General features: G+C 70.7%; 96 protein-coding genes and 1 pseudogene (1 of these 97 running past the window's edge). 48 read left to right on the forward strand and 49 right to left on the reverse strand.

Going from position 1 to position 115,343, the window contains the following annotated elements; all coding sequences use genetic code 11:
* The first annotated feature begins 92 nt into the window (after positions 1-92).
* Together OG698_RS13525 and OG698_RS13530 are read left to right on the forward strand one after the other, a co-directional pair.
* Positions 93-1,457 (forward strand): MFS transporter, encoded by a 1,365-nt coding sequence (locus OG698_RS13525; protein ID WP_406103272.1) that lies wholly within the window; start codon positions 93-95, stop codon positions 1,455-1,457.
* Between the two features lie 138 nt (positions 1,458-1,595).
* Positions 1,596-2,525 carry an oxygenase MpaB family protein gene (locus OG698_RS13530; RefSeq protein ID WP_406103273.1) on the forward strand — a complete coding sequence of 310 codons (930 nt, stop codon included), beginning with the start codon at positions 1,596-1,598 and terminating at the stop codon, positions 2,523-2,525.
* Here the strand turns inward: OG698_RS13530 and OG698_RS13535 are convergent.
* Positions 2,498-3,991: a hypothetical protein gene (locus OG698_RS13535; RefSeq protein WP_406103274.1), complete on the reverse strand. Its 1,494-nt coding sequence runs from the start codon at positions 3,989-3,991 to the stop codon at positions 2,498-2,500. The genes OG698_RS13530 and OG698_RS13535 overlap by 28 nt on opposite strands.
* Positions 3,992-4,637: 646 nt before the next feature.
* Between OG698_RS13535 and OG698_RS13540 the strand changes: the two genes are divergently transcribed.
* A complete protein-coding gene (locus OG698_RS13540) occupies positions 4,638-5,438 on the forward strand; it encodes a polysaccharide deacetylase family protein (protein WP_406103275.1) in 801 nt (266 codons plus the stop codon).
* Between the two features lie 28 nt (positions 5,439-5,466).
* Here OG698_RS13540 and OG698_RS13545 read toward each other — a convergent pair whose 3' ends face one another.
* Positions 5,467-6,681, reverse strand: coding sequence for a cytochrome P450 (locus tag OG698_RS13545; protein WP_406103276.1), 1,215 nt, complete (start codon positions 6,679-6,681; stop codon positions 5,467-5,469).
* A gap of 138 nt (positions 6,682-6,819) precedes the next feature.
* On the opposite strand from OG698_RS13545, the gene OG698_RS13550 reads away from it, so the two are divergent.
* Entirely contained in the window at positions 6,820-7,260 is a 441-nt protein-coding gene (locus OG698_RS13550; protein ID WP_406103277.1) for an SRPBCC family protein, read from the forward strand.
* A gap of 13 nt (positions 7,261-7,273) precedes the next feature.
* Here the strand turns inward: OG698_RS13550 and OG698_RS13555 are convergent, their stop codons facing one another.
* Positions 7,274-8,737, reverse strand: coding sequence for a hypothetical protein (locus OG698_RS13555; RefSeq protein WP_406103278.1), 1,464 nt, complete (start codon positions 8,735-8,737; stop codon positions 7,274-7,276).
* A gap of 86 nt (positions 8,738-8,823) precedes the next feature.
* On the opposite strand from OG698_RS13555, the gene OG698_RS13560 reads away from it, so the two are divergent.
* Positions 8,824-10,566, forward strand: a complete 1,743-nt coding sequence (locus OG698_RS13560) for a hypothetical protein (protein WP_406103279.1) — start codon at positions 8,824-8,826, stop codon at positions 10,564-10,566.
* A gap of 5 nt (positions 10,567-10,571) precedes the next feature.
* Here OG698_RS13560 and OG698_RS13565 read toward each other — a convergent pair whose 3' ends face one another.
* The 5 genes from OG698_RS13565 to OG698_RS13585 form a co-directional block, all read right to left on the reverse strand.
* Positions 10,572-11,747, reverse strand: a complete 1,176-nt coding sequence (locus tag OG698_RS13565; RefSeq protein WP_406103280.1) for an XdhC family protein — start codon at positions 11,745-11,747, stop codon at positions 10,572-10,574.
* Positions 11,748-11,802: 55 nt separating this feature from the next.
* A complete protein-coding gene (locus OG698_RS13570; RefSeq protein ID WP_406103281.1) occupies positions 11,803-13,260 on the reverse strand; it encodes an NCS2 family permease in 1,458 nt (485 codons plus the stop codon).
* 295 nt (positions 13,261-13,555) lie between these two features.
* Positions 13,556-15,955, reverse strand: a complete 2,400-nt coding sequence (locus OG698_RS13575; RefSeq protein WP_406103282.1) for a xanthine dehydrogenase family protein molybdopterin-binding subunit — start codon at positions 15,953-15,955, stop codon at positions 13,556-13,558.
* 4 nt (positions 15,956-15,959) lie between these two features.
* Positions 15,960-16,589, reverse strand: coding sequence for a (2Fe-2S)-binding protein (locus tag OG698_RS13580; protein WP_399967695.1), 630 nt, complete (start codon positions 16,587-16,589; stop codon positions 15,960-15,962).
* Positions 16,589-17,479 (reverse strand): FAD binding domain-containing protein, encoded by an 891-nt coding sequence (locus tag OG698_RS13585; RefSeq protein WP_399967693.1) that lies wholly within the window; start codon positions 17,477-17,479, stop codon positions 16,589-16,591. Before OG698_RS13585 ends, OG698_RS13580 begins: the two co-directional genes overlap by 1 nt.
* 338 nt (positions 17,480-17,817) lie before the next feature.
* Between OG698_RS13585 and OG698_RS13590 the strand changes: the two genes are divergently transcribed.
* Together OG698_RS13590 and OG698_RS13595 are read left to right on the forward strand one after the other, a co-directional pair.
* Positions 17,818-19,494 carry a PucR family transcriptional regulator gene (locus OG698_RS13590; RefSeq protein WP_406103283.1) on the forward strand — a complete coding sequence of 559 codons (1,677 nt, stop codon included), beginning with the start codon at positions 17,818-17,820 and terminating at the stop codon, positions 19,492-19,494.
* 164 nt (positions 19,495-19,658) lie between these two features.
* On the forward strand, positions 19,659-20,420 hold the full coding sequence (locus OG698_RS13595; RefSeq protein ID WP_406103284.1) for a hypothetical protein: 762 nt from the start codon (positions 19,659-19,661) through the stop codon (positions 20,418-20,420).
* Between the two features lie 31 nt (positions 20,421-20,451).
* Here the strand turns inward: OG698_RS13595 and OG698_RS13600 are convergent, their stop codons facing one another.
* A complete protein-coding gene (locus OG698_RS13600) occupies positions 20,452-21,228 on the reverse strand; it encodes a GntR family transcriptional regulator (protein WP_406103285.1) in 777 nt (258 codons plus the stop codon).
* A 141-nt stretch (positions 21,229-21,369) separates the two neighbouring features.
* Between OG698_RS13600 and OG698_RS13605 the strand changes: the two genes are divergently transcribed.
* Complete coding sequence (locus OG698_RS13605) at positions 21,370-22,215, forward strand: (2Fe-2S)-binding protein (protein WP_406103286.1); 846 nt, start codon at positions 21,370-21,372, stop codon at positions 22,213-22,215.
* A 216-nt stretch (positions 22,216-22,431) separates the two neighbouring features.
* The gene (locus OG698_RS13610; protein WP_406103287.1) at positions 22,432-23,511 is read left to right on the forward strand and encodes a DUF2637 domain-containing protein; all 1,080 of its coding nucleotides are present in this window, start codon (positions 22,432-22,434) and stop codon (positions 23,509-23,511) included.
* Between the two features lie 239 nt (positions 23,512-23,750).
* Here OG698_RS13610 and OG698_RS13615 read toward each other — a convergent pair whose 3' ends face one another.
* The 4 genes from OG698_RS13615 to OG698_RS13630 form a co-directional block, all read right to left on the reverse strand.
* Positions 23,751-24,245 carry an ATP-binding protein gene (locus OG698_RS13615; protein ID WP_406111040.1) on the reverse strand — a complete coding sequence of 165 codons (495 nt, stop codon included), beginning with the start codon at positions 24,243-24,245 and terminating at the stop codon, positions 23,751-23,753.
* 158 nt (positions 24,246-24,403) lie between these two features.
* On the reverse strand, positions 24,404-26,149 hold the full coding sequence (locus OG698_RS13620; protein WP_406103288.1) for a pyruvate dehydrogenase: 1,746 nt from the start codon (positions 26,147-26,149) through the stop codon (positions 24,404-24,406).
* Positions 26,150-26,219: 70 nt separating this feature from the next.
* The gene (locus OG698_RS13625) at positions 26,220-27,704 is read right to left on the reverse strand and encodes a protein phosphatase 2C domain-containing protein (protein ID WP_406103289.1); all 1,485 of its coding nucleotides are present in this window, start codon (positions 27,702-27,704) and stop codon (positions 26,220-26,222) included.
* 153 nt (positions 27,705-27,857) lie between these two features.
* Positions 27,858-31,604 carry a S8 family peptidase gene (locus OG698_RS13630; RefSeq protein ID WP_406103290.1) on the reverse strand — a complete coding sequence of 1,249 codons (3,747 nt, stop codon included), beginning with the start codon at positions 31,602-31,604 and terminating at the stop codon, positions 27,858-27,860.
* A 198-nt stretch (positions 31,605-31,802) separates the two neighbouring features.
* Here OG698_RS13630 and OG698_RS13635 point away from each other — a divergent pair, with 198 nt between their 5' ends.
* The 6 genes from OG698_RS13635 (at position 31,803) to OG698_RS13660 (ending at position 39,735) form a co-directional block, all read left to right on the forward strand.
* Entirely contained in the window at positions 31,803-32,855 is a 1,053-nt protein-coding gene (locus tag OG698_RS13635; protein ID WP_406103291.1) for a winged helix-turn-helix transcriptional regulator, read from the forward strand.
* A 171-nt stretch (positions 32,856-33,026) separates the two neighbouring features.
* A complete protein-coding gene (locus OG698_RS13640; protein WP_399967671.1) occupies positions 33,027-33,509 on the forward strand; it encodes a DUF456 domain-containing protein in 483 nt (160 codons plus the stop codon).
* A 153-nt stretch (positions 33,510-33,662) separates the two neighbouring features.
* A complete protein-coding gene (locus OG698_RS13645) occupies positions 33,663-35,990 on the forward strand; it encodes a glycosyl hydrolase family 95 catalytic domain-containing protein (RefSeq protein ID WP_406103292.1) in 2,328 nt (775 codons plus the stop codon).
* 174 nt (positions 35,991-36,164) lie between these two features.
* Entirely contained in the window at positions 36,165-37,862 is a 1,698-nt protein-coding gene (locus tag OG698_RS13650) for an MFS transporter (protein ID WP_406103293.1), read from the forward strand.
* Positions 37,859-39,289: an amidase gene (locus OG698_RS13655; protein WP_406103294.1), complete on the forward strand. Its 1,431-nt coding sequence runs from the start codon at positions 37,859-37,861 to the stop codon at positions 39,287-39,289. The genes OG698_RS13650 and OG698_RS13655 overlap by 4 nt, the downstream gene beginning before the upstream one ends.
* Positions 39,290-39,366: 77 nt before the next feature.
* Positions 39,367-39,735 carry a PPOX class F420-dependent oxidoreductase gene (locus OG698_RS13660; RefSeq protein ID WP_406103295.1) on the forward strand — a complete coding sequence of 123 codons (369 nt, stop codon included), beginning with the start codon at positions 39,367-39,369 and terminating at the stop codon, positions 39,733-39,735.
* A gap of 156 nt (positions 39,736-39,891) precedes the next feature.
* Here the strand turns inward: OG698_RS13660 and OG698_RS13665 are convergent, their stop codons facing one another.
* The 3 genes from OG698_RS13665 to rsgA all read right to left on the reverse strand — a co-directional run bounded on the left by OG698_RS13665 (position 39,892) and on the right by rsgA (position 43,011).
* The gene (locus OG698_RS13665) at positions 39,892-40,383 is read right to left on the reverse strand and encodes a methylated-DNA--[protein]-cysteine S-methyltransferase (RefSeq protein ID WP_406103296.1); all 492 of its coding nucleotides are present in this window, start codon (positions 40,381-40,383) and stop codon (positions 39,892-39,894) included.
* Positions 40,380-41,780, reverse strand: coding sequence for a DNA-3-methyladenine glycosylase 2 family protein (locus OG698_RS13670; protein ID WP_406111042.1), 1,401 nt, complete (start codon positions 41,778-41,780; stop codon positions 40,380-40,382). Before OG698_RS13670 ends, OG698_RS13665 begins: the two co-directional genes overlap by 4 nt.
* 127 nt (positions 41,781-41,907) lie before the next feature.
* Positions 41,908-43,011 carry a ribosome small subunit-dependent GTPase A gene (gene rsgA, locus OG698_RS13675; RefSeq protein WP_406103297.1) on the reverse strand — a complete coding sequence of 368 codons (1,104 nt, stop codon included), beginning with the start codon at positions 43,009-43,011 and terminating at the stop codon, positions 41,908-41,910.
* Between the two features lie 477 nt (positions 43,012-43,488).
* Between rsgA and OG698_RS13680 the strand changes: the two genes are divergently transcribed.
* Together OG698_RS13680 and OG698_RS13685 are read left to right on the forward strand one after the other, a co-directional pair.
* Positions 43,489-43,830 (forward strand): hypothetical protein, encoded by a 342-nt coding sequence (locus OG698_RS13680; protein ID WP_406111044.1) that lies wholly within the window; start codon positions 43,489-43,491, stop codon positions 43,828-43,830.
* Complete coding sequence (locus OG698_RS13685; RefSeq protein WP_399967660.1) at positions 43,827-44,294, forward strand: peroxiredoxin; 468 nt, start codon at positions 43,827-43,829, stop codon at positions 44,292-44,294. Before OG698_RS13680 ends, OG698_RS13685 begins: the two co-directional genes overlap by 4 nt.
* A gap of 52 nt (positions 44,295-44,346) precedes the next feature.
* On the opposite strand, the gene OG698_RS13690 is transcribed toward OG698_RS13685, so the two are convergent.
* Both OG698_RS13690 and OG698_RS13695 read right to left on the reverse strand, forming a co-directional pair.
* On the reverse strand, positions 44,347-45,666 hold the full coding sequence (locus tag OG698_RS13690; RefSeq protein ID WP_383081434.1) for a radical SAM protein: 1,320 nt from the start codon (positions 45,664-45,666) through the stop codon (positions 44,347-44,349).
* Positions 45,667-45,727: 61 nt separating this feature from the next.
* On the reverse strand, positions 45,728-46,420 hold the full coding sequence (locus OG698_RS13695; protein ID WP_406103298.1) for a pyridoxamine 5'-phosphate oxidase family protein: 693 nt from the start codon (positions 46,418-46,420) through the stop codon (positions 45,728-45,730).
* Positions 46,421-46,551: 131 nt separating this feature from the next.
* On the opposite strand from OG698_RS13695, the gene OG698_RS13700 reads away from it, so the two are divergent.
* From OG698_RS13700 to OG698_RS13720, 5 genes are all read left to right on the forward strand, one after another.
* On the forward strand, positions 46,552-47,778 hold the full coding sequence (locus OG698_RS13700) for an ROK family transcriptional regulator (RefSeq protein WP_406103299.1): 1,227 nt from the start codon (positions 46,552-46,554) through the stop codon (positions 47,776-47,778).
* Between the two features lie 15 nt (positions 47,779-47,793).
* Positions 47,794-50,688, forward strand: coding sequence for a glycoside hydrolase family 2 TIM barrel-domain containing protein (locus tag OG698_RS13705; RefSeq protein ID WP_406103300.1), 2,895 nt, complete (start codon positions 47,794-47,796; stop codon positions 50,686-50,688).
* A 151-nt stretch (positions 50,689-50,839) separates the two neighbouring features.
* Positions 50,840-50,986, forward strand: a complete 147-nt coding sequence (locus OG698_RS13710; RefSeq protein ID WP_406103301.1) for a hypothetical protein — start codon at positions 50,840-50,842, stop codon at positions 50,984-50,986.
* 35 nt (positions 50,987-51,021) lie between these two features.
* Positions 51,022-51,936 (forward strand): homocysteine S-methyltransferase, encoded by a 915-nt coding sequence (gene mmuM, locus OG698_RS13715; protein ID WP_406103302.1) that lies wholly within the window; start codon positions 51,022-51,024, stop codon positions 51,934-51,936.
* 95 nt (positions 51,937-52,031) lie between these two features.
* Positions 52,032-52,445 (forward strand): VOC family protein, encoded by a 414-nt coding sequence (locus OG698_RS13720; RefSeq protein ID WP_406103303.1) that lies wholly within the window; start codon positions 52,032-52,034, stop codon positions 52,443-52,445.
* A 15-nt stretch (positions 52,446-52,460) separates the two neighbouring features.
* Here OG698_RS13720 and OG698_RS13725 read toward each other — a convergent pair whose 3' ends face one another.
* Complete coding sequence (locus tag OG698_RS13725; RefSeq protein ID WP_406103304.1) at positions 52,461-52,829, reverse strand: hypothetical protein; 369 nt, start codon at positions 52,827-52,829, stop codon at positions 52,461-52,463.
* A gap of 16 nt (positions 52,830-52,845) precedes the next feature.
* Here OG698_RS13725 and OG698_RS13730 point away from each other — a divergent pair, with 16 nt between their 5' ends.
* Both OG698_RS13730 and OG698_RS13735 read left to right on the forward strand, forming a co-directional pair.
* Entirely contained in the window at positions 52,846-53,142 is a 297-nt protein-coding gene (locus OG698_RS13730) for a hypothetical protein (RefSeq protein ID WP_406103305.1), read from the forward strand.
* Between the two features lie 224 nt (positions 53,143-53,366).
* Positions 53,367-55,004 carry an IS200/IS605 family accessory protein TnpB-related protein gene (locus OG698_RS13735; protein ID WP_406103306.1) on the forward strand — a complete coding sequence of 546 codons (1,638 nt, stop codon included), beginning with the start codon at positions 53,367-53,369 and terminating at the stop codon, positions 55,002-55,004.
* On the opposite strand, the gene OG698_RS13740 is transcribed toward OG698_RS13735, so the two are convergent.
* Complete coding sequence (locus OG698_RS13740) at positions 54,997-55,128, reverse strand: hypothetical protein (RefSeq protein ID WP_406103307.1); 132 nt, start codon at positions 55,126-55,128, stop codon at positions 54,997-54,999. The two genes, OG698_RS13735 and OG698_RS13740, sit on opposite strands and share 8 nt — an antisense overlap.
* A gap of 112 nt (positions 55,129-55,240) precedes the next feature.
* Between OG698_RS13740 and OG698_RS13745 the strand changes: the two genes are divergently transcribed.
* Positions 55,241-56,257 (forward strand): Lrp/AsnC family transcriptional regulator, encoded by a 1,017-nt coding sequence (locus OG698_RS13745; RefSeq protein ID WP_406103308.1) that lies wholly within the window; start codon positions 55,241-55,243, stop codon positions 56,255-56,257.
* A 14-nt stretch (positions 56,258-56,271) separates the two neighbouring features.
* On the opposite strand, the gene OG698_RS13750 is transcribed toward OG698_RS13745, so the two are convergent.
* Together OG698_RS13750 and OG698_RS13755 are read right to left on the reverse strand one after the other, a co-directional pair.
* A complete protein-coding gene (locus tag OG698_RS13750; RefSeq protein WP_406111046.1) occupies positions 56,272-56,964 on the reverse strand; it encodes a helix-turn-helix domain-containing protein in 693 nt (230 codons plus the stop codon).
* A 48-nt stretch (positions 56,965-57,012) separates the two neighbouring features.
* The gene (locus tag OG698_RS13755) at positions 57,013-58,188 is read right to left on the reverse strand and encodes a YihY/virulence factor BrkB family protein (RefSeq protein ID WP_406103309.1); all 1,176 of its coding nucleotides are present in this window, start codon (positions 58,186-58,188) and stop codon (positions 57,013-57,015) included.
* 18 nt (positions 58,189-58,206) lie between these two features.
* Here OG698_RS13755 and OG698_RS13760 point away from each other — a divergent pair, with 18 nt between their 5' ends.
* Together OG698_RS13760 and OG698_RS13765 are read left to right on the forward strand one after the other, a co-directional pair.
* Positions 58,207-59,853, forward strand: a complete 1,647-nt coding sequence (locus OG698_RS13760) for an acyl-CoA dehydrogenase family protein (protein ID WP_406103310.1) — start codon at positions 58,207-58,209, stop codon at positions 59,851-59,853.
* 329 nt (positions 59,854-60,182) lie between these two features.
* Positions 60,183-61,457 carry a GAF domain-containing protein gene (locus OG698_RS13765; RefSeq protein ID WP_406111048.1) on the forward strand — a complete coding sequence of 425 codons (1,275 nt, stop codon included), beginning with the start codon at positions 60,183-60,185 and terminating at the stop codon, positions 61,455-61,457.
* A gap of 55 nt (positions 61,458-61,512) precedes the next feature.
* Here OG698_RS13765 and OG698_RS13770 read toward each other — a convergent pair whose 3' ends face one another.
* Positions 61,513-62,397 carry an SIS domain-containing protein gene (locus OG698_RS13770; RefSeq protein WP_406103311.1) on the reverse strand — a complete coding sequence of 295 codons (885 nt, stop codon included), beginning with the start codon at positions 62,395-62,397 and terminating at the stop codon, positions 61,513-61,515.
* Between the two features lie 218 nt (positions 62,398-62,615).
* On the opposite strand from OG698_RS13770, the gene OG698_RS13775 reads away from it, so the two are divergent.
* Positions 62,616-63,743 carry a ricin-type beta-trefoil lectin domain protein gene (locus OG698_RS13775; RefSeq protein ID WP_406103312.1) on the forward strand — a complete coding sequence of 376 codons (1,128 nt, stop codon included), beginning with the start codon at positions 62,616-62,618 and terminating at the stop codon, positions 63,741-63,743.
* A 47-nt stretch (positions 63,744-63,790) separates the two neighbouring features.
* On the opposite strand, the gene OG698_RS13780 is transcribed toward OG698_RS13775, so the two are convergent.
* The 5 genes from OG698_RS13780 to OG698_RS13800 form a co-directional block, all read right to left on the reverse strand.
* Positions 63,791-64,576 carry a DeoR/GlpR family DNA-binding transcription regulator gene (locus OG698_RS13780; RefSeq protein ID WP_399967636.1) on the reverse strand — a complete coding sequence of 262 codons (786 nt, stop codon included), beginning with the start codon at positions 64,574-64,576 and terminating at the stop codon, positions 63,791-63,793.
* Positions 64,577-64,735: 159 nt separating this feature from the next.
* Complete coding sequence (locus OG698_RS13785) at positions 64,736-65,923, reverse strand: Gfo/Idh/MocA family protein (protein ID WP_406103313.1); 1,188 nt, start codon at positions 65,921-65,923, stop codon at positions 64,736-64,738.
* A 66-nt stretch (positions 65,924-65,989) separates the two neighbouring features.
* Positions 65,990-67,642, reverse strand: a complete 1,653-nt coding sequence (locus OG698_RS13790; protein ID WP_406103314.1) for a hypothetical protein — start codon at positions 67,640-67,642, stop codon at positions 65,990-65,992.
* Positions 67,643-67,681: 39 nt separating this feature from the next.
* A complete protein-coding gene (locus tag OG698_RS13795) occupies positions 67,682-68,545 on the reverse strand; it encodes a carbohydrate ABC transporter permease (RefSeq protein WP_406111050.1) in 864 nt (287 codons plus the stop codon).
* Positions 68,546-68,658: 113 nt separating this feature from the next.
* Complete coding sequence (locus OG698_RS13800) at positions 68,659-69,714, reverse strand: ABC transporter permease (protein WP_406111052.1); 1,056 nt, start codon at positions 69,712-69,714, stop codon at positions 68,659-68,661.
* Positions 69,715-70,047: 333 nt separating this feature from the next.
* Here OG698_RS13800 and OG698_RS13805 point away from each other — a divergent pair, with 333 nt between their 5' ends.
* Positions 70,048-73,938: an endo-alpha-N-acetylgalactosaminidase family protein gene (locus OG698_RS13805; protein ID WP_406103315.1), complete on the forward strand. Its 3,891-nt coding sequence runs from the start codon at positions 70,048-70,050 to the stop codon at positions 73,936-73,938.
* Positions 73,939-74,018: 80 nt separating this feature from the next.
* Here the strand turns inward: OG698_RS13805 and OG698_RS13810 are convergent, their stop codons facing one another.
* The 4 genes from OG698_RS13810 to OG698_RS13825 all read right to left on the reverse strand — a co-directional run bounded on the left by OG698_RS13810 (position 74,019) and on the right by OG698_RS13825 (position 77,771).
* A complete protein-coding gene (locus tag OG698_RS13810) occupies positions 74,019-74,852 on the reverse strand; it encodes an ABC transporter permease (RefSeq protein WP_406103316.1) in 834 nt (277 codons plus the stop codon).
* A gap of 4 nt (positions 74,853-74,856) precedes the next feature.
* Positions 74,857-75,747 (reverse strand): ABC transporter permease, encoded by an 891-nt coding sequence (locus OG698_RS13815; RefSeq protein WP_406103317.1) that lies wholly within the window; start codon positions 75,745-75,747, stop codon positions 74,857-74,859.
* Complete coding sequence (locus OG698_RS13820) at positions 75,734-76,747, reverse strand: ATP-binding cassette domain-containing protein (RefSeq protein WP_406103318.1); 1,014 nt, start codon at positions 76,745-76,747, stop codon at positions 75,734-75,736. Before OG698_RS13820 ends, OG698_RS13815 begins: the two co-directional genes overlap by 14 nt.
* Before the next feature lie 163 nt (positions 76,748-76,910).
* Positions 76,911-77,771: a glycosyltransferase family 2 protein gene (locus OG698_RS13825; RefSeq protein WP_406103319.1), complete on the reverse strand. Its 861-nt coding sequence runs from the start codon at positions 77,769-77,771 to the stop codon at positions 76,911-76,913.
* A gap of 172 nt (positions 77,772-77,943) precedes the next feature.
* Between OG698_RS13825 and OG698_RS13830 the strand changes: the two genes are divergently transcribed.
* On the forward strand, positions 77,944-78,762 hold the full coding sequence (locus OG698_RS13830; RefSeq protein ID WP_406103320.1) for a phytanoyl-CoA dioxygenase family protein: 819 nt from the start codon (positions 77,944-77,946) through the stop codon (positions 78,760-78,762).
* Positions 78,763-78,798: 36 nt separating this feature from the next.
* On the opposite strand, the gene OG698_RS13835 is transcribed toward OG698_RS13830, so the two are convergent.
* Entirely contained in the window at positions 78,799-79,545 is a 747-nt protein-coding gene (locus OG698_RS13835) for an SDR family oxidoreductase (RefSeq protein WP_406103321.1), read from the reverse strand.
* A 96-nt stretch (positions 79,546-79,641) separates the two neighbouring features.
* On the opposite strand from OG698_RS13835, the gene OG698_RS13840 reads away from it, so the two are divergent.
* Entirely contained in the window at positions 79,642-80,952 is a 1,311-nt protein-coding gene (locus OG698_RS13840) for an aspartate aminotransferase family protein (RefSeq protein WP_406103322.1), read from the forward strand.
* Positions 80,953-81,130: 178 nt separating this feature from the next.
* The gene (locus OG698_RS13845) at positions 81,131-82,327 is read left to right on the forward strand and encodes a DUF3472 domain-containing protein (RefSeq protein ID WP_406103323.1); all 1,197 of its coding nucleotides are present in this window, start codon (positions 81,131-81,133) and stop codon (positions 82,325-82,327) included.
* Positions 82,328-82,363: 36 nt separating this feature from the next.
* Here OG698_RS13845 and OG698_RS13850 read toward each other — a convergent pair whose 3' ends face one another.
* Together OG698_RS13850 and OG698_RS13855 are read right to left on the reverse strand one after the other, a co-directional pair.
* Positions 82,364-83,923, reverse strand: a complete 1,560-nt coding sequence (locus tag OG698_RS13850; protein WP_406103324.1) for a right-handed parallel beta-helix repeat-containing protein — start codon at positions 83,921-83,923, stop codon at positions 82,364-82,366.
* A 156-nt stretch (positions 83,924-84,079) separates the two neighbouring features.
* Positions 84,080-85,135 carry a M36 family metallopeptidase gene (locus tag OG698_RS13855; RefSeq protein ID WP_406103325.1) on the reverse strand — a complete coding sequence of 352 codons (1,056 nt, stop codon included), beginning with the start codon at positions 85,133-85,135 and terminating at the stop codon, positions 84,080-84,082.
* Between the two features lie 110 nt (positions 85,136-85,245).
* On the opposite strand from OG698_RS13855, the gene OG698_RS13860 reads away from it, so the two are divergent.
* The 12 genes from OG698_RS13860 to OG698_RS13915 all read left to right on the forward strand — a co-directional run bounded on the left by OG698_RS13860 (position 85,246) and on the right by OG698_RS13915 (position 95,536).
* A complete protein-coding gene (locus OG698_RS13860; RefSeq protein ID WP_266558600.1) occupies positions 85,246-85,812 on the forward strand; it encodes a GNAT family N-acetyltransferase in 567 nt (188 codons plus the stop codon).
* Positions 85,813-86,027: 215 nt separating this feature from the next.
* On the forward strand, positions 86,028-86,111 hold the full coding sequence (locus tag OG698_RS13865) for a putative leader peptide (protein ID WP_324902501.1): 84 nt from the start codon (positions 86,028-86,030) through the stop codon (positions 86,109-86,111).
* Between the two features lie 118 nt (positions 86,112-86,229).
* On the forward strand, positions 86,230-87,927 hold the full coding sequence (locus OG698_RS13870) for a nitrite/sulfite reductase (protein WP_399967605.1): 1,698 nt from the start codon (positions 86,230-86,232) through the stop codon (positions 87,925-87,927).
* Positions 87,924-88,103, forward strand: coding sequence for a hypothetical protein (locus tag OG698_RS13875; RefSeq protein ID WP_100591340.1), 180 nt, complete (start codon positions 87,924-87,926; stop codon positions 88,101-88,103). Before OG698_RS13870 ends, OG698_RS13875 begins: the two co-directional genes overlap by 4 nt.
* Positions 88,100-88,822 carry a phosphoadenylyl-sulfate reductase gene (locus OG698_RS13880; RefSeq protein ID WP_406103326.1) on the forward strand — a complete coding sequence of 241 codons (723 nt, stop codon included), beginning with the start codon at positions 88,100-88,102 and terminating at the stop codon, positions 88,820-88,822. Before OG698_RS13875 ends, OG698_RS13880 begins: the two co-directional genes overlap by 4 nt.
* Positions 88,822-89,388 carry an adenylyl-sulfate kinase gene (gene cysC, locus OG698_RS13885; RefSeq protein WP_362899070.1) on the forward strand — a complete coding sequence of 189 codons (567 nt, stop codon included), beginning with the start codon at positions 88,822-88,824 and terminating at the stop codon, positions 89,386-89,388. Before OG698_RS13880 ends, cysC begins: the two co-directional genes overlap by 1 nt.
* Positions 89,385-90,323, forward strand: coding sequence for a sulfate adenylyltransferase subunit CysD (gene cysD / locus OG698_RS13890; protein ID WP_399967600.1), 939 nt, complete (start codon positions 89,385-89,387; stop codon positions 90,321-90,323). Before cysC ends, cysD begins: the two co-directional genes overlap by 4 nt.
* Positions 90,324-91,682, forward strand: coding sequence for a sulfate adenylyltransferase subunit 1 (locus OG698_RS13895; protein WP_399967598.1), 1,359 nt, complete (start codon positions 90,324-90,326; stop codon positions 91,680-91,682).
* Positions 91,683-91,912: 230 nt separating this feature from the next.
* Positions 91,913-93,028 (forward strand): aliphatic sulfonate ABC transporter substrate-binding protein, encoded by a 1,116-nt coding sequence (locus OG698_RS13900; RefSeq protein ID WP_406103327.1) that lies wholly within the window; start codon positions 91,913-91,915, stop codon positions 93,026-93,028.
* Positions 93,029-93,077: 49 nt separating this feature from the next.
* Entirely contained in the window at positions 93,078-93,869 is a 792-nt protein-coding gene (locus OG698_RS13905; RefSeq protein ID WP_406103328.1) for an ABC transporter ATP-binding protein, read from the forward strand.
* Positions 93,856-94,779, forward strand: coding sequence for an ABC transporter permease (locus OG698_RS13910; RefSeq protein ID WP_399967594.1), 924 nt, complete (start codon positions 93,856-93,858; stop codon positions 94,777-94,779). Before OG698_RS13905 ends, OG698_RS13910 begins: the two co-directional genes overlap by 14 nt.
* Positions 94,780-94,786: 7 nt before the next feature.
* A complete protein-coding gene (locus OG698_RS13915) occupies positions 94,787-95,536 on the forward strand; it encodes a sirohydrochlorin chelatase (protein ID WP_406103329.1) in 750 nt (249 codons plus the stop codon).
* 221 nt (positions 95,537-95,757) lie between these two features.
* Here the strand turns inward: OG698_RS13915 and OG698_RS13920 are convergent, their stop codons facing one another.
* From OG698_RS13920 to OG698_RS13945, 6 genes and pseudogenes are all read right to left on the reverse strand, one after another.
* Complete coding sequence (locus OG698_RS13920; protein WP_406111054.1) at positions 95,758-96,570, reverse strand: DUF4132 domain-containing protein; 813 nt, start codon at positions 96,568-96,570, stop codon at positions 95,758-95,760.
* Positions 96,564-96,794 (reverse strand): annotated as a pseudogene (locus tag OG698_RS13925) (ketopantoate reductase family protein); the annotation flags it as partial. The pseudogene OG698_RS13925 and the gene OG698_RS13920, both read right to left, overlap by 7 nt.
* 118 nt (positions 96,795-96,912) lie before the next feature.
* On the reverse strand, positions 96,913-98,136 hold the full coding sequence (locus OG698_RS13930) for an RNA-guided endonuclease InsQ/TnpB family protein (RefSeq protein WP_406103330.1): 1,224 nt from the start codon (positions 98,134-98,136) through the stop codon (positions 96,913-96,915).
* A 141-nt stretch (positions 98,137-98,277) separates the two neighbouring features.
* A complete protein-coding gene (locus tag OG698_RS13935; protein WP_406103331.1) occupies positions 98,278-98,646 on the reverse strand; it encodes a DUF4440 domain-containing protein in 369 nt (122 codons plus the stop codon).
* Entirely contained in the window at positions 98,639-99,190 is a 552-nt protein-coding gene (locus OG698_RS13940) for a DUF1697 domain-containing protein (RefSeq protein WP_406103332.1), read from the reverse strand. Before OG698_RS13940 ends, OG698_RS13935 begins: the two co-directional genes overlap by 8 nt.
* A 73-nt stretch (positions 99,191-99,263) precedes the next feature.
* Complete coding sequence (locus OG698_RS13945; protein WP_406103333.1) at positions 99,264-100,475, reverse strand: S8 family serine peptidase; 1,212 nt, start codon at positions 100,473-100,475, stop codon at positions 99,264-99,266.
* 397 nt (positions 100,476-100,872) lie between these two features.
* On the opposite strand from OG698_RS13945, the gene OG698_RS13950 reads away from it, so the two are divergent.
* Positions 100,873-103,128, forward strand: coding sequence for an MMPL family transporter (locus tag OG698_RS13950; RefSeq protein ID WP_406103334.1), 2,256 nt, complete (start codon positions 100,873-100,875; stop codon positions 103,126-103,128).
* A gap of 95 nt (positions 103,129-103,223) precedes the next feature.
* Here OG698_RS13950 and OG698_RS13955 read toward each other — a convergent pair whose 3' ends face one another.
* On the reverse strand, positions 103,224-104,186 hold the full coding sequence (locus tag OG698_RS13955) for a CDP-alcohol phosphatidyltransferase family protein (RefSeq protein ID WP_406103335.1): 963 nt from the start codon (positions 104,184-104,186) through the stop codon (positions 103,224-103,226).
* 387 nt (positions 104,187-104,573) lie between these two features.
* Between OG698_RS13955 and OG698_RS13960 the strand changes: the two genes are divergently transcribed.
* Together OG698_RS13960 and OG698_RS13965 are read left to right on the forward strand one after the other, a co-directional pair.
* Positions 104,574-105,671 carry a DegT/DnrJ/EryC1/StrS family aminotransferase gene (locus OG698_RS13960; RefSeq protein WP_406103336.1) on the forward strand — a complete coding sequence of 366 codons (1,098 nt, stop codon included), beginning with the start codon at positions 104,574-104,576 and terminating at the stop codon, positions 105,669-105,671.
* A gap of 41 nt (positions 105,672-105,712) precedes the next feature.
* Entirely contained in the window at positions 105,713-106,705 is a 993-nt protein-coding gene (locus OG698_RS13965; RefSeq protein WP_406111056.1) for a Gfo/Idh/MocA family oxidoreductase, read from the forward strand.
* A gap of 9 nt (positions 106,706-106,714) precedes the next feature.
* On the opposite strand, the gene OG698_RS13970 is transcribed toward OG698_RS13965, so the two are convergent.
* Positions 106,715-107,107: a GtrA family protein gene (locus tag OG698_RS13970; protein WP_406103337.1), complete on the reverse strand. Its 393-nt coding sequence runs from the start codon at positions 107,105-107,107 to the stop codon at positions 106,715-106,717.
* A gap of 171 nt (positions 107,108-107,278) precedes the next feature.
* Here OG698_RS13970 and OG698_RS13975 point away from each other — a divergent pair, with 171 nt between their 5' ends.
* Positions 107,279-108,223: a glycosyltransferase family 2 protein gene (locus OG698_RS13975; protein WP_406103338.1), complete on the forward strand. Its 945-nt coding sequence runs from the start codon at positions 107,279-107,281 to the stop codon at positions 108,221-108,223.
* Between the two features lie 31 nt (positions 108,224-108,254).
* Here the strand turns inward: OG698_RS13975 and OG698_RS13980 are convergent, their stop codons facing one another.
* From OG698_RS13980 to OG698_RS14005, 6 genes are all read right to left on the reverse strand, one after another.
* Positions 108,255-108,878, reverse strand: a complete 624-nt coding sequence (locus OG698_RS13980; RefSeq protein WP_406103339.1) for an acyltransferase — start codon at positions 108,876-108,878, stop codon at positions 108,255-108,257.
* Between the two features lie 61 nt (positions 108,879-108,939).
* On the reverse strand, positions 108,940-109,389 hold the full coding sequence (locus tag OG698_RS13985) for a hypothetical protein (protein ID WP_406103340.1): 450 nt from the start codon (positions 109,387-109,389) through the stop codon (positions 108,940-108,942).
* Between the two features lie 48 nt (positions 109,390-109,437).
* Positions 109,438-111,489, reverse strand: coding sequence for a N,N-dimethylformamidase beta subunit family domain-containing protein (locus tag OG698_RS13990; RefSeq protein WP_406103341.1), 2,052 nt, complete (start codon positions 111,487-111,489; stop codon positions 109,438-109,440).
* Positions 111,490-111,505: 16 nt separating this feature from the next.
* Positions 111,506-112,951 (reverse strand): hypothetical protein, encoded by a 1,446-nt coding sequence (locus tag OG698_RS13995; RefSeq protein WP_406103342.1) that lies wholly within the window; start codon positions 112,949-112,951, stop codon positions 111,506-111,508.
* Between the two features lie 151 nt (positions 112,952-113,102).
* Entirely contained in the window at positions 113,103-114,665 is a 1,563-nt protein-coding gene (locus OG698_RS14000) for a hypothetical protein (protein WP_406103343.1), read from the reverse strand.
* A gap of 86 nt (positions 114,666-114,751) precedes the next feature.
* Positions 114,752-115,343, reverse strand: the final stretch of a protein-coding gene (locus OG698_RS14005; RefSeq protein WP_406103344.1) for a CDP-glycerol glycerophosphotransferase family protein. Its footprint extends 1,652 nt past the window's final position; only the last 592 of its 2,244 coding nucleotides appear in the window; its start codon lies beyond the right edge, outside the window — the gene reads right to left on this strand; it ends in the stop codon at positions 114,752-114,754.

Raw genomic sequence — 115,343 nt, forward strand, 5'->3', positions numbered from 1 at the left:
GCCCCTCCCCCAGGGGCACAGAAAGACACCGCGACACCACCCCGCACCCCTCCGCTCGCTTCATCGCCGAAGCGTCCCCCTAGGAGTACGCCGTGACCGTCCCCTCCCCCGGCGCCGCCGCGCCGCCTCGCGCCCCCGAGGCCCAGCCGCGCAAGGCAGCGCTCGCGGCCTGGACCGGCAGCGCCCTGGAGTACTACGACTTCTTCATCTACGGCAGCGCCGCGGCCCTGATCTTCCCCAAGGTCTTCTTCGACGAGTCCGACCCCGCGAACGCGACGCTGCTCTCCCTCGCCACCTTCGGCGTCGCCTATGCCGCCCGCCCCGTCGGCGCGCTCTTCCTCGGCCACATCGGCGACCGGCTCGGCCGCAAGAAGATCATGGTCTTCACGCTGATCCTGATGGGCCTGTCCACATTCCTCATCGGCTGTCTGCCGAGCCGCGCCCAGGTCGGCTCGCTCGCCCCCGTGCTGCTCGTGCTGTGCCGCGTGCTCCAGGGCACCTCCGCCGCGGGCGAGCAGGCCAGCGCGAGCTCGATGACGCTGGAGCACGCGCCGCCGGGCCGACGCGGCTTCTTCACGAGTTTCACCCTCAGCGGCACGCAGGCGGGCCAGCTCATCGCCACCCTCGTCTTCATCCCGGTCGCGGCTCTGCCCGAGGACCAGCTGCTCTCGTGGGGATGGCGCGTCCCGTTCTGGCTGAGCGTCGCCGTCGCCGTCGTCGGGTACGCGATCCGGCGCTCCCTGGAGGAGACCCCGGCCTTCGCCAAGCAGGCGGCGACGGAGGGCGTCGTGAAACTGCCGCTGGCCGTACTGCTGCGCGACCACTGGGCCGACACCCTGCGCGTCGTCGCCGGATCCCTGATCGCCTCCGTGAGCACGATCTTCACCGTGTGGGCCCTGTCGTACGCGACGAGCGACTCGGTGGGCATGGACCGGTCCGGGATGCTGTGGGTGGGCGCCCTCGCGAACGTGGCGGCCCTCGGCGCGATCCCGCTCTGGGCGAAGCTCTCGGACCGTATCGGCCGCAAGCCGGTCTACCTCGTGGGCGCCGTCGGCAGCGCCGTGCTCATGGCCTGCTATCTGTGGGCGATCTCCACGGGGTCGTACCCGCTGGTCCTCGTCCTCGGCATCCTCACCTTCGGCGTCGTGTACAGCGCGGCCAACGGTGTCTGGCCGTCCTTCTACGGCGAGATGTTCTCGACCCGCGTGCGGCTCTCCGGTGTGGCGATCGGTACACAGATCGGCTTCGCGGTGGCCGGGTTCGCGGTGACGTTCGCGGCGCAGCTCGCGGGTCCGAACGGTGACGACTGGTCCACGGTCGCCCTGTTCACCGCGGCGCTCTGCGTCCCGCCGGTCATCGCGGCCCTCACCGCGCGCGAGACGCACCGGGTGCCCGCGGACCAGCTCGGCCTGCGCCAGGAGGCCGGGGCCCCCGGCCGCGTACCCGCCGAGGTCTGACCTGGCAACCGGCCCCTGGGGGCCGAACTGCCCTGCGCCGCCCCGCACTTCACCGCCGCAATTCATACCGCGCCGAATCGGAGCCGGTGGCGGGGCCGCGTCGTAGGGTTGATCTCCCGGCCACAGATGGGGGATGGCATGCAGCGCTATGAACGGCTCCGGCAGATCCGACGGCTGGACCCGGACCGGGACTGGCTGAGGATCTACCGGCTGACCGCCACCTACGAATTCCCGTGGGACCTCACGCGGGCACTGGAGCTGGCGCTCTACCGCACCTACGCCGTACCGAGCATCGGCCAACTGCTGGACCGGACAGCCGAACTGGCGGAGCGTTCACAGAAGCGCTACGACGACACCTCGCTGCTGCTGGACACCGTCGTCGAGCACGGCTTCGACAGCATCCAGGGGCGCACGGCGATCCGCCGCATCAACCAGATGCACCGCAGCTACGACATCAGCAACGACGACATGCGGTACGTCCTGTGCACGTTCGTCGTCGTACCCAAACGCTGGATCGACGCCTACGGCTGGCGTCGCCTCTCGCGCCACGAGGTGATCGCCTCGGCGTACTACTACCGCGCGCTGGGCCGGCACATGGGAATCCAGGGCATCCCGGAGTCCTACGAGGAGTTCGAGACCTGCCTCGATACGTACGAGGCCGAGCACTTCGGCCGGGACGAGGCCGGGCGACGCGTTTCGGACGCGACGCTCACCCTCATGGCGTCCTGGTATCCGGGCGTCCTGGAACCGGTGTTGAAGAAGGCGACGGTCGCGCTGCTCGACGAGCCGCTCCTGCGCGCCTTCGACTACGAGCCACCCAGCCCCCTGACGCGCACGCTCGTCCGGGGCGCCGTCCGCCTGCGCGGCCGTGCGGTACGTCTGCTGCCGCCCCGCCGCGCGCCGCACCAGGCCCGCCAGAACTGGGAGATCAAGAGCTATCCGGACGGCTACCGCGTCAGTGATCTCGGCACGTTCCCGACGCCGGGCCTGCGCGGCTGCCCCGTCCCGCACGCGGCGCCGCCCGGCGAGGGGTCAGCCGATCACAGGCCGCCGCCGCGCACGACGTAACTGCACTGCGTGTACGAGTATCCCGGCCTGATCTCGCTCCCGGCGGCACGGTCGGAGATGGCCGCCGTCGTGTCCCCGCTGTGCTTGTGGAGGAAGTGGTAGCTCCCGGCGGGCAGCCTGATCGTGGCCTTCGGGTACTTCCTGTTCGCCTTGCAGGCCTTGCTCCTGCCCGCTGACTCGCTCGAGTACATCGTGCAGGAGCCGCAGGCGGCCAGCTTGACGCTGCCGGTGACCGGGCCCGTGTAGAGGACCTCGACGGGGCCGGGACCGTCGTTGCTGACGACGAGCGTCATCCGGGCGCCGCCCGGACTCCCGGCGGGCGGAAGGCGGTTACCGGCGGCGGGACGCAACCCGGCGATCTCGGCGGCGATCGCGATGTCCTCGGCCCTGGCCCTGTTCTTGCTGTTCTTGTACGTGTCCGCGAAGTCGGCCAGCGTCTTGCGGGCGTCGCCGAACTTCCTGTCCTTGAACTCGTCGACGCCGCAGGCGTAGACGCCCTTCTCGACCGCCTTGTCGACGTCGGCCGCCACGCCCGCTCCCGCATCATTCGGGAGCGCGTCGGCGGTCTCGCCTATGCTGCGCAGTTCGTCCGTGACCGTGCAGGGTTCGGCGCCGCCGAGGCTGCGGTCGCGGGCGGCGACGGCGTCGCGCAGGGCGCCTCCGACCTGCCCCGCCTGCTCCGACTTCGGGAATGTACGCAGGAGTTGACCCAGTGCACCGCCTTCTGATCCGGCGGACCCGGTGCCGAGCTCTCCGGTGCCGCAGGCGTAGAGGGAGGCGGCGAGTGGCTTGTCGGGCCAGGTGACGAGGGAGCCGAGCACGTCGCGGTCCATGCCCCTGCCGGGCACGGTCCGCAGATAGGTGAGCGGCTCGATCGCCTCGCAGTCCTTCTTGTCCGTGTACGGCTTGGCGACGGCCTTGTAGTAGGCGTCGAGCCGGTCGGGCACGAGCCCGGCGGCCTTGGATCCTGCGTGGTCGTGGGCGAGTTCGCGGTAGCGGGCGAGCGCGGTCGTGTAGTCGCCGCGGCCCTCGGCGAACGAGGTGCGGGCGGCGGCCTTCGCGACGAGCGCGTCGGCGTCGTCGAGGCGGCCGAGCAGCATCTCCTCCACGGCGTCGTCGCGCGCGGCGTCGTACGCGACGACGCCTCCGGCGGGTACGGCGAGCAGCACGATTCCGAGAGCCATCGCCACAACTGGGCTGCGTAGTGGGGTGGTTGCGGCTCGCCGCGCCCCATCCAGAGCGGCGACGAGCAGCAGGAGCCCGTACCCGACGAGCAGCCCGGCCGGTACGCCGTCGGGTTCGGCGGGCAGCGCGAGTACGAGCAGCGCGGCGGTGGCGGCGAGACAGACGGCAGCCAGGCCCCAGCGCCGCAGGAGAAAGTAACCGGCCCCGAGTCCGGTGAGGTTGAGCAGACCGGCGGCCACGGCTCGCACGGGATCGGCGGGAGCCTTGGGTGCGGGGGCCACCGGTGATTGTGGTGGTGGCGGCGGTCCGAATGCCGGCGGATGGGTCGGCGGGGGCGGTGCGGCGGGGTACGCCTGCGGCGGTGCGGGGCTCGGCGGTTGGGGTGCGGCCGGTCCGGACGCCGACCCCGCGGTGACGGGCGCCCCTGGTCCGGGAGGGCCGAAACTCGGCGCGGGACCCGGGCCCGGATCCGCGTCAGCGCCAGGGCCGACGTCAGGGCCAGCGTCAGGGCCAGGGCCAGGGCCAGCAGCAGCCGAGCCGCTCGGGCCGGCCTCCGGCTCATGCTCCGGCTCCGGCTCCGGCTCCACCGCATCCCGGGGAATCACATCCGCCGGCACCGCATCCTGCGGCTCCCGCTCCCCCGATCCCGAAGGCGCCCCTGACCTCGATCCCGAATCCGACCCGGATCCCGACCCCGCGTACCCGTCCCCCACACCCATCTCGGTCCCCCAACCGTCAGGCGTCGCGCCAGAGGGACACCATCCGCAACGGCGCACGCGCTGTCAATCGTGCGCGCACACCCCGGCCGGGCCCTCCCCGCCACGACCACCGCGCGGATCAGCACCCACCCAACGGCATCGCAGCAGGCCAGATGCCTATACACCCCGACTATACATCTCGCGTATACACGCTATGTATAGTCCTCGCATGCCTACCGCGAATCAGAAGATGAGGAAAACCAGGGCCGCGTTCCACGCCGCCGCCGCGCTCTTCACCGCCGGCGCCCTGACCTTGGGCCTGAGCGGCTGCACGTCGTACGACACGACCGCCCCGAGCGGGGCCAGGGCCGACAGGAGCGACACGGACGCCAAGAACGCGCCGGCTTCACTCGGGAGCGTCGACTGCCGCAGGGCGAAGTGCGTGGCGCTCACATTCGACGCGGGCCCGAGCGAGCACAGCGCGCGGCTGCTCGACATCCTGAAGGAGAAACACGTCCCCGCGACGTTCTTCCTGCTCGGCAAGAACCACATCGCGAAGTACCCGGAGCTGGTCAGACGCATGGAGCGCGAGGGTCACGAGGTCGCGAGCCACACCTGGGACCACAAGATCCTCACCGACATCGGCGACGCGCAGATACGGGAGGAGTTCGAGCGGCCGGACGACGCGATAGAGCAGCTGACGGGGAAGCGGCCGACGTTGATGCGGCCGCCCCAGGGCCGCACGAACAACCACGTCAGCGAGCTCGCCAAGAAGGAAGGGCTCGCCCAGATCCTGTGGAGCGTGACGGCCAAGGACTACACGACGAACGACTCGGCCGTGATCAGGAAACGCGTCGTCGACCAGACGAAGCGCGACGGCATCATCCTGCTGCACGACATCTACAAGGGCACCGTGCCCGCGGTCCCCGGCGTGATCGACGAACTCAAGGCGAAGGGCTACGTGTTCGTGACCGTGCCGCAGCTCTTCGCGCCGGGGAAGGCCGAGCCGGGCAAGATCTACCGGCCCTGACCCGCCTCCCCCACCATCACCTGGGTCCCTACAGCGTGACCTTCAACTCGCCGTAGCCGAAGCCGATGAACGACTCCACGTGAGGGGCCGCGCCCTCGCTCGCGTCGAGCGCGAGGGCGGGGAAGCGCTCGAACAGCGCGGGCAGCGCGATCGCCGCTTCGAGACGGGCAAGCGGCGCGCCGACGCAGTAGTGGACGCCGTACCCGAAGGCGAGGTGCTCCTTGTCCACACGTGTGACGTCGAAGGATCCGGCGTCCTCGCCGTGGCGCAGCGGGTCGCGCCCGGCCGAGGCGTACGTCGCGAGGATCGCGTCGCCCTGCGGGATCTTGACGCCGTCGGGCAGCTCGATGTCCTCGACGGCGTACCGCAGCGGCAGGTTGGCGATCGAGGGGGCCCAGCGCAGGGTCTCCTCGATCACGTCGTTCCAGGGGATCTCGCCCGCGAGGACCCGGGCCAGCTGGTCGGGGTGGCTGAGCAGAGCCTGCACGGCGTTGCCGATGAGGTTGACGGTCGTCTCGTGGCCGGCGCCGATGACGAGCAGCAGTGTGTCGATGAGCTCCTGCTCGGTGAGGCCCGAGCCGTCCTCGTCGTCGCGGGTGGTGATCAGGACGCTGGTGAGATCGTCGGCGGGCGTCTCGCGCTTGAGGGCGACCAGGCCCCCGAGGAGCTCCTGCACCTCCTGCCAGATGGCCATGGCCTGTTCGGGGGTGGCGGTGGTGTCCATGATGCCCGCGACGAGGCGCGCGGCGTCGGCCTGCCGGTCCTCGGGCAGCCCGAACAGTTCGCAGATGACCTGCATGGGCAGCGGGTGCGCGTACGCGGCGCGCAGGTCGACGCGGCCGTCGGGCGCCTCGGCCATCCGGTCGAGGAGGCCGGCGGCGAGCTCCTCGATGCGGGGGCGCAGGCCGTCGGTGCGGCGCTTGGTGAACGCGGGCGAGATCAGCTTGCGCAGGCGCCGGTGGTTGCTGCCGTAGGCGGTGAACATGTTGGTCACGCCCACCCAGGAGTTGACCCAGGTCTCGCGGAACTCGCCGTTGATCCAGGCGGGCCAGTGCTGGTTGGGGTCCTTGGAGACGCGGTCGTCGGCGAGGAGCTGCTTGAGGATCGTGTACCGGGTCGGGGCCCAGGCGCGTATACCGCCCGGGAGTTCGACAAGGGCGGCGGTGCCGCGCGTGCGCAGCAGGTCGGCCTCCGCGTGGAGGCCGCGTCCCGCGGGGTCGATGACGTGGGGGTCGTGTGCCATGGGGCGCTCCAGCCGGCGTGGGGGTTTCATGATCAAATTGGCACAACAGATCGTAGGGTTTTAGGAGTTAGGAAGCACGCAGATCCGGCGCGCGCCGGGCAGTGCGGCGAATGGTGCCCGCGGTTCTAGGATCCGGGCGTGGCCTTCTTCCGAATCACCCGTGAATCGCCGCTTTCCGCCGCCGAGGCGTGGCGCCGCATGACGGACTGGGAGCGGCACGGGGACGCCGTCCCCCTCACCCGCGTCAGGCTCGCGACCCCGCCTCCGACCGGCGAGGGCACCGTCTTCGTGCCGCGGACCGGCGTCGGGCGCCACACCTTCGACGACCCCATGGAGGTCGTCGACTGGGCGCCCCCGTACGGCGACTCGGCCGGGCGGTGCCGCCTGGAGAAGCGCGGCACGTTCATCACCGGCTGGGCCGAGATCGAGGTGGCGCCGTACGGCGCCGGGTCCCTCGTCGCATGGCGCGAGGAGATCCGCGTCCGCCCGCTGCCGCGATGGTGCGACCCGCTGCTCGCGAGGGCGGGCCGCCTGATGTTCGGACGGGCGGTCAAGAAGCTGCTGCAGTACGGGGGTTGAGCCGCGGGATCATTCACCCTCTTCCGATGACGCGCCTGGCGCCTGCGAGGACCGCCGTCGCCAGGGTCCAGCCGGAGACCACGAGAATGACGGCGACGGCCTTGCCCGCGCCCTGCGGATCCCAGGAGCCGCGGTAGCCGAGGCTCGCCACGGGGATGAGCAGGTCGACGCTGTAGAGGACCGGGTCCCAGGCCCGCTGCCCGGAGCCGCCCACCGCGCGCGGCTCGTGGTAGGCGAACCACAGGGAGCCCGCGGCGGCCAGGGAGAGCAGCCAGACGAGCGCCCGGCGCGGGGCGTAGCCGTAGCCGAACAGGAGGTCCTGGACCAGGCCCCAGGCGCGCCCCGACAGCCGGTCGAGGCGGCGCACATGGCGCTCCCTCGCGTGCCGCACGGTGCGCGCGGACCGCTCGTCGCCCGCGCTCTCGTACGACGTCGCCAGCTGCTCGAAGGAGCCCGCGCCCGCGTTCGGGTCGCGGGTCAGCCAGCCGATGCGGGCGCGGACGTCGACGGGTCCGGCGGTTTCCAGGCGCTTGTACGTGAAGCCCTCCAGGTTGAGCCGGCCCGGGGCGGCCCACGTGGCGGCCGAGTCCACGAGCACGTCGACGGCCGCGTCCTGGAGTACCACGGCGCCGGCCGGCGGTTCACGCAGATCGAGGCGGAGTCGTGGGACCCGGAGCCGGCTCAGGAGCAGCGCGCCCGCGGGTGCGCCGATGACGCTGCCGTGGAACGTGACCACGCCCTCGATCACGGCGGCGCGCAGCAGCACCTGCCCGGCGCTGCGGAAGCCCCAGTCGGCGTACAGGCCGCGCCCGCAGGCGAGTCCGGTGCCGTCGAGGCCGCCGACGTCCGCGCCGTTGAGGTTGAGGGCGTAGGCGATCTGGGCGTCCCGCAGATAGAGGGCGCCGGAGGCGGTGAGGCCGCGCGCGTGGACCGAGCCCGACACGTTCAGGCGGGGGGCGAGCAGGGACCAGGGGCCGGAGTCGGCGACCGTGAGCTCTTCGACGACGAGGTTGCCGTCTATGCGCGCGTCGGCCAGTTCCAGTACGGCCGACGTGGAGTCCTCCGGCAGGCGGCGCGGGACCCGCGGGCCGTCACCGGCCGCGGGCGGGGCGGTCAGCGGCTGAGGGACGGGCGTTCCGCTGCCGAGCGTGGCTCCGGACAGCCGCAGGTCGCCGTCGACGGTGATCCGGTTCGCGTGCAGGGCGGGTGCTTCGGACCCCGACAAGTTCAGTGCGCCGACGGTGAGTTCGGCGAGTCGGAGTGGCTCGTCGAAGACGCAGTCGACCAGTTCGAGGACGGCGTCGACGCGGCAGCGGGACAGGTCAAGCCGCCCGCGCACGCGCAGCCCCTCGAATCTGAGCGGGCCGCCGGTGCCGTCCTCGTGTCCGGTGATCTCCTCGCGCAGCCGGGCCGCGTCGACCGTGTCACCCGGCGCCGGGCGCCACCTCGGACGCCTGCTCCCCCTGAGACGTGCCATCGTCGCCTCCCCCCTTCTCTTCCTCCTCGCAGGAGATATCACGCGAGGGCGAACACGCGCGCGGTCCTTGCGGTGATACTGAATTGATGGACCGCTCCTCCCAGTTCGCGCCGTTCGGTACGCGCGCTGCCGCGCTGCTCGGCCAGTGGCAGCAGCAGAACCACCGCCCGCTGACCGCCCCGGCCTGGCTCGACACCGGTGGCAGCGGTGCGTCCCTGGCCTCCGTGTTCGTGCGGGACAGCGATCCGGGGCGCACCAAACGCCGGATGATCATCAAGCTCTGTTCCCCGGACGGCGACTCCTCGATGGAACCGGGGCGGCTCGTCGCCGCGAGGCGGTCCCTGCCGAACGGCGATGCCTCGTTCCCCCGCGACCATCTCGTGGAGCAGCTCTACGATCCGATGCCGGTGGACGACGCCTGGCTGATGTTCCAGGGCTTCGCGGGCAACGACGAGACCATGGTGACGCTCAGCACGATCCTGCGGCAGCGGCGCATGCCCGGCGTCGCCGCGCAGATCACGCGGTCCCTGCTGGCCGACTGGAATCCGGACGAGGACTCGGACGGGCAGATGTCCGCGGCCTCGTTCGTCTCCGAACTCCTCGACCGACGCCTCGAACCGGCGGAACCCCTGGCCGTCTGGGTGCGCGACAAACTGGGCCTCGACCTCGATACCGCGTGGATCAGACTGGGCCGCACGAACGCCGCGCCGGTCCCCAACCCCGTACGCCTGACGGGAAGTTGCCCGCTCGCGGCGGACACCGTCGACTACCCGATGCGCGGCCGGGCGCACGGCGATCTGCACCCCGGCAACATCATGGTGCCCAGGGAGCCCGACGCGGACATAGGCCGCTACGTCCTGATCGACCTGTCGCGCTTCGACGAGCGGGCGCTGCTCGCCCGTGACCCCGTGCATCTGCTGCTCTGCCTGGTGGCCGACTTCCTGCCGCACCTTTCCGACGACGCCCGCGCCGAACTCCTCGACCTGCTCATCGGCCGGGACACCCCGGGTCTGCTGATCCCGCAGGGCCTGGCCCGGACGGTCGACGAGGTGCGCAAGGCACCGGGCGGCTGGCTGCACCAGCGCACCATCTCGGGCCAGTGGACCGGTCAGTGGCTCCTGTCGATGCAGGCGTGCGCGCTGATGTTCACGGCCCGCGTCCGGTACGACGCGCGGGACCGGTGGTGGTTCTTCCGGCTCGCGGCGGAGGCGGCCGGCGCTTATCTGGGGCCGGCCGAAGCGTACGAGCCGGGTGAGGTGCAGTTCGTGCCGGGGCCACGGGAGGCCGAACCGAAGGTGGTGGAGGTGGTGGTGGCCGCGGCGGCGAAGGTGCCGGAGCAGGTGACACCGCCCGAAGCGAAGCCCGCGGCGGAGCCCGGTCCCGTACGGGTCCCCGCCCCCGCACCCGTACGGGAGTCAGCCCCCGGGACTCTCCCGGAGGCACTCCCGGGCACGCTCCCGGCGCTCCTCCTGGACCTCGGCAACGCCTTCGGGACCGGGCTCGAAGAGCTCAGGCAGCAGGAGGCGGGGTCGGTCATCGCCAAGACGCTCGGCTTCATCAGGGAGCAGGCCTACCGGGGACAGATCGATCTCTCGGCGCTGCTCGACGCCGCTGACGGCACTCTCGGCGAGGAGGACCGGTCCCGCCTCCACGCGGTCCGCGGGCACCTCGCCAGTGTCACCGAGGCGGCGAACGAACCGGGGTTCTCGCACAAACAGCCTTTGTTCGTACGGGACTTGGCTCATCGGGCCCTCGTCATGAGGATCGACCAGCTGCTCGTGTCCGCGCGAGACGCGGCGCTCGGCCTTCAGGCCGGTCAGGCCGGTTAGACCGGTCAGGCCACGGACCCGATCCGGACGGAGGGTGCCCGCGCTCCGTCGGGATGAATCGGCGTGTGGGCGCCGGTCAGCGCGACACCGCTGCCGCCGCGCCGGTTGGCGACGATCTCCGAGGCGATGGACAGGGCCGTCTCCTCGGGGGTGCGGGCGCCCAGGTCGAGGCCGATCGGCGAGCGCAGGCGCGCCAGTTCGAGTTCGGTGACGCCTACGTCGCGCAGGCGGTCGTTGCGGTCGAGGTGGGTGCGGCGGGAGCCCATGGCGCCGACGTAGGCGACGGGCAGGCGCAGCGCGAGCTGGAGGAGCGGGACGTCGAACTTGGCGTCGTGGGTGAGGACGCACAGGACGGTGCGTCCGTCCGTCTGCGTGCGCTCCAGGTACTTGTGGGGCCATTCCACGACGATGTCGTCGGCGTCGGGGAAGCGGGCCGGCGTGGCGAAGACGGGGCGCGCGTCGCACACCGTCACGTGGTAGCCGAGGAACTTGCCGATCCTGACGAGCGCCGCCGCGAAGTCGATGGCTCCGAAGACGATCATGCGGGGCGGGGGGACCGACGACTCGACGAGGAGGGTGAGGGGCTGCCCGCAGCGCGAGCCGCTCTCGCCGATTTCCACGGTGGCGGTGCGTCCGGCGTCGAGGAGCGCGCGGGCCTCGCCGGCCGCGGTGCGGTCCAGTTCGGGGTGCCCGCCGAGGCTGCCCTCGTAGCCGCCTCCGAAGCCGCTCCCGGGGCCGCTGTCTTCGCCTACGAGGATGGCGCGGCCCATGAGTTCGGCCGGGCCCTGGGTGATGCGCGCGACCGCCGCCGCCCTGCCTCGGGCGGCGGCGGACAGCGCCGCCGCGAGCACCTCCCGTCCCGGGGTGTCCGCGCGAACCGGGGTGACCAGGATGTCGATGATTCCGCCGCAGGTGAGCCCCACGGCGAAGGCGTCGTCGTCGCTGTAGCCGAAGCGTTCGAGGACGGTCTCGCCGTCCTGGAGCGCCTGTTGGCACAGTTCGTAGACGGCGCCCTCCACGCAGCCGCCGGAGACCGAGCCGATCGCTGTGCCGTCGGTGTCGACGGCGAGTGCGGCGCCCGGCTGCCGGGGCGCGCTCCCGCCGACGGCCACCACGGTGGCCACGGCGAAGTCGCGTCCCTGCTCGACCCACCGGTGCAGCTCTTCGGCGATGTCCAGCATCTCTAGGTCTCCTTGTCGGTTGCGTGGAGGGCGCGGGGCCCTCGCGGGCCGGACGTCAGTGGACGCCCAGCCATCCTTCGATCGGGTTGAGGGCGAAGTACACGAGGAAGATCACCGTGAGGCCCCACATGAAGGCCCCGATCTCCCGGGCCTTGCCCTGGGCGACCTTGATGGCGACCCAGGAGATGACGCCCGCGGCCACACCGGTGGTGATGGTGTAGGTGAAGGGCATCAGGACCACGGTCAGGAAGACCGGGATCGCGGTGGCGCGGTCCGCCCAGTCGACGTGCCGGGCGTTCATCATCATCATCGCGCCGATGACGACGAGCGCGGCGGAGGCGACCTCCTGGGGCACGATCGCGGTGACCGGGGTGAAGAACAGACAGGCCGCGAAGAACAGGCCGGTCACGGCGGAAGCGAGGCCTGTGCGGGCTCCCTCGCCGACGCCGGTCGCGGACTCGACGAACACGGTCTGACCCGAGCCGCCGGCGACGCCGCCGATGGCGCCGCCCGCTCCGTCGATGAACAGAGCCTTGGACAGGCCCGGCATGCGGCCCTTGTCGTCGGCGAGCTTGGCCTCGGTGCCGACGCCGATGATGGTGGCCATCGCGTCGAAGAAGCCGGCGAGGACCAGGGTGAAGACGATCATGCCGACGGTCATCGCGCCGACTTTGCCCCAGCCGCCGAACTCGACATGGCCGAAGAGCGAGAAGTCGGGCGTCGAGACCGCGCTGCCGTGCAGCTCGGGGGCTCCGTTGGCCCACTGCTTGGGGTTGATCACGTCGAGCTCGTTGAGAATCATCGCGACGACGGTGCCGGTGATGATGCCGATCAGGATGGCGCCGGGGGTGTTGCGGGCCTGGAGCATGAAGATCAGGAGCAGGGTGCCCGCGAAGAGCAGGACGGGCCAGCCGGCGAGTTCTCCGGTGGCGCCGAGCGCGAGCGGGGTGGCCTTGCCGACCTGTACGAAGCCGGACTTGTAGAGGCCGATCAGGGCGATGAAGAGGCCGATGCCCATCGTGATGCCGTGCTTGAGCGCGAGAGGGATCGCGTTCATGATCATTTCACGGAGGCCGGTGACGACCAGCAGCATGATCACCACGCCGTACATCACGCACATGCCCATGGCCTGCGGCCACGTCATCTCGGGGGCGACCTGCGAAGAGATCACACCTGAGACGGAGAGGCCGGCGGCGAGTGCGAGCGGCACCTTGCCGACGAAGCCCATGAGGAGCGTGGTGAACGCCGCGGCGAAGGCGGTGGCGGTGATGAGGGCCTTCTGGCCCATCATGTCGCCCGCCACGTCCTTGCCGGACAGGATCAGGGGGTTGAGCAGCAGGATGTACGCCATGGCCATGAAGGTCGTGACGCCGCCGCGCACCTCACGCGCGACAGTCGATCCTCGTTCGGATATGTGGAAGTACCGGTCGAGCCAAGACCTGCCGGCCGACGGACGCGAGCCTGCGCCCGCGTCTTCGGCGGTGGTCTTCGGCTCCAGGGACTGCTGGGTCATGGTGCCTACTCCCAAGGTTCACAGGGACACCCGCACAAACTTGATTGGAGATCGCGGGATTTGGGATGGTGCGTGGGCTGCACGACCCGGGGGACGGCCCGAGACGAACGGGGTAATGCGTAGCTGTGTTACGCAAGAAACCGTGTTGCTGGTGTTGTTGCCGGTGGTGCCTTGGTGCTGGTGGTGCCGGTGATGCTGGAAAGAACCGCGAGCGGTGCGGTACTTGAAGGCTCCGGACGGTGCGGGCTGGGAAGTGTGACGTTCCTGGGAGGCACGCACCGTCCGGAGAGCTTTGTCAGGCCGGGCCCGTTCCCGTGAGGTGCTCGGGGCGTACCGGAGTCCGGTCGAGCTGCAGGCCCGTCGCGTTGCGGATCGCCGCGAGGACGGCCGGCGTGGACGACAGGGTCGGGGCCTCGCCGATGCCGCGCAGCCCGTACGGGGCGTGGTCGTCGGCGAGTTCGAGCACGTCGACCGGGATGGTCGGCGTGTCGAGAATCGTGGGGAGCAGATAGTCCGTGAAGGACGGGTTCCTGACCTTCGCGGTCTTGGGGTCGACGACGATCTCCTCCATCACCGCGATGCCCATGCCCTGGAGGGTGCCGCCCTGGATCTGCCCGACGACGGACAGCGGGTTGAGTGCCTTGCCGACGTCCTGGGCGCAGGCCAGCTCGATGACCTTGACCAGGCCGAGCTCGGTGTCGACCTCGACGACGGCGCGGTGCGCGGCGAACGAGTACTGCACGTGACCGTTGCCCTGACCGGTGACCAGGTCGAAGGGGACGGTGGGCCGGTGGCGCCACTGCTCCTCCACCTCGACGACCTCGCCCTCCAGCACGTCGACGAGATCGGCGAGGACCTCGCCTCCGTCGGTGACGACCTTGCCGCCCTCCAGGAGGAGCTCGGCCGTCGCCCACGCCGGGTGGTAGGTGCCCTTCTTGCGGCGCCCGATCTCCAGGACCCTCTCGCGCACCAGCTCGCAGGCGTTCTTGACGGCGCCGCCGGTCACGTACGTCTGACGCGACGCGGACGTGGAGCCGGCCGAGCCGACCTGCGTGTCGGCGGGGTGGATGGTCACCTGCCCGACGCCCAGCTCGGTGCGGGCGATCTGCGCGTGGACGGTGATGCCGCCCTGGCCGACTTCCGCCATGGCGGTGTGCACGGTGACGACGGCCTCGCCGTTGATGACCTCCATGCGCACCTTGGCGGTGGAGTAGTCGTCGAAGCCCTCGGAGAAGCCGACGTTCTTGATGCCGACCGCGTAACCCACACCCCGGACGACGCCTTCGCCGTGCGTGGTGTTGGACAGACCGCCGGGCAGCTGGCGCACGTCGGAGCCCTCGCTGGACTCCCACTGGCGCTCCATCGGCAGCGGCATCGCCTGGACACGGCGCAGCAGTTCGGCGACCGGGGCCGGGGAGTCGACCGGCTGGCCTGTCGGCATGAGCGTGCCCTGTTCCATGGCGTTGAGCTGCCGGAACGCGACCCGGTCCATGCCCACCTTGTCGGCGAGCTTGTCCATCTGGGCCTCGTACGCGAAGCACGCCTGGACCGCGCCGAAGCCGCGCATGGCGCCGCAGGGCGGGTTGTTCGAGTAGAGCGCGATCGCCTCGATGTCCACGTCGTCGATCACGTACGGACCGACGGAGAGCGACGAGGCGTTGCCGACGACCGCCGGCGAGGCGGAGGCGTAGGCGCCGCCGTCGAGGACGATCTTGCACTTCATGTGCGTGAGCTTGCCGTCCTTGGTCGCCCCGTGCTCGTAGTAGAGCCTCGCGGGGTGGCGGTGGACGTGCCCGAAGAACGACTCGAAGCGGTTGTAGACGATCTTGACCGGCTTGCCCGTGCGCAGCGCCAGGAGGCAGGCGTGGATCTGCATGGACAGGTCCTCGCGGCCGCCGAAGGCGCCGCCGACGCCGGAGAGCGTCATGCGGACCTTGTCCTCGGGCAGGCCGAGGACGGGGGCGATCTGCTGGAGGTCCGAGTGCAGCCACTGGGTGGCGACGTACAGGTCGACGCCGCCGTCCTCGGACGGCACGGCCAGACCCGACTCGGGGCCGAGGAACGCCTGGTCCTGCATGCCGAAGTAGTACTCGCCCTTGACGATGAAGTCGGCCTGCTTGGCCGCCTCTTCGGCGTTGCCGCGGACGATCGGCTGGCGGTGCACGATGTTCGGGTGCGGGACGTGGCCGATGTGGTGGTCGTCGCGGCCCTCGTGGACGAGGATCGCGTCCGGCGCGGTCGCGCTCGCCTCGTCGGTGATGACGGGGAGTTCGCGGTACTCAACCTTGATCTTGGCGGCTGCGCGGCGCGCGGTCTCCGGGTGGTCGGCGGCCACGATGGCGACGGGCTCGCCGTGGTGGCGGACCTTGCCGTGGGCGAGGACCGGGGTGTCCTGGATCTCCAGGCCGTAGTTCTTCACGTCGGTCGGCAGGTCGTCGTACGTAAGTACCGCGTAGACGCCGGGAGTTGCGAGGGCCTCGCCCGTGTCGATGGAGAGGATCTCGGCGTGCGCGACCGGGGAGCGCAGGATCTGGCCCCACAGCATGTCCTCGTGCCACATGTCGGACGAGTACGCGAACTCGCCGGTGACCTTGAGGGTGCCGTCCGGGCGGAGCGTGGACTCGCCGATGCCGCCCTTGGTCTTGGAGCCCTGCGTGACGTTGAACGGAATGCCGGTGGTGCGTGTGTCGGCCATGGCGTCAGGCTCCCTGGCTCGGAACAGTTGCGGACTGGCGCGCGGCGGCGAGCCGTACCGCGTCCATGATCTTCTCGTAGCCCGTGCAGCGGCACAGGTTGCCCGACAGGCCCTCACGGATGTCCGCGTCGGACGGGTCCGGGGTGCGCTCGAGCATCTCGTCGGCGGCGACCAGGAGACCCGGCGTGCAGAAGCCGCACTGGACGGCGCCGGCGTCGATGAACGCCTGCTGGATCGGGGAGAGTCCATCGCCCTCGCCGGTCTGCGAGTCGCTCGGCTTGGACTGCCACTGCTGGGCGTCCTGGAGCGAGGTGCCCGCCTGGCCGGCCTTGCCCGCGTCGTCGCCGCAGGCGCCGCTCGCGCAGCCCCCGTGCTGCGCGCGCTGCCTGGCGAAGTCGGCGAGACCCTCGACGGTGACGACGTCGCGGCCCTCGACCTGTCCGGCCGCGACCAGACACGAACAGACCGGTACGCCGTCGAGGCGGACGGTGCAGGAGCCGCACTCGCCCTGCTCGCAGGCGTTCTTGGAGCCGGGCAGCCCCATGCGCTCACGCAGGACGTACAGGAGGCTCTCGCCCTCCCACACGTCGTCGGCTTCCTGCTGACGGCCGTTGACCGTGAAATTGACGCGCATTACGCGACTCCCTCCGTGCTTGCGGCGGTGCCGCGGTAGGACTCCCAGGTCCACGTCAGGGTGCGGCGGGCCATGATGCCGACGGCGTGCCGGCGGTAGCTCGCGGTGCCCCGGACGTCGTCGATCGGGTTGCAGGCAGCCGAGCAGAGGTCCGCGAACTGCTTGGCGACCGAAGGGGCGATGATCTTGCCGTTGTCCCAGAAGCCGCCCTCTTCGAGCGCAGCGTTCAGGAACTCCTCGGCGGCCTTGGCACGGACCGGGGTCGGCGCGGCAGAGCCGATGCCGGTGCGGACCGTACGGGTCTCGGGGTGCAGCGCCAGGCCGAAGGCGCACACGGCGATGACCATCGCGTTGCGGGTGCCGACCTTGGAGTACTGCTGCGGGCCGTCGGCCTTCTTGATGTGGACGGCGCGGATGAGCTCGTCGGCGGCGAGCGCGTTGCGCTTCACGCCGGTGTAGAACTCGTCGATCGGGATACGGCGCGAGCCGCGTACGGACTCCACCTCGACCTCGCAGTCGGCGGCGAGGAGCGCGGGGTGGGCGTCACCGGCGGGCGACGCGGTGCCGAGGTTGCCTCCGACGCCGCCGCGGTTGCGGATCTGCGGCGAGGCCACCGTGTGCGAGGCCAGGGCCAGGCCGGGCAGCTCGGCGCGCAGGTTCTCCATGATCTTGGTGTAGGGGACGGAGGCGCCGAGGCGGACGGTGTCCTGCCCGACCTCCCATTCGCCGAGCTCTCCGATGCGGTTCAGGTCAAGGAGGTACTCGGGGCGCCGGTGGTCGAAGTTGATCTCGACCATCACATCGGTGCCACCCGCGAGCGGCACAGCGGTGGGGTGCTCGGCCTTGGCGGCGAGCGCCTCCTCCCAGCTGGCGGGGCGAAGGAAGTCCATGAGCGGCTCTCTTCTTCGTTGATCTCGTGGTCGGTCGTTCGAACGGATCGAGCCACGGGATGTGCGGACCTCGAAGGCTCGTTCATGTGCTGTTTACGTGGAGTGGGCTCAGTACACAGCGCGGCACTCCGCCGTGGTCAGTCACGGAAACCATGAAGGAGTTGGCTGGCCAACCGGGACGTCTTGTAGATTCATATAAACAGCGGGCACCGGGAACCTCACCGCTTTCCCCTTGAAGCGCAGAACCACACGCAACACGGACACGGTGCCCGGGAAGCGGCCCCGGCCGCCTCACCGTCAGGCAAGCACAATCTTCGAGACAGATCGGCGGCAATGAGATGCGGCTGCGCGCCCTACTTGATACAGACGCGCTGGGCCTCAGGCTGCTCGGCGGCGAGGACGAACTGGACCGCACCGTGCGCGGTGTGATGACCACGGACCTGCGGGACCCCAGCCGCTACCTCTCCGGCGGCGAGCTGGTCCTCACCGGGCTCGCGTGGCGCCGGGACGCGGCGGACTCCGAACCGTTCGTCCGTATCCTCGCGACGGCCGGCGTGGCCGCGCTCGCGGCCGGTGAGGCCGAGCTCGGGGACATTCCCGACGACATCGTCGAGGCATGCGCGCGCCACCGGCTCCCGCTGTTCGCGGTGAACGAGTCCGTCGCCTTCGCGACGGTCACCGAGCACGTCGTGCGCCAGGTCTCGGGCGAGCGGGCCGGCGACCTGGCCGCCGTCGTCGACCGGCACCGGCGCCTCATGACCTCCGGCCCCGCGGGCGGCGGCCCCGACGTGGTCCTCGACCTTCTCGGCACCGACCTCGACCTGCGCGCCTGGGTACTCTCCCCCGCGGGCCGGGCCATCGCCGGGTCGAGCGCGGCGGGCCCCGAGCTGCCCGCCGGCGTCCGCGCCCGCCTCGCGGCCGAGCACCTGGCGGCCACCCGCACCGGGCGGCGCGGGCCGCACAGGGTGACGCTGAACAGCACGACGTACTCGCTGTTCCCGATCCGCAGCGCGGGCCGCGGCGCGACGCCCGCCTCCCGCGACGTGCGCGAGACGGTCCTGTCCGACTGGCTGCTCGCCGTCGAGGCGGACGCCGGCGACTGGCCCGAGGAGCGGCTCGACCTGCTCCAGGGCGTGACCCAGCTGATCGCCGTCGAGCGCGACCGCCGCGACGCGGCCCGCACCGTGCGCCGCCGGCTCGCGCAGGAGGTCCTCGAACTGGTCCAGACGGGTGCCGCCCCCGCCGAGATCGCCGCACGCCTGCGCGTCGCCGCGCCCGTGCTGCTCCCCGGCCTCGGTGCCGCCCCGCACTGGCAGGTCATAGTGGCGAAGGTCGAGTGGGACAGCGGCGACATCGAGGGCGGCCCGGTCGCCCAGTCGCTCCTGGAGGAGATCCTCGTCGACCCCCTGTCGGCGGGTCCCGAGCCCTCCGACCGCATCGCCGTCGCCCACAACGGCGACGAGGCCATCGCCCTGGTGCCGCTGCCCGCCGTGCCGGACGAGCACGACGGGACGCAGGCGGGGCTGCACGCCGACGCGCTCCTGGACTCCGTACGCGATCCGCTGACGGCGGGCCTCGCGGACGACGGGCGGCTCACGCTGGGCGTCAGCGCCGCCGTGCACTCGGCGGAGGGGCTGCGCGGGGCCCTGGAGGAGGCACGGCACGCCCGCCGCGTCGCCGCGGCCCGTACGGGGCGCGTGTGCGCCGCGGGTCACCAGGAGCTGGCCTCGCACGTCCTGCTGCTGCCGTTCGTCCCGGACGACGTGCGCCGCGCCTTCACGGCCCGCCTCCTCGACCCGCTGCGCGACTACGACCGCAAGCACCGCGCCGAGCTCATTCCGACCCTGGAGGCGTTCCTCGACTGCGACGGTTCGTGGACACGCTGCGCGAGCCGTCTGCACCTCCACGTCAACACGCTGCGCTACCGCGTCGGGCGGATCGAACAGCTCACCAACCGCGATCTCTCGCGGCTCGAGGACAAGCTGGACTTCTTCCTGGCCCTGCGTATGAGCTGAACTCGGGCCGCCCGAGGGGGGTTTCGAACCCCGTCCGCCACCCCATGCGATTGTGAAATCTTTCACCTACCCCCTTGGCCGAGTGCGTACATCCATGCTGAGATGCGCGCACGACAGCTCGGCTCAATGGTGTGCTCGGGGAGGGCAACGTGGCGCATACCGCCATGTCTGGTTCCGGAACGACTGCAGGGGACGATCCACTCCAGACCGCGGTATGGCGGCTGCGCTCACGCGCCTGCTGGACCGACGCGGCCGCGCTGCTCGAGCGGCTCGCCGCGACGGACGCGCGGGCCGCGCTCCAGCGGGCCGCGCTGCTCGGGGAGCGCTGCCTCTACACCGAGCAGGGCTGGGCCGCCGCGGAGGACGCGCTGCGCGCCGCAGAGGCCCTGGCCCACGACGACGGCGAACGCGGCGCCGCGGCCTGCGAGCGCGGCCAACTCGCCTACTCGGCAACGCTGTTGGGGGTACGGGACCGGGCCGACGAGGCGCGCTCCGCGCTCGGCAGGGCCGCCGCACTGCTCCCGCCCGGCGCCCCGGGACGCGCCCTGCTGGACTTCCGGCGCGGCCTGATGGCGGAGAACCTGTCCGACTCGCCGCAGGCGGCCAGGGCCGCGTACCGCAGGGCCCACGCGGGTGCGACGGCGCACTCCGATCCGCTGCTGCTGTCCTTCACCTGGCGCCATCTGGCCGGACTCGCCCTGCGCGAAGGCGAGTTGACGGAGGCCCGGCACGGTTTCGCCGAGTCGCTGCGCATCCGCGAGGAACTGGGCTACCTGGTCGGCACGGCACCGGCGCTCGCTTCCCTGGCGGAGGCGGAACCCGACCCGGAGGCGGCGGCCCGCTTGCGCGCGGAGGCGTCCCGCCTGTTCCGCCTCCTGGGCGGCGTCCCCACATGGCTGGCGGAGCACTTGCCGACGGCGGCCTGACGGTCCGGCGTGGGCCGATGGCGACGCGCAGTCAGTCCGCCGCCCCGGCGAAGTGCTCCCGCACCAGCGCCTGCACCACCGTGAGGTCCTGGGCCTCCAGGGCCGCGAGGAGTGCCATGTGTTCCGCGGCGTCGGCCACCAGGTCGGCGCGGCGGGACAGCGGTCCGCCGCCGGGCAGGGGCCACTGCGAGCGGCGGTGCAGGTCGTCCGCGACCTGCACGAGCTGTTCGTTGCCGCCGAGGGCGAGCATCGCGCGGTGGAAGGCGCGGTCCGTCTCCGCGTAGTGCGCACGGTCGCCGCCGGCGGCCGCGACGGCCGTCGCGTCGGCGAGCGGCCGCAGCTCGGCCCAGCGCGCCACCGGCACCGTACGGGCGAGCCGCAGCACCACGGGCACCTCGATCAGCGCCCGCACCTCGGCCAGCTCGGCGAGCTCGCGGGCGCTGCGCTCGGTGACGCGGAAGCCGCGGTTCGGCACGACCTCGACGGCGCCTTCGCGGGCCAGCTGCTGCATCGCCTCGCGCACGGGCGTCGCCGAGACGCCGAGGCCGCCCCCGAGGGCGGGCGCGGAGTAGACCTCGCCGGGCACGAGCTCGCCGTCGACGAGCGCGGTGCGCAGCGCGTCGAGCACCTGCCCGCGCACGGAGGTCCGCTCGACGCGGGGGCGCGGCGGCAGCGGCGTCTCGCTGTGGGTGTGCTCGCCCCGGGTCTGCTCGGGCACCTGGTGCCACCCGGCGGTGCCCCGCTGCTCAGGAACGTCCGCGGGCAGCCCTGAGGCGGCGCTGTCGGCGCGCGTTCTGGCCTGCTCCACCCAGGTCCTCCCCAGTCGTCGGTAATCCGCGGAATTCGTCCAACGCAAAACCATAGGCCGCTGGGCCCGCAGTTCAAACCCCCAATCGTTCGGGTAAGGTAAGGCTTACCTGCAAACGATCGCGATTCGGTGGTCCCCTGCATGCCTTTTCCCGCATCGGCTCCCGTGGCCACCCGTGCGCTCACGCCCGCGTACACCCGGCTGACCGAAGTGTTCGCGGGTCTGCGGATCACGGAGCTCACCGACACCGAGCAGCCCCCTCAGGGCAGCGGCTGGGTCGCCGCCGCCCGGCTCGCGGAGGGCGGACCCGCCCTCGACGCGTTCCTCGCGTGGGACAACGCACAGGTACTCAAGGACTACGGGCAGCAGGCCCGCCCGGACGTCGTGGCCAGCTTCGGCCTGCACCGCTACGCCTGGCCCGCCTGCCTGTTGGTCACGGTGCCGTGGTTCCTGGACCGCCGCGTCCCGCGCTTCCCCGTGACGAATGTCGCCTTCCAGCGCACCCTGGGACGGATGGCCGTACGCGTCACCGACTTCGCCTGCCTGCCGGGCGACCCGGCAGCCGCACTGCCCGGCGCCCACGTCGTGCCGGACGAGGAGGCGCTGCGGGCCGAGGTGCGCGCGGCCGTCGCCGACCACCTGGGCCCGGTGCTCACCGGATTCGGACCGCGGATGCGCCGCGGTCCGCGCGCCCTGTGGGGCATGGCGACGGACGAGATCGTCGAGGGCCTCTGGTACGTCGCCCACCTGCTCGGCGAGGAGCGCCGCGCGATGCAGGAGCTCGAACTGCTGCTGCCCGGCACGACGAAACCGTACGTCGGCAAGCCCGCGTTCCGTGAACTCACCGGCCCCGAGGGGCAGTCGCTGCCGACGCGCGACCGGGCGAGCTGCTGCCTCTTCTACACGCTGCGCCCCGAGGACACCTGCGTGACGTGCCCCCGCACCTGCGACGCGGACCGAGTGGCGAGGCTGAGCGCAACCGCCTGAACGCGACGACGGCAACCCCCTCGCCATGAACCACCCTTTCGGGTGACGCGATTCGAACTCAACTTCCCTCATCCTCAGGGGAGTTCGAGCGCATGCCCGCTTCGTACGCCCCCTCGCACTCCAATGGCGTTCTCTTGTCCCGAAACTCCTTGCGCACCCGTGGCCTTGAGCCAATATGGCGGCCGAAAAGCCCTACCGCGACGCAAGGGACCCCAGATGAGACTGACCGACATATCGCTGGACTGGCTGCTTCCCGGCGCCGTGCTGCTCCTGGGCCTGCTGGCGGCGGTGGCGGTCCTCGCTCGCAGCAAGCGCGCCGGGGAGAGGGCGGCCGCATCGTCCGACGACTCGTGGGAACGCAGCGAGGAACGCCGCAGGCGCAAGGAGGCCGTCTACGGCACCGCGTCCTACCTGCTGCTGTTCTGCTGCGCCGCCGTGGCCGCCGCGCTCTCCTTCCACGGGCTTGTCGGCTTCGGCCAGCAGAACCTGAACCTGTCCGGGGGCTGGGAGTACCTCGTCCCGTTCGGCCTCGACGGCGCGGCCATGTTCTGCTCCGTGCTCGCGGTGCGCGAGGCGAGCCACGGCGACGCGGCGCTCGGCTCCCGGATACTCGTGTGGACCTTCGCGGGCGCCGCCGCCTGGTTCAACTGGGTGCACGCGCCGCGCGGCATCAGCCACGCGGGCGCCCCGCACTTCTTCGCCGGCATGTCGCTGTCGGCCGCGGTCCTCTTCGACCGCGCGCTGAAGCAGACGCGCCGCGCGGCCCTGCGTGAACAGGGCCTGGTGCCACGGCCGTTGCCGCAGATCCGGATCGTGCGGTGGCTGCGCGCGCCCCGCGAGACGTACGGCGCCTGGTCGCTGATGCTGCTCGAAGGGGTGCGCACCCTGGACGAGGCAGTGGAGGAGGTGCGCGAGGACAAGCGCGAGAAGGAGCAGAACCGGCTGCGCAGGCGCGAGCACGAGAAGCTGGAGCGGGCCCAGCTCAAGGCGATCAGCCGGGGCCATCCCACGCTCGGCGGGCGCGGAGGGCGCCAGGTGGAGGTGCAGACCGCCGTCTCCGCGGGCGCCGGCACGGGGCAGGTGGGCGCGGAGCCTGCCATATCGGAGGACCCGCCGCCCTCACCCCAGGAACAGCTCCCGCTGCGCGCGCGTCCCTCCCTCCAGGCCGTCAAAGGCGGCCCTGAAGCCGGCAAGCCCGTCACGGTCGACCTCACGGCGGAGGACGACACCCAGGCCCTGCCGCGGCTCGACTCACTGGAGCAGAAGCTCAAGGACCTCGAGCAGCAATTCGGCTAGGTCCTGTCGTCACATTCCCGTCGTCGCCCGGAGGGCGGCCGCGCGGCGTCCGGTGCGTGCTCTCGGCGTGCCGTCCGCAAGTCTGCGTACTGGACGCACTTGGGCTTTCGGCCGGTGCGGCGAGAGTGCGTGCCGGGCGTCGCGCGGCAGACGGGAAGGTGACGACAGGGCCCAGGTCCTGTCGTCCGAAGGGAGTTCGGCCCGGCGGGCGTGCCGTTCCGGGCGGTGGTCCCGCGGTGTCACGCGGGACCACCGTCCAGTTCGAACCAGACCACCTTGCCCACACCCAGGGCCCGTACGCCCCAGGCGTCCGCGAGGGACTGCACCAGGACGAGACCCCGGCCGTTCGTACCGTCGTCGGCGACCGGTGCGCGCAGCCTCGGCCTGCGCCCCACGAAGTCCCTGACCTCCACCCGGAGCCGCTTCGGCCCGACGGTGGCCGTGAGGACGGCGTCGTGGTCGGTGTGCACCAGGGCGTTCGTCACCAGTTCGCTGGTGAGCAGTTCCGCGGTCTCCGACCTCTCCGGCGGGCCCCACTCGTCGAGGAGTTCACGCAGTGCGCGTCTCGCCTCGGGCACCGCCCGCAGATCGGACCGCCCCAGCGTGCGCCTGAGCTTCGCGCCGCCGCCGTCCGTCGTGCCCTCTGTCGCCGCCCCGTCGCCGCCCGGCGCTTCCTCCGTTGGGGAGCGTCCGGCCACCGTGGTGGGAACGCGCCCTCGTACCAGCCGTTTCATGTCCCCCGCCCGCACGCCGATGACCTTGCCCCTTCTCCTGCGACCACGCTCGAACGCGTACACGGGATGCATGCCCCGCACGCATGTCCGCACTCCTGTGGATTCATCCACCAACGAACTCGTGGCCCGGCAGGCGCCGGCAGGGCGACACGTACCGGCTACGGGCGCGGCACGTTGCGGATGTTGGAGCGGGCCATCTGCACCATGCGGCCGACGCCGCCGTCCAGGACGATCTTGGAAGCGGAGAGCGCGAAGCCCGTCACCATCTCGGCGCTGATCCTCGGCGGGATCGACAGAGCGTTGGGGTCGGTGACGATGTCGACGAGGGCGGGGCCCTTGTGCTTGAAGGCGTCCTTCAGCGCCCCGGCGAGCTGCTTCGGTTTCTCCACGCGCACCCCGTACGCGCCGCACGCGCGGGCGACGGCCGCGAAGTCGGGATTCTTGTTCGTCGTCCCGTACGACGGGAGCCCCGCCACCAGCATCTCCAACTCGACCATTCCGAGCGATGAGTTGTTGAAGAGGACGACCTTGACCGGCAGGTCGTACTGGACGAGGGTCAGGAAGTCGCCCATCAGCATGGAGAACCCGCCGTCGCCCGACATCGAGACGACCTGACGGCTCCGGTCGACGAACTGGGCGCCGATCGCCATCGGCAGCGCGTTGGCCATGGAGCCGTGCGAGAACGAACCGATCACGCGGCGGCGCCCGTTGGGCGAGATATAGCGCGCCGCCCATACGTTGCACATGCCCGTGTCGACCGTGAACACGGCGTCTTCGGCGGCGAGTTCGTCCAGTACGGAGGCCACGTACTCGGGGTGGATCGGGACGTGCTTCTCGACCTTCGTCGTGTACGCCTTGATGACGCCTTCGAGGGTGTCCGCGTGCTTCTTGAGCATCTTGTCGAGGAAGCGCCGGTTCGTCTTCGGCTGCACGCGCGGGGTCAGACAGCGCAGCGTCTCGCGCACGTCGCCCCACACGGCGAGATCCAGCTTCGAGCGTCGGCCGAGGTGCTCGGGCCTGACGTCGACCTGGACGATCTTCACGTCCTTCTGCGGCAGGAACGCGTTGTACGGGAAGTCCGTGCCGAGCAGGATCAGCAGATCGCACTCGTGCGTCGCCTCGTACGCGGCGCCGTACCCGAGCAGCCCGCTCATCCCGACGTCGAACGGGTTGTCGTACTGAATCCATTCCTTGCCGCGCAGGGCGTGCCCGACCGGAGACTTGATCTTCTCGGCGAACTCCATGACCTCGGCGTGCGCGCCCGCGGTGCCGCTGCCGCAGAAGAGGGTGACCTTGGCGGCCTCGTCGATCATCTCGACGAGCCGGTCGATCTCCGTGTCGCCCGGGCGGATGGTCGGCCGGGACGTGACGATCGCCGTCTCGACGGACTTCTCGGGGGCGGGCCGGTCGGCGATGTCGCCGGGCAGCGTGACGACGCTGACGCCCGACTGGCCGACCGCGTGCTGGATCGCCGTCTGCAGGACGCGCGGCATCTGCTGCGGGTTGGAGATCATCTCGCTGTAGTGCGAGCACTCCTGGAAGAGCCGGTCCGGGTGGGTCTCCTGGAAGTAGCCGAGGCCGATCTCGCTCGACGGAATGTGCGAGGCGAGGGCCAGGACCGGGGCCATGGAGCGGTGGGCGTCGTAGAGCCCGTTGATGAGGTGCAGATTGCCGGGCCCGCAGGAGCCGGCGCAGGACGTCAGCTTCCCCGTGATCTGCGCCTCCGCCCCGGCGGCGAATGCTGCGGTCTCCTCGTGCCGTACGTGGATCCAGTCGATCGCGGAGTTGCGACGGATCGCGTCGACGACCGGGTTCAGGCTGTCACCGACGACGCCGTACATGCGCTTGACGCCCGCGCGGACGAGGATGTCGACGAACTGCTCGGCGACGTTCTGCTTGGCCATGACTCACGCGCCCCTTCACGAACCGGGTACTGAGGACACTCCTTTCCCCATGAATTCACAGCGGGCGCGGTTACGCCTCCCAAACAGCGGCGGCCGTGCGGTCGTCCGCGTACCCCTTGACCCGTACCTGGGTGTCCGCGAGGAAGGCGGTGAGGCCGGGCGGGCCGCTCCCGTTCCAGCGGCGCGTGAGGTGTCCGGACAGTTCCGGCTCGCCCCGCAGGGGCTCGGCGAGGCCCGCCGTGCACAGCAGGAGCGTGTCACCCGGCCGGGCGACGGAGGCCCGGAAGCGGAACGGGTCGCGGGGCTGCTCGGGTGCCGGCTCGTACGGGCTCGGGGGCGTGGTGATCCCGAGGTCCATGGTCAGGCGGTCGCCGTCGGGGGTCTCCGGCGACGGTGAGCCGTAGCCGACGACGGGGGCGCCCGACACCTCGGAGACCTGCGGCTCGATGTCCTGCCACGCGCCGTCGCGCAGCCGGAACAGGCCGCCTCCGCCGACGCCGAAGAACACGCGGGTGCGGCAGTCGGGGTCGGCGGGCAGCAGGAGGCAGCGCAGGCTCGCCGTGTACTCCTCCGGTTCGAGGCCCTGCTCGGCGGCGCTCGCCCTGAGTCTGCCGAGGCTGCGGTCGGTGAGGCGGTGCAGACCCGACTTGAGGTCGCCCCGGTGGGCGGCGCGGATGTCCTCGGCGAGGCGGGCGTGACTGCGGCCGACGGCGCGGCCGATCCAGTCGCAGGCCTCGGCCGCCGCGCGGTGCGCTCCGGGTGCGGCGCGGGCGCCGGTGGCCATGGCGACCAGGATCAGGGCGCCGGGCCCCGTGCCGAACCGGGCGGTGAGCAGGCAGTCGCGGCGGGGCTCGCCCCGGTAGCGCGCGGAGTCGCCGCGCACGGACACCGCGCGCAGGGTGGATGTCCCGTATCTGGCGCCGTCCAGGACGGTGTCGGCGACGAGGTCGTCGAGGGTGTCGGGGTCGGCGGGCGGGAGCGCGGTGGGTTCGGCGTCGTACGTGGGCGGGCCGTCGCCCACGTAGGGGACGCCCGGGGGTTCGGGGCGCGCCCCGGGCTGGTCGGCGCCGGTTTCCGGGCCGGGGGCACCGGCCTCGGGGCCGGGCGCGGCGGCGTCGGAGGCGCGGAGGTCCGGCTCCGCCGCGGGCGGCGGTGGCCCGGGCGGGAAGCTCTGAGGGCGCCCCGGGGCGTGTGCCGGGGGTTCCCAAGGGGCGCGTGGGGCGCCCGGATCCGGCGGCCGGTCCATGGGCCGGGCGGGCGAGGCAGGTGGCGGCGACGGTGGCGGCACCCTCCGCTGCTCCGGGAGCGGCGCCCGCTCCGAGACCTGCTCGGGCACCGGCCCGGGGACCTGCTCAGGCACCGGTTCCGGGACCTGCTCCTCGCCCCCGTCGGATCCTGGTGGCGAGACCGTCCCCGACGCCGAGGCGAAGCGGTCGTCGAGGGTGTCCGGGGCCGGGGTCGGGCCCGTGTCGTCGGTGGATTCGTCGTACAACTGCCCCCACCAGTCGTCGCCTTGACCGTGTCGGCCGGAGTTCCTCTCCCCCTGCTGGCTCATGCCCTTATTGTCCACCGCACGGGCCTTACGAAAACGGGACACTCGAAAACGACCAGAAATGGCCCCAAATGACCCAGCTTGAAGCGAAAAAGGTCCGCCGGACGACCCCACCCCCCACGGGAAGGACGCCCGGCGGACCGGCTCGTTCGGTGATCAGCGCACGTCGTAGGCGCGCGTCACCGTCTGTTCGACCGAGTTGCCCTTGGCGTCGGTCAGTTGGGCCTTCAGGGTGACCTGCTTGCCGGAGGCGCCCGCGTGGTTCACGGTCGCGCTCCACTTGCCGTCACGCTCACCGGTCGGCGCCTCGGTCCACGTGGTGCCGCCGTCGTAGGAGTACGACAGCTCGGCCGAGGTGATCTTGCCAGGCGTGTAGCCGGCGTGGCCGGTCGCGGTGAGCGTGATCCGCTGGCCGTCCGTGGCGGGCAGCGTCTTGAGGTCGTCCTGCGGAAGGGCGTAGTGCGGGAAGAGCAGCGGGATCCCCTGCGAGTAGACGTTCTCCTCGAGGTGCGAGCGGAACGACCAGGTCGTCGTCGTCTGCGTGGAGCGGTTCCAGGCGCCGAAACTCTGCTTGAACGTGTTGAGCGTCAGGTCGTACGACGAATCGTCGGCCGGGACGTCGAACACACCGAACGGCCAGGCGCTGTCCCCGATGACCTCGCCGTCGCGCTTCAGCTCCATGCGGCCGAAGTCGCCGAAGCTGCCCTGGACGCCCTGGTGTTCACTGTCGCCCCAGAAGCCGGGCGCGACGCCGATCAGGTTGCCCTGACGCTCGGCGGCGAGCGCCGGCTTGCCCGCCTCGTCGAGGGGCGTGGTGGGCGCGAGCACGCCGCCGTACCACTCCTCGGTGCGGTGCTCGCCCTTCTTGTAGGCGCGCACCGGGTCGATCATGAACTCGCCCCAGGGGAAGCTGCTGGAGACCTGGTGGCCGAAGCCGGTGGTGCCGGGCGAGTAGAGCTCCGTGCGCCGCGAGGGCGCCGCGACCGTCTCGAACTCGCCGAAGTAAGCCGAGAGTCCGCTGGGGCGCGTGACGCTGGGGATGTCCACGTAGTCGGTGGGCGTACCCATCGCTCGGTACGTCGCCTTGTTCTCGGCGAGGTCGCGGTCGTGGACGGTGTAGGTGCGCGCGCTCTGCACCGGGCCGCTCTCGGGGAAGGCCAGGTTGTAGAGGTACGGGCTCTTCGCCGTGCCCTTCCAGTGGAGGGTCACTTCGCCGGCGCCGATCCGGGTGAGCAGGTCGGCGGCCTCGTCGGACGGGATACCGATGACGGGCAGGGGGCCGCCGATGAAGCCGACGGACGGATAGAAGCGGCCCGGGATCGAGCGGTGGGCGAGGACGGCGGTGGCTCCGGCGTCCTTGGCCGCCTTGGCCACGGCCGCGGCCGCGCCGTTGTCGGGGAGCTGGACCAGAGCGATCTTTCCCTTGACCCCGGCCGCGGCGAGTTCGGCGGCCGTACCGGACTTGGCGTCGACGACCTGGGCCTTTCCGGAGCCGTCGAGGTTCGCGGAGTTCGTCGCCCCGGCCACCGCGTGCAGCGCGGGGCCGCCCTCGACGCCGAAGTCGGAGAGCAGCGGGGCCGCCGCGCGCCAGAGGCTGTCGAACTCGAAGGTGCCGTCGGTGGCCCGGCCCTCGACGTCGGCGTAGTAGCCGGCGATGGAGCGGCCGCCGGACGCGGTGCCCGCGTGCAGCCAGGTGTCGTCCCAGCTGCGGGCGAACCCGAGGGTGACGCCGCGCGACTCGGAGGCCCGGTCGGTCTTCACCGTGAGCCGGTTCGCCTTGCGGGCGTCGAGGACGACTGTGGTGTCCTTCTTGACCTCGAGCTGCGGACGGGCCAGGTAGGAAAGGGAGTTGAGGAGGGTGCCCTCGGTGTCGGGCGTGGCGACGAAGCTGGAGAGGAAGTAGCGGCCCGGACGCACCTGGTACGTCTGGTCGGCCGCGCCCTCGTTGAAGCGGCGCTCGCCGCTGGCGTCGTCGGTGCCGATCACGTCGACGGACGACTGCCCGGCGGCGGGCTTGCCGAGGCGGTCGACGAGCTTGACGCGCAGGGTGACCGTCTCGGGCTGTACGTACAGCGAGAAGGGCGTGGAGACGCCGACCCCGTCGGCGGTCGCCAGGACGCGGCCGGTGACGTCGCCGTACTGGGCGGCCTTGAGCGAGGCGGTGGGGTCGAGCTTCAGCGGGACCTTGACAGTCGCGCCCGCGGGGACGGTGACCGTGCGCTCGCCGAGCTTCGCGACCGAGGAGCGGACGGCGGAGCCGTCGTTGCCGGTGACGCCCTTGACGGCGAGGCTCAGCCGGACCGGCTTGTCGGTGGTGTTGGTGTAGGGCACGTCGACGGTGGTGCGGTCGCTGCTGTCCTGCGGCCAGTTGAAGCTGCCGCCCTGGACGGCGCTCGCGCCGAGCACCTTCTCGTCGATCGCGGCCTTCACGTCGAGGCGGCCACCGCCGGTCTCGCGCACGTCGCCGGGGACGGCCGCGTCCGCGGAGGACACGAGGGCCGCCTTGATCTGCTGCGCGCTCCAGCCGGGGTGGCGCTGCTTGACGATGGCGGCGGCGCCCGCGACGTGCGGGGTGGCCATCGACGTACCGCTCATGGACTGGTACGCGTAGACGCCCCGGCCGCCCGCGGCGGCGGCCGAGATGCCGACGCCGGGCGCGGTGATCTCGGGCTTGAGGGTGTGCGAGCCGTAGGCCGGGCCGCGGCTGGAGAAGCTCGCGGTGGAGTCGTCGCGGTCGACGGCGCCGACGGTCAGGACGCTCGGGGCGCAGCCGGGTGAGGACACGGTGTTGTTGCCGGGGCCCGTGTTGCCCGCCGCGATGACGAAGAGGGTGTTCTTCGAGGACTGCGCGAGTTCTTCGGTGGCGGTGGCCATCGGGTCGGTGCAGTCGGTCTGCGCGGGGTTGCCGAGGCTCATGGAGACGACGTCGGCGCCCTGGTCGACGGCCCACTGCATGCCGGCGATGATCCACGAAGTGGCGCCGGAGCCCGAGTCGTTGAGGACCTTGCCGTTGAGGAGCGAGGTGCCGGGGGCGACGCCGCGCTTCTTGCCGTCGCTCGCCGCGCCGGAGCCGCCGACGGTGGACGTGGTGTGGGTGCCGTGGCCCTGGTGGTCGGTCGCGTCGGGCGAGTCGGTGAAGTTCTTCGACTCGGCGACGCGCCCCTTGAGGTCGGGGTGGTCGGTGTCGACACCGGTGTCGAGAACGGCGACCTTGGTGCCCTTGCCGTCGTAGCCCGCCGCCCACGCCTCGGGGGCGTGCACCTGCTTCGTCGACCGGTCGAGGCTGGCCTGCACCTTCTCGTCGAGCCACAGCTTCTTGAGGGAGCCGGCGGCGCGGGAGCGCTGGTCGGTGACGTCGGCCCAGAAGTCGGCCGCCTTCTTCTTGTCGGCCTTCAGCGCCACGCCGTCGACGGGGTCGAGCACGAGGCCGCGCTCGGCGCCGCGCGGGGCGGCGGGCGCGCTGCGGGCGACGTCGACGGACTTGTCGTAGACCGCGATGAGCGGCAGCGACTTGCTGTGCGCGTCGTCGTAGCCCTGGCGGACGAGGCCCGTGACGTTGAAGAGTTCCTCGTCGACGCGGCCGTCGGCGATCGCCTTGACGGCGCCGGCGGGGTAGACGTAGAGGTCCTGGCCCGACGTCCGCGTCTGCACGAGCGGGGCGGTGCCGTTCTCGCCGGGGAGCGCGGTGGCTGCGCTGTGGCCCGAGCCGTCCTTGGTCACCAGGATCCGGTCGCCCGTGACGAGCGTGACGACGGAGCCCGCCCCCTCCTTCGCGGCCGCCTCGCTGCCGACGAGCGGTCTCTTGGCGTCCTCCCGTGGTTCGGCCACGGTAGGCAGGGCCGCGGTGACGGCCAGGACGACGGCGGTCGCCGCCACCGAGGCCGTACGCGATATCGCGCGCATCGCTCTCCCTCTCCCCAGGTGAAAGCGCAGGTGAATACGGCACAAAGGCCGTGTTCCCGGCGGATGTTGGTGCTGCGGTGGCGCCACATTGGCAGAGAGAGCGGTCGTACGGGGAAGATGGGGCGCGGCGGGTTTGCGCCGTGGCCGTTTCCCGCCACGGCTCCGCCGGAACCGAGGCTCGGGGAGGGGCATCGCCGCATGCTGGGTGCGATAGGTCTGGACGAGATGCACGAGAGCACCTACCGCGCGCTCGTGTCGCTGGGCGCGGCCGACGTGCCCGATCTCGCGGGGCGGCTCGCCCTCGCCGAGTACGAGACCGAACACGCGCTGCGCAGGCTGGAGCGGCACGGGCTCGCGGCGCAGTCGTCCGCGCGGCCGGGGCGCTGGGTCGCGGCTCCGCCGGGCGTCGCGCTCGGCGCGCTCCTGACGCAGCAGCGGCACGAGCTGGAGAAGGCGGAGCTGGCGGCGGCGCTGCTCGCGGAGGAGTACCGGGCGCAGGCCGCCGAGCCCGCCGTGCACGATCTGGTCGAGGTGGTCACGGGCGCGGCGGCGGTCTCGCAGCGGTTCCTGCAGCTTCAGCTGGGTGCGACGGACGAGGTGTGCGCGCTGGTCACCGGCAATCCGATCGTCGTCTCGGGGATGGACAACGAGGCGGAGGAGCAGGCCACCGGCCGAGGCGTCGCGTACCGGGTCGTGGTGGAGCGCGAGGTGCTCTCGATGCCGACGGGGCTGACGGAGCTGTCGGCCGCGATCGGGCGGGACGAGCAGGTACGGGTCGTGGACCGGGTGCCGACGAAGCTGGTGATCGCCGACGGGGCGCTCGCGATGGTGCCGCTGACCTCGCGCGCGGCGGAGCCCGCGGCGCTCGTCGTGCACGCGAGCGGGCTCCTGGAGTCGCTCTCCGGACTGTTCGAGGCGGTCTGGCGGGACGCGCTGCCGCTGCGGCTCGGCGAGAGCAGCCGCGTGATCACCGAGCAGGAGCCGGACGGCCCCGACGGCACGGACCTGGAGATCCTCTCCCTTCTACTGGCCGGACTCACGGACGCGAGCGTCGCCAAACAGCTCGACCTGGGGCTTCGCACGGTCCAGCGCAGAGTGAAGCGCCTGATGGAACTGGCCGGTGTGACGACGCGGCTCCAGCTGGGGTGGCATGCGTACGAGCGGGGCTGGGTGTCACGGGACGTGCCGGGGTTGGACCGGGGCGGGGAGCGGATTCAGGAGCGGACCGGGGAGCACGTCACGAAGGGGTGACTGCCGGATCGAGACTCTCCGGCCGTGAAGCGGGGTGGTCAGCAGGACCGGAGGACCGGATCGGGGAGCACGTCACGGAGGGCTGGGTTCCGCGGCCGGAAGCCGTCGGTGGTGGCGGAGCGTGAAGTTCTGCGATCTGCGGGCTCCGTCGTTGTCCGGCACTCTTGGCAGATGGGCGTGTGGGAACTCCTGCTGGTGGGAGTGGTGATGCTGCTCGGCCTGTGCGGGGTGCTCGTGCCCGGGGTGCCCGGGTCGTGGCTCGTGTGGGCCGCGGTCCTCGTGTGGTCGCTCCAGGACCCGAACGGGCTGGCCTGGGGAGTTCTGGTCGGAGCCACCGCCGTCCTGCTCGCCGCCCAGGTGCTTCGCTGGCAGCTTCCGCCGCGCCGGCTGCGCGAGAGCGGCGCCACGCGCCGCACCGCGATATGGGCGGGGACCGGAGCCCTCGTCGGTTTCTGCGTGATCCCGGTGATCGGGTCGATCCCGGGGTTCATCGGAGGTGTCTACCTCTGCGAGCGCCTGCGCCTCGGCCGGCACGGCGACGCCGTCGCCTCGACCCGGACCGCGATGCGCGCAGGCGGCTCCAGCGTCCTGGCCGAACTCTTCGCCTGCCTGCTCATCGTGGGCGCCTGGATCGGGGCCGTGATCTGGGGCTAGCCGCTCCGGTTCATGTACACGTACATCATCCACGTAGCGCGAGTTACATCGGATCTCTCCCAGCATATTGACGGGCTCTCGTCACATCTCTAGCTTGCCGCGGGGGATAGCTCCGATGAATCGACGTCTGCTTCGACACGTGGAGGCCGCGCCATGCCAAGACCGTCCAGAAGGACCGTGCTCGCCACCGGATCCACCCTCGCCGGGGCCGCGCTCGCGGGCGGGCTGCCGGCGCAGGCCACCGCCGCCACCCCGGCCGGGCTCCCCGCCACCACCATGGGCGCACCCTCCGAAGACGCCTGGCGCACCGTCCTCGACGACGCCGACCTCGTCTGGCAGAAGATGCCGAAGACCTGGTACGAGGGCCCGTATCTGGGCAACGGCCTCCTCGGCTCCGGGATCTACCAGGAGCCCGGGAAGAACGCGATCCGCTTCAACGTCCAGCACTCCGAGGTCCAGGACCACCGCCCGGAGTTCGGCTCCCTGTTCGGTCTGGCGCGGCTGCCCATCGGCTGCTTCACGCTGGAACCCGTCGGCGCCATCACCGGCCTCGACTGGCGCCTGCGCCTTCGCGACGCGGAGCTGACCGGCACCCTGACCACCGACAAGGGCACGCTCACGATCCGCGCCCAGGTCACCAACGCACTCTCCGTCCTCGCCGTCGAGGTCACCCCGTCCGAGGGCGAGCGCGGCTTCGCGTGGGTCTTCCACCCCGCCCAGTCGATCAGCCCGCGCGCCGCGTTCCAGCCGATCCCAGCCGGCTACGAGGGCAACCCGCCCGCCGAGTCCGGTGAGTACGAGGGCGTCTCCGCCTCCGTCCAGCCGCTGCTGTCCGGCGGCCAGTACGTCACCGCCTGGCGCGAGCGCACCCGCGGCGAGCGGCGGACGCTGTACGTGAACGTGGCGCACTCCTTCCCGAAGTCCACCGCCCGCGACCGGGCCGTCCAGGCGGTGCGGGCCGCGGCCGTGCTCCCCTACGACGCCCTCGCCGTGACCCATCGCGCCTGGTGGCACGCGTACTACCGCAAGAGCTTCCTGTCCGTCCCCGACGCGCGCATCCAGCGCTTCTACTGGATCCAGCTCTACAAGACGGCTTCCGCCGCCCGCCGGGACGCCCCCGTCATGGCGACCAGCGGCCCCTGGCTGGAGCCGACGCCGTGGCCCGCGACCTGGTGGAACCTCAACGTGCAGCTGGAGTACTGGCTGATCCACGGCTCGAACCACCTCGAACTCGACGCCGTCACACGGGCGCTGGGCGAGTTCCGGGACAACCTCACCGCCGAGATGGCCGCCCCGTACCGCGCCGACTCGCTCGGCATCCCGCGCACCACGGACATGCACCTCGTCAACGGCGGCGCGACGAGCAACGCGCAGGGCTACGGCGTCGGCATCCCCGGCCAGGACACTCCGACGCCCGAGGTCGGCAACCTCACCTGGGCGCTCCACAACGTGTGGCTGAGCTACCGGCACACCATGGACGAGAAGATCCTGCGCGACATCCTCTTCCCCCTGCTGCGCAAGGCGATCAACTACTACCTGCACTTCCTGGAGCCGGGAGCCGACGGCAAGCTGCACCTGCCCGCGACGTTCTCGCCCGAGTACGGCGGCAACACCCGCGACTGCAACTACGACCTGATGCTCCTGACGTGGGGCTGTCGGACCCTCCTGGATTCGGCCGAACTCCTCGGCATCGACGACGAGTCGGCGCCACGCTGGCGCGAGGTGCTCGCCAGGCGCGTGGCCTACCCGACGGACACGAACGGCTTCATGATCGGCGCGGACATCCCCTTCGCGAAGTCCCACCGCCACTACTCGCACATGCTCGCGGTGTACCCGCTGTACGAGCTGACCGGCCGCACCCCCGACGAACTCGCGCTGATCGAGAAGTCGTTGGCCCACTGGGTCGGCTTCGAAGGGGCCCTCCAGGGCTATACGTTCACGGGCGCGGCCTCGATGTCGGCGCTGCTCGGCAAGGGCGAGGACGCCCTGAAGTACCTGGGCCAGCTGATGTCCCGCTTCATCCAGGCCAACACCATGTACAAGGAGTCGGGCCCGGTCATCGAGACGCCGCTGTCGGCCGCCCAGTCCCTGCACGACATGGTGTGCCAGTCCTGGGGCGGCGTGATCCGCGTCTTCCCGGCCCTGCCCGCCGCGTGGAAGGACCTCGCCGTCCACAACTTCCGTACGCAGGGCGCCTTTCTGCTGAGCGCGGTACGCGAGGGCGGCACGACGCGCTGGGTGCGGCTCGTGAGCGAGGCGGGCGCGCCGTGTGTGGTGCGGCACGGCATCGCGGGGGCGGTCGACGTACGCGACGGCCGGGGCAGGCCGCTCCGCTACGAGGACGCGGGCGACGGCGCGATCCGGATCACCCTGCGCAAGGGCGACTCGGCGCTCGTCACGGCGAAGGGCGACCGCCCCGACCTGAGCGTCGAGCCGGTCACGGCGAACGCGCCGGCGGAGCGCTGGGGACTGCCCGCCTGACGCCAACGAGTATCCCCGCGGCCCGGGCCTGCCCGCCTCCGGGCAGGCCCGGGCCACACACTCCCGCCATAACGAGATCACAAACCCTTGTCCTGCCCCTAGGAGATACCGACTGGACGGTATTAGCCTCCCCGACCATGCACACGCTGGCGTGTGTCTCGACAGCAGGGAGGCATGATGTCGGTTTCGTCACCGGCGGACACGGCGCGGCGCACCAGCCGGCCGTTCCCCTCAGCTCTGAGCCGCCTCGGCGGCAGACGGCTCGACCACTACCCCGAGAGTGGTCCCCGGTACTGGTACCTGGGCATCGTCGTGCTCGTCACGATCGTTCTCTACTACCAGCTGTACATCCAGTACGCGGTGTCGACAGCCATCATCAGCCACTACCACATGACGTTCCTGTACTTCGTCTACATATCGGTGGCCGCCAACGCGGTGGGCGCCTTCTCGTCGCTGGTGGCCGGGCTCGCCGACCGCTGGGGCCGGGCGAACATCGTGGTCTACGGCCTGCTGGTGGTCGGCCTGCTCACCACGTTCGCCCTGCCCAACGCGCCGGGCAAGGTGAGCTATCTGCTCATCTACGCGGCCGTGTCACTCGTCGAGGGCATGATCCTGGTCGCCACCCCGGCGCTCATCAGGGACTTCTCTCCGCAGCTCGGCCGGGCCTCGGCGATGGGCTACTGGACGATGGGGCCGATCATCGGCAGTCTCGTGGTCACCGCCGTCACCTCCCGCACCTTCAGCGGCTCCACCACCTGGCAGGACGAGATCCGCTTCGCGGGCATCAGCGGCCTCATCATGTTCGTCGTCGCGCTGTTCGGACTGCGCGAGCTGGCCCCGGCGCTGCGCGACCAGATCATGGTGAGCCTGCGCGACCGCGCGCTGGTCGAGGCGCGCGCCAAGGGGATGGACACCGAGGCGGCGCTGCGCGGACAGTGGCGCCAGATGCTCCGCCTCGACGTCATCGGCTCCGCCGTCGCCATCAGCGTCTACCTCCTTCTGTACTTCGCCGCCGTCGGCAACTTCGTGCTCTACTTCGCCACCAACTTCGGATACACCCCGCAGCGCGCCAACGCCCTGCTGAACTGGTACTGGGGAGCGAACGCGATCTCGCTGGTCCTGGCCGGCCTGTTCTCCGACCGCCTGCGCGTGCGCAAGCCGTTCATGCTGCTCGGCGCGCTCGGGTCCATAGGCTTCACGCTCGCGTTCACCCTGCACGCCACCCAACCGCACACCGGCTACTACACGTTCGCGTTCATCGTGGCGGGCATCGGCGTCACCAGCGGTATCGCCTACTCGCCGTGGATGGCGAGCTTCACGGAGACGGTCGAGCGGCACAACCCGGCGGCCACCGCCACGGGTCTCGCCGTGTGGGGCTGGATCGTGCGGATCACCGTCGCCCTGTCCGCCGCCTTCGTGCCGCTCGTCGTAAGCACCGTGACCCCGCTGATCGAGCACGGCGCGGAGGTCAAGGCGGCGTCGGTGCAGGCCGCTCCGGCCCTCGCCATCACGAAGGCCCACCCGAAGCTCTTCGCCGAACTCGGCTCGTACGCACCGGACAAGGTGCCCGCCCCTCTGCTGGCCCAGGCCCGGAAGGAGATCGGCGCCGAAGGTCTGGAGACCGTGCGGAAGGCGGCGCCGCAGCTGAAGATCCTGCGCGAGCACGGGCCCGAGGTGCAGCGGGCGAGCGCGGACAACGCGCACGCGTGGCAGACCTGGTGGTGGGTGTGTCTCGGTGGGCAGGTGCTGTTCCTGCCGTTCATCTTCGTGATGACGGGCAGGTGGCGGCCGCGCGACGCGCGCCGCGACGTCGAGGAGCACGAGGAACTGGTGGCCCGGCAGGTCGCCGAACTGAAGGAGAGCACCGCATGACCGCCCCGACTCAGCTGCACGCACTCGGCGCCCTCGAACAGGCCGCCGCCGTCCGCAAGGGCGAGGTCGGCCCGGTGGAACTCGTACAGCATCACCTGGACCGGGTGGGGCGCTACGACGAGCGGTTCGGCGCCTTTGTGACGGTGACGCCCGACGCCGCTCTGGCCGAGGCGGCGGCCGCGCAGGAGCGGCGCGCGGACGGGGACCTGCCGCCGCTGTTCGGCGTGCCGACGGCCGTCAAGGACCTGGCGGACACGGCCGGCGTGCGCACGACGTACGGGTCCAAGGCCTTCGGCGGCCATGTGCCGGAGGCCGACGCCTACAGCGTGACCCGGCTGCGCGAGGCCGGCACGATCAGCCTCGGCAAGACCAACACCCCTGAATTCGGCTGCTGTTGCTACACCGACAACGATGTGGCGGGTCCCGCCCGCAGCCCGTGGGACCCTGCCCTGTCCGCCGGAGGATCCAGCGGCGGGGCGGCGGTGGCCGTGGCGCTCGGCCTCGTGCCGGTCGCCCACGCCAGCGACGGGGGCGGCTCCATCCGGATCCCGGCGAGCATCTGCGGCCTGTTCGGCATCAAGCCGTCGCGCGGCCGGGTCAGTTCGGGGCCCGCCGGGATCGAGGTCAACGGCCTTGCCGTACAAGGGCCGTTGGCGCGCAGTGTGCGCGACGCGGCGGCGCTGCTCGACGCGCTGGCGGGGCCCGAGCAGGGCGACCCGCACTGGGCGCCGCCGCTCCCGCCGGGCGAGACGTTCCTCTCGTATGCCGAGCGCTCCCCCGGGCGGCTGCGCATCGGCCGGTACGCGCGGCCCGCCGCCGAAGGCGTGACGGTGGACCCGGCATGTCTGGCGGCCTGGGAGCACGCCTCGCGACTGCTCGAGGACCTCGGGCACATCGTGGAGGACATCCCGACGCCGTTCGGTCCCGAGATCAGCGGTCACTTCGTGACGGCGTGGGGAGTGCAGTCGCTCGGACACCCCCTCGACGCCGGGGCGGAGGAGCTGCTGCGGCCGGTGACCCGGGCCTGGCGCGAGTTCGGCCGTGGCATCAGCGGCGAGCAGCTCGCGGCCGCGATCACCGGGATGCAGCGCGCCGCACGCCGTGCGGTACGGGCGACGTCCGGCTACGACGCCGTGCTCACCCCGACGCTTGCCACGCTGCCGCAACCGCTCGAGTTCTTCGACGAGTCCGGCGACCCGCTCGACAACCTGCGCCGGCAGAGCGCGTTCAGCGCCTTCACCAGCCCGTACAACATGACGGGCCAGCCGGCGGTCAACGTCCCGCTGTACTGGACCCCGGAGGGCGGGATCCCGGTGGGAGTCTCCCTGGTGGGCCGCCCCGCCGACGAGGCCACCCTGATCGCCCTGAGCGCACAGCTGGAGGAGGCGCACCCCTGGCACGACAGGTACGCACGCCTCTTCTCGTAGCCGTCGGGACGCATCGGGCAACGGCCCTGGGGCCGGGGTCCGATGCGTGGCGGGGGCGTTCGTGTTTGGCTGAGGCCATGACCGAATTCAGCGAGGCCGAGCTCACCTATCTGAAGTCCCAGCGCCTGGGACGGCTGGCCACCGTCGACCCGAAGGGCCAGCCGCAGGCGAACCCTGTGGGGTTCTTCCCGCAGGACGACGGCACGATCCTGGTCGGCGGATACGCGCTCGGGACAACGAAGAAGTGGCGCAACCTCCAGGCGAACCCGAAGGTCGCGCTCGTCGTCGACGACATCCTCAGCGTCAAGCCCTGGAAGGTGCGGGGCGTCGACATCAGGGGCGAGGCGGAACTCCTCACCGGCCCGCACCACCTGGGCGCGCACTTCAGCGAGGAGCTCATCCGGATCCAGCCGCACAAGATCCACAGCTGGGGGCTCGACGACTAGGGTCTTTCGTTCGGATCGGGCCGGATCAGGGAGCGGGGTCATGGGGGTCCCCCTGCCCGAGCGCAGCCGAGGGCTTGGGGGAGAAGGCGACTGACGACAACGCCGCGAGGTGCGGTGCCAGACCCCGCGAGCCCGGCGTGATCCGAACGAGAGGCCCTAGTGGTCCTGGAGGACTCCCTCCAGGGCCAGCAGCTGCTGCTTGCACTCCAGGCCGCCCGCGTACCCGGTGAGGGAGCCGTCCGCGCCGATCACGCGGTGGCACGGGCGGACGATGAGAAGCGGGTTGGCCCCGATCGCGCCGCCGATGGCGCGGACCGCGGCGCGCGACGCGCCGATACTCGCGGCGACGGCGCCGTACGTGGTGGTCGCGCCGTACGGCACGGCGTCGAGTGCCGCCCACACCCTCTCGCGGAATTCGGTCCCGTCCGTGCTGAACTCCAGGTGGAATTCCTTGAGTTCACCCCTGAAGTAGGCGGCTAGCTGCTTCTCGGCGTCGGCGAAGCGCTCCGGTGCGCGCCGCCACCCGGGCTGCACCGTGCGGCCGGCCTTCTGCCCGGGCACGGACAGAGAGGTGAGGGCGCCCGACTCGTCGCCGGTGAGCAGGAGTTCACCGATGGGGCTGTCGAGCACGGTGTAGTACACGGTCATGACTGCTGCTCCAACTGTCGCTGTGTCCAGAGGTGTTGCTGTGCGTACGTGCGCCAGGGGCGCCAGGTGTCCGGTACGGGTTCCTGTCCCGGCTCTTCGGGGAGGGCCACGTCCGGGTCGGCCAGGGACCGCATGCGGATGAGGGCGGCGGTGCGGGCGTCGACGCCGGGCAGGGCGCGCAGGGCGGCCTCGGCGTCGTCGCGGTCGGCGCCCGGGTCCAGGCGCAGGGCGCCGTCGGCGAGGGCCGTGGCGAGCGCGCCGACGGGGCCCGGCTCTCCGGCGAGGTCGTCGGGCGAGGGGAAGACATGGGTGAGGGTGCCGCAGGGCGCGTCGACGGCCTTCGCGTACCGCTCGACGAGCCGCGCCGCCTCCTCCCGCCCCGCGAGGACCCGTACAGCCAGCTCGTCGGGGTCGGCGGCGCCCGGCGCGCGCAGGCCGGGCCGCGCGGCGACGAGTGGCGCGAGGCGCGGGTCGGCGCCGAGGCGCTCGTCGATCGCGTACGGGTCGCTGTCCAGGTCGAACAGGCGCCGCAGGCGTCCTACGGCCGTCGTCAGATCGCGCAGGTCGGTGAGGTGGATGCGGGCGTCGAGCCAGCCGCCGTGGTGCGCGGCGCGGCTCGCGGGCGTGGACCTGGTCTGCTCGTCGACGGAGGCGACGCCGGTGCCGTAGGGCAGGCGCAGGGTGCGGCGGTAGGTGCGGGCACCCGGGGTGCCGGTCATCTCCTCGACGCCGTCGAGCGCCTCGCGGGCGAGGGTGTCGAAGAGGGGGCGGGCCTGGTAAGGGCCGCGGTGGGCGAGGCGCAGGGGGATGCCGGCCGCCGTGGCGGTGGCGCGGGTGGCGGGGGCCTCGGCGCGCAGCTCCGTGGGCGTACGGGCGTAGACCGCGCGAATGGTGTCGTTGAACTGGCGCACGCTCGCGAAGCCCGCGGCGAACGCGATCTCCGTGACCGGCAGGCCGGTCGTCTGGAGCAGGACGCGCGCGGTGTGGGCGCGCTGGGCGCGGGCCAGGGCGACAGGTCCGGCGCCCACCTCGGTGGTGAGCTGGCGCTGCACCTGGCGGGCGCTGTACCCGAGGCGCACGGCGAGCCCGGCGACGCCCTCGCGGTCGACGACGCCGTCGCCGATCATGCGCATGGCGCGGCCCACCACGTCGGCGCGTACGTTCCAGTCGGCCGAGCCCGGCACGGCGTCGGGGCGGCAGCGCCGGCAGGCGCGGAAACCGGAGCCCTGCGCCGCCGCGGCGGTGGCGTAGTAGCGGACGTTCTTCCGCCTGGGGGTGACCGCGGGGCAGCTGGGGCGGCAGTAGATGCCGGTCGTCTCGACGGCGAAGAAGAACTCCCCGTCGAAGCGCGCGTCACGGCTGCGCACCGCTTCGTACCGCGTGTCCTCATCGATCATCACGCCCTCAAGTGTGCGCCTGCGCGGCGCCGGGGGCTGGCGGGATTCGGACATGGCCCTGGGGTGCGGGGTGTGCCGCGGCCCCCGCGCCCCGTACGGGACGGCGGGGGCCGCGCGCGGGACCGGCTCAGCCGAGGCGCCCCCGCTTCGCCTCCATCGCGGCGCGGCCCTCGGCACCGCGCGCCTTCCAGACGCGCCGCATCTCGTCCCGCAGGCGGGCGTCGGTGCGGGCCGCGAGCCGCTGGTTCTCGCGCAGCAGCTTGCGGTAGCTGTCGAGGCGCCGCGGGGGCAGCGTCCCGTCGTCGAGCGCGGCCAGCACGGCGCATCCCGGCTCGGCGTCGTGGGCGCAGTCGTGGAACCTGCACCCCTCGGCCAGGGCCTCGATCTCCGAGAAGACCTGCCCGACGCCGGCCTCCGCGTCGAAGAGCCCGACGCCACGCAGCCCGGGGGTGTCGATCAGGACGCCGCCGGTCGGCAGGACCAGCAGGTTCCGGGTGGTCGTGGTGTGCCGGCCCTTGCCGTCGACGTCGCGTACGGCCTGCACGTGCATGACGTCGGCGCCGAGCAGGGCGTTGGCCAGCGTCGATTTACCGGCTCCGGACTGGCCGAGCAGCACGGACGTCCCGTCGAGGAGCGCGCCGAGCACGTCGATGCCGTGGCCCTGCTCGGCGCTGACCGCGAGGACCTGCACGCCGGGCGCCGCCGTCTCCACGTCGGAGACGAGGTGCGCGGTGGTCGCGGCGTCCGGTACGAGGTCGGCCTTGGTGAGGACGACGACGGGCTGGGCGCCGGACTCCCACGCCAGGGCGAGGAACCGCTCGATACGGCCGAGGTCGAGCTCCGCGGCGAGCGATACGGCGATCACCGCGTGGTCGACGTTGGCCGCGAGGATCTGGCCCTCCGACCGCTTCGACGAGGTCGACCGCACGAAGGACGTGCGGCGCGGCAGATACGTGCGGACGTAGCGGGGATCGGCGCCGTCCGGGTCGACGACCGCCCAGTCGCCGGTGCAGATGACCCGCAGCGGGTCGTGCGGGGTGACGAACTCCGTGTCGGCGCGCACGGGTCCTTCGGGGGTGACGAGGTCGCACTGACCGCGGTCGACGCGGACGACGCGGCCGGGCACGAAGCCCTGCGCGGTGTACGGGGCGAACGCGACGGCCCAGTCGTCGTCCCAGCCGAAGTCGGCGAGGGGATGCCGGGAAATCTCTGTGGAGAAAGGGGAGTTCAAGGGGTGACCCTTCACAAGGGTGGCCCCGGCGCGCGCCCATGGGCGCGAGAGAGTGGTTGGTCAGCCGGTGGCCACGGAGGTGGGATGAACGGGCTTCTGGACGCGGGCGGCGCCCTGCGTGACGGCATTCATCGAAGTCCACCTCCTGGCTTCTCGTGTGTGCGCACACCACTGCGTGGCGGGCGTCGCCGAGCGTACGGGACGGGACGGCCCGCGCGCCAAGGAATTAAATTCCGGCGGGCCGCCCGGACGACGGCCGCGCTGCGGGCCGGTGGAATCGGAATCGCCCTCTCCAGCGCTTCCCGCGGATACTTACCGACCAGTAATGTTGCTGGCGTCAGGCTCCCGATCTTCCCTGGAGGCCCCGTGCCCCGACCACCTGCCGGACCCGACGCCGACACCGGTTCCCGCTGCGGCCCAGCGACCTCTTCCGAGCCCCGTTCCTCGTCGACGCGCAAGGCACTCGCGCTCGCCGGGCTGCTCGCCGGTGCCGGGGTGACGCACTTCGTCGCCCCGAAGTCCTTCGACGCCACGGTGCCCCGCGTACTGCCGGGCTCCGCGCGCACGTGGACGTACGCGAGCGGCGCCGTCGAGCTCGCGCTCGCGGCCGGCATCGCGCTGCCGTGGACGCGCCGCAGGGCCGCACGGGCCACGGCCGCGTTCTTCGTGGGCGTCTTCCCCGCCAACGTGCAGATGGCGGTCGACTGGCGCGACAAGCCCGCGCCGCTGAGGACCGCGGCCCTCGTGCGGCTTCCCCTTCAGGTGCCGCTCGTCCTGTGGGCGCGCGGCGTGGCCAGGGCCCAGGAGGCCGGATCATGAGCAAGCGCGTCGAAGTGGGCGACACCGTCGAGGACTTCACCCTGCCGGACGAGAGCGGCACCCCGACGCGGCTGTCGGAGCTGCTGGGCGAGGGTCCCGTCGTCCTGTTCTTCTACCCGGCGGCCATGACGCCCGGGTGCACGGCCGAGGCCTGTCATTTCCGGGATCTCGCGGCCGAGTTCGCGGCCGTCGGCGCGCGGCCCGTGGGCGTCAGCGCCGATCCGGTGGAGCGCCAGGCGGAGTTCGCCGGGAAGCACACGCTCGGCTTCCCGCTGCTCTCGGACGCGGAGGGCGAGGTGCGCGAGCGGTTCGGGGTGGCGCGCGGCTTCTCGATCGCGCCGACCAAGCGGGCCACGTTCGTGCTCGGCCAGGACCGCGTCGTCCTCGAAGTGGTCCGCAGCGAGTTCCGGATGAGCGCCCACGCCGACCGCGCGCTCGCGGCGCTGCGCGAGCGGGCGGCCTGAACGCAGGTGGACCGGGCGGGTGTCGGGCCGACACCGCGCCCGGATCCAGCGGCTAGCCGGCCGGGGCCGGCTCCGGCGCGAGGCTGTCCATGAACGAGCTGACGGAGAACACGGCGCGGCCGGCGCCCGCGGGGCCGTAGCCGGGGGGCGAGGAGAGGCCGTACTCCTCCATCGTGGAGCGGTAGGCCTCCAGGAGCCTGATGTGGTACTCCAGCGGCGCGCCCTGCGGGTTGGCCTTGCCGAGCGGGGTCGTCGGTTCGGGACACCACGTGGTGAAGCGGGGCGTGATGCCGTGCGACATGAAGAAGCGCAGGCCCTCGGTGGTGGAGGCGATGGCCTCGTCGACGGTGGCGAAGCCGGAGGGCTCTGCCATCTCGACGCCGGCCACGAAGTTCGGGATCACATTGCGCGCACCGAAGACGTCCGCCGAGTCGAGGATGCGCTTGTGCCACTCGTCGCGGCCGACGTAGCGCTCCTTGCCGGGACAGTACAGCTCGAACAGACGGCGGTCCCACACCTCGTAGTTGGGGTGGTAGATCTGCACGCCGTAGTCCTTGAAGCGCTGCACGTCGTCCTTGGGCAGCGCCTGGGCGACGACCTTGCCGATCCAGCGGCCGGGGAAGTGCTCCTCGATGGCCTTGGCGTACAGGCCGTAGAAGTCGGCCTCGTCGCGGCCCTGGAGCTTGGAGGTGATCGCGCCGCCGGTGAGCGTGTAGGCGGTGGACGCCTTCGTGGTGTCGTACTTGTCGATGATCTGGAGGGCTTCGAGGACCTCGTCGACGTCCTTGACGCCGGTGTACGGGCGGCCGGCCGCCTTGTGCTGGCGCCAGTTGTGGTTGATGTCGCAGTACTGGCACTCCTCCTTGGCGCCGAAGTACTGGCAGACGCGGAAGACCGTCAGGTAGATCAGGTAGCCCCACTGGATGGTGGGGGCCACCTCCATGACCGACTTCCCGTTGGAGAGCTTGTGCCGGTAGTACTCCGGCATCGGCGGGACGCCGACGTCCGAGATCCGCTTCCCGTCGAGGTAGAGCCCGAGCATCCCGTCCTCGTCGGCCGCGACCCGGTAGGGCGACGAGGGGTTCACGCGGACCGAGACGACCGTGCGCCGCAGGTCGTACGGGCCGCCGGTGAGGATGATCTCCTCCGGCGGGCGGCGCAGCGCGGCCTCGCCGAGCTCGGGGAGCGTGCCGTGGTCGAAGGAGAAGATGAAGTACGACTTCGGCTTGACGTCACCGGACTCGTTGTCGCTGAGCGCGGACTTGTCGAACGCCACGCCGCCGCGCAGCAGGTCCTCCTTGAACACCGCTTCCCGCGGCACGTGCGGGAAGCGCTCCATCAGGTCCTCGACCAGCGCCGTGCGGCTCTGCATCCCGTTCTCCTCGCTCCCAGAACCAGTGCTCGAGAACTCACGGTATGCCCCCGCTTGCCGGTCAGCCCTGCCGGGTCCCCGCGCGCGCCACGATGTGTGCCGGGGCGGTGATGCCGGTCGGCAGCAGCGGATCGGCGGTGGGTGCGCCCCAGCGGGAGGTCAGGGGCAGGGTGCCGGCCCACAGGCCGAGGGCCGCGTCGGGCCCGTCGCCGTCGTCGGGGGCGCCCGTACGAATCTTGACGGATGCCTCGTCGAGAGACAGGACCAGGAGGGTGGTGGCGGCCAGCTCCTTGCGGCTCGGCTGCCTTGCGTACGTCCACTGGCCCGGGGTCGCGTGCTCGGTGAGGCGGCGCAAGCCCGCCAGTTTCTCGTCGGGGTCGGTGACCGTGTGCGGTACGCCGTGGATCATCGCGCTGCGGTAGTTCACGCCGTGTTCGAAGACGGAGCGGGCGAGGACCAGGCCGTCGACGTGGGTGACGGTCACGCATATCGGCCCGTCGGGTTCGGCGGCCAGGCTGCGGCTCGCCACGGATCCGTGCAGGTAGAGCCGGGTGTCGTCGCGGCCGTAGACCGTGGGTACGACGACGGGGCGGCCGTCGACGAGGACGCCCAGGTGGCAGACGAACCCCGCGTCGAGGATCGCCTCGAGGTCGGAGCGTTCGAGGCTGGCCTGCTCGCGGAGCCTGCTGTGGCGGGTGCGGTCGGTCTGCGGGAGCGTGCGCGACAGCGTTGTCGCGGTGTCGGTCTGGGTCATGCGCTCGGACGGTACTCCGTGGTGATCACCCCCTCGCGGGCGGGGACTTCTGACAACCCCTTTTCAAACCCCTTGTAGAAAGAGTGCGGGCGGCCGTAGCGTCGAAGGGGCCCAGGAGTGGAGGGGACACGGTGAAGCGCACATCCCGCGACATCAGGACGGCGAACCGGTACGCGGTGCTGCGCCACCTCATCGCCAAGTCCCCCGCTTCCCGGGGCGAGCTGACGGCGGGGACCGGGCTCAGCCAGGCGACGGTCGCCACGCTCGTGGGTGAGCTCACCGCGCTCGGCCTGCTCGTCGAGGTCGGCTTCGAGGAGTCCGCGGGCGGACGTCCGCGCTCGCTGGTCGCGGTGGACGCGGCGGGCGGCGCCCTCATCGGCGTCGACGTGGCCGAGACGTACGTGCACGCGGAGCTCTTCGATCTCGCCCTGGGCGTCGTGGCGCGCGCGGAGGAGGAGCTACGGCCCGGCGAGTCCGCCCCGGAGCAGGTCGTCGGCCGGATCGCCGCGGCGGTCGGGGCCGTGGTCGCCGCCGCGGGGCCGCGCCGCCCGCCCCGTGTGCTCGGGGTGGGCGTCACGATGCCGGGGCAGGTCGACCGCGAGCGCGGTGTCGCCGTGCGCGCCGCGAACTGGGGCTGGCGCGACGTGCCCCTGACCGCGCTGCTCGCCGAGCGCTTCCCCTACCCGGTCCACCTCGACAACCCGCTGCGGGCGGCCACGCTCGCGGAGCTGTGGTTCGGCGCCGCGCGGGGCCGCGACGACGCCGTGGTGATCAACCTCGGTACGGGCGTCGGCGCGGGCCTCGCGCTCGGTGGCTCCCTGCACCGCGGTGTCACGAACAGCGCCGGCGAGTGGGGTCACACCACGCTCGTCCTGGACGGGCGGCCGTGCCGCTGCGGCGACAGCGGGTGCGTGGAGGCGTACGTGGGCGCGCCCGCCATCATGCGGACGCTGCGTGAACTCGCCCCGGAAAGCGCCCTGTTGACCGACGATGACCAGACCGCGACGATCGGCGCGCTCGGCCGCGCGGCCGCCGGTGGCGATCCGGTGGCGCTGCGGGTCGTCCGGGAGACCGCCCGCCATCTCGGCGCCGCCGTCGCGGACCTGGTGAACCTGCTCAACCCCGAAGTGATCGTGCTCAGCAGCTGGGTGGCGGCCGCGCTCGGTACGCCCCTGCTGACCGAAGTACGCGAGGCCGTCGCGCGGCACGCCCTGGGCAGCCCTTTCGCGGCCACCGAGATCGTCCTGTCCCCGATACCGACCGACCCCGTGAGCCTGGGCGCGGCGACCTTCGCGCTGGAAGGCGTGCTGTCGTCGCCGGGCCTGACCGGCACCACCCTCACCCCGCACACGACCTGACCGTCAAGGAGAACGATGTCCCTCCCCGAGGTGTCCCTCCCTGAGGAATCCGCACTCCCCTACTACGAGCAGGTGTCCCCCGGGACCGGCGGTGTCGCGCCGCGCTCCTGGTACGCCGCCTCCGACGCCAAGTCTCTTTCTCTCAACGGCCCGTGGCGCTTCCGCCTCGCGGCGACGGCCGACGGCCACGACGAGTCCTTCGCCCGCCCCGGCTACGACGCGTCCGCCTGGGCGGATCTGACGGTGCCGGGCCACTGGGTGCTCCAGGGCGGCGGGGCCTACGGGTCACCTGCGTACACGAACACTCTCTACCCGTTCCCCGTCGACCCGCCGCGCGTCCCGACCGAGAACCCGACCGGCGACCATCTGCGCGTCTTCGACCTGCCGGACGACTGGCCCGCGTCGGGAGCGACCGTGCTGCGCTTCGAGGGGGTCGAGTCGTGTGCGCGGGTCTGGCTGAACGGCGAGGAGCTGGGCGAGTTCAAGGGCTCGCGGCTGCCGCACGAGTTCGCCGTCGAGGGGCTGCTGCGCGCGGAGGGCAACGTCCTGGCCGTACGCGTCCACCAGTGGTCGTCCGGCTCCTATCTGGAGGACCAGGACCAGTGGTGGATGCCCGGCATCTTCCGTGAGGTCACGCTGCTGCACCGGCCCGACGGCGCGGACGCCGACTTCTTCGTGCACACCGCGTACGACCACCGCACCGGAGAGGGCACGCTGCGGGTCGAGGCAGGCGCGGGAGGCCGCGTGACCGTGCCCGAACTCGGCCTCGACGTCGGGGCCGGGGAGTCGGTGACGCTGCCGGTGGAGCCGTGGACGGCCGAGACGCCGCGCCTGTACGCGGGTGAACTGGCCACGCCGGGCGGGGAGATCATCCCCTTCCGCGCCGGATTCCGTACGGTCGTCGTGGAGGACGGCGTCCTCAAGGTCAACGGCAAGCGGATCCTCTTCCGCGGCGTCAACCGGCACGAGTTCCACCCGGAGCACGGCCGCACCGTGGACGAGGAGACGATGCGCCACGACGTCCTCCTCATGAAGCGGCACAACATCAACGCCGTGCGGACCTCGCACTACCCGCCCCACCCCGCCTTCCTCGACCTGTGCGACGAGCTCGGCCTGTGGGTGATCGACGAGTGCGACCTGGAGACGCACGGCTTCACCCACGAGCGGTGGAACGGCAATCCGGTCGCCGACGAGCACTGGACCCCGGCGCTCCTCGACCGGGCCGCCCGCATGGTGGAGCGCGACAAGAACCACGCGTCGGTGATCATCTGGTCCCTCGGCAACGAGTGCGGCACGGGCGCGGGCCTGACCGCGATGGCCGGCTGGATCCGCGACCGCGACCCGTCCCGCCCGCTGCACTACGAGGGCGACGCGTCGTGCGCCGACACCGACGTCTACTCGCGGATGTACGCGGACCACGCCGAGGTCGAACGCATCGGACGTCACGAGGACGAGGGGCCCGAGGCGCGCCGCGAACTCCCCTTCATCCTGTGCGAGTACGCGCACGCGATGGGCAACGGACCCGGCGGACTCTCCGAGTACCAGCGCCTCTTCGAGACGTACGACCGGCTCCAGGGCGGGTTCGTCTGGGAGTGGATCGACCACGGCCTCGCGCACGAGCGGTACGGGTACGCGTACGGCGGTGACTTCGGCGAGGAACTGCACGACGGCAACTTCGTCTGCGACGGTCTCCTCTTCCCGGACCGCACGCCCTCGCCCGGGCTCGTCGAGTACAAGAAGGTGATCGAGCCGGTCCTGATCGAGGGCGACGGGACGGCCGGCACGGTCCGCGTCACGAACCGCCACGACTTCGCGGACCTCGCCGCGCTGGCCTTCACCTGGTCGTACGAGGTGGACGGCGCACCGGTGGAGTCGGGCCCGCTCCCCGTCCCGACGCTCGCGCCCGGCGAGAGCGCGGACGTCAAACTGCCCGCCCCGCCGGACGCGGCGCGGGGCGCGGAGACGCAGTGGTCGGTACGGGCGGCGCTGGCCGACGACACCGCGTGGGCGGACCGGGGTCATGTGGTGGCGTGGGGTCAACTCCCCATGTCGGGGCGGCAGTCGGTCGTTCCCGCGAGCGGGGTGTCGCCTGTGCGGGACGCGGACGTCATCACGCTCGGCCCGGCTGCCTTCGACGCACGTACGGGCGAGCTGCGGAGCGTCGGACAGGTGCCGGTCACCGAGGTGCGCCTCGACGTGTGGCGGGCGCCGACCGACAACGACAACGGCGCCGACTGGCAGGCGGACCGGCGGTTCGGCCCCCTGTGGCGCGCGGCCGGACTGCACCGCATGCGGCACCGCCTGGACCAAGTGACCCTGGACTCAGGCGGGTTGACGGTACGGACCCGGGTGGCGCCCGCCGCCGGGCAGTTCGCGCTCGCCACGGAGTACCGCTGGACGGCGGACGACGCGGGCCGCCTGACGCTCACGGTCTCGGTGGCCCCCGAGGGCGACTGGAAGGTGCCGCTCCCCCGCCTGGGCGTCCGCCTCGGCCTCCCGTCGTCCGCGACGCACGCGCGCTGGTTCGGCGGTGGCCCCGGCGAGGCCTATCCGGACACGCGGGCCGCGTCACGACTCGGCCTGTGGGAGGCGTCCCTCGACGAGCTCCAGACGCCGTACGTGCGTCCGCAGGAGAACGGCGCGCGGGCGGATGTCCGCCGGGTGGAGATCGGCGGCCTGCGGATCGACGGCGAACCGGAGTTCTGGTTCACGGCCCGCCGCTGGACGGGCGAACACCTCGACGCGGCCGGGCACCGGACGGACCTGGTGGCCGGTGACACGGTGTGGGTGAACCTGGACCACGCCCAGCACGGCATCGGCTCCCAGTCCTGCGGCCCGGGCCCGCTGCCGCAGTACGTGCACGAGGTGGCCCCGGCCGCGTTCGCCTTCACGTTCTCGGCGGCGGGGTGAGCCACGGCGGACACAACGGCCCGCACGACGGCCAAGGCCCGTCCCGTACCCAGCAGTCGACGGTACGGGCGGGCCGGAGTCGATCACGAACACATGCTCGTAGGGGCTGGGTTGTCGGCCCTGCGTCGACCGGCCACGAGGGACGGCCTTCATGGGCGACGACGCCCCCCGGCACGACTCCGCCGAGCGGCCGCACATGCGGATCGACGGCTCGAAGGCGCACCCGGCGCGGGTGTACGACGCCTTCCTCGGCGGCACGGACAACTCCGTGTACGCGACGGTGACCCTCAAGCGCTGATCCCGTCCGGGATCCGACAGGGTTAGCGTCGTTGCATGACGTCACCTCCTCTTGCCGAAGCCCTCGCCGAGGGGCCGGTCGTCCTGGACGGCGGGCTCTCCAATCAGCTGGAGTCCGCCGGGTACGATCTGAGCGACGAGTTGTGGTCGGCACGGCTGCTCGCCGAGCGGCCCGAGGCGATCGTGGCCGCGCATCTCGCGTACTACGAGGCGGGGGCCTCGGTGGCGATCACGTCGAGCTACCAGGCGACCTTCGAGGGGTTCGCGCGGCGCGGGGTCTCCCGCGAGCGGGCCGCCGAACTGCTCGCCCTGAGCGTCGAGTTGGCGCGTGAGGCGGCCCGGCGCGCGGAGGCGAAGGGGGTGCCGGGTCCGCTGTGGGTGGCCGCGTCGGCGGGCCCGTACGGGGCGATGCTGGCCGACGGTTCGGAGTACCGGGGCCGCTACGGCCTGACGGTGGCCGAGCTGGAGGCCTTCCACCGGCCCCGGCTCGAAGTCCTCGCCGCGGCCGGGCCCGACCTGCTCGCCCTGGAGACGGTGCCGGACACCGACGAGGCGCGGGCGCTGTTGCGGGCCGTGCGGGGGCTCGGCGTCCCGGCGTGGCTGTCGTACAGCGTCGCCGGTGACCGCACGCGCGCCGGGCAGACCCTGGAGGAGGCGTTCGAGCTGGCCGCCGACGCGGACGAGATCGTCGCGGTGGGGGTCAACTGCTGCTCCCCCGAGGACGTCGAACCCGCGGTGGCGCTGGCCGCGCGCATCACCGGGAAGCCGGTGGTGGCCTATCCGAACAGCGGCGAGTCCTGGGACGCGGGGGCGCGCGGCTGGCGGGGCGCGGCCACGTTCACCGCGGACCGCGTGGCCGGCTGGGAGCGGGCGGGGGCGCGGCTGATCGGGGGCTGCTGCCGGGTGGGCCCGGACCGGATCGCCGCGCTCGCTGCGACCGTACGTCACTGAGCGGCGCGGGCCGGCGACCGGGCGCAGGTGCGACGCGACGCAAAGTGTCCGATTCCTTCAAGACCGGCGCCGGGGCGGGTGCCTACGGTGGGGCCATGACCGAGATCACCGCACGACTGGACGCCGTCGGCGTCGTCGTCTCCGACATGGCCGCCTCCGTCACGTTCTACCGCCGCCTCGGCCTCGTGTTCCCGGAAGGAGCCGAGGAGCAGCCGCACGCGGAGGCCGTCCTGCCCGGCGGGCTTCGCGTGCTGCTCGACACCGAGGAGACCGTGAAGTCGTTCCACCCGTCCTGGCGGGCGCCGGCCCGTGGTGCCTCCCGGCACGGGCTCGCCTTCCACTGCGGCGACGCGGCCGGGGTGGACGCCGTCTACGAGGAGCTGGTGGCCGCCGGGTACGACGGCGAGCTCAAGCCGTGGGACGCGTTCTGGGGCCAGCGGTACGCCGTGGTCCTCGACCCGGACGGGAACGGGGTCGACCTGTTCGCACCGCTGGCCACCGCCTCTTAAGAAGCGTTCGCCCGGCTAGGACGCGTTCGCCCGGCGCTTGCGTACCCCGTCGAGCAGCCGGGCGCACTGTTCCCCGGACATCGCGAGGTCGACGCCGACGAGGGCGAGGGCCGTCGCCCCGTCGAGCACCGCGAGGTCGGCGCCCGAGGTCTTGCCGTGGGCGGTGAACTCGGGGGTGTGCTGCTTGGCACCTCCCGTGTCGTAGCCGACCGTCGGGTGGATCGAGGGGATGCCCTGCGAGACGTTGCCCATGTCGGTCGACGCCATCGTCTCGCCGTGCAGCGAGGTGACGGTACGGCCCAGCTCGCCGGCGGCCCTCGCGTAGGACCGGGTCATCTCCTCGTCCTGGCGCAGATCGGCGAAGTCCCTTCCGTGCGCGCTCACTTCGAGCTCGGCGCCGGTGGCGAGCGCGCCCGCCCACGCCTATCTCGAGGAGCAGGACACCGACGAGGAGGGAGATCCCGGAGCGGTTCCGCTCGGGAGCGCGGGAGCGGAGGATGCGCACGAGGGGCGGGAAGAAGCCGAAGACGGCGCCTTGGAGGGTGACGTCGACGGCGAGGGTCGCGGCGATCAGGAGGGAGCCACCCGCCACCACCATCGCGAGCGCCACCCGCAGCAGCCTGCGGTGCCCGTGCAGGTCACCGAGCCGGACAGCAGCGGCGTCAGCACGGCGCAGGCCGACTGGAAGAGCAGATAGGTGTTGTTCTCCCCGACGGTCCCGCCTTCCAGGCGCCGGCCGACTTCGGGCAAAAGCGGGGTTGCCAACCGCTGAGAACTGACCGCGTTTTACCGAGTCCTGGCAAGCGCGAGTGAGCATGCGAGTCGGAGCGGACATGCGTTTCCGTGTCGAATGCGTGACCTTGAAGGGTCCGGGCTCGTTGGGCGGTTTGGCAGATGATCGGATCGCGCGGGGGTGGGGAGATGGCGGGAGACGCGTTGCGTGTGCTGGCGGCCCCGTTCGTGGCCCCGGCTCCGGCGGGGGTCGCGGTGCGCACGCGCCTCAAGGGCTTGTCTTCGCATGACGTGGACGTGCTGACCGCGGTCGGGCGGCACCTGGGCAGACTAGCCGGGCTGGACTTGAAGGCCCGCAGCGCGGCCGGGGTGGGTCATGATGCGGGTCAATGGGCCGCGCGGAAGCGGGGCGTGAGCGCCGCTTCCTCGGCACGCTGGGCCGGGGCGATCACCAAGGCCACGCATGACCAGTGGGCGCTGGCGCGTCGCTGTCTGGCCGCGCACCTTCGTGATCTGGAGGCGGGCGTCGCCCGGATCCGGCAGCGCCTGGCCCTGCCCCTGGGGGCCAAGGGACGCAAAGGCGCTCCGGGTGGGTACCGCTCCCGGCGTGAGTGGCATGCCAAGTCCCGCCGCCTGCGGGTCCTGGAGGACCGGCTCGCGGCGGCCCGCTCGGACTGGGCGGCGGGCCGGGTCCGGGTGGTGCGTGGCGGCAAGCGGCTGGCCACTACGCGGCATCACCTCGGCGCGGCAGGCCTGAGCGAAGGGGCTTGGCGGGCGCGGTGGGAGGCGGCGCGGATGTTCCTGGCCGCCGATGGCGAGAGCGGCAAACGGCTGGGCAACGAGACCATCCGCCTCACGGTGGATGGCATGCTGAGCCTCAAACTCCCGGCCCCGCTGGCCGGGTTGGCGAACGCCCCGCACGGCCGGTACGAGCTCGATGCCCGCGCCGTCTTCGCGCACCGCGGTCAGGATTGGGCGGACCGGGTGTCGGCGAACCGTGCGGTCGCGTATCGCATCCACCACGACGTGGTGCGGGATCGCTGGTACGTGACCGCGTCCTGGCAGCGCACCCCCGCCCCCACGCTCACCCTGGATGCGGCACTGGCCGACGGGACGGTGATCGGCGTGGACACCAACGACGACCACTATGCCGCCTGGCGACTGGACGGACACGGCAACCCGCTTGGCCGCCCAGAGCGCTTCGGCTACGACTTGTCCGGGACGGCCGCGCACCGGGACGCCCAGATCCGGCACGCCACCAGCCGCCTGCTGCACTACGCCCAACGCTGCGGGGCAACGGCGATCGCGATCGAAGACCTCGACTTCCACGATTCCAAGACCCGGGAGAAGCACGGCCGCAACAAGCGGTTCCGCCGTCTGATCTCCCGGTTCCCCACCGCACGCCTGGCCGCCCGGCTCATCTCCATGGCCGCCGCCCAGGACGTCACAGTGATCGCGGTGGATGCCGCCTACAGCAGCAGGTGGGGTGCCGAGCACTGGCAGCGGCCCACCGGCACCACCACCCGTAAGACCACCCGCCACGAGGCCGCGAGCCTCGTGATCGGAAGGCGCGCCCAGGGCTTTGGGGCGCGGCGACGGACGCCACCGCCCCCACATCACCGGAGTGATGGTGTGGGGCATCGGAGCGCCCAGGCCGCACCCCGACACCCAGGGCGTGAGGGAGACCGCCCGCCCCGGACCGGACCACCACCAGGAGTGGTGTCGCCACCGGGAACGAGAACGCGGCGACCCAGCCCGCCCAACACCGTTCGGGACGGGCGTAGTCAGCAGGAGTGGATCCACGACTCACTCCCGCTCACTACCTAGGAACGGTCAGATAGCCCTGGACGATGCCGCTGAACAGGACGACGACGGCCATCGTCGCGACCATGGCCGGGCCGGAGCTGACCGCTCTCGGCCCGCGTCCCGTTCCCGTTATGTGTGTGGACACAGCTTCACCTCTGGGTCTTCTGGTGGCCGGAACCGAATGTGGTCGCTACTGTGCGGGCCGAGGCACGGGCGGCCCCGAATATTCATGGATTCGTACGTACGGAGTGCTTGTGATGCGAGAAACGGTCACCGCCAGCGAGCTCGACCTCGCTCTGGTGAACGCCCTCCAGCTGCGCCCCCGGGCGTCCTGGTCGGAGCTCTCCCCGCTGCTCGGCGTGACGGCGGGCACGCTGGCGCGGCGGTGGGACCGACTGACGCGGGCGGGGCTCGCCTGGGTGTACGCGGCGCCGGGCCGTGAGTTCACCCGCAACCGCTGCACGGCGTTCGTGCTGCTGCGCTGCCGGCCTCAGGAGCGGTCGCGGCTGCTGGCGGAGCTGAGCGTGCTCCCGGAGGCGGTGACGATCGAGGTGACGGCCCCCGGCAGCGCCGACCTGCTGCTCGACGTGCTGGCCCCCGACCTGCCCTCGCTCAGCCGCTTCCTCACGCAGGAGCTGGACCGGCTGCCGGGGATCGTGTCGGTCAGCGCCCTGTTCGCCACGTCGCTCTACGTCGAGGGCAGTCGCTGGCGGCTGCGCTCCCTCGACCCCTCGCAGCTCACGGCGCTGGGCAGTGCGACGGCGGCGCAGGAGCCGGTCCGCGGGCTCGAACTCGACCCCGTGGACCGGGCCATGCTCGGCGAACTCGTCCGCGACGGGCGCCTCGGCCTCGCCGAACTCGCCGAGCGCACCGACACCAGCCCGCCCACCGTGCGCCGCAGGCTGCGCCGTCTCACGGACTCGGCGGTCCTGACGTTCCGCTGCGACATAGCCTCCGCGCTCGCGGGCCATCCGGTCTCGGTGTCGCTGCTGGGCCGGGTCCCCGCGCGGGACATCGGCACCGTCCACCGCACGCTCGCCGCGCTGCCGGAGTGCCGTCTGGTCGCGGCCGTCACGGGTCCCGCGAACATCTTCGCCACGCTGTGGGTGCACGACCTGGGTGACATCCAGCGCCGCGAGACGGCGCTGTGCGCCCGGCTGCCCACGCTCACGGTGACGGACCGCATCGTCGGCCTGCACACGGTCAAGCGCATGGGTCATCTGCTCGACGAGGAGGGGCGCCGGGTCGGGATCGAGCCGATCTCGCCCTGGTAGCAGCGGCGGCTTCGTCAGACGAGGCGGGTCGGCGGAACGCCCGCCATCTCCCGTACGTCGCGCGCCAGATGGGCCTGGTCGGCATACCCCGCCCGCGCGGCCGTCTCGGCGAGCGGCACTCCCCCGCGGGCCAGCGCGAGGGCGCGTTGCAGGCGCAGGACGCGGGCCAGGGTCTTGGGTCCGTAACCGAACGCGGCGAGGGAGCGGCGGTGCAGGCTGCGGGCGCCCAGCCCCGCGCTGTCGGCGGTCTCGGCGACGGTGCGGCCCGCGCCGAGCGACGCCACGATGTGCGCGAGGACGGCGTCGGGCGGCGCGGCTCCCCGTTCGAGGGCCACGGCTTCGAGGGCGGCGGCCGGGTCCTGTGCCGCGTCGACGCGTTCGGTGAGGCGCCGTACCTGGTCCGACGGCCACAGGTCGGCGAGGTCGACGCGCCGGTCGCGCAGTTCCTGGGCCGGGACGCCGAGGACGGCGGGCGCGGTGCCGGGGAAGAAGCGGATGCCCGCGAACCGGGTGGCGCCGCTGATGCCGGGCCGGTACGCGTGCGTGTCGGGTCCGGCGACGAAGAGGCGTCCCTCGGTCCACAGCAGGTCCATGCAGCCGTCGGGCAGGACGGCCGCTGCGGGGCGGGGACCGTCGCCTTCGGGGGCGACGGTACGGGTCCACAGGACCGCACCCGCCACGCTCCGCGCCGCCCGCTCCCGGTACACGTCAGCCACGCCTTCGAGGCTACGCCGCGTCCGCGGGGAGGCGGGCGGTCAGTTGTGGTCGTGGTCGTCGTGGTCGTGCTCGTTGTGGTCCTGCGTCTGGTCGCCGTTCTTGCGGACGTGCGCGCGCAGGCGGGACGACACGTCGTCCGGCGGCAGGAACTTCGACCAGCGCTCGGGGAACTCGGACGGCATGTCCGGGTCGTCCGCGTCGTCGATGCCCCCGTGCGCCTCGCGGGCGGCGGAGCGGGCGACGTACTCCGCGGCCTGCTTGGTCCGCCACCGCTCGTTCGCGGCACGGGCGGCCGACGTCGCGACGGACGGCCAGACCCGGTCGATCGCCGCGTTCACCGCGGCGCCGACGAGCACCGCGAACGCCGATACGCCGATCCACAGGAGCACGGCGACGGGCGCGGCCAGGGACCCGTAGATGGTGGGGCCCTCGATGGTGCTGGTGATGTAGAGGCGGAGCAGGAAGCTGCCCGGCACCCACATCGCGAGGGCCACGAGGGCGCCGGGTACGTCCTCGATCCAGGGCGAACGCACGGGCACGGACACGTGGTAGAGCGTCGTCAGGAACACCACGGACAGGAGGAGGACCACGGGCCAGTACAGGACCTGGACCACGGTCTCCGACCAGGGGACGAGGGCGATCACCGCGTCCGGGCCCGCGATCATCAGCGGCAGCGCGACCGAGCCGACGACGAGCGCGACGAGGAACAGCAGGAAGGCGAGCAGGCGGGTCTTGACGATGCCGCGCACCCCGTCGAGCCCGTACATGACCGTCACCGTGTCGACGAACGTGGACACCGCGCGCGAGCCCGACCACAGCGAGAACAGGAAGCCGATGGAGATGACGTCCGGACGGCCCTTCATCGCGTCGTCGAGGATCGGCCGGGCGATCTCCTTCACGCCCTCGTCGGTCAGGACCGTGCGCGAGGCCTCCAGGATGTTGTCGCGCACGCCCGCGATCGTGTCGGCGCCGGTCCAGGTGTCGACGTAGGCGAGCAGCCCGATGAGGGAGAGGAGCAGCGGGGGCACGGACAGGAGGGTGAAGAACGCGGCCTCGGCCGCGAGCCCGAGGATGCGGTACTCCATGCACGAGTTGACGGTGTCCTTGAGCAGCAGCCAGGCGGTCCTGCGCTTCGAGACGTTGCGATAGAGGGCGCGGGCCCGGTGGAGTCGGCCTCTGTGTGGCCGATCGGGTGTTTCTTTTGCCTGGTGCACGTCCTTACCGTATCTGTCATGGCAGCCACCACCCACGCAGTGACCAACCAGGCTCCGCCCCTGGTGGGATATGACGTTTTTGCCGCGGACAGGGCCCTCTCCGAGGGGGTCGAACGGCATCTGGAGCCCTCGCTCGCGCCCGCGGTCCGCGAGGAACTCGGTGTCCTCGGCCGCGCCGCCGGTTCGGCCCAGGCGCAGGAGTGGGGCGTGCTCGCGAACGAGAATCCGCCGCGGCTGCGCACCCACGACCGCTACGGGCACCGCGTCGACGAGGTCGAGTTCCATCCGGCCTGGCACCGGCTCATGGGCAAGGGCGTCTCGGCCGGGCTGACGTCGGCCTGGTCCCGGCCCGGCGGCCATCTGCGGCGCGCGGCCGCGTTCCTGGTGTGGAGCCAGGTCGAGGCGGGCCACACGTGCCCGCTGTCGATGACGCACGCGGCGGTGCCCGCGCTGCGCGCCGATCCGGCGCTGGCCGCCGAGTGGGAGCCCCGGCTGACGTCGACGGTGTACGACGCGGGGCTGCGGCCCGCCGCCGTGAAGGCGGGCGTCCTGTTCGGGATGGGCATGACGGAGAAGCAGGGCGGCAGCGACGTCCGCGCGAACACGACGCGGGCGACAGCGCTCGCCGAGGACGGCACGTACGAGCTGACCGGGCACAAGTGGTTCTGTTCGGCGCCCATGTCGGACGGGTTCCTCGTCCTGGCGCAGGCACCCGAGGGACTCACGTGTTTCCTGCTGCCGCGCGTCCTGGAGGACGGCACGCGCAACCCCTTCGCGATCCAGCGGCTCAAGGACAAGCTGGGCAACCGGTCGAACGCGTCGGCCGAGGTCGAGTTCGACGGGACGTGGGCGCGCCGGGTCGGGGACGAGGGGCGCGGGGTGCGCACCATCATCGAGATGGTCGCCGCCACGCGCCTGGACTGTGTGCTCGGTTCGGCCGCGATCATGCGGCAGGCCGTCGCGCAGGCGATCCACCACTGCACGTACCGCGAGGCGTTCGGCGGCCGGCTCGTCGACAAGCCGCTGATGCGTAACGTCCTGGCCGACCTGGCGCTGGAGTCGGAGGCCGCGACGACGCTGGCGCTGCGGCTCGCGGCGGCCCAGGACGCCGTCCAGGACACCGGGTCGGAGCAGGAGCGCGCGTTCCTGCGGATCGCGGTGCCGGCCGCCAAGTACTGGGTGACGAAGCGCTGTACGCCCGTGGCGGCGGAGGCCCTGGAGTGCCTGGGCGGGAACGGCTATGTGGAGGAGTCCGGCATGCCGCGGCTGCTGCGCGAGTCACCGCTCAACTCGATCTGGGAGGGATCCGGCAATGTGCAGGCCCTCGACGTGCTGCGGGCGTTGCAGCGCGAGCCGCAGGCACTCAACGCGTTCCTCCAGGAGGTCGGCAGGGCGCGCGGCGCCGATCACCGTCTCGACGGCGCCATCAAGGGCCTGCTGACCGAACTCGCCGACCTGGAGGGCATCGAGGCACGGGCGCGCCGGGTCGTGGAGCGGATCGCTCTCGTGCTCCAGGGTTCGCTACTGGTGCGGCACGCGCCGCCGGAGGTCGCGGACGCGTTCTGCGCCTCGCGGCTCGGCGGGGACTGGGGTTCGGCGTTCGGCACGCTGCCGCACAGTCTGGACCTGCGCTCGGTCGTCGAGCGGGCGCGCCCCGTGAGTTGACCGACCGGGCGGAGGCCAAGCGGTGACGACCGGAGTCACAGCTCTTGACGACTGAGGTTACGGGGGTGATGCTGCGCCGACACGGCATCACCCCCGCCCTCAGGCCCCCCTTGAGGAGCTCGCGCGCCGCCGGAGCGGCACGGCTTCAGCTTCGACCGACGTACGGCCGTTCGCCAGAGTTGCAGAGGGTTGCAACTGTCGCGCCCCCTTTCGGCCCCACGAAGGCCGGATAAGCGGCACGATGAGCACATGTCCGCACGCACTGGTCTGTTCCAGGAGGACCTGTGACGCAGAAGAACTCGACCGTCGATCTGGGCCGGCTGTCCACGATGGACTTCTCGCTGGCCGCACGGCTCCTGAAGGGCGTCCGCGCCGCGACCCTGTCGGGGCAGCGGCCGCAGATCCTGCCGCGCCCGGTGATCGGCGAGTCCTGGAACCGCATGCTGCGCAGCGGTGTCGACCCCGACCGTGACGTGCGGTCGGGCCTGCTGAACCTCGAGGAGCTCGAGGAGCGCCGCCAGGCGTCCGGGCTCATGGAGATACTGCCGGTGCTGCGCGAGGCGCTGGTCACCGTCGCGGACGCGGCGCAGCACATCATGGTCGTGTCCGACGCGGACGGGCGCATCCTGTGGCGCGAGGGCAGCGCGGCGGTGCTGCACAAGGCCGACCGGCTCGGCTTCGAACTGGGCGCGGACTGGGCCGAGGAGACGGTCGGTACGAACGGGGTGGGCACGCCGCTCGTGACGCGGCGCCCGGTGCAGGTGTTCTCCGCCGAGCACTTCGTGGTGTCGCAGCACGCGTGGACGTGCACGGGCGCGCCGATCACGGACCCGCGCGACGGGCAGCTGATGGGCGTCGTCGATGTGAGCGGCCCGCTGGAGACGATGCACCCGGCGACGCTCTCGCTCGTCGGGGCGGTGGCGCAGCTCGCGGAGGCTCGGCTGCGGGAGCGTCATACGGCGGCCCTCGACCGCTTGCGGGCCGTCGCGGCGCCGGTCCTCGCGCGGATCGGCGGCCGGGCGGTCGCGGTGGACGTCCAGGGCTGGACGGCGGCGGTGACCGGGATGCAGCCGGTGGACCGGATCGCGCTGCCCAAGTCGCTGTCCGAACTCTCCGAACTGTCGGAAGGGCGGGCCTGGGTTCCGACCCTGGGGATGTGTGCGGTGGCGCCGCTGCCCGGCGGCTGGCTGCTGCGGCCCGACGGCCCGGGAGGGGCGGCCGAACCGCTCGGCGGCACCCGCGTCGTGCTGGACGTGAGCAGGCCACGGCGCTGGTCGGTCACGGTGACGGACGGCACGCGGTCCTGGACGCACGAGCTGAGCCCGCGCCACGCCGAACTCCTCTGTCTGCTGGCCCTGCACCGCGGCGGGCGCAGCGCGTCGGGCCTCGCGCAGGACATGTTCGGCGACCCGACGCGCACGGTGACGGTCCGCGCCGAGATGTCGCGGATCCGGCGCTATCTCGGCAGCCTGCTCGGGCACCGCCCGTACCGCTTCCATGAGGAGGCGGAGCTTGAGGTGGTGTTCCCGCAGAGCCCGGCGGACCTGCTGCCGCACTCGGTGGCGCCCGGGGTACTGAGATCGCGGTCGGCGCCGCCGCACTGAAGCTGCCCCAACAACAGCGTTGCTGTCAGGCACAGTTGATCGGCGGGCGGGGCTCTCAGACCCGGGCGAGGATCACCGAGCGCGTGAGGTGGCGGGGCCGGTCCGGGTTACGGCCGCCGGCCACCGCGACCGCCACGGCGAGGCGCTGCGTCCGTACCAGTTCGGCCAGCGGGTCGAGGCCGCCGGCCACCCACATTCCGCCGGTGGCGTGCACCTCGTCGGCGAGACCGGCGGGCGCGTCGCCGAGCATCCAGGTGACCGTGCCGCGGGTCGAGACGCTGATCGGGCCGTGCCGGTACTCCAGGGCCGGATAGGCGCCCGCCCAGGGGAGTTGACTCTCGCGCATCTTGTGGGCCGCCTCGCCGGCGAGCCCCACGGTCCAGCCCCGGCCGAGGAACGTGAACTGTGTGCAGCCGACGAGCCACGGGGGCAGCGGCTCGGCCAGCGCGTCGTGCGCGTCGTCCACGACCTCCTGCGAGTGCAGCCCGAAGTGGGTGCGCAGGACGGTGAGGGCCGAGGTCGGGAAGCGGGTCTGTACGACGGACTTCTCGTCGGCGAAGTCGAGGACGAGCACGTCGTCGGCGGCGGACGCCACCGGGGTCGCGGCGTCGGTCGTGATCACGGTGGTCCTGACGCCTCCGCGCAGCCCGGCGAGGAGGCGGAGCACCTCGGTGGTGGCGCCCGAGCGGGTCAGGGCGACGACCCGGTCGTAGTGGCGTCCGGCCGGGAACTCCGAGGCCGCGTGGGCGTGGGTCTCGCCGTGGCCCGCTTCCTCGCGCAGCGCGGCGGCGGCCTGCGCCATGAAGAGCGAGGTGCCGCAGCCGACGATCGCGACCCGCTCGCCCGGCTCGGGCAGCAACGCCGCCCGGTCCAGGGCCAGTTCGGCCGCCCGGTCCCAGCACTCGGGCTGGCTGTACAGCTCGTTCTCGATATGACTCACGGCGCACCCTCACATCCCAGCGCATGCTTGGTTGTGCAAGTTATAGCGCGTTTTCAAGCATTTGAGATCAGCCGAACCCGTCAAAGTCCGCCGAGAGTCCATGTGCACGCTCCAGAAGTCCATGCCCTTGCCCACTCGCCACGGCCACTCTCTTGTCGAGCACGAGCACAAGCACATATCTGCAAGCACCTCCCTCCCCCACCGTTCAGGAGGAACCTGTGCGTCGCTTCAGATCGATCAGATCCGTCTGTGTGACCGCCGTCGTCGCGGTCGCCGCCACTCTGGGCCTGTCCGCGCCGGCCCAGGCGGCGGGGCAGACCCCCGGCACCTACACCAACTACGGCTTCCCGTCCGGCACGACGGCCCTCACCGAGGCCACGTGGGGCACGACGGTCGAGGCGGACCCGGGCCGCGGAAACGTCTACTGGGCCCACCAGTTCGACTTCACCAACAGCGTCGGCGGCTACGTCGGCCAGCAGCGCTGGCGCACCGGAACCGGCATGTTCCTGTTCTCCCTGTGGGGCTCGACGGCGGCGAAGGCGGGCTCGGCCGGTACGTACTGCCAGACCTTCGACGAGTCGGGCACCGGGTACACCTGCCGCTACAACCAGGCGTTCACGGCGGGACACCACTACACGTACCGCATCTCCCCCGACACGACCGACGGCTGGTACAAGGCGACCATCTCCGATGTCACGGCCGGCACGTCCTTCGTCCTGGGCAGCCTCCAGGTCGGCTCGGGCGCACGGATCAGTGCGGGCGGCATGGTCGACTGGGTCGAGTACTTCGACTGGAACAGCAACTCGGCGACCTGCGAGGACGAGCCCTACTCGCGGGCCCGCTTCGACCTCCCCAAGGGCACGTCGACGGGCGGCTCCGCCGTCACCGCCTCCGCCACCTCGACGTCCACGAGCAGCACCTGCACCCAGTACGCCAAGGTCACCCAGGTCTCCGGCGGCAGCGTGCACGACGACGCGACCGGCAACTCCGCCTCGGGCGACATCACGGGCAGCGGCGGCAAGTGCGTCGACATCACCGGCGGCAGCGGCACGGACGGCACCCCGCTCGAACTGTGGACGTGCGGCGGCGGCAACAACCAGAACTGGGTCCTGTCCCACGACGGCACGGTGCGCGCGCTCTACAAGTGCATGACGGTGAGCGGGAGTTCAGTGCAGCTGTCCACGTGCGACGGCTCGGCCGCGCAGCAGTGGCAGCGCTCCGGGGACACCCTCGTCAACCAGGGCAAGTGCCTGGACGCCGAGGGCGGCGCGAGCACGGACGGCACGAAGCTGATCACTTACACGTGCTCGGGCGGCGCCAACCAGCGGTGGACGACGCCCAGTTGATGCGGACGTGACCGGGCGCCGCCACAACACGCCTTACGGGCGCCCGGTCACACGCAGATGACTTCGATGCCCTGCGCCGTGATCTCCTCGACGAGCGCCTCGGGGGCGTCCTTGTCCGTCACCAGGATCGACACCGCGTTCAGCGCACACACCTGGGCGAACGCCCGGCGGCCCAGCTTCGAGGAGTCGGCCACCACAATGACCGTGCCCGCGCGTTCGGCGAGCGAGCGGTTCGCGCTGGCCTCCGACTCGTCGTGCGTGGCCGCGCCGAGGTGCGGGTGGACCGCGTCCACACCGAGGATCGTGTAGTCGAGGGCGAGGCTCTGCAGGACGGAGGTGACGAGCGGGCCGACGAGTTCGTACGAGCTCGGCCGGGCCACGCCGCCCGTGACGACGATCTTCACATGGGGGCGGATCGCCAGCTCGTTGGCGATGTTGATCGCGTTGGTGACCACGGTGAGCGCGATGCCGCCGGACGTGCCGCCCGGGTCGGTGCGGACGGCCAGCTCCCTGGCCACCTCGGAGGTCGTGGTGCCGCCGTTGATGCCGACGACGGAGCCCGACGGGACGAGTTCGGCGACCGCCTTCGCGATCCGCTGCTTCTCGTCCGCCTTGCGAGCCGTCTTGTAGCGCAGCGGCAGGTCGTAGGCAACGGAGCTCACCACGGCCCCGCCACGGGTGCGGGTCAGCAGGGACTGCCGGGCCAGTTCGTCCATGTCGCGCCGGACCGTGGCGGAGGAGCAGCCGAGCAGTTCGGCGGCCTCGGTGACATCGAGATGGCCCTGATTGCCCAGTATTTCCAGCAGTTGGGTCCATCGGGCATGTGCGCCCACTTGTTCCTCCTCGCGACGCGCGTAGCGTAACCCGCGCCGTTCTCCGCATCCAGACGTGATCAACCGCGCACTTACACGTGACCGACCGTCTGTGTGCGCACGCAGACGTGGGCAGGCCCGCCCCCTCCGACGGGCCCGCGCACGCCTGCGCCGTGGCTGCTACTCCCCTGCTTCGCGCGGCAGCTGCCCGCCGTCGAAGTACGCGAGAAGCTCCGGCTCGAGCTCCGGGACGTCGTACGGCATGCCCCCCTCGCGCAGCGAGCGGGTGGCGAGCGCACCGGCGGCGACGCTCATCCGGGCCGCGACGGGCGACGTGTCGGTGACGCCGCCCTCGCGCACGAAGCGGCAGAACTCGCCGATGATGCGCTCGTCGGCGCCGCCGTGCGAGCCCGTCGCCTCGGGCACGCGGTACACGATGTCGGCGTCCTTGCGGTAGCCGGTCGGACCCGTGTTCCAGACCCGGACCTCGTCGCCGGGGCTGTCCCCGAAGTTCTCGAGGCGGCCCTCGGTGCCGATGACCGTGTAGTTGCGGAAGTAGTCGGGGCTGAAGTGGCACTGCTGGTAGGCGGCGATGACGCCGTTGTCCAGCTGCATGTTCATCACCGACACGTCCTCGACGTCCACGACGTGGTGCAGGTCGTGGCGCGCGGTCGGCGGCCAGTCGAACTCCTTCAGCCAGCCGTCGGGTCGCGGGGTGTCCGGCTCGCGGCGCGGCAGGTCCCCGTAGACCATGAGGTCGCCGAGGGCGTTGACGCGCTTGGTGTAGCCGCCGGCCAGCCAGTGCACCACGTCGAGGTCGTGGGCGGCCTTCTGGAGGAGGAGGCCCGTGGTGCGGGTGCGGTCGGCGTGCCAGTCCTTGAAGTAGTAGTCGCCGCCGTACGAGACGAAGTGCCGTACCCACACGGTCTTCACCTCGCCGATCTCGCCGCGCGCGATGATGTCGCGCATGAGGCGCACGACGCCCATGTGTCGCATGTTGTGGCCGACGTAGAGACGGGTGCCGGTCTTGTACGCGGTGCGCAGGATGGTGTCGCACTGCTCGACCGAGATGCCGAGCGGCTTCTCGACGTACGCCGGCTTGCCCGCTTCGAGCGCCTCGCAGGCGATGGCTTCATGGGTGTCGTCGGGGGTGGCGACGATGACGGCGTCGATCGAGGGGTCTTCGAGGAGCCTTCGGTGGTCGTCGACGGCGACCGCGCCCTCGTACAGCTCCGGTACCTTCGCCCGGATCTGCGGGTCGAGGTCGGCCACCGCCGCCACGACCGACCCCTTGCCGGGGCGGTGCGCGGCGGTCGCCAGGTTCCGTCGCAGTCCGAGCCCGATGACTCCGATGCGCAGGTCTTCCACGTGCGGGTGTCCTGTTCTGTGTGCGTGACGCATGGTGGTGCAGGGCGGAACGGGGCCGGGCCGGTGCTACTTGGCGTCGGCGATGGCCTTCTCGAACTCGTCGCGCATGGCGTTGCCCGCCTCGCGCTGCCAGGTCGGCAGGATGTCCTTCTTGAAGGAGGAGAGCGGGGTGCGGCCGGCGACGATGTCCTTGACGGCCGTGTACACCGTGTCGGTGGAGGACGCGCCCTTGTTGGCGTTGGTGTCGGAGAAGAAGCCCGTGGTCGGGTTGACCTTGGCGATCTTCATCAGCTCCACCTCGGTCTCGTGGACGCCGCGGGTGATGTCCGCCTTGCCGGGCAGGTAGAGGGCCTGCGGGGCGTTGCCGAAGAAGTTGATGGCCTGCCGGGTGGTGAGTACCTCGGCGTTGCCCTTCTTGTTCAGGAGCACGTCGCCGTTCTTGGCCCGGGTGTGGTGCGTGCCTTCGAGGCCGTTGTCGAGGAAGAGCCGCTCCTCGGTGCCGAAGGGGGCGCTGAGGTAGTTCATGACCTGGAGCAGCGTGTCGATACGGTCCTTGCTCACGGCCTTGTTGATCGCGGTGAAGCCGACCGAGCCGTAGCCGAAGCCCCAGCTCGGGGTCATGCCCTTCTCCGCGGCGAACGGGACGACGACCTTCTCCGGCCAGTCGTACATGTTGCTGTCGTTGAGGAAGCCGGGGAAGGACTGGACGTGCAGTCCGAGGAACCCGCCCTCCATCTTCTCCAGGGTCGTCGGCAGGTTCGGGTCCGGCCAGAACAGCTGCGCCTTCTGGCACTTGAGGGCGAACTCCAGGCCGGCGTGGAACTCGTCGGTCTCGAAGTAGTGGGTGAGCTTCCCGCCGTCCGTGCGCCAGCCGTTGGGCGCGCCGTGCCAGTAGGCGAACTGCAGGATGTGGTTCACGTACGCCGGCTCGAGGACGTACTTCTTGCGCTTGACGTCGAGGAGTTCCTTCGCCTTGTCGAAGAAGTCCTGCGCGCTGTCGAACTGGACGCCGCCGACCGGCTTCCAGAAGTCCTCGTTCGCGACGTAGACCTGGCCCATACGGCCGTACGGGACGGCCATGCCCCAGATCTTGCCGTTGAAGACGGCCGTCTTCCAGGCGAACTCGGGGATGTTGGCGAGGTTCGGGTACTTCTTGACCGCGTCGCCGGACAGGTACTCGGTGAGGTCGTGGAACTTCGCCTCGAGGAGCGCGGGGACGTTCTTGAGGCCCTGGTTCGGCGGGAACCACATGAGGTCGGGCATGTCGCCGCCGGCGATGGTGGCGTTGAACTTCGCTCGGTAGACGTCGTCGGCGCCGAGGCCGTTGACGATCGTCATCTTCAGCTCGGAGCCCAGGCGCTTGTTCAGCTCCTGCCAGTACTGGTTGCGGTTCATCGCGGGGGCCGCGGTCGTGAAGGTCTCAGTCAGGGCCGTGACCGGCTTGCCGTCGCCCGGCTTCTTGCTGACGCTGCGGACCGGGTTCTTCGGGTAGCGCAGGTACGCCGGGTCGAGGCCCGCCGCGTTGCCCGGCAGGTCGGGCGCCGGGACGTTCGCGGGGACGTACGTCGGCAGCTTCAGCTTGGCCGACGCCTTGGCGCCGCCACCACCCGAGGCCGCGCCGGAACCACAGGCCGTGAGGGAACCGGCACCGGCGATGGTGAGGCCGGCGACGGTCGCGGCACCGAGGAAACCGCGGCGGTTGAAGTCTCTGGAGGACATGACTCTCCTAAGGGGCGAGGGGCGGTTGAGGGTGGTGGCTCAGGCCTTGATGGCGCCGGTGAGAACGCCCTTGACGAAGTACTTCTGGAGGAACGGGTAGACCGCGATGATCGGCAGGACCGCGAGGATGAGCACGGCCATCGACAGGGAGGTGCTGGCGGGCAGCACGCTCACGCCGAGCGCCTTCGCGTTGAAGGTGTCGCCCTGGAGGACGTAGCTGCGCAGCACCACCTGGAGCGGCAGCTTGTCCGGGTCGTTGATGTAGAGCATCGCGTTGAAGAAGCTGTTCCAGTACGTCACCGCGTAGAACATGCCGACCACGGCGATGACGGCCTTCGACAGGGGGAGCACGATCCGGCACAGGATGGTGAGTTCACCGGCGCCGTCGAGGCGGGCCGCCTCGTGCAGCTCGTCGGGGATGCCCTGGAAGAACGCCCGGACCACGATGATGTTGAACGCGTTGAGCAGGATCGGCGCGATCATCGCCCCGTAGGTGTCGAGCAGTCCCAGCTCCTGCACCACCAGGTAGTTCGGGATGATGCCCGGCGTGAACAGGAACGTGCCGACGACGATCAGGAGCAGCGGCTTGCCCGCGAAGGTCCGCGGCCGGGAGAGGCCGTAGGCGAGCGCGATCGTGCAGAGCAGGCTGAGCGCCGTGCCGACGACGGTGATCCCGACGCTCACGAGGGCGGCGCGAGTGATGACGCCGCCGGAGAGGACCACCCGGTACGCCTCGAGCGTGGGGTGCGACGGGAACAGCACATAGCCGCCGTTCGCGGCGAGTTCGGCCTTGGAGGAGAGGCTGGTGCCGATGGCGAGCAGGAACGGGTAGCCGACCGCGACGATCATCGCGACGATGACGATGAACTTCAGCGTCTGGGCAGCCGGGTTGGGCTGTTCCATCCAGGCGGGGCGCTCGGCGGAGCCGCGGCGCTTCCTGCTGCCGGTGCGGCCTTTTCGGCTCTCCTGGCCCGCCTGGCTCTCGGGCCGCAGGGTGGTGGATATGGGCGCGGTGCTCACTGGTAGACCCCCTGCTCGCCGAGGCGGTGCGCGAACTTGTTGGCGAGGACGATCATGACGAAGCCGATGACGCCCTTCATCAGGCCGGCGGCGGTGGACATGCCCCAGTCGCCGTCGACGACGCCGTGGAAGTAGACGTAGGTGTCGAGGACTTCGGAGGCGTCCCGGCCGACGTTGTCGCGCTGGAGGAGGATCTGCTCGAAGCCGACCGACAGGATGTCGCCCAGGCGCAGGATGAGCAGCATGATCATCACGGGCCTGATGCCGGGCAGCGTGATGTGCCACATGCGGCGCAGCCAGCCCGCTCCGTCCATCGCCGCCGACTCGTAGAGCGAGGTGTCGATGGAGGCCATCGCGGCGAGGAAGATGATCGCTCCCCAGCCGGCGTCCTTCCAGACGCTCTGGGAGGTGATCAGGTAGATGAACGTGTCGGGGTTGTTCATGATGTTGCCGACGTGCACGCCGTGGTCGTTCAGGTAGCTGGTGACCGTGCCCGCGCCGCCGAAGACCTGCTGGAACATGCCGACGACGACGACCCACGACAGGAAGTGCGGCAGGTAGACGACCGTCTGCATGAGGCGGCGGGTCTTGTTGCTGATCAGCGAGTTGAGGAAGAGCGCGAGGGCGATCGGCGCGGGGAAGTAGAGGATCAGCTGGACGGCGCTGATCTTCAGCGTGTTCCAGACGGCCGTCCAGAACTCCGGCTGTTCGAGCAGGGCCTTGAAGTTGTCCCAGCCGACCAGCGGGCTGCCCTTGAAGCCGAGGTAGGGCTGGTAGTCCTGGAAGGCGATGCTGTTGCCCGCGAGCGGCAGATAGAAGAACAGCGCGAAGTAGAGGATGCCCGGCACGCACAGCAGGAGCAGGGTGCGGTCCTGCCTCAGACGCTCGCGCAGGCTCCGCCGGTCGGCGGGCTTGCGCCCCTTCCTGCCCGGCGTCCCCTTCGTGCCGGACGCCTTCTTCCTGCCCGACGTTCCGGGTGCCTCGTGCGTTAGGTCGGGCGGGTTTTGCGATGTGGGCGTGGGCGATGCGGACGCAGCGGCCGACACATTCACCTCCTGCGTCGAGTGGCGAGCGAGGGTTGGTTTCACAGGGCCCTCGCGGGGGCTGCGGCCCGGCGCGCGAGGTACCGGAATCTTGCGTCAGCCTGCCGACAGATGACAAGACTTGATTGGTAACTATTTAGATCTTGCAGCTTCACGCATGAAACGCGCAGGCAACGAACACGGCCACCGCAGTCGCACGCACCGCCCCCGACCTGGGCGAAGCTGCCCTTCTGTGTTTGGACTATCGACCGCTGGTGTTTGGACTTTGGTGGAAATTGCTTCCTAGGGCCCTGGATCGCCCACTAGACAGTGCGTGTTCGCACCGTCGCAGCAGGGAGATATATGTCCAGATCCCCAGGCAGACGCCGCCTCTCGGGCGCCGTCGGTGTTGCCCTCGCGCTGACCCTGGCGGGTGGTGCCGTCCCGGCCCTCGCCGACTCCGCGCACACCTCCTTCTCGGATGCGGAAGCGGAAGCGGCCGGGGACGGCGTGGCGATCACGTCCGGCGCCCTGTCCGTGAGCGTCGCGAAGGACTTCCCGCGCGTCCTCTCCTATACCGACCGGGCGAGCGGGGCGCGGCTGCTCGGCAGTACGAGCCCGGTCACCGAGGTCACGCTCAACGGCAAGGCGTACAAGGTGGCCCTCAAGGCGGCGCCGAAGGTCACCGACCACCGGGCCGCGTACACGCTGGTCTTCCCCGATCTGCCCGGCGTCGAGATCGACACGGCGCTCGACGTGGCCGGCCGGGCCACCACCTTCAAGGTCACCGCCGTGCGCGACACCGAGACGTTCCGGCTCGGCACACTCGACATACCGGGCCACGACCTGATCTCGGTGGGCTCCACAGACGCCGGTGCCGAGACTGCGTTCACCCGGCTCGACACCGACTCGACCCGCACCGCCGACGTGTTCGGCAAGGTCACGGCGTCCACCGCGCCCGACGCGTCCCCGGTCGGCGCCTCGTACGCGATCGTGAACACCGGCTCGCTCGCGGCTGCCGTCGAGTCCAACTCGACGTACGACAAGCCCGCCGGCGCCACCAACGGCGACAACGCCCGCTTCTGGCACCAGGCCCGCAAGGGCGCCGACGGCAGCGTCCGCGTCGGCGTCTGGTCGGGGCAGTGGACCTACCGCGGTGACGGCGCCCCCGCCCCGGAGAAGGAACTGCCCTGGGCGAAGGTAGTCGTGACGCCCGACGCCAACGGCGACAAGGCGGTGGACTGGCAGGACGGCGCCGTCGCCTTCCACGACATCGGCGTCAAGGTCAGGGGCGGCGACAAGACCCCGGACCGGGTGATCACCCACATCCCGTACAACTTCGCCAGCCAGGCCACGCACCCCTTTCTGCGCACGCTCGACGATGTCAAGCGGATCTCGCTCTCGACGGACGGGCTCGGCCAGCTGAGCATCCTCAAGGGGTACGCGTCCGAGGGGCACGACTCCGCGCACCCCGACTACGGCGGCAACATCAACAAGCGCGCCGGCGGCCTCAAGGACCTCAACAAGCTGCTCAAGGGCGGCAAGAAGTGGGGCTCCACCTTCGGTGTGCACGTGAACGCCACCGAGGCGTACGCAGAGGCGAACGCGTTCGACGACAAGCTGGTGGACAAGTCGAAGCCCGGCTGGAACTGGCTCGGGCAGTCGTACTACATCGACCAGCGCCACGACATCAACAGCGGGAACCTGGCCCGGCGCTTCCAGCAGCTGCGCGACGAGACCGACCCCAACCTGTCGCTCATCTACATCGACGTCTACTACACGCACGGCTGGATCGCGGACCGGACGCTGACCGAGCTGAAGAACCAGGGCTGGGACATGGCCACCGAGTTCGGCAACAAGTTCGAGCGCCAGGCGCTGTGGTCGCACTGGGCCAACGACCTCGACTACGGGCCCAAGACGAACAAGGGCCTCAACTCGAAGATCATCCGTTTCATCCGCAACGGTGAGAAGGACGTCTGGAACGACGACCCGGTGCTCGGCCAGACCGCGCTGGTCGGCTTCGAGGGCTGGACCGGCGAGAACGACTGGAACGAGTTCTCCGCCAACGTCTGGGAGCGCAACCTCCCGGCGAAGTTCCTCCAGCACTACCGCATCACCGACTGGGACAAGAACGACATCACGTTCAACGGCGGCGTCCGCGGCACCGTCACCGACGGCAAGCGCGAGGTGTCCCTCGGCGGCTCCAAGGTGATCGACGGCGACTCCTACCTGCTGCCCTGGAAGTCGGAGGACAGCAAGCGGCAGGACAAGCTCTACCACTGGTCGAAGAAGGGCGGCACGAGCACCTGGACGGTGCCCCAACCCTTCGCGGGGACACGGCAGTTCGCCGTCTACAAGCTGACGGACAACGGCCGCGTCAAGCAGTCCACCGTCAGCGCGAAGGACGGCAAGATCACGCTGACCGCGACCGCCGGACAGCCCTACGTCCTCTACCCGCACCAAGCGCCGAAGCAGGCCGACCCCGACTGGGGCCAGGGCGGCAAGGTCAAGGACCCCGGCTTCGACGACATCGCCCTGGCGGACTGGAAGAAGACCGGACCGGTCACCAGCGACCGTGACGACCTCGGCCACCGCGGGGTGGCCCTCGGGGGCGGCAAGGCGGCCGCGATCGAGCAGCGCGTCACCGGCCTCACTCCCGGCAAGCGGTACAGCGCGTCCGTGAACGTCGAGGTCGAGCCCGGCAAGACGCGGCCCACGGCCCTCGCCATCGGAGGCGAGAAGCTGACGGTGGACCGCTCGACGGCCAAGAACTACATCGCGGGCGACGAGCGGCACGGCACCTACTACCAGCGGGTCAAGGTCCACTTCACCGCTCCCGCGAACGGCTCCGCGACACTGCGGATCTCGGCGGCGGGTGACAGCGACGCGAAGGTCGGCCTCGACGACGTACGGATCGTGGAGAACGACCCCGCGACGAAGAAGGGGACGGTCGCCTACGACGACTTCGACGCCGTCGACCAGGGCTGGGGCCCCTTCGTGAAGGGCGAGTCGGGCGGCGAGAACGACCCGCGCACGCACATCGCGCAGAAGCACGCCCCGTACACGCAGGCCGGCTGGAACGGGAAGCTCATCGACGACGTGATCGGCGACGGCGAGTCCCTGAAGTCCCACGAGGAGAACGACGGCCTCGTCTACCGGACCACTCCCGCGTCCGTGCCCTTCGAGTCGGGCCACGCCTACAAGGTGGAGTTCGACTACCAGAACAGCCACGCGGGCGCCTACCGGTGGACCACCGGGTACGACACGGTCACCGGCGGCGAGCCGACCGGCGTGACCACCCGCAGGACCGCGCTGCCGCAGCAGCGCACCACCGGCCACTTCAGCGAGCGGGTCGTCGGCGGCTGCGGTGACGTGTGGACCGGACTCACCAAGGCGGAGAACGCCCCCGAGGGAGCCGACTTCGTCCTCGACAACTTCACCGTCACCGACCTCGGCGCCACCGACGAGCGCACCGCGTGCGCCACGCTCGGTCTCACCTCGGCCAACGCGACGCTGGAGCCCGGCAGCGCGAACAAGGTGACGGCGGCGTTCGCCAACCACGAGGCGACCGCGGCCAGCAACGTCAAGGTGACGCTGGACGTGCCGGAGGGCTGGAAGGCCGAGGCGGCCGGCGCGACGACGTTCGACTCCGTCGCCGCGGGCGCCAAGGCGACGGCGACCTGGAACGTCACGCCGCCGGCGGACGCCGAGTACAAGAGCTACCCGCTCACCACGAAGGCGTCGTACGAGGCGGGCGGCGACACCAAGTCGCTCACCGACGGCATCTCGATCCGCACTCTCGCCCCGCCGCCCACCAAGGACACCTGGGTGAGCGACATGGACTGGGTGTCGGCCGACAACGGCTGGGGACCGCCCGAGAAGGACCTCTCCAACGGCGAGGTCGGCTCCGGCGACGGGCAGCCGATCAGCATCGGCGGAACGGCCTTCCCCAAGGGCCTCGGCACGCACGCACCCGCCGACGTGAAGTACTACCTCGGCGGAGGCTGCGAGGCGTTCACCGCCCAGGTGGGCGTCGACGACGCGCAGAAGACCGCGGGCTCGGTCCGGTTCAGTGTCCTGGCGGACGGCAGGAAGGTCGCCGAGAGCCCGGTCCTGAAGGCGTCGGACAGCGCGTACAAGCTGGACGCCGATGTCTCCGGCGCGAAGTACGTCGAGCTCGTCGTCGGTGACGGCGGCGACGGGAACGGCAACGACCACGCCAGCTGGGGCGGGGCGAAGTGGCTCTGCGGCTGACATGACACGGTGAAGAACGAAGAACGGGGCCCCGCACGCTCTCGGCGTGCGGGGCCCTTCGCCGTGCCCGTACGGGCCGCTCAGCCCGCGCCCTGGTACCGCCGCAGACCGGCCCGCCAGATCAGCCCGGCCACCGCCGACGTCGCCGCGCCGCCCAGCAGCAACAAGGCGATCCGGCCGAGGAGTTCGAGGCCACCGGAGGCGAGCGCCAGCGTCGGGTAGTAGCTCAGGAGGCCGAAGGGCAGCACGAACGTGAAGACGAACGCGACGGCGGAGTCGTAGAGCGTGAGGGGGAACTTGGCGAGGTCGGCGGTGTTGCCCACCAGGATCGAGACGCTGTTCTGCTCCGCGCCGTCCCAGAACACGAGGCTGTTCGTGGCCAGGTTGAGCGAGCCGACGACGACCACGCCGTTGCAGACCGCGACGACGAGCACGGTGAGGGACGCGGCGCTCACGGTGAAGGCTCCGTGGCGCGCCGCGAGGACGAGGAGCGTCAGACCGAGGACGACGTCGCCCACGCCGGCCGGGTTCGCCCGCAGGGTGCACAGCTGGAGGAGCGGCGAGAGCGGCCGGGTCAGGAACTGGTCGAACTCCCCCTTCACGACCAGGTGTCGCAGCTCCCACACGCCGTCGAAGAGCATCACGCACAGGCCGCGCGGGACGATCGCGAGCGCGTAGGTCACCGACAGCTGCCAGATCGTCCACCCGGCGATGTCCGGGACCTGCCGCAGGATGATCCACACCGTTCCGAACCCGGCGGCGTGCAGACAGAACGCGCCGAGCACGCCGATCACGAAGTCCGCCTTGTACTCCAGCTGCGACTGGAGCCTGATCCGGTACAGCTTGGCCGCGCTCGACAGATATCTGAGGCTGGGGTGTCCCGGGCTGGGGTCTCTCGGGCTGGGGCTCGGCACCGGGTCATCCTCCGTTGACGGTCAGGTGGTGGCGCGCCGCCCGCCACAGCCGGACCGTCAGGGCCGACATGACCACGGCCCAGGCGAGTTGGCGCCCGAGGGCGAGCAGGGCGTCGTCACCGGTGAGCCGGCCCAAATACATCTGCACGGGCGTGGACACGATGGCGCTGAACGGCAGCCACTCGGCGACGACGCGCAGCGGCGCCGGGAAGAGGGCGAGGGGAACCATGCCGCCCGCCATGAAAGTGGTCACCGCCTGCCGCGCCAGGATCAGGCCGTACGCGCTCTCCGTCCAGAAGCAGAGCAGGCTGGTGAGGAAGCAGAGCATCGCGTTGACGGTGACCCCGACGGCCAGGGTGAGCAGGAACAGCAGAGCGGCGGCCGGCGAGTGCGGGGGCAGCGCGTGCAGGAGCACTCCGCCGATGACGGCGGTCCCTGCGAGTGCGCCGGTCATGTGCGGGGTACCGGCGCCGAGAGCCCTGACGAGTTGCATCACCGGATAGTTCACGGGGCGTACGAGGTCGAGGGCGACCTGGCCGCTGCGGATGTCCCTGTGCATCTGCATCTCGGCCTGGAACGCGAGGAGTTGGCCGAGCGCGTAGGAGAGCAGGACATAGGTGCGCATCTGGTCCCAGGAGTATCCGCCGACGCTGGTGGCGCCGGCGAAGATCGAGCGCCAGAGGTAGTAGAGGACGGCCGCCCAGACGGCGTTGCCCGCGAGGTCGACGAGGACGGCGCGGCGGTGGGTGAGGGCCTGCTGGAGCGAGGCGAGGTAGAGCGAGCGGTAGGGAGCGCGAACGGCGGGGCGTACCGGGTGCGCGGGGGCGGGGTGTACGGGGTCCGCAGGGCCGGGGTGTACGGGGCGCGGGGGCTCGGGTGCCCTAGAGAGCGGCATCCACTCCACCCTCGTACAGGTTCCGGATGATCTCCTCGATGCTGGGCGCGCCGACCTGGATGTCGTCCACGGGGAGGGTGGCGAGGGTCTGGGCGATGACGTCGCGGGTGGCGAGGGTGCTGCGGTCGTAGCCGATCTCAAGGGTGTTGGCGTCTATTTGACGTACCGTCACGAGTTCGTCGAAGCGCCCTTCGAGCGGCACGGTGGTGAGCCGGTCCGCGCCGCTCACGGTGACGGTGCGGCGCGTGCCGTAGCGGGCGAGCATGTCCGCGACCGGCATGTCGAGGAGGATCCGGGCGCGGTCGATCAGCACGATGCGGGTGCACAGCGACTCGACGTCGCCGAGGTCGTGCGAGGTGAGCACGACGGTGACGCCGCGCTCGCGGTGCAGGGTGGCGAGGAACTCGCGGAGCCGGGCCTTCACCGAGACGTCGAGGCCGATCGTGGGTTCGTCGAGGAAGAGGACGGGCGGCGCGTGCAGCAGCGAGGCCGCCATGTCGCACCGGACGCGCTGGCCGAGGGAGAGCTGGCGGACGGGCCGCTCCAGGAGGTCCTCGATGCCGAGGAGGGCGATCAGTTCGTCGAGGCGGGGGTCGAACTCCCGCTTCGGGACGAGGTAGATGTCGCCGAGCAGGCGGAACGACTCGCGCACGGGCAGGTCCCACCACAGCTGGGTGCGCTGCCCGAAGACGACGCCGATGTTCCGCGCGTTGGCGACCCGGTCCTCGTACGGGACGACGCCCGCGACACGCAGGTCGCCCGAGGTCGGGGTGAGGACGCCGGTGAGCATCTTGACGGTGGTCGACTTTCCGGCGCCGTTCGGGCCGACGTAGGCGACGCTCTCGCCGGGGGCCACGCGCAGGTCGACGGCGTCGACGGCGGTCCTGTCCTCCCACTCGCCGCGGACCAGGTGGCGGAGCGCCCCGCGCATCCCGGGCCGTTTCCTCGCGACGCGGAACCGCTTGGTGAGGGCCCGCGCCTCGATGATGTGCTCGCCCATGGCAGGGGCCTCTCGTTCGGATCAGGTCGGATCAGGGAGCGGGGTCATGAGGGTCCCCCTGCTCGAGCAGCAGCCGAGAGCTCGGGGGAGGCGGGGACCGACGACAACGCCGCGAAGTGCGGCGCCAGACCCCGCGAGCCCGGCGTGATCCACACGAGAGGCCCTAGTTCACGGCGCCGAAGTCCGCGCTGATGTCCTCGCCGCGCAGAGTCCTCGCCGGATAGGAGAGGGCGAAGATCGCGTGCGGCGGTCCGCCCTTGAGGTCGCTGTCGACGTTCTCCCCGGCGAGGATCCGGCGGGCCAGGTCCTGGCACGCACTGTCGTACACATCACGGTGGTTGGTGACGATCGTGGCGCGCAGCGCGAGGTCGTGGACGCGGTGGCGGGCGAACATGCCGTCGACGCTGGTGCGGTAGTGGAGCAGCGGCTCGGGGACGGTCGTCATGTGGCCGCCGTGCTTGCCGACGGCGATCCAGAAGTTCCAGTCCTCGTACGCCGGCATGCCCTCGTGATAGCCGCCCGCCCGCTGCCACGCGGAGCGGCGGAACATGGCGCAGTACGGCGCCTGGTTCACCGACGTCGACGCGTCGAAGTCGTAGTCCGGGTACTCCCAGATCCGCTCCTCCACGCCGAAGGAGCGCAGGTAGGGCCGGGCGACCTCGGCGGTCGGGTCGCGGTCCAGTGCGGCGGAGAGCTTCTCCAGGGCGTGCGGCTCGTAGTGGTCGTCCGCGTCGAGGCAGGCGACGTAGCGGCCGCGGGCCACGGATATGCCGAGGTTGCGGGCGCGCCCGAGGCCGCCGTTGCGGGTGAACACGAGAGTCACGGCCAGCTCGGGGTGGGCCGCGGCGAAGGTCTGGGCGACGTCGCGCGAGGTGTCCGTGCTGCCGTCGTCGACGATCACGAGCTCCCAGTCGGCCGTCGTCTGGGCCCGGACGCTCTCGAGCGCGCGCGGCAGCATCCGGTCGTAGTTGAAGCAGGTGACGACCACGGAGACGAGTGGGGTGCGGGTTGAGTGCTGCTGCATCTGGCCTTCCTGACCCGGGATGTTGCAGGAACGCACAGCAGTATGCACGAAGCTGCTCGATTGAGGGTCCGTGCGTGCAAAAACAAACAACTATCGCTACGGTTCCTTTCTGTTCGCCGCGCGACCACCTCCCACAACAGGGCACAAAAAGCACCAAGTTGAAGGAAGGCCAATGGGGATCACGGGAATCATGGGGACCGACGCCGCTCTGACCGGACAGGACCGCAGACAGTTCGAGGAGGAGGGCTATCTGATCCTCCGGGGCTTCCTGCCCGCGGCCCTCGCGGAGCGCGCCAAGGCCGAGGTCGACCACTGGGTGGACTCGGGTGCGCGTCAGCGGTCCATAGCCTCGGCCGTCTCCCCCGACGCGTACGGGCTGCCGCCCCTGATGGAGCTGGAGATGGAGGCGCACGGCCGGATCCTGGCCCATCCGCCGCTGCTCGAAGTCCTCGTCGGGCTGATCGGCGGGCCCTTCGTCTTCCACCACCTGCACAGTGACCGTCGCCCGCCGAACGCGCCCGGCAAGGACTGGCACCACGACTACGAGCTCGGCCCGCGGGCGGAGCCCACCCACACGATGGTCCACGCGCTGCACTATCTGGGCGGGCTCGACGCCTCCGTCGGCGGACTCGCCGTACTGCCCGGCTCGCACCGCGAGACCGCCGCCAAGACGGCCCGCGCCCACCTCGGCACGTCCGAGCTGCCGGGCGAGGTCTTCATCGGTGAACTTCCGCCCGGCTCCACGGTGTTGATCCACTCGGCCCTGTTCCACACCCGCCGCACGGCTCCCCACGGGGAGAGCCGTGAGCGGTACATGGTGGACAGCTCCTACGCGCAGACGGGCGTCCGCTGGCGGCCCGTGAAGCCGTACTGGCGGCACATGCTCGCCCGCGCCAGAGAGCTCCGGCTCGCGGGTGACGGGTGGCCGGAGCTCTTCTCCGAGCACCACTTCACGGAGTACGAGGCCGAGCAGGCCGGGCGTCGGGGATGACGGGGCGGACGGGGCGGACGGGGCGGACGAGAGGCCCTAACCGCGGCCCACGTAGGGCATCGCGCTCGGCATCACCGTGACGGACTGGATGTTCACGTCGACGGGGAGCTCGGCCATGGCGGCGACCATGTCGACGACATGGCGGATGTCCATGGTCGGCTCCACGCGCCGGCTGCCGTCCGCCTGGAGGACGGCGGGCTGGGGGCGGTCGGCGGGGGTCACGTTGCCTATGTCGATCTGCCCGCAGGCGATGCCGTGCTCTCGCCCGTCGAGGGACAGCGAGCGGGTCATCCCGGCGACGGCGTGCTTGGCCGCGGTGAACGCGATCGAGTCCGGGCGGGGCACATGCGCCGACGGAGCGCCGTTGTTGATGATGCGGCCGCCGCGCGGGCTCTGCTCCTTCATCATCCGGAACGCCGCCTGCGAGCACAGGAAGGTACCGGTCGCGATCGAGCCCATGACGCGGTACCAGTCGTCGGCCTCGACATCCTCCGTGGGGACGTACGGCATCGTCTCGGCGGCGTTGTTGAACAGCAGGTCGACGCGGCCGAACCGCTCACCCACGGCGGCGAACAGGCGCGTCACCGCCTCCGGGTCGGTGATGTCCGCGACGAACGGGACGGCGCGGTCCGCGTGCTCGCCCGCATCCGCGGCCGTCGCTTCGAGGAGCGCCTCGCGGCGGCCCACGAGGACGACCGACCAGCCCCGCGCCAGGAGCCCGAGGGCGCAGGCCCGACCGATTCCGACGCCGGCGCCGGTGATGACGGCCACCTTCTCGACCATGTCCGTTTTCCCCTCTGCAACATTTCAGGATCTCTCGGGCATGGAGTCTCACTCCCACCTGAACCCGTGTCAACGCCTTGAAAACAGGAGGAATTGATGGCATATCACAAGAGCCGCGAGCTCTTCGAGCGCGCACGAGGGTCGCTCGCGGGCGGCACCAGCTCCTCCTCCCGCATCACCACCACCGGGTCGGAGCCCCATCCGCTCTACATGGAGAGCGGCTCCGGTGCGCGCATCAGGGACGTGGACGGCAACACCTACGTGGACTATCTGCTCGCCTACGGCAGCGCCGTCCTCGGCCACGCGAACCCGCTGCTCACCGACGCCCTCTCGACGGTCCTGGCGAGCGGCACCATGTTCGGCACGTGCAACGTCCCGGAGATCGAACTCGCCGAGAAGATCCGGGAGTCGGTGCCGTGCGCCGACCTCGTGCGCTACGCGAACTCCGGCTCCGAGGCGGTCCAGGGCGCGATACGGGCCGCGCGCGGCTTCACCGGGCGCTCCCTCATCGTGAAGTTCGAGGGCCACTACCACGGCTGGACCGACACGCTCGCGGTGTCCAGCAAGTCGACGCGGGACGAAGTCGGCCCGTACGAGGCGCCGTTCGCGAAGCCGCACTCGCGCGGGATCCCGCAGGGCGTGCTCGACGACGTGGTGATCTGCCCGTGGAACGACGCCGAGGTCCTGCGTGACGTCCTCGACGCGCACCGCGGCCGGATCGCCGCGGTCGTCTGCGAGCCGATCGTCGCCAACAACGCCTGCACGATGCCGGTCCCGGGCTATCTGGAGACCCTGCGCGCGGAGTGCACGCGGCGCGGCATCGTGCTCGTCTTCGACGAGGTCTGTACGGGGTTCCGCACCGGACCCGGCGGCGCGCAGGCCCTCTTCGGGGTCGTGCCCGACCTCGCTGTCTACTCCAAGGCGCTCGGCGGCGGGCTGCCCATCTCGGCGTTCGCGGGCCGTCGGGAGATCATGGAGCAGGTCGGCGACAACCGGATCAAGCAGGGCGGCACGTACAACGGTTCGCCCCTGTGCGCCACGGCCGCCCTGGTGACCGTCACCCAGCTCGCCGATCCCGCGGTCGCCGGCCGGATCGACGAGGCGGGGCGGCGCGTCATGGAGGCGGTCCGCCGGGCGTCCCGCGACCACGGCGTGCCGTGCGCGGTCCAGGGGGTCGGCGCGATGTTCCAGATCGTGTTCTCGGCGGACGGCGCCCCGACCCGCCACTACCGCGATCTGTTCGCCGCCGACCTGGACCGCTACGAGCGCTTCCGCCACGAGCTGCTGGTGCGCGGTATCCACGTCAACGTGTACGGCCTCGCCTGCTGGTTCGTCTCCGCCGCGCTCGAGGAGGACGACATCCGGCGCACCTGCGAGGCCGTGGACGAGGCGTTCGCGGCGCTGTGACGGCCCTGCGCGCCCCCTCTTGCCCCGCGCCGTCGGATGGCGCAAGATGTGCCCGGCACGCGCGATCATGCTCTAAGTCACGCGCTTTCAATCACCTTCACGCATGACCACCTTCCAGCGCGGCGCAGCCCGACGCACTCCCTTCACGCATCCACCTCCATCACAGGCAGGGTTTTCGATGACTGGACGCTTCACCCGTTCCCTCAAGCGGCGGTCCGTGCCGCTCCTCGCGGCACTCGGCCTCGCCGCCGGAGCCGGCCTGGCCTCCGCCCCCGCGGCGAACGCGGACGACACGATCGGCACGACCCCGGGGACGTACACCTACTACTCGTTCCCGTCGGCGGCCGACGGGCTCAGCGAGGTCACCTGGTCCACGACCGTCGAGAAGGACCCCGGCTACAACGCGAACACCTTCTGGAGCCACCAGTTCGGCTTCAACGTCGGCAACGGCGCCTACATCGGGATGCAGCGCAACGGCGGCGACAAGCCGACGTTCCTGTTCTCGGTGTGGGACAGCTTCGAGCGCAAGCCCGGCTCGGAGGGCAGCTACTGCCTCCAGTTCGGCGGCGAGGGCGAGGGCTCAAGCTGTCGCATGAACCACGACTGGGAGGAAGGGCACACCTACACCTCCACGGTCGCCTACGAGGGCGACGGCTGGTTCGGCGCCACCATCCACGACAGGACCACGGGCGAGTCGTTCAAGCTCGGCAGCGTGCAGACGCCGGCCACCGCCATCAAGTCCACGGGCCTGATCGACTGGGTCGAGTACTTCGAGTGGAACGACCCGCGGGCCACCTGTTACGACCAGCCCTACTCGGACGCCCACTTCGGCCTGCCCACCGGCACCGCCGTCGGCGCCGACGCGGCCGTCAGCTCGGTGACCAAGACGAAGAGCAACCCGCCGTGCGCCGCCGCCGTGGACGCGCGTCCCGACGGAAGCACCAACCAGCGTCTGGCGCTGGGCAATTCGAAGCGCGCCGAGATCTCCGCGCCCGGCGACAAGTGCCTCGCCCCGAGGGGCGCCGTCAAGGACGGCGCGGCGCTCACGCTCGCCGCGTGCAAGGACAACGGTCCCGGCGCCTTCGAGCAGTCCTGGGTCCTCGCGGCCGACGGCACCGTCCGACTGCCGTCGGACTACTGCCTGACCGCGAGCGACAAGAAGAGCGTGCGCATCACCGACTGCGCGGGCGACATCGCCACCGGCGGCAAGGTCACCGACCCGGCCAAGCTGTGGAAGTACAACCCGGGCAAGAAGACCCTGGTGAACCAGGCGACCGGGCGCTCCCTCGCCCGCGCCGGCTCGGGCGTGACGCTCGCGCCGGCCGGACCGGACACGCAGGGCTGGAAGGCGCCGGTGCCCGTCAGCGCCCCGTAGGGCGCCCCGACCGGGATCAGGGCGCCCCACCGGTCGTCATCGGGAGGTTGAACTCCCGTTCCACGCACCGATGTTGGGCGCCGCTCCCGGCACCACCGGGTTGCCCGCGAAGTCGCGGGCGCCCGCGTCGGCGAGCGGCGCCCCCGTTCCGAGGGCGGGCGATCCGGCGCGCAGGGCGTAGGCGGCCGCGGCGTCCGCGTAACCCGTGGCCGTGCCCGGGCGGGTGAGCAGCGGGTCGGCGCTGGTGCCGCCGGGGTTCGCGGGCGCCGCCCCGATCCCGTACAGCGCGTTGTGGGACGCGGTGACGCCGCCGGAGCGCAGGGTGAAGGCCGCCGTACCGGCTCCCTGCTTCACGACGAGGTTGTTGTCGAAGGCGATCTCGTGCCGGCTGGTGGTGTTCTCGTTGACGACGGTCTGGCTGACGCCGTCACCTACGTAGATCGTGTTGTGCAGGAAGCGGACCCCGGAGAACGAGCCGCGGCAGGTCTCGATGCCCCTGAAGTGGTCGTTCTGGCTGATGTTGAAGCGGATCACGGCGTCGCCGAGGGTGCCGTCGGCGCTGCAGACGAGGAAGAACCCGCCCGCGTTGTCGTGGCTGTAGTTGTACTGGAAGACGGTGCCGAAGGAGCCCTCGTCGACGTCGTACGCCATGCCGTCGCGGGTCGTCTCGCCCCCGGACGTCTCGTTGTACTGGAAGACGGTGCCGTCCGCGTTCCACGGCCACATGCCCGCGTTGTATCCGGCCGAGCGCCGCTGGAAGCCGTGCAGGGTGTTGTGCTCGACCAGGGCGTCCTTGGTGGCGGTCATGACGATGCCGTCGCCACCGAGGTCGTTCAGTGTGTTGCCGCGCACGACGACGCCGGTGGACGGGACCCAGTGCGGGCCGTTCGGGTCGTAGCCGCTGATGGCGGGCCGCTGGTTCCAGCTGGACGCGAAGAAGATGCCCTCGCGGTCGACCGTCCTGAGGGTGTTGTTCTCGACGCGTACGTCGTCGTAGTGCGTCTCCTTCGCGGACCCGGTGACGGAGAAGAGGATGCCCGCGGAGCCGTCGTTGTCCTTGGTGTCGTCGCCGCGGATGTCGTGGATGTCGAGGCCCGTGAGGCGGTAGTGCCTGCCGGTGCCGTAGTCGCTGAGGACGACGCGCACGCCGCGGCGCTTCGTGCCCGGGTTCGCCGCGTTGGTGATCTCCAGGTCGGATACCTCGATCCACTGCGTGTTCCGCAGGAGGACGGTGTCGGGCGCGCCCCCGCCGTCGATCACCGGCTTCGCGCCGGTGCCGTAGGCGGCGATGCGGACGGGGCTGCCGGGAGCGCCCGCGCCGTTCGGGGTGAGCGTGCCCGTGCAGCGGGTGCCGCGCTTGAGGAGCACCTGGTCGCCGGGGCCGAGGTGCTGGGCGTTGACGGCGGCGAGCGTGCGCCAAGGCGCGGCCCGCGTGCCCTTCTGCGGGCCGGTCCCGCTGCGGCAGTCGACGTAGTGGGCGCGGGACTTGAACGGGGAGGCGGCCGTGGCGGCGGGGGCGGCCGCGAGGGCCGTGACGCCGGCGGTCGCGGCGGCGCAGAGGGCGACGAGCGCGGTGCTGACGCGGCTGCGTCTCATGACGTACCTCCGTTGAGTGGTTGCGGGTGCCGGAGGGGATGGAGTCGCCCGGCGGGACGGCTCAGAGCGTGCCGCCCGGCCGGGCCCGACTCCATGGACTTACGGAGGGGGTTCCTGGACATCCGCAGGTCCCGCACCCTCCGGTCCCGCGCGGACTCACACCCCGGGGATGCCCCGGGCCTGGAACGCCTTGCGCACGGCGTCCGCCGCGCTCTTTCCGTACATCTTCTGCGCGGTGGCGACTGTCGTCAGGGCCGCGTCCGTGAAGCTGGTGTCCGGGGCGAAGCCGAACTGCGCGTCGACGATGACGCGGTCGGCCGTGCGCGCGCCGAGCGCGCCCCTGATGTCGAACAGCGCCTGGGACCAGATCTCACCGTCCGCGTGCACCTCCCCCACCTTGTCGGCGTACGTCTTGCCCGTGTCGAGGCGACGCAGGCAGTGCGGGGCGGTGGCCGTGTACGAGACCGAGTCCCAGTCCGCGACACAGGCGAGGTCGGTCTTGCGCGGCCAGCCGTACTTGGCGTCCGCGTAGGCACCGACGGACGCCGCCAGGTAGTCGCCCCACGCCTCCCCGATGGAGCCGGCCTCCTCGGAGGTGCCGAACCCGGGGACCTGCGCGTTGTGCACGGCGTGTCCGTACTCGTGGACGATGACCTCGGCGTCCTCCGCGTCGTCGACGCCGCCCTTGCCGAAGCGGATCTCGGCCTTCTTGTCGGTGAAGAAGGAGTTGTCGGCGCCCCACTGGTCGATACGGACCGGCTGCTGCCGGTCGTTGGCGCCGGGCAGTTCGCCGCCGAAGCCGAGGCTCTGGAGGTACTCCTGTGCCTCGTTGACCCAGAAGTAGGCCATGACCTGCTCGAACTGGTCGTCCTTGCGGTCGTAGCCGCCGGCGCCGGCGACCGAGGCGGCGCCGCCGGTGTTCGATCTCACGGAGACCCACTTGCCCGAGAGGCCGCCGCTCGCGTCGAGGTTCCGCAGGGCGGCGAGGGTGTAGGCGGAGGCGGGCACCGCGGTCGCGGAGTCCTTCGCGTCGGTGAGGGTCTGGTCGCCGGACGACTGGACGGGGTTGACCATGAAGATCCGGCCTTGCGGGTCCGCGGCCTGGGCACCGGCCGTGGCGGAGGCCGGGGCGGCGAGAGTCGCGAGGGCCACGGTGGTGATGGCCGTGGCGAGGAGACCGCGGGGTGTGCGGCGAGCTGTCCTGCGGGGCATGAACATTCCTCCGGGTGCGTCGTGCGCGGGGGGTGGCATGGCGCGGGCGGATCTTCCCGTATCGCGGACCGCTTTGGCCAGGGTGCGGGGCCCGTGATTGCCTGACGTGCATGAGCAACATCGCTGTGACCACCTGGTCCCTGGAGCAGACCGCTCCCTCCGACCTCCGGCCGGCCGCCGCACCCGAGGGCGGCGACCTCCGCATCGTCCGCGCCGAGGTGCCCTCGCCGGAGTTCAGCCGCTTCCTGTACGCGTCCGTCGGGGGCGACATCCTCTGGACCGACCGGCTGAGCTGGACGTACGCGCGCTGGCAGGAAGTCCTGGCCCGGCCGGGCACCGAGACGTGGGTGGCGTACGAGAAGGGGACCCCGGCCGGCTACGTCGAGCTGGAGGCGCAGGACGACGGCGTCGTCGAGGTCGTCTACTTCGGCCTGATACCCGCCTTCCGGGGCCGCCGCATCGGCGGCCACCTCCTCTCCTACGGAGTGGCCCGCGCCTGGGACCTGGCCGAGCGGTGGCCGGACCGCACGCCGACGAAGCGGGTCTGGCTGCACACGTGCAGCAAGGACGGCGAGCACGCGATGGCCAACTACGAGCGGCGCGGGTTCCGCCTCTTCGACACGAAGGTCGAGGAGGAGCCCGAGGTGGCGACGCCGGGGCCGTGGCCGGGGGCGTAGCCCGGGCCGTAAGAGAGGGACAAGAACATGAGGGGCGCCGGGGGACACCGCGGCGCCCCTTCCCGTACCCTCCAGTCACACTCCAGCAGTCACACCCCGGTCCATTCCCGCAGCGTCCAGTGACGCGCGACACACCTGTCCGCGATGCGAGACAGTCTTGTCCACTTTCTGGACAGTGGTGGACTGGGCCGAAAGTCCCATGACACGCTTCCGTCATGGATCGAGCTGGAATTGCCTTGGTGAGTCGGCGGCACGTCGACCTCGGCCGCATGTCCAGCGCCATGTGTCCGGTGAGCTGACTCCACCAGCACCGCCGCACTTTCTCCCCGCACAGCACTCTGCGCACCGCCGCGCCCTCGCGCGAAGTGTGCTGGTCAAAGCTGTCAGAGCCTCCGCCCGCCCGAAGGACGTACACCCATGGCTGCCACCCCTGAAAAGCCCACGACCGCCGCGCCGCGCCGCAAGGTGAGCCGTCACCGCGGCGAGGGCCAGTGGGCCGTGGGGCACTTCACGCCGCTCAACGGCAACGAGCAGTTCAAGAAGGACGACGACGGTCTCAACGTGCGGACACGCATTGAGACGATCTACTCGAAGCGCGGCTTCGACTCCATCGACCCCAATGACCTCCGGGGCCGCATGCGCTGGTGGGGGCTCTACACCCAGCGCAAGCCCGGGATCGACGGCGGCAAGACCGCGATCCTGGAGCCGGAGGAGCTGGACGACGAGTACTTCATGCTCCGCGTCCGCATCGACGGCGGCCGGCTCACCACCGAGCAGCTGCGCGTCATCGGCGAGATCTCGCAGGAGTTCGCGCGCGGCACCGCCGACATCACCGACCGGCAGAACATCCAGTACCACTGGATCCGCATCGAGGACGTTCCGGAGATCTGGCGGCGCCTCGAAGCCGTCGGGCTCTCCACCACCGAGGCCTGCGGTGACACGCCCCGCGTCATCCTCGGCTCGCCCGTCGCCGGGGTCGCCGCCGACGAGATCATCGACGGCACGCCCGCCATCGACGAGATCCAGCGGCGCTTCATCGGCAACCCCGAGTTCTCGAACCTGCCCCGCAAGTTCAAGACCGCGATCTCCGGGTCCCCGCAGCTCGACGTGGCGCACGAGATCAACGACATCGCCTTCGTCGGCGTCAACCACCCCGAGCACGGCCCCGGCTTCGACCTGTGGGTCGGCGGCGGCCTGTCCACCAACCCCAAGCTGGGCCAGCGCCTCGGAGCGTGGGTGCCGCTCGACGAGGTGCCGGACGTGTACGGCGGCGTCATCGGCATCTTCCGCGACTACGGCTACCGCCGCCTGCGCACCCGCGCCCGCCTGAAGTTCCTGCTCGCCGACTGGGGCACCGAGAAGTTCCGGCAGGTCCTGGAGGACGAGTACCTCCAGCGGAAGCTGGTCGACGGCCCCGCGCCCGAGCAGCCCGCCGGCACCTGGCGCGACCACCTCGGCGTGCACCGCCAGAAGGACGGCCTCTTCTACGTCGGCTTCGCGCCCCGTGTCGGCCGCGTGGACGGCACGACCCTCACCAAGATCGCCGAGGTCGCGGGCGCCCACGGCTCCGGCCGGCTGCGCACCACCGCCGAGCAGAAGATGATCGTGCTCGACGTGGCCGAGGACCAGGTCGAATCGCTGGTGACGTCGCTGGAGGCGCTGGACCTCAAGGTCAACGCGTCTCCGTTCCGGCGCGGCACCATGGCCTGCACCGGCATCGAGTTCTGCAAGCTCGCCATCGTCGAGACGAAGGCGCGCGGCGCCTCGCTGATCGACGAACTGGAGCGCCGCGTCCCGGAGTTCGACGAGCCCCTCACCATCAACATCAACGGCTGCCCGAACGCCTGCGCCCGTATCCAGGTCGCGGACATCGGCCTCAAGGGCCAGCTGATGCTGGACGCCGACGGCAACCAGGTCGAGGGCTACCAGGTACACCTGGGTGGCGCGCTCGGCCTCGAGGCCGGGTTCGGCCGCAAGGTCCGCGGCCTGAAGGTCACCGCGGCCGAACTGCCCGACTACGTCGAGCGGGTCCTCAAGCGCTTCCAGGCGGAGCGCGAGGACGGCGAGCGCTTCGCCACGTGGACCGCGCGCGCGTCCGAGGAGGCCCTCTCGTGAGCGAGCGCGCCGCCCCCTTCTACTGCCCCTACTGCGGTGACGAGGACCTGCGTCCGAACGAGACCGGTCACGGCGCGTGGGAATGCGCGGCGTGCAATCGGGCCTTCCAGTTGAAGTTCCTCGGTCTGCTGACCCGGGGAGTTCAGCGCAACGACGGTGGAGGGGAAGACATATGACGAACACTCAGGCCACCCAGGTCCCTGACCGGACCGAGCCCGACCTGCGGGAGCTCGCGGAGCGGGCCGGGCGCGACCTGGAGGACGCGTCCGCCCTGGAGATCCTCACCTGGGCGGTCGACACGTTCGGCAAGCGCTTCTGCGTGACCTCCTCCATGGAGGACGCGGTCGTCGCCCACCTCGCCTCGCGCGCCAGGCCCGGCGTGGACGTCGTCTTCCTCGACACCGGCTACCACTTCGAGGAGACCATCGGCACCCGGGACGCCGTCGAGGCCGTGATGGACGTGAACGTCATCACGCTCACACCCCGCCGGACCGTCGCCGAGCAGGACGCCGAGTTCGGGCCGAAGCTGCACGACCGCGACCCCGACCTGTGCTGCGCCATGCGGAAGGTCAAGCCCCTTGAGGACGGCCTGAGTTCGTACACGGCATGGGCCACGGGACTGCGCCGCGACGAGTCCCCGACGCGGGCGAACACCCCGGTCGTCGGCTGGGACGAGAAGCGCCGCAAGGTGAAGGTCTCGCCGATCGCCCGCTGGACGCAGGACGACGTCGAGGCGTACGTCGCCGAGCACGGCGTGCTGACCAACCCCCTCCTCATGGACGGCTACGGCTCCGTGGGCTGCGCCCCCTGCACGCGGCGCCTCCTCGAGGGCGAGGACGCGCGGGCCGGCCGCTGGGCCGGAAGCAACAAGACCGAGTGCGGGATCCACGGCTGATGCCCGGGACCACAGAGACTTTGGAGAAGCAAGTGACCGGAGCCACCGTCTGGCTCACGGGTCTGCCGAGCGCGGGCAAGACCACCATCGCCAACGAGCTCGCCGAGCAGCTGCGTGCTGACGGCCGCCGCGTCGAGGTGCTCGACGGCGACGAGATCCGCGAGTTCCTCTCGGCGGGCCTCGGGTTCAGCCGCGCGGACCGCGACACCAACGTGCAGCGCATCGGCTTCCTCGCCGAACTCCTCGCCCGCAATGGTGTGTTGACGCTCGTCCCGGTGATCGCACCCTTCGCGGACAGCCGAGAGGCGGTACGCAAGCGCCACCAGGCCGGCGGCACCGGCTACCTCGAGGTGCACGTGGCCACGCCCGTCGAGGTGTGCTCCGTGCGCGACGTGAAGGGCCTGTACGCGAAGCAGGCGGCGGGCGAGATCTCCGGGCTCACCGGGGTCGACGACCCGTATGAGGCACCCGAATCGCCCGACCTGCGCATCGAGTCGCACACCCAGACCGTGCAGGAGTCCGCGGCGGCGCTCTACGCGCTGCTCACCGAGAGGGGTCTCTCATGACGACCGTCGCACCCACCACAGGCGAAGAGACCGACAGCCCGTACGCGCTCTCGCACCTGGACGCCCTCGAGTCCGAGGCCGTGCACATCTTCCGCGAGGTCGCGGGCGAGTTCGAGCGGCCGGTGATCCTCTTCTCCGGCGGCAAGGACTCCATCGTCATGCTGCACCTGGCACTGAAGGCGTTCGCGCCGGCGCCGGTGCCGTTCACGCTGCTGCACGTCGACACCGGGCACAACTTCCCCGAGGTCCTCGAGTACCGCGACCGCGTCGTCGCCGAGCACGGTCTGCGGCTGCACGTCGCGTCCGTGCAGGAGTACATCGACCGCGGCGCCCTCAAGGAGCGCCCGGACGGGACGCGCAACCCGCTGCAGACGGTGCCGCTGACGGAGAAGATCCAGACGGAGCGCTTCGACGCCGTCTTCGGCGGCGGGCGCCGCGACGAGGAGAAGGCGCGCGCCAAGGAACGCGTGTTCTCCCTGCGCGACGAGTTCTCCCAGTGGGACCCGCGCCGCCAGCGCCCCGAGCTGTGGCAGCTCTACAACGGCCGCCACGCCCCCGGCGAGCACGTGCGTGTCTTCCCGCTGTCCAACTGGACCGAGCTCGATGTGTGGCAGTACATCGCCCGCGAGGGCATCGAACTGCCGGAGATCTACTTCGCCCACGAGCGGGACGTCTTCAAGCGCTCCGGCATGTGGCTGACCGCCGGTGAGTGGGGCGGTCCCAAGGACGGCGAGAGCGTCGAGAAGCGCCTCATCCGCTACCGCACGGTCGGCGACATGTCGTGCACCGGCGCCGTCGACTCCGACGCGACGACGCTGGACGCCGTGATCGCCGAGATCGCCGCCTCCCGGCTCACCGAGCGGGGCGCGACCCGTGCCGACGACAAGATGTCCGAGGCCGCGATGGAAGACCGCAAGCGCGAGGGGTATTTCTAAATGACCACCACCACAGAGCAGTTGGCCGACCTGTCGGCCACCACCCTGCTGCGGTTCGCCACCGCCGGTTCCGTCGACGACGGCAAGTCCACGCTCGTGGGCCGCCTGCTCCACGACTCCAAGTCGGTCCTCACGGACCAGCTGGAGGCCGTCGAGCACGCGTCCCGCAACCGCGGTCAGGAGACGCCCGACCTGGCGCTGCTCACCGACGGCCTGCGCGCCGAGCGCGAGCAGGGCATCACCATCGACGTCGCCTACCGCTACTTCGCCACGGCCCGGCGCCGGTTCATCCTGGCCGACACCCCGGGCCATGTGCAGTACACCCGGAACATGGTGACCGGCGCGTCCACCGCCGACCTCGCCGTCGTCCTCGTCGACGCCCGCAACGGCGTCATCGAGCAGACCCGCCGGCACGCCGCCGTCGCGGCGCTCCTGCGCGTCCCGCACGTCGTGCTCGCGGTGAACAAGATGGACCTCGTCGACTACGCGGAGCCCGTCTTCGCGAAGATCGCCGAGGAGTTCACGGCGTACGCGTCCGACCTGGGCGTTCCCGAGATCACCGCGATCCCGATCTCCGCGCTCGCCGGTGACAACGTCGTGGAGCCGTCCGCGAACATGGACTGGTACGGCGGCCCGACCGTGCTCGAGCACCTGGAGACGGTCCCGGTCAGCCACGACCTGACGAGCTGCCACGCGCGGCTGCCCGTCCAGGTCGTCATCCGCCCGCAGACCGCGGAGCACCCCGACTACCGCGGCTACGCGGGCCAGATCGCGGCCGGCACGTTCCGCGTCGGCGAGTCCGTCACCGTACTGCCGTCGGGCCGCACGTCGAAGGTCTCCGGGATCGACCTGCTGGGCAAGGCGGTCGACGTGGCGTGGACGCCGCAGTCGGTGACTCTCCTCCTGGAGGACGACATCGACATCTCGCGCGGCGATCTGATCGTGCCGAGCGGCGACGCGCCCGCGACCTCGCAGGACGTCGAGGCGACGGTCTGCCACGTGGCCGACCAGCCTCTCGCCGTCGGCCAGCGCGTGCTGCTCAAGCACACGACGCGCACGGTCAAGGCGATCGTCAAGGAGATCCCCTCGCGGCTCACCCTGGACGACCTGTCCCAGCACCCCGAGCCGGGGCAGCTGGTCGCCAACGACATCGGCCGCGTAAAGGTCCGCACCGCCGAGCCGGTCGCGCTCGACGACTACGCCGACTCGCGCCGCACCGGTTCGTTCCTCCTCATCGACCCGTCCGACGGGACGACGCTCGCCGCCGGCATGGCGGGCGAGGCGTTCGGCGGCAAGCCGCATGCGGCCCACGCGGAAGAGACCGCGCCGGCCTCGGACGACGACGGCTGGGACTTCTAGTCATGACGGTCATCGACATGTATGCGACGTTCGCGAAAGAGGGCGGCCGCGTCGGCAGCGGCGCCCTCGGCGCGGGCCAGGGCGGAGTCGGGCGATGTGCGCGATGACGTACGCGCACTGCCTGCGCGCCCACACCCCCCGCGACCTGTTCGTACGAAGACGAAACCCTGCCGACCTCCCGGCCACGCCCTGAGAGCGTGACCGCCGGGCCAACGAGAGGACCACCTCCCGTGCCTGCCAACTCCGCCTCCTGGCGCCGCGGCCTCGCCGCCGTCGCCGCTCTGCCGCTCCTCGCGCTCGCCGCGACGGCCTGCGGCTACGGCTCCGACGCCAAGGACGACACGTCCGACAAGACGAACGTCGCCGCCAAGGGCAAGAAGCTCTCCGCCGACACCGTGAAGATCGGTTACTTCGGCAACCTGACGCACGGCACCGCCCTCGTGGGCAACCAGAAGGGCTTCTTCCAGAAGGAGCTCCAGGGCACACAGGCCAAGTACCAGATCTTCAACGCGGGCCCGTCCGAGATCGAGGCGCTCAACGGCGGCTCCATCGACATCGGCTGGATCGGCCCCTCGCCGTCGATCAACGGCTTCACCAAGTCCCAGGGCAAGAGCCTGCGCATCATCGGCGGTTCGGCGTCCGGCGGTGTGAAGCTCGTGGTGAACCCGAAGAAGATCAAGTCCCTGGACGACGTCAAGGGCAAGAAGATCGCCACCCCGCAGCTCGGCAACACGCAGGACGTCGCGTTCCTCAACTGGATCGCCGAGAAGGGCTGGAAGGTCGACGCCAACAGCGGCAAGGGCGACGTCTCCGTGGTCCGTACGGACAACAAGATCACCCCGGACGCCTACAAGTCCGGCTCGGTCGACGGCGCCTGGGTACCGGAGCCGACCGCGTCCAAGCTCGTGGCCGAGGGCGGCAAGGTCCTCCTCGACGAGTCGGACCTGTGGCCCGACAAGAAGTTCGTGATCACGAACATCATCGTGTCGCAGAAGTTCCTCAAGGAGCACCCGGACGTCGTCGAGGCCGTGCTGCGCGGCTCGGTGAAGACGAACTCCTGGATCAACGCCAACCCGGACGAGGCGAAGGCCGCGGCCAACAAGCAGCTGGCGGCCGACTCCGGCAAGGCGCTGCCCGCGGACGTGCTCGACCCGGCCTGGAAGTCGATCCGGTTCACCGACGACCCGCTGGCCTCGACGCTCGACTCCGAGGCGGCGCACGCGGTGAAGGCGGGCCTGCTGGAGAAGCCCGACCTCAAGGGCATCTACGACCTCGCGCCGCTGAACAAGGTCCTCAAGGCCGAGGGCAAGGGCGCGGTCGCCGACGCCGGCCTCGGCGTCAAGTAACCGCGTCGGCAAAGCCCGTAATCGCTTGAGTTCCCAGGAGGTGACGACCATGGCAACGACCCTCGCCAAGGCCGCGGACGGCGGCACGCGGACCACCGGCCACGCCGCGCGGATCGAGCACGTCTCGAAGTCCTTCGCCACGCCCGCCGGGCAGCAGCTCGTCCTGGACGACATCACGCTCGATGTCGCTCCGGGCGAGTTCGTCACCCTCCTGGGAGCCTCGGGCTGCGGGAAGTCGACGCTGCTCAATCTGGTCGCGGGCCTCGACCGGCCCTCGTCCGGCGAGATCAGCACGCAGGGCCGGCCGGCCCTGATGTTCCAGGAGCACGCCCTCTTCCCGTGGCTGACCGCGGGCAAGAACATCGAACTGGCCCTGAAGCTGCGCGGCGTTCCGAAGGCGGACCGCCGCACGCGGGCGGAGGAGCTCCTGGAGCTCGTCCGCCTGAACGGTGCGTACGGCAAGCGGGTGCACGAGCTGTCGGGCGGCATGCGCCAGCGCGTGGCGCTGGCCCGCGCGCTCGCGCAGGACAGCCAACTGCTGCTGATGGACGAGCCGTTCGCCGCGCTCGACGCCATCACGCGCGACGTGCTGCACGACGAGCTGACCCGCATCTGGCGCGAGACGAACGTCTCCGTCCTGTTCGTCACCCACAACGTCCGCGAGGCGGTCCGTCTCGCGGAGCGGGTCGTGCTGCTCTCTTCGCGGCCGGGCCGGGTGGCGCACGAGTGGCGGGTCGGCATTCCGCAGCCGCGCCGCATCGAGGACACCGCCGTGGCGGAACTGTCCGTCGAGATCACCGAACAACTGCGTGGGGAGATCCGCCGCCATGGCCAGCACTGAGACGACGACCGCGGGCAAGGACACGGGCGCCGTCAAGGACTCGGGCGCCGCACAGGACCTGGCCGGCCTCGAAGCGGGGCTCGACGCCCTGGACACCGTCCAGACCGCCCGTACCCCGCTGCGCCAGACGCTGGTCCAGAAGGTGCTGCCGCCACTGACGGCGGTGCTCCTGGTCCTGGTGGTGTGGCAGGGACTGGTCTCGTTCAAGATCGTCGACGACCCGAGCAAGCTGCCCTCGCCGTCCGCGGTGTGGGGCGAGGTGTCCGACGCGTGGCTGCAGGGGACGCTCCTCGACTACATCTGGACGAGTGTGTCGCGCGGCCTGCTCGGCTTCCTGCTGGCACTCGTGATCGGCACCCCGCTCGGCCTGGTCGTCGCCCGGGTCCGGTTCATCCGGTCCGCGATCGGCCCGATCCTGTCCGGCCTCCAGTCGCTGCCCTCGGTCGCCTGGGTCCCGCCGGCCGTGATCTGGCTGGGCCTCGACAACAAGATGATGTACGCCGTGATCCTGCTCGGCGCGGTCCCCTCGATCGCCAACGGCCTGGTGTCGGGCGTCGACCAGGTGCCGCCGCTGTTCCTGCGGGCCGGCCGCACACTCGGCGCGACGGGCCTGCGGCACACCTGGCACATCGTGCTCCCGGCCGCGCTGCCCGGCTATCTCGCGGGCCTGAAGCAGGGCTGGGCGTTCTCGTGGCGTTCGCTGATGGCCGCGGAGATCATCGCCTCGTCGCCCGACCTGGGCATCGGACTCGGCCAGCTCCTGGAGAACGGCCGCAACGCCAGCTCCATGTCCATGGTCTTCCTCGCCATCTTCCTGATCCTGATCGTCGGCATCGCCATCGACCTGCTGATCTTCAGCCCCCTGGAGCGGCGCGTCCTGCGCAGCCGCGGCCTCCTGGTGAGGAGCTGACCCCGTCATGCACCAGCGCCCCGCCCGCCCGGTCCTGCTCGTGATCGCTCACGGCAGCCGCGATCCGCGCCATGCCGCGACGGTCCACGCGCTCGTACGCGAAGTACGGGCGCTGCGGCCGGGGCTGCGCGTGGAGACGGGGTTCCTGGACTTCAACGTCCCCTCGGTGAACGGCGTCCTGGAGTCCCTGGCGGCGGAGGGCGTGCGCGACGTGGTCGCCCTCCCCCTGCTCCTGACGCGCGCGTTCCACGCGAAGGCGGACATCCCGGCGGTCCTGCGGCAGGCCCCGGCCCGGCTGCGGATCCGCCAGGCGGAGGTGCTCGGCCCCTCCCCACTCCTGACGGCAGCGCTCGAACGCCGCCTCTACCAGGCCGGGCTCACCCCGGCCGACAAGCCCACGACCGGGGTCGTCCTGGCCTCGGCGGGCTCCACAGACCCGGAGGCGATCGCAGTGATCGCTGAAATCGCGCGGGAGTGGCGGCACACCGGTTGGTGCGCCGTGCGACCTGCGTTCGCCTCCGCATCTCTGCCCCGCACGGAGGACGCCGTGGCGCAACTGCGCGCCGAGGGCGTCCACCGGGTGGCCGTGGCCCCCTACGTCTTGGCCCCCGGCCACCTCCCGGACCGCATCGCCCGCGGCGCCTGCGAAGCGGACGTCCTCGCGGACGTACTGGGCCCGGCACCGGAGGTGGCGCGGCTGCTTGTGCGGCGGTACGAGGCGGCGACGGTACGGGAGTTGGTGGCGGTGGGCGCGTGAGGCGCGCCGCGCGGGCTGAGAACATGATCGGCGGCGACAGGGCCACTCACCCCGCCTCCAGGAGAGCCTCCACCGTCCGCACCATGCGTTCCAGAAGCGATCGTCGTAAGGCAGGTACGGCAGCGCGCGCATGTTCTTGCCAGTGGGGACGGCGATGTCCACCGGGTCGCCGTCGCGGCTGACGCTGCCTGTGGCCAGGTGGACGGTGTGGCCTCGCACCGTCACATGGCGGTCGGCCACCTCGACCTGGGGGCCGCGGTCGGTGACGCGGCCAGGACACGGCGCAGTGCGTCGCGGCGGAGGCGGGACTGAGTGCCCAGCGGCATGTCGTGCAGGCGGCGGATCTCCTCCCGGCGCCGTGGCGTGTTCTCCTCCTCGTCCCACCAGCCGAAACTTCCGACGGCGGCCAGCAGGTCGACCGTACGCAGGATCTCCGATCTCAGGACCGGGTCGAGTTCGCCCAGGGGCCGGTCGAGGCGGACGTGCCGGACCCCGCACCAGCCGGTCATCCCCGGGTAGATGTGGCCCCATCCGAAGTCGATGGTCGCCGTGACTGTGCCGAACCTGCGCACCAGGACGTCGTACTCGATGTTCCACCCCTCGCGCACGGCGACGCCCAGCACCGCCTCCATGCGGACCAACGGCCCCTGGAACATGGCCGTTTCGAGCCCCTTCTCGGGTGGCGCGTACTGCTCGCGGTAGGCCTGTCGGAACGGCTGGCGCAGGGCGAGCGCCATGACCCGCGCCCGCCACTCGGCCCGCTCGGCGTCGCCGGCCCGGGCCGGGTGCCACAGGCGGACCTGCGTGCCGGGCGGGAGATCCGGCAGCGGCGGGTCCTCGGCCGGGAGGAGCCCGTGCCACGCCCCCGGCACGCGCTCGAACTCCCAGATGAGCCTGCGGCACACGGGACCCGCCACGGGGTGAGAGGCGAGGTCGTCGCGCCAACGCCCGTAGCGGTACGTGGTGTTCAGCGCGAAGCCGCCCTCCAGGGCGACGGCCAGTGTCCGCTGTTGGGCTCGGACCTTCTTCAGCAGTTCCCTGGCCGCGGCGACCTCGTCCGGACGGAATGCGACGACTGGCGGGGCGCCGCGCCGGCCTCCGAGATGAGTTCCGCGATCGGCATGGACCCGGCCGGCCTGCGCTCGCGGGCGAAGCGGTTGGCGACCGACTGGAGGGCGTCGTTGACCGGGGTCGGAACGCCGTGCAGCCGTCCGAGCGGGCCCATCTCGCCGTTGAGGTAGTCGGACTCGATGGCGCCCGGCCTGTGCGAGCCGGACGCAGATGGCGCCCTGACCGCTCCTGCTCCAATGATGAGTTGACTTGCTCCCCGGGACTGAGGCCTGGGGATACCGGCCTTCGCTCTCGTTGCTGTGCCGCTATGCGGCACGGGGTTGGGGAGAGAATCCGTGGCTTCCTGTTTCGTCGCGCTGTGCCGGGACGGATCCTGGTCTTACCTGCGCTCCACAGGCCGTAACCGCCAGTCCGGCGGCCCTTTTCACATTCTTCGCGGCGTTGTGGTCCCGGTCATGGACCGCACCGCAGGCGGCACAGGTCCACTCCCGCACGTGCAGGGGCTTGGGCCCGTCCTTGACACCGCACGCCGAGCAGACCTGGCTGGTCGGCTCGAACCTGCCGATCTTCACCAGTGTCCGCCCGTACCGGACCGCCTTGTACTCCAGCATGTGCACGAACTGCGCCCAGCCCGCATCGAGCACGGATTTGGCCAGCCTGGTACGCGCCAATCCCTTGACCGCCAGATCCTCCACACCGATCGCTTGGTTCTCACGGATCAGCCTGGTGGAGAGCTGGTGGTGGAACTCACGGCGCGCATCAGCCACTTGCGCGTAGGCGCGGGCAACCTTCAGGCGGGCCTTGGTCCGGTTCTTCGACCCCTTCTGCTTTCGGGACAGATCCCGCTGGGCCTTCTTGAGTTTCTTCTCCGCACGGCGCAGAAAACGAGGAGAGTCGATCTTCCTGCCGTCCGAAAGGACCGCAAAGTGCGTCAGCCCCAGGTCGATGCCGACCACCTGGCCACTGCCGGGCATCCGCGCGGCGTCGGCGGCCGGATCGGTGTCGATGACGAACGAGGCGAAGTACCGTCCGGCCGCATCCTTGATCACTGTGACCGAGGTCGGGGTGGCGGGAAGGGAGCGGGACCACTTGACCTTGACCTCGCCGATCTTCGGCAGGTGCAGCCGCCCGGCGGGGGTGATACTCCAGCGGGCGTTGGCGGTGAACCGGATCGACTGGCGGTTGTCCTTGCGGGACTTGAACCGCGGCGCACCCACCCTCGCCCCCTTGCGGGCGCCCTTGAGAGAGGCGAAAAAGTTCCGGTAGGCCGCCTCAACATCGCGCAGGGATTGCTGGAGCACAACGGCGGAGACGTCGCCCAGCCACGACCGAGCCTGGGTCTGCTTCGCCCGGGTGATCAGCTCTTTGGACAACTGCCCTGCGCTGGGGAACGGTTCCCCCGCCTGGCGGGCGTCCTCACGGGCGCGCACCGCGTCGTTGAACACGACGCGGGCGCACCCGAACGCCATCGCCAGCGCCATCCGCTGACCGGTGTCCGGGTACAACCTGAAGGCGTACCGCAGCTGCATGACGATCACACTAGGTACGTCGCACACGCGGGTCACTACAGAACGTTCGTGCGAGTTGTCACCGTCAGTCTCGGCTGCGGCACCGTACAGCCTGATCCAGGGGTGCGGCTCCGATCGAGGAGCTGTCCCGGCTCGACAGGCTCACCGGCTGAACGGCGTCCCCTGATGGAAGTAGAGCAGCCAGCCCTCGACGCCCTGCCGCCACAGTGAACTGCGGTGTGCGCAAGCCCCGTTGATGTCGGTGTCGAAGGTCAGATGGACGAGCCCGGGGCCGAGCCGCACGCCCTTCATCCGCGAGACGGTGAGGGGCCGCACGCCCGGCTCGCGCGTGGCGCCGAGCTCGGCGATGATCGAGGCGCGGTCCCTGCGGCGGCCCGACGCGCCGAACTCGAAGTAGTCGGGGTGCAGCAGCGCGCCGAGCAGCTCCGGGGAGCGGCGCACGGCCGGGTCGAGCAGCCGCAGTTCACCCTCGATGGCGGCGTCGACGGCGTCGTCGTCGAGCTCAGGCACCGGTCATCTCCACGAGCTTGACGACGGTGTTCCAGTTGCGGGAGGTGGCGATGAGGCCCTTGTTCAGGGCCGGCCGGGAGAGCACGGCGCCGAGCTTCGAGCGGCCGAGGCCCTCGGGAGCGTAGAGGTACAGCTCGCGCGGGCCGAGCCGGAAGTCCTCGGGGGCGAACTCGGCCGGGTCGACGGAGGCGAACCGCTCGGGGTCGACGGGCCCGGAGAAGTAGGTGACGTGCAGTTGCTTGCCTTCGAGCGAGGCGGCGGGGAAGGGGCACGCGTCCACGACCGACGCGAGGTAGGCGTGCCCGCGCACGATCACGTCCACGCCGAAGCCGAACTCCTTCTCGATGGCTTCGCTCAGCTCGGCGGCCAGGGTCTCCTCGTCGCCGTGGTCGCTGGTGAACGTCGCGTTGCCGCTCTGCAGATACGTCCGTACGTCGCCGTGCCCGAGCCCTTCGATCAGGGGGCGAAGCCGCGCCATGGGGACCTTTCTGCTGCCGCCCACATTGATCCCGCGGAGCAGTGCCGCGTACGCCTTTGTCGCCATGGGGACACGATAGGCGGCCGCCGCGCCCCGTGGGGGAGGGCACGGCGGCCGCCGGTCAGGGGTGCTGCCGGTGCTACTCGACGATCTTGAGGAGCTTGTTCGGCGTGCCCTCGCTCGCGTTGGAGATCTTGTCGGGGGTCGCGCCGTCGGTCAGTGCCTTGGAGACGTCCGCGGGCGTCGCGTCCGGGTGGCCGCTCAGGTAGACGGCGGCGGCGCCCACGACGTGGGGGGTCGCCATCGACGTACCGGAGATGGTGTTGGTGGCGTCGTCGCCGGTGTTCCAGTCGGAGGTGATGTCCGAGCCGGGGGCGTAGATGTCCACGACGGAGCCGTAGTTGGAGAAGTCGGACTGCTCGTCGTCCTTGGTGGAGGAGGCGACGGTGATGGCCTCCTTGACGCGGGCCGGGGACCCGGCGGACGCGTCGGTCGACTCGTTGCCCGCGGCGACCGCGAAGGTGACGCCGGAGGCGATGGCCTTCTGGACGGCCGCGTCGAGCGCCTCGTCGGCGCCGCCGCCGAGGGACATGTTGGCGACGGACGGGCCCTGGTGGTTCTTGGTGACCCAGTCGATGCCCGCGACGACCTGCTCGGTGGTGCCCGAGCCCTCGTTGTCGAGGACGCGGACGGCGACGATCTTCGCCTTCTTGGCGACGCCGTGCGCGTCACCGGCGATGGTCCCGGCGACATGCGTGCCGTGGCCGTTGCCGTCGTCGGCGTTGTCGTCGTTGTCGATGGCGTCGAAGCCGGAGGTGGCGCGGCCGCCGAAGTCCTTGTGGCTGATGCGGACGCCGGTGTCGATGACGTACGCGGTCACGCCCTCACCGGCGCTGTCCGGGTACGTGTACTTCTTGTCGCCCGCGGTGTCCGCCTGGTCGATGCGGTCCAGGCCCCACGACGGCGGGTTGTCCTGGGTGGCGTCGATGTGGAACTTCTTGTTCTGGACGACCTTGGCGACCGACGAATCGGCGGCGAGGCGCTTGGCCTCGGTCTCCGAAAGGCCGTTCACAGAGAATCCGTTGACGGCGGAGGAGTAGGCGCGCTTCAGCTGGCCGCCGTACTCCTTGGCGAGGTCCTGCTTGCCGTTCTTGTCCGTCTTCTGGTCCAGCAGCACGATGTAGCTGCCGGAGACGGCGCCCTTGGCGTCGAGCCCGTAGACCTTGCCCTCGGCGGGGGTCGAGGCGCCGGCCAGGGAGCCCGCGAAGACGATCACGCCGGCCGCGGTGGCAGCGGTGGCTATCGCCGCGGTGAGCTTCATCGTGCTGCGGGCACGCTTGTGAGTTGCCATGAAGAGGGGTCTCCTCGTGGTTTCTGTGGGGGGGTTTGTGGGGGGTTTACTGATGGTTCTCAACGATCCCCCGGCAATCTCCGGAAGATCTCCGGGGGTTGGCACGAAACACTGGCCGATTGACGCGACCAGATCAAGACCTACATACAGCTGTGACTTGTTCAACAAGCCTTCGTAATAACAATTCGGTCTTCGACCGACACTTCGGACTCCGGGAATTCCCTATAGATGTAGGGGACTTCAGTCCTCCTGAGTGGGGAGGCGCCCCGCCCGCAAGGAGGAGCCAGGCCCCCGCCGGCTCACCGGGCAGCACGACGAGACGCACTTATCGGGCCCATACCTTCGATACGGAGGTGACGGCGCGGTGCTGTCACCGCACACAAGGGGGCAGCCCGTCATGGGGAACCGAGACACGCGGGTACGGGGCCTGGCGGCCCGCGCCGGCGGCTGGAGCGTGCGGCACCGATGGGCGGCGGTGGGCATCTGGGTGCTGTTCGTCGTCCTGGCCATGGGGATCGGCACGGCCGCCGGCCGGGTCGATGTGTCGGACAGCGATCAGCTCCAGGGAGAGACCACACAGGCGGCGCGCATCATCGACGACGCCGGTATCGAGGAGCCCGCGGGCGAGACCGTGCTCGTCCAGGGCAGGCACGGCACAGCGCGGGCGACGGACGCCGATTTCCGGCGGGCCGTCGACGAGGTCGTGAAGGCGGTCCAGGGCACCGGCGCCGCCACCAACGTGAAGTCGCCCTACGACCCGCAGTCGAAGACGATCTCCAAGGACGGCCGCAGCGCGCTCGTCCAGTTCGACATGCGCGGCGACCCCGGCACGGCGAGCGACCGCGTCGAGCCGGTGCTCAAGGCCGTCGAGAAGGTCCAGCGGACCCATGGCTCGCTGCGGATCGAGGAGATCGGCGGCGCAAGCATGGGCAAGACGTTCGAGGACGCCTTCGGCAACGACTTCCAGCGGGCCGAGTACTCGGCGGTCCCGGTCGCGCTCGGCATCCTCCTCATCGCGTTCGGCGCACTGGTGGCCGCCCTCCTCCCGGTCGCCCTGGCCGTCACCGCGATCATGGCGACGATGGGCCTGATGGGCATCGTCAGTCACCTCCAGCCGATGAGCGACACCGCCAACTCCGTGATGCTGCTGGTGGGTCTCGCGGTCGGCGTCGACTACTGCCTCTTCTATCTGCGGCGCGAGCGCGAGGAGCGGATGAAGGGCCACGACCCGCAGACCGCGCTGCGGGTGGCGGCGGCGACGAGCGGCCGGGCCATCATCGTCTCGGGTGTCACGGTCTGCGTGGCGATGGCGGGCATGCTGTTCACGGGGCTCGCCGAGTTCCAGGCGATGGGTCTCGCCTCGCTGATGGTCGTGGCGGTCGCCATGGTGGGCTCCGTGACGGTGCTGCCGGCGCTGCTCTCGCTGCTCGGCGAGCGCGTGGAGAAGGGGCGGCTGCCGTTCCTGAACCGCGGCAGGCGACGTAGCGGGAACGGGGCTCCGGAGGGCAGCCGTTTCTGGCAGGCGGTGCTGCGCGTCGTCCTCGCCCGGCCCGCCGTGTCCGTGGTCGTCGCGATCGGCGCCCTCCTCGCGGTGACCGCCCCGGCACTCGGCATGAAGACCCAGAACCTCACCCTGGACCAGGAGTTCGGCGACTCGCTGCCGATCGTGGCGACGTACGACCGGCTCAACGACGCGTTCCCCGGCGGCTCCGAGCCGGCCGAGGTGGTCGTCAAGGCCGCCGACATCAACGCGCCCGAGGTGCGGAGCGCGATCGCCGAATTCCGTGAGGCTGCGGTCAGTTCGGGGGCTTCGCGCGGCCCGGTGGACCTCACCGTGCACGGCCGCGAGAACGTGGCGTTCATCAGTGTCCCGCTGGTCGGCGGCTCCGACCAGGACAGGGCGGAGAAGAGCCTCTCGCTGATCAGGGACCAGGTGCGGCCGGACACGCTCGGCAAGGTCGACGGGGTCGAGGCGCCCGTCACCGGTCAGGTCGCAGGATCGAAGGACTTCAACGACCAGATCGTCGGCTCGGTGGTCCCGGTGTTCGCGTTCGTCGTGGTCTTCGCGTTCCTGCTGATGCTGCTGTCGTTCCGGTCACTGACGGTGGCGATCACCTCGATCGCCCTCAACCTGCTGTCCGTGGGCGCCGCTTACGGCATCCTGGTCGCCGTCTTCCAGAACGGCTGGGGCGCGTCCTTGGTCGGCGCGGAGGGTGTGGGCGCGATCATCTCCTGGCTGCCGCTGTTCCTCTTCGTGATCCTCTTCGGGCTCTCGATGGACTACCACGTGTTCGTGGTGTCGCGGATCCGGGAGGCGCGGCTTCAGGGACGTACGAACAAGGACGCCATCACGCACGGCGTGGTGACGACGGCGGGCGTGGTCACCAGCGCGGCGGTCATCATGGTGGCCGTCTTCGCGATCTTCGGGACGCTGTCCATGCAATCGTTCAAGCAGATGGGTGTGGGCCTGGCGGCCGCGGTGCTCATCGACGCGACGGTCATCCGCGGCATCCTGCTCCCCGCCGTGATGGCGCTGCTCGGCGAGCGGAACTGGTATCTGCCGAAGTGGCTGCACCGGCTGCCCGACCTGACGCACGACGAGGTGGCCGCTCCCCCGCCCCCGGCCGTGACGGACGAGAGGGTGGGGGTGTGACGACGGCGTAGAGGGCTGAGGTACGCGTCGGGGGGGTGCCCCGCGGGACCGTCAGGTCCGGCGGGGCACCCCCTCACGTTCGAGCACCCTCACGTTCAGGCCGCCGCAGCGGTTCGTCGGCCGCGCTCCGCGAACGAGTCGATCGTGCGCGTGAAGTCGCGGGTCGACAGCAACAGCTTGTAGATGATGGCGAGTTCGAAGACGAGAAGAAGCGCTCCGGACACGATCGTCGCCCACAGGACCTGGTCGATCAGCGGGCCGATCATGAAGACGCCCATCTGGAACTCGATCCCGCTGATCAGATGGGTACGGATGCGGTGACGGAGAAGGAACGAGCGCAATCGCAGGTATACGGGGAAGCGGCTCCTGAACTCCTGGTGCAGGTCGACCACTTGGGGCGCGGGCTGCGGTGCGGCCTCCGCGACCCCCTGGGCCGACCGCGCCTTCTGGAGGTCCTGCTCGATGTCCGCTTCGGGGTTGTCGCGGAGGAGGTCCTCCATGAAGGCGAGCTCGGCCTCGTTCTCGGCGCGCCGCGCCTCCTTGACCCGCTCCTTGATCTGCTTGCGCATGGAGTGGCGGATCTTGAAGATCTCCAGGGAGTTGATGTAGCGCAGGGTGTCGAGGCCGACGACGGCCAGGGCGAGCCAGATGTAGAGCTCGTCACCGGTGCGTTCGTACTGGCCCGCCATGAGCGCGACCCCGCACACCATGACGCGGATGCGGTCGAAGACGAAGTCCAGCCAGGCGCCGAAGACCGACCCCTGGCCGGTGAGCCGGGCGACCTTGCCGTCCATGCAGTCGAGGATGAAGGACAGGTGGTAGACGACGGCGCCGGCGATGAGCCAGCGCCAGTCGCCCAGCCAGAAGCAGACGGCGGAGCCGAGGCCCAGGATGAAGGCTCCCCAGGTGATCTGGTTCGGGGTGATCCGCGTGCGCATCGCCGTCAGCCGCACGAGCGGCGTGGCGACCGGGTCGACGAGGAGCACGGTCCACCACGCGTCCCGTTTCTTCTGGGTGATGCGGCGCACCTCGTCGAGGGGCGGTATGTCTCGGCGCATGGCTGGTCAACTTCCTGGCGTTCGACGTGAGTTCATCTCACGCTAGAAAGCCCTTCACGCGAGGTTCAAGTAGCACAGAGCGCAACCTTTGGCCGTGGGTAACGGTCGAACTCCATGGCCAAGTCGATGACTTCGTCACGAACCACCTGCGTTACCCGAGCGTTATGAAATGACCTGACCGTTACCCAAAACGCGCGATCACTTCACGCCTCCCGTGGAACCAGGCCGCCGGCTGCGTGGCCGGGACGGCGAGCACCCCATACGGGCAAATCACCTCATCCTACGCATACTGCCTTCCGGGTTGATTGGTGGTGCCATCAGAAACCCCTGACACGGAACTGCGGTTAAAGGCAGGCCGACTCCCTCGCTCTCGAACGGAGACTGCCCGTGTGCGGGTCCAGCCTGCCTATCCCAGCCGCCCGGCCCGTGATCGGCGAAGCCGAGATCGAAGCCGCCGTACGCGTCCTGCGTAGCGGCCATGTCATCCAGGGGCCAGAGGTGGCCGCCTTCGAGGAGGAGTTCTCGCAGCTGGTCTCCGGCCGTAGCTGTGTAGCGGTCAGCTCCGGCACCTCCGCGCTGCAACTGAGCCTCATGGCGCTCGGCATCGGAGCGGGCGACGAGGTGGTGGTGCCCTCCTTCTCGTTCGCCGCCACCGCCAACGCGGTACGCCTGGTGGGCGCCGAACCCGTCTTCGCCGACATCACGCCCGGCACCTACTGTCTCGATCCGCTCGCCACGGCGGCTGCGATCGGCCCGCGAACCGCGGCGCTGATGCCGGTGCATCTGTACGGACACCCCGCCGCCATGGACCACCTGATGCCGCTCGCCGAGCGCCATGACCTCGCCGTCGTCGAGGACGCCTGCCAGGCGCACGGCGCCGCCCTGCACGGTCAGCCCGTCGGAACCTTCGGGCAGGCCGGATGCTTCAGCTTCTATCCGACGAAGAACATGCACGCGCTCGAAGGCGGCATGATCACCACCGCCGATCCCGAACTGGCCCGCACCCTCAGACTGCTCAGGAACCAGGGCATGGAACACCGGTACAAGAACGAGATCGTCGGCGCCAACTTGCGGATGACCGATGTCGCGGCGGCCGTCGGCCGCGAGCAGCTGAAGCAGTTGCCTGCGTGGACCGAGCGGCGGCGGGCCAACGCCAAGGTGCTCGACTCCCGTATCGAAGGGCTGCCCGTGCCACAGGTGGCCGATGGCGCCCGGCACGTCTACCACCAGTACACCGTCGCCATCCCCGACGGCCGCAGGGACGCCGTACAGCAGGAACTGGCGCGGCAGGGCATCGGCAGCGCGGTGTACTACCCGACGCCGATCCACCGTCTGAAGCCGTACCACGACCCGGCCGGCCCTCCCTTGCCCGAGACCGACCGCGCTGCCGCCGCGGTGCTCTCGCTGCCGGTCCACCCGACCCTCGGGCAGGGCGACCTGGAGCGCGTCGCCCGGGCCGTGAGCGTCGCCGGAGGTGCCCGGTGAGCAAGCAGACCCTGCGTGCGGGACTCGTCGGTCTGGGTGCGATGGGACGCAACCACGCCCGGGTGCTGTCGTCGCTCGACGGCGTCGAACTCGTCGGCGTCATGGACCCGGCGGGAGACGCCACGGGCGCTGCGCGTGGCGCCCCGGTCGTCGCCACCCTGCCTGAACTGCTCGCGCTCGGCCTCGACTACGCCGTGGTCGCCTGCCCCACCGCGCTGCACGAGGAGATCGGCCTCGCCCTGGCCGCGGACGGCGTGTGCGCGCTGATCGAAAAGCCGCTCGCCCACTCCGCGACTGCGGCCCGACGACTGGTCGACGCCTTCGACAGGGCCGGTCTGATCGCCGGGGTCGGGCACATCGAGCGCTTCAACCCGGCGTTGCAGAGCCTGCGTTCGCGCCTGGAGGCGGGCGAGCTGGGCGAGATGTTCCAGGTGGTCACGCGGCGGCAGGGGCCCTTCCCGCAGCGCATCGCGGACGTGGGCGTCGTCAAGGACCTGGCGACCCACGACATCGATCTCACCAGCTGGGTGACGGGGTGTCACTACGCTTCCTTGGCTGCCCGCACGCTCTCCAAGAGCGGCCGCCCGCACGAGGACATGGTCGCGGTCGTCGGTGAACTCACCAACGGCACCATGGTCAGCCACCTAGTGAACTGGCTGAGCCCGCTCAAAGAACGCTTCACGGCGGTGACCGGCGAGCACGGCTGCTTCATCGCGGACACCCTCACCGCGGACCTCACCTTCCATGCCAACGGCGCCGTCGCCACGGAGTGGGAAGCGCTGAGCACCTTCCGCGGAGCCGCCGAGGGCGACATGGTCCGGTACGCCATCCCCAAGCGCGAGCCGCTGTTCGTCGAGCACGAGCGGTTCCGCGACGCCGTGGAAGGCAAGGACACGGACATCGTCACCCTCGAACAGGGGCTGAGGACGGTCGAGGTCGCCGAGGCGGTCCTCGACTCGGCACGGCGGAAGACGGACCTGCCGCTGCAGAGCCCGCACCCCCGGAATCTGGCGGCGGTCATCCAGCGGTCGTGAGGTGCCCGGTCACGGCAGTCGGGTCGGCTCGGGCCTGCCCGGACTGCCGTGGCTTCGCACACCGGACGACCTGAAGACCCACCACCGAAATGCGCCGTAATTCACCACCGCATTGACGATGGCCGACGCCGTCTTCGCCGCTACATAGGGCACACCCAGAGCTGTCAATCCGGTGACCGTCGCCACAGTTGCACTGTAATTCAGCCCGACGAGCACAAGATATTTGGCGAAGGCCGGTCCGGCCAGTGCGCCGCTGCGAAATACGAAAGCCCTGTTGAGGCCGAAATTGACCGCCAGTACGGTCACAAACGCCAGCGAGGTGGCCGCGGCCAACGGCATATGAAGTCCGCCGTGCAGCAGGACCAGCGTCCCGACATCGATCAGGTAGCACAGCCCTCCCACAAGAAGGAACCTTGTCGTATCAGCCGAGAAAAAGCGGCAAACGGTGTCCCACAGTTTCCGTACGATTTCTGGTACCTTCCCCCCTGCTCCAGCCCATCGTCGCAGACGGGCTCCAGTTGAAGAACCGTGAGAGGTTTTTTCTCCGTGTATCGAAATATGAAAGTCGCGGTTGTGGTGCCGGCGTACAACGAGGAAAAGTTGATCGCCCGGACGATCAACACCACGCCCGATTTCGTCGACCATATCGTGGTGATCGACGACGCCAGCAGTGACTCGACCGCCGTCGAGGCGATCGACGCCGGCGACCCGCGGGTGGTGCTCATCCAGCACGAAAGGAACACCGGCGTCGGTGGAGCGGTCTGCGACGGGCACAAGGAGGCATTGCGGCTGGGGTGCGACGTCTCGGTGGTCATGGCGGGCGACGGGCAAATGGACCCGGCCTATCTTCCCGCCCTGCTGGCTCCGATCTGTGACGGGACCGCTCTCTTCACGAAGGCGAACCGCTTCTACTCGCGCGACTCCTACCGCGGCATGCCGAAACACCGGATTCTCGGCAACGTCATCCTCTCCTTCATGACCAAGCTGGCATCGGGGTATTGGCACCTGTTCGACCCCCAGAACGGGTACACCGCGATCCACCGGGCGGCGCTGGAACGGTTGAACCTCGACCGCGTGGCCAAGGACTACTCATTCGAAAACGACCTGCTGATCAATCTGAACATCCTCCGGATCCCGGCCTGCGACGTCCCGATTCCCGCGGTCTACGGGGATGAGGTGTCAACCATGCGGATGCACAAGGTCATTCCGGCATTGATCGGCCAGCTGGCTCGCGGGTCCGGGCGACGCGTCGTCCTGAAGTACGTCGTCTTCTCCTTCTCGCCGATCGCTCTCCTGCTCCTGGCGGGACTGTTCCTGATCGCCTTCGGCAGCGCGGCAAGCACGTGGGTACTGGTCCACACACTCGGGCCCGCGAGCGCCAGCGCAGGAAGTGTCCTGCTGGCAACCCTGCCGATCCTCACCGGAATTCACTTTCTCATCGGCGCCCTCATGCTCGATATCCAGGAGAGCCCGGACCGCCCGGCCGCCACCGCCGCCGGGTTCGGAGGCTCCGGATGAAGTCCGCCGCGGCCATGGCGGCGTTCTCGCATCAGACCTCCGTGAGAACGCCGTCGCTCTCGGCGTGCAGGACCCCGGTGTCCGGGCATTCCCACATCCCGGTCGAGCCGGGGACCTCGCTGAGCCGCAGGCCCGCGCGCCCCACCCAGCCGATGTGACGGGCCGGGACGCCGGCGACAAGGGCGAAGTCCGGCACGTCCCGTGTCACCACGGCGCCGGCGGCCACCATCGCCCAGCGGCCGACGCGGACCGGAGCCACGCAGACCGATCGCGCGCCGAGCGACGCGCCCTCGCAGACCGTGACCCCCACGGGCTCCCAGTCGGCACCTCGCTTGGGCCGCCCTTCGGGGTCGACCGAGCGCGGATTGTGGTCGTTGGTCAGCACGACCGCGGGACCGACGAAGACACCGTGGCCGAGCTCCGCCGGCTCGTAGACCAGGGCGTGGTTCTGAATCTTGACCCCGTCGCCGATCCGGACTCCGGGGCCGACATAGGCGCCCCGCCCCACCACGCAGTTGTCGCCCAGCACGGCCGTCTCACGGATCTGGGCGAGCTCCCACACGGCGGTACCGGGGCCCACCGCGGCCGACTCGTCGACCTGGGCCCCGGCTGCGATCCGGACCGGAGCGAGCGGCGCTTCGCTGTTCTGCTTCATGTGTTGTGGAACGACCCAAGGGGTGTCTGGGTTCGGGGACTTGGCCCGTTCTTCTTCTCTCCTACCAGCCGGCCGGCTCTTCGCCGCAAACAGGGCCGAGGGTGATGCAGGCGGTCCCAGCCTCTTCGCACACATGCAGGGTGAAACAGTGCTGGATGGCGCCATAGAAGTAGCCGGTAGCGGTCTCCCCTGCCTTCACCGTTTCCGTGACCCTGCCTGATTCGGGCCCCCCGGTCGTATCCGCGTACCACACCGTGTAGGTCATCGGCCGGGCGCCGCCATTTGTGATGACGTACTGGAGGCCGGTTACATCCTGGACTTCTCGTGCCGTGACGCAGACCCGCGTGCTGCCCAGATTTCCGCAGGTGCTGGTTGCCTGCCGTTTCTCTTTCGCGGATGCCGGCTGTTCCTCTTGCCCGGACTCCGCACCAGCAGTCGAGGCGGGAAGGCCCAGCGCAACCACCGCGGCCGCGGCGCCGACCAGTACGGTGCGACGCGAGGTCTCCTTCATATTCTCTCCTCTCCCCGTCGGCGGTACCTGATCCTGTGTGTCAAGACACTAGGCCACCGCTTTCGCGAAAACGTTCAGCAGGATCTTCTGGATCGCGGTGTCGAACGGAATACTGCCGGTGAAGGACAAGGAGCCGACCGAGAACACCCAGCCCTTGGGGGAAACGGGCGGCACATAGAGCATTTCGGCCCCGCCCGAATTATTGAGCCCTTCCGCGATAAGTACGGATCCGGGCACGGCGGCCTGTCGACGGTCGACCTCCCAGCCACTGGCGGCGACGTCGTACGAGACGCCGCCAATGGCGTCTCCCACGTTCAGACCGGTTCCCGCCGTAAAAGGATTGTTATCGGTGTCGCGCACCTCGTACGGGGCGAAGGACATATACGTCGGCGGGAAGTGCGATACGCCCAGGATTTGCGATTCGGACTGCCCGGAATCTGCGAAAACATCTCGTGAGCCGTTGGGCCGTCGAAAAATGACTGCGTTACCGTCCGGCGTGTACTGCATCCGTTCGTAGATTCCGTTCCCGCCCAGGTAGATGATGCGGCCACCGTTGTTCTGGAAGGCTGCAATGTTGTCACGCGCGGTTTGCGTGAAATACTCCGGATGGGTGGTCAGCACCAGCGCCTTGTAATTCCCGCCCTGCGCAGGTGTCCGCAGCCAGCCGGCGCCCGTCGCATGCAGGTCGTTGTCCGCGTAGCAGTCGTACTGGATGCTCTGTGAGCTCATCCATCGAAATAGCAGCAGGTCACTGTAGAGCAGGTGGTCGATGATTCCGGTCGCGGTCACATAGGAGTTGTCCCACGAGGTTCCCATATTGGGGCGCTGCAGGGTGACGGTCCGCTGCGCACCGGATTGACCGGTCGTATATTGATTGTGCCCGCCCCAGAAATTGTAGGCGTTATAAGTATTGGTCGGCACCAGGACGGCGATCTGCCGCTGCGGCGATGATGGCCGCACGACGAACATCACGTTGTGCTCTTTGCCCTGGGGTGATTTCAATTGTGAGGCGTATACGCCAGAAGGCCAGCTCGCCCCGGTCCCCACGGATACCGAGAAGGACGAATTCCACCCGCACCCTGCGCTGTGATATCCGCTCTGCAGCAGCTGGAACTGTCCGGTTCGAGTAGCGGGCGGGGTGACCGTGACGGGGCCACCGGAGGCAGGAGCGAGGCGCACAGTGGACGACGTGTACGAAGGGAACGTCGTGGAGACGTGGATGCCGAGACTCGTGCCCTGTCGAGTGGACAGTGACGTCGGATAGCCCTGCAACGCCGCCGAATTCTCGCGGGTGAAACCCGAGCCGACCACAGCGCCGGACCCGCTGGCCCATTGGACGCCGCTGGTATCGACGGTCTCGGAGTTGAGCAGGCGGTACCACTGGAGTTGGTTGTCGGGGCCCGGCGGGTTGGCGGCGTTCGTGTTGATCTTGTACACGGTACCTGAACCGTTGGAGAAAAGGCCCCTCTCGAACGGACCCAGAATGGTGGTGTCAACAGGCGCGCCGCCGTTCGCCCAGTTGAACGATCCGGTTGAGCCGAGATAGCGGAACCAGCTGAGCGCGCTGCCGTGCCGCGTTCCAAAAATAACGCCGTTCGGGTCGGCGAACAGTTGGGTGTAGGGCTGCCATTGCGAGCCGATCTTGGCACCCGAATTCGCCGCCCAGCTGAAGGAGCCGTTCGTGCCGGTATATTTGTACCAACGCAGGTCCCCGTTGCCGTCCTGCGCGTAGAGGACGTTGCCCCACCCGCCGATGACGCGCGGGAAGTTCCACTGGGTACCGATACGACTGCCGCTTGCCGAGTGCCAGCTCCCGGCGCCGGTGCCGAGGTTGGACAGGATGTATCGGTACCAAATAAGGTCCCCGTTGGGCAGGAACGCGAAGATCTGTCCGTCGGCGGCGGCCAGGACGAAACGGAATTTCTGCCATCCGGTGCCGATGAGTCGAGGGGCGCCAGAATTTGCCCAGGAGGCGGGGGCGCCCGTCGCCCAATTGATATGCCGATACCAATAAAGATTTCCGTCGGCCTGAATCGCGTAGATGATTCCGTTGCCACCGGGAACCAAGCTCAAGAACCGCTGTTGAGGGTCATAGGCCACGTCTTTTTATGCCCTTTCAGATAAACCGCCGTGGGCATGATCGTGCGTTATTGGTCCACGTGCAAGAATCGACACGATCCCATCGGGCCGAGGCCCGGAGGGCAGGGATCAGCGACAGGCAGAGCACGCCGATGAACAGCGGCGCTGCCATGTAGCGGAAGCACGGCGCGGGATTGGCTGCGAGCACGGTGAGCTGCACGCCGAGGGAGACGCCCGCCAGGGCGAGCAAGGGACGGCATCGGCGGGCCCGGGCGAGCAGGGCGACGAGCGCGTAGGTGGCGTAGCACCAGGTGGCGCCACGCCAGAAGAGCCACTCGAGCTGGGGGACGCGGAAGGCGGAGCGGCCGAAGTTGGCGGCGTGGTTGAGGGTCCGGGACAGCGGCCGGGCCGTGAGCACCGGCCGGTACGGGCTGTCCTGGATCGAGCGGAAACCCCAGAGGTCGGCGGGGATCGATGTGCCGTACGTCCATGTCTTGGCGCTCATGCCCCGTGGTCCGGGGAAGACGGCCCAGGCGATGTGCGCTCGGCACAGCCGCGCGCCGAAGATCTGCTGGGGGGACGTGCGCAGGACGCGCCACCACAACCGCACCAGCGGTTCGGCGAGCCGGTCGGCCGCGGCCCGGTTCAGCGAGGGGCTGTAGTAGAGCACGTCGGACACATAGCAGTTGGTGCCGGCGCCCCGCCAGGTCGAAAGCGGCGCCACCGTGGCCATGAGCCGCAGATCATCAGGGGTGAACAGACCCGGCTCCTGCGCATAGGTCACCGCCAGGTCGGCGTAGTGCAAGTTGTAGACGAATGCCTTGCTCGGCTGCTCGATGCCGGCCGCCGGATAGACGACGAGCATGAGCAGCAGCGTCAGGGCCGTGGTGGCGGCAGCGAGGCCGGCGATCATGCGCCGGGCTCCGGGCAGCGCCAGGAGCAGGGCCAGTGACGCGATCACGGACATCGGGAAGCCGTTGTTGCGGAAGAGGTCGACGCCCAGGAGCCCGGCGCACAGCAGCAAGAGCTCCGAACGGTGCAGACGGCCGTTCCACGTGCCGTTCGAGCGCCTGCCCAGGAGCCGTACCGACACTGCGAACACCAGTACCGCACAGATCGTGAACGGCACGTCCTTCCAGATGAAGACGGTGAAGGACCCGAGCGGTGGAGCCGCCGCGCAGGCCACCGCGGCCGGTGCGCTCCATCGCCCCCGTACACCCAGAGTCCGCAGGCTCACGCACGTGTAGCCGAGTACCGCGGACATCGCGACCGTCTGCAGCAGCGTCAGCACAGCGAGGTCCCCCGTGATGCCGAGGGTCAGCCGGACCAGCGCGTTGTAGAGCACCGAGTGGTCCGAGCGCCAGTGGCCGGTGGTGACCTGCCACGTGTAGACGACCGAGTCCATGCTCATCAGACCCGGGTAGAAGGCCGCCCACCACAGCAGGTGGCAGGCCTGGCACGAGAGGAAGACGGCCAGCGGCAACCGTAGTTCCGGAGGTACGCGCGACCAGAGGGCCCGGGCCTTCGTGGCCGTCTTCACCTCGGACCGGCCGGAACGGACTTGTTGTGGGGGATGGACGGAGATCTCCTGGGCGTTCGGACACCGAGCGGTTTTCAGCTGCTCCGTGCGCTTCTCACGGGATGTACTCCACGTTCTTCGGTGAGGTGGGCGAGGTCGCTGCGGTGGTGGACGGTGTCGCTCGGGACGCCGGGGGCGGGACGACGGGGCGTCCGGCACCGCGCAACGCGGGAATGAGGGACAGGCAGAGCACGCCGATGAACATGGGGGCCGCCATGTAGCGGAAGCACGGCGAGGGGGTCGCGACGAATACGGTGAGCTGATTGCCGAGGGTGATGCCTGCCAGGGCGAACAGGGGGCGGCAGCCACGGGCCCGGGCGAGCCGGGTGACGAGCACGTAGGTGGCGTAGCACCAGATCGCGCCGCGCCACAGGAGCCACTCCAGCTGGGGAACGCGCGAGGCGGCATACGCGAAGACTCCGACGTCATGGAGGGCTTGGGACGGGGGCTGAGGCTGGGCCGCCTGTCGGTAGGGGCTCGTCCGCATCTCCGGGTACCACTTGTAGAACACCGGGTTCACCCAGTTGAGGGAGTTGTACGTCCTGCCTCCTTGATCCTGCGGCCCGGGGAAGACGGCCCAGGCGATGTGCCCGCGGCAGATCCGTGCGCCCATCACTCTCTGGGGGGCCTTGCGCAGAGTGCGCCACCACAACTGCACGAGGGGTGCCGTGAGTTGGTCGGTGACATGCCTGTTCAGCTTCCGGTACAGCGGGTCGGAGGCAAAGCAGGTGGCTCCGGTCGTACGCCAGTCCGAGAGCGGCGCCGCCCGGGCCATCAACCGCAGATCATCCTGGGTGAACAGGCCCGGCGCCTGCGCATACGTCACCGCCAGGTCGGCGTAGTGGAGGTTGTAGACCAGTGTCTTGGGCGGCTTCTGGATGCCGACCGCCGAATAGACCACGAGCATCAGCGTCAGTGTCACGGCGGTGGTGACGGTGACCAGCACGGCGATCGCGCGGCGGGCCCCGGGCAGCACCAGAAGAAGGCTCAGGGCCGCGATCACGGCAACGGGGAAGCCGTTGTTGCGGAAGAGGCCGATGCCGAGGAACGCGGCGCACAGGAGCAGGAGTTCGGGGCGTCGCAGGTGACCGTTCCACCTCCCCCGCAACCGTCTGCCCACCAGTCGTACCGTCACGGCGAAGGCCAGCACCGCACAGATCGTGAACGGCACGTCCTTACCCACGTAGACGGTGAACACACCGAGCGGTGGAGCCGCCGCGCAGCCCACTGCGGCCGGTGCGCTCCACCGTCCGCGTACACCCAGAGTCCGCAGGCTCGCGCACGTGTAGCCGAGTACCGCGGACATCGCGACCGTCTGCAGCAGCGTCAGCGCCGCGAAGCCCCCGGTGCCGTTGAGGGACAGCCAGAGCAGGGAGTTGTAGAGGACCGAGTGATTGGAGATCCAGTGGTCGGTGGTGACCTGCCAGGTGTAGGCGAGCGCGTCGTAGTCGATCAGGCCTGGGTAGAACGCCATCCACCACAGCAAGTAGCAGGCCTGGCAGGACAGGTAGACGACGAGCGGCAACCGCAGCGCCGGCGGTACGCGCGACCACAGCTCGTGGGCCCTGGCTGCCGCCGTTGAGGAATGGAGCCGGGAACGGGGCGCTGTGGCTGACATGGCGGAGGTCTCCTGGGCGTTCGGACCGGAGCGGCGAGCGGAAGGTGAGAGGAAGGACAGGGCGGTGGCCCACGCTGCGGCCCTGGTCATCGTGTGCCGTCCGGGACTGCGGGGTGCGCGGCGTCGCGGGGCTGTCGTGCGTCCTGCTGAGGGATGGACGACGGGGGGTACTCCTGGCCGAGCATGATCAGGGAGACCACCCGGGCGGCCGCGTGCCCGTCGTCGTACGGACAGAACCGTCGGCGGAAGGCGGCTCGAAGAGCGGCGGATCGCGCGTCCTGCCATGCCCCGGAGGCGAACAGATCCGTCAGCTCTTCGGTGCTGGTGGAGACATGGCCCGGCGGCTCGGCCGGCAGATCGACGTAGGCGCCACGGGCCGCCCGGTACGCCGCCCAGTCGTCGCCGTGGACGATGATCGGGCGGTCCGTGTTGGCGTAGTCGAACATCAGGGACGAGTAGTCGGTCACCAGGGCGTCGGAGACGAGCATCATGTCCTGTACCGAGGGCTCGTCGGTGACGTCGAGGAGCTGCCCGCGCCGCTGGAGGTCGCGCAGCTGCAGACCACGGATCTCGGCCTTGGCGTCCCTCGGGTGCAAACGGACGAGCAGGGTGACCGTCGGCCCCAGCTCCCTGACCAGGTGCTCGAAGTCGAGTCGCGGCACGTACGACTTGCGGTGG

This window comes from Streptomyces sp. NBC_01003 (assembly GCF_045162695.1).
Classification (GTDB): Bacteria; Actinomycetota; Actinomycetes; order Streptomycetales; family Streptomycetaceae; genus Streptomyces.

Coding starts and splice junctions, on each gene's coding strand:
- OG698_RS13980 (WP_406103339.1), bottom strand. CDS start 108,878: ATGAAGCAGAACAGCGAAGCGCCGCTCGCTCCGGTCCGGATCGCAGCC.
- OG698_RS13595 (WP_406103284.1), top strand. CDS start 19,659: ATGTCTGGTTCCGGAACGACTGCAGGGGACGATCCACTCCAGACCGCG.
- OG698_RS13635 (WP_406103291.1), top strand. CDS start 31,803: ATGCTGGGTGCGATAGGTCTGGACGAGATGCACGAGAGCACCTACCGC.
- OG698_RS13640 (WP_399967671.1), top strand. CDS start 33,027: ATGGGCGTGTGGGAACTCCTGCTGGTGGGAGTGGTGATGCTGCTCGGC.
- OG698_RS13605 (WP_406103286.1), top strand. CDS start 21,370: ATGCCTTTTCCCGCATCGGCTCCCGTGGCCACCCGTGCGCTCACGCCC.
- OG698_RS13845 (WP_406103323.1), top strand. CDS start 81,131: ATGACTGGACGCTTCACCCGTTCCCTCAAGCGGCGGTCCGTGCCGCTC.
- OG698_RS13645 (WP_406103292.1), top strand. CDS start 33,663: ATGCCAAGACCGTCCAGAAGGACCGTGCTCGCCACCGGATCCACCCTC.
- OG698_RS13650 (WP_406103293.1), top strand. CDS start 36,165: ATGATGTCGGTTTCGTCACCGGCGGACACGGCGCGGCGCACCAGCCGG.
- OG698_RS13850 (WP_406103324.1), bottom strand. CDS start 83,923: ATGAGACGCAGCCGCGTCAGCACCGCGCTCGTCGCCCTCTGCGCCGCC.
- OG698_RS13590 (WP_406103283.1), top strand. CDS start 17,818: ATGCGGCTGCGCGCCCTACTTGATACAGACGCGCTGGGCCTCAGGCTG.
- OG698_RS13855 (WP_406103325.1), bottom strand. CDS start 85,135: ATGCCCCGCAGGACAGCTCGCCGCACACCCCGCGGTCTCCTCGCCACG.
- OG698_RS13905 (WP_406103328.1), top strand. CDS start 93,078: ATGGCAACGACCCTCGCCAAGGCCGCGGACGGCGGCACGCGGACCACC.
- OG698_RS13615 (WP_406111040.1), bottom strand. CDS start 24,245: ATGAAACGGCTGGTACGAGGGCGCGTTCCCACCACGGTGGCCGGACGC.
- OG698_RS13545 (WP_406103276.1), bottom strand. CDS start 6,681: ATGGCACACGACCCCCACGTCATCGACCCCGCGGGACGCGGCCTCCAC.
- OG698_RS13985 (WP_406103340.1), bottom strand. CDS start 109,389: ATGAAGGAGACCTCGCGTCGCACCGTACTGGTCGGCGCCGCGGCCGCG.
- OG698_RS13760 (WP_406103310.1), top strand. CDS start 58,207: ATGGCAGCCACCACCCACGCAGTGACCAACCAGGCTCCGCCCCTGGTG.
- OG698_RS13765 (WP_406111048.1), top strand. CDS start 60,183: ATGGACTTCTCGCTGGCCGCACGGCTCCTGAAGGGCGTCCGCGCCGCG.
- OG698_RS13790 (WP_406103314.1), bottom strand. CDS start 67,642: ATGTCCTCCAGAGACTTCAACCGCCGCGGTTTCCTCGGTGCCGCGACC.
- OG698_RS13720 (WP_406103303.1), top strand. CDS start 52,032: ATGACCGAGATCACCGCACGACTGGACGCCGTCGGCGTCGTCGTCTCC.
- OG698_RS13860 (WP_266558600.1), top strand. CDS start 85,246: ATGAGCAACATCGCTGTGACCACCTGGTCCCTGGAGCAGACCGCTCCC.
- OG698_RS13910 (WP_399967594.1), top strand. CDS start 93,856: ATGGCCAGCACTGAGACGACGACCGCGGGCAAGGACACGGGCGCCGTC.
- OG698_RS13695 (WP_406103298.1), bottom strand. CDS start 46,420: ATGACCCAGACCGACACCGCGACAACGCTGTCGCGCACGCTCCCGCAG.
- cysC (WP_362899070.1), top strand. CDS start 88,822: ATGCCCGGGACCACAGAGACTTTGGAGAAGCAAGTGACCGGAGCCACC.
- OG698_RS13630 (WP_406103290.1), bottom strand. CDS start 31,604: ATGCGCGCGATATCGCGTACGGCCTCGGTGGCGGCGACCGCCGTCGTC.
- OG698_RS13710 (WP_406103301.1), top strand. CDS start 50,840: ATGGGCGACGACGCCCCCCGGCACGACTCCGCCGAGCGGCCGCACATG.
- OG698_RS13570 (WP_406103281.1), bottom strand. CDS start 13,260: ATGACCCAGCAGTCCCTGGAGCCGAAGACCACCGCCGAAGACGCGGGC.
- OG698_RS13560 (WP_406103279.1), top strand. CDS start 8,824: ATGGACCGCTCCTCCCAGTTCGCGCCGTTCGGTACGCGCGCTGCCGCG.
- OG698_RS13585 (WP_399967693.1), bottom strand. CDS start 17,479: ATGGACTTCCTTCGCCCCGCCAGCTGGGAGGAGGCGCTCGCCGCCAAG.
- OG698_RS13665 (WP_406103296.1), bottom strand. CDS start 40,383: ATGACCGTGTACTACACCGTGCTCGACAGCCCCATCGGTGAACTCCTG.
- OG698_RS13955 (WP_406103335.1), bottom strand. CDS start 104,186: ATGCGCCGAGACATACCGCCCCTCGACGAGGTGCGCCGCATCACCCAG.
- OG698_RS13830 (WP_406103320.1), top strand. CDS start 77,944: ATGGGGATCACGGGAATCATGGGGACCGACGCCGCTCTGACCGGACAG.
- OG698_RS13670 (WP_406111042.1), bottom strand. CDS start 41,780: ATGATCGATGAGGACACGCGGTACGAAGCGGTGCGCAGCCGTGACGCG.
- OG698_RS13805 (WP_406103315.1), top strand. CDS start 70,048: ATGTCCAGATCCCCAGGCAGACGCCGCCTCTCGGGCGCCGTCGGTGTT.
- OG698_RS13540 (WP_406103275.1), top strand. CDS start 4,638: ATGCCTACCGCGAATCAGAAGATGAGGAAAACCAGGGCCGCGTTCCAC.
- OG698_RS13655 (WP_406103294.1), top strand. CDS start 37,859: ATGACCGCCCCGACTCAGCTGCACGCACTCGGCGCCCTCGAACAGGCC.
- OG698_RS13865 (WP_324902501.1), top strand. CDS start 86,028: ATGGATCGAGCTGGAATTGCCTTGGTGAGTCGGCGGCACGTCGACCTC.
- mmuM (WP_406103302.1), top strand. CDS start 51,022: ATGACGTCACCTCCTCTTGCCGAAGCCCTCGCCGAGGGGCCGGTCGTC.
- OG698_RS13575 (WP_406103282.1), bottom strand. CDS start 15,955: ATGGCCGACACACGCACCACCGGCATTCCGTTCAACGTCACGCAGGGC.
- OG698_RS13705 (WP_406103300.1), top strand. CDS start 47,794: ATGTCCCTCCCCGAGGTGTCCCTCCCTGAGGAATCCGCACTCCCCTAC.
- OG698_RS13815 (WP_406103317.1), bottom strand. CDS start 75,747: ATGCCGCTCTCTAGGGCACCCGAGCCCCCGCGCCCCGTACACCCCGGC.
- OG698_RS13565 (WP_406103280.1), bottom strand. CDS start 11,747: ATGCTGGACATCGCCGAAGAGCTGCACCGGTGGGTCGAGCAGGGACGC.
- OG698_RS13610 (WP_406103287.1), top strand. CDS start 22,432: ATGAGACTGACCGACATATCGCTGGACTGGCTGCTTCCCGGCGCCGTG.
- OG698_RS13895 (WP_399967598.1), top strand. CDS start 90,324: ATGACCACCACCACAGAGCAGTTGGCCGACCTGTCGGCCACCACCCTG.
- OG698_RS13820 (WP_406103318.1), bottom strand. CDS start 76,747: ATGGGCGAGCACATCATCGAGGCGCGGGCCCTCACCAAGCGGTTCCGC.
- OG698_RS13915 (WP_406103329.1), top strand. CDS start 94,787: ATGCACCAGCGCCCCGCCCGCCCGGTCCTGCTCGTGATCGCTCACGGC.
- OG698_RS13940 (WP_406103332.1), bottom strand. CDS start 99,190: ATGGCGACAAAGGCGTACGCGGCACTGCTCCGCGGGATCAATGTGGGC.
- OG698_RS13880 (WP_406103326.1), top strand. CDS start 88,100: ATGACGAACACTCAGGCCACCCAGGTCCCTGACCGGACCGAGCCCGAC.
- OG698_RS13685 (WP_399967660.1), top strand. CDS start 43,827: ATGAGCAAGCGCGTCGAAGTGGGCGACACCGTCGAGGACTTCACCCTG.
- OG698_RS13745 (WP_406103308.1), top strand. CDS start 55,241: ATGCGAGAAACGGTCACCGCCAGCGAGCTCGACCTCGCTCTGGTGAAC.
- OG698_RS13735 (WP_406103306.1), top strand. CDS start 53,367: ATGGCGGGAGACGCGTTGCGTGTGCTGGCGGCCCCGTTCGTGGCCCCG.
- OG698_RS13795 (WP_406111050.1), bottom strand. CDS start 68,545: ATGGAACAGCCCAACCCGGCTGCCCAGACGCTGAAGTTCATCGTCATC.
- OG698_RS13835 (WP_406103321.1), bottom strand. CDS start 79,545: ATGGTCGAGAAGGTGGCCGTCATCACCGGCGCCGGCGTCGGAATCGGT.
- OG698_RS13690 (WP_383081434.1), bottom strand. CDS start 45,666: ATGCAGAGCCGCACGGCGCTGGTCGAGGACCTGATGGAGCGCTTCCCG.
- OG698_RS13555 (WP_406103278.1), bottom strand. CDS start 8,737: ATGGCACGTCTCAGGGGGAGCAGGCGTCCGAGGTGGCGCCCGGCGCCG.
- OG698_RS13660 (WP_406103295.1), top strand. CDS start 39,367: ATGACCGAATTCAGCGAGGCCGAGCTCACCTATCTGAAGTCCCAGCGC.
- OG698_RS13950 (WP_406103334.1), top strand. CDS start 100,873: ATGGGGAACCGAGACACGCGGGTACGGGGCCTGGCGGCCCGCGCCGGC.
- OG698_RS14000 (WP_406103343.1), bottom strand. CDS start 114,665: ATGTCAGCCACAGCGCCCCGTTCCCGGCTCCATTCCTCAACGGCGGCA.
- OG698_RS13620 (WP_406103288.1), bottom strand. CDS start 26,149: ATGGCCAAGCAGAACGTCGCCGAGCAGTTCGTCGACATCCTCGTCCGC.
- OG698_RS13625 (WP_406103289.1), bottom strand. CDS start 27,704: ATGAGCCAGCAGGGGGAGAGGAACTCCGGCCGACACGGTCAAGGCGAC.
- OG698_RS13930 (WP_406103330.1), bottom strand. CDS start 98,136: ATGCAGCTGCGGTACGCCTTCAGGTTGTACCCGGACACCGGTCAGCGG.
- cysD (WP_399967600.1), top strand. CDS start 89,385: ATGACGACCGTCGCACCCACCACAGGCGAAGAGACCGACAGCCCGTAC.
- OG698_RS13965 (WP_406111056.1), top strand. CDS start 105,713: ATGGGACGCAACCACGCCCGGGTGCTGTCGTCGCTCGACGGCGTCGAA.
- OG698_RS13530 (WP_406103273.1), top strand. CDS start 1,596: ATGCAGCGCTATGAACGGCTCCGGCAGATCCGACGGCTGGACCCGGAC.
- OG698_RS13840 (WP_406103322.1), top strand. CDS start 79,642: ATGGCATATCACAAGAGCCGCGAGCTCTTCGAGCGCGCACGAGGGTCG.
- OG698_RS13825 (WP_406103319.1), bottom strand. CDS start 77,771: ATGCAGCAGCACTCAACCCGCACCCCACTCGTCTCCGTGGTCGTCACC.
- OG698_RS13870 (WP_399967605.1), top strand. CDS start 86,230: ATGGCTGCCACCCCTGAAAAGCCCACGACCGCCGCGCCGCGCCGCAAG.
- OG698_RS13580 (WP_399967695.1), bottom strand. CDS start 16,589: ATGCGCGTCAATTTCACGGTCAACGGCCGTCAGCAGGAAGCCGACGAC.
- OG698_RS13945 (WP_406103333.1), bottom strand. CDS start 100,475: ATGGCAACTCACAAGCGTGCCCGCAGCACGATGAAGCTCACCGCGGCG.